Origin of the sequence: Citrobacter sp. XY323 (genome assembly GCF_025106035.1) — a bacterium.
Taxonomy (GTDB): domain Bacteria; phylum Pseudomonadota; class Gammaproteobacteria; order Enterobacterales; family Enterobacteriaceae; genus Citrobacter; species Citrobacter braakii.
This window is the reverse complement of the sequence record NZ_JANYUK010000011.1, coordinates 57,672-173,014: the sequence shown is the minus strand read 5'-3', so window position 1 is coordinate 173,014 and position 115,343 is coordinate 57,672. Positions and strand designations below refer to the sequence as shown.

Annotated in this window: 109 protein-coding genes and 2 pseudogenes (2 of these 111 cut by a window edge); 41 read left to right on the top strand and 70 right to left on the bottom strand. The window is 51.3% G+C overall.

Annotation, left to right across the window (positions count from 1 at the left end; genetic code table 11):
- Together N0B36_RS14955 and N0B36_RS14950 are read left to right on the top strand one after the other, a co-directional pair.
- Positions 1–56: the 3' end of a virulence factor SrfB gene (locus tag N0B36_RS14955; protein WP_259688567.1), read on the top strand. It extends 2,926 nt beyond the left edge of the window; the window shows 56 of its 2,982 coding nt (coding positions 2,927–2,982); the start codon falls outside the window, past its left edge; the stop codon is at positions 54–56.
- The gene (locus tag N0B36_RS14950; RefSeq protein WP_259688566.1) at positions 53–2,212 is read left to right on the top strand and encodes a virulence factor SrfC family protein; all 2,160 of its coding nucleotides are present in this window, start codon (positions 53–55) and stop codon (positions 2,210–2,212) included. Before N0B36_RS14955 ends, N0B36_RS14950 begins: the two co-directional genes overlap by 4 nt.
- 19 nt (positions 2,213–2,231) lie before the next feature.
- On the opposite strand, the gene N0B36_RS14945 is transcribed toward N0B36_RS14950, so the two are convergent.
- Entirely contained in the window at positions 2,232–2,405 is a 174-nt protein-coding gene (locus N0B36_RS14945) for a GhoT/OrtT family toxin (RefSeq protein ID WP_016153148.1), read from the bottom strand.
- 192 nt (positions 2,406–2,597) lie between these two features.
- Here N0B36_RS14945 and yncL point away from each other — a divergent pair, with 192 nt between their 5' ends.
- Positions 2,598–2,693, top strand: a complete 96-nt coding sequence (gene yncL, locus N0B36_RS14940; RefSeq protein WP_071524268.1) for a stress response membrane protein YncL — start codon at positions 2,598–2,600, stop codon at positions 2,691–2,693.
- Between the two features lie 119 nt (positions 2,694–2,812).
- Here the strand turns inward: yncL and N0B36_RS14935 are convergent, their stop codons facing one another.
- Positions 2,813–3,592 (bottom strand): helix-turn-helix domain-containing protein, encoded by a 780-nt coding sequence (locus N0B36_RS14935; protein ID WP_259688565.1) that lies wholly within the window; start codon positions 3,590–3,592, stop codon positions 2,813–2,815.
- Between the two features lie 101 nt (positions 3,593–3,693).
- On the opposite strand from N0B36_RS14935, the gene N0B36_RS14930 reads away from it, so the two are divergent.
- Positions 3,694–4,821, top strand: a complete 1,128-nt coding sequence (locus N0B36_RS14930; protein ID WP_259688564.1) for a multidrug effflux MFS transporter — start codon at positions 3,694–3,696, stop codon at positions 4,819–4,821.
- Between the two features lie 191 nt (positions 4,822–5,012).
- On the opposite strand, the gene patD is transcribed toward N0B36_RS14930, so the two are convergent.
- From patD to N0B36_RS14890, 8 genes are all read right to left on the bottom strand, one after another.
- Positions 5,013–6,440 carry an aminobutyraldehyde dehydrogenase gene (patD, locus tag N0B36_RS14925; RefSeq protein ID WP_016156580.1) on the bottom strand — a complete coding sequence of 476 codons (1,428 nt, stop codon included), beginning with the start codon at positions 6,438–6,440 and terminating at the stop codon, positions 5,013–5,015.
- 21 nt (positions 6,441–6,461) lie between these two features.
- Complete coding sequence (locus N0B36_RS14920) at positions 6,462–7,268, bottom strand: ABC transporter permease (protein WP_003020204.1); 807 nt, start codon at positions 7,266–7,268, stop codon at positions 6,462–6,464.
- The gene (locus N0B36_RS14915) at positions 7,258–8,202 is read right to left on the bottom strand and encodes an ABC transporter permease (protein WP_016153152.1); all 945 of its coding nucleotides are present in this window, start codon (positions 8,200–8,202) and stop codon (positions 7,258–7,260) included. Before N0B36_RS14915 ends, N0B36_RS14920 begins: the two co-directional genes overlap by 11 nt.
- Complete coding sequence (locus N0B36_RS14910) at positions 8,203–9,219, bottom strand: ABC transporter ATP-binding protein (RefSeq protein WP_259688563.1); 1,017 nt, start codon at positions 9,217–9,219, stop codon at positions 8,203–8,205. It lies immediately after the preceding gene.
- Positions 9,220–9,235: 16 nt separating this feature from the next.
- Positions 9,236–10,381 carry a putative ABC transporter substrate-binding protein YdcS gene (gene ydcS, locus N0B36_RS14905; RefSeq protein ID WP_016153154.1) on the bottom strand — a complete coding sequence of 382 codons (1,146 nt, stop codon included), beginning with the start codon at positions 10,379–10,381 and terminating at the stop codon, positions 9,236–9,238.
- Positions 10,382–10,710: 329 nt separating this feature from the next.
- Positions 10,711–12,120 (bottom strand): PLP-dependent aminotransferase family protein, encoded by a 1,410-nt coding sequence (locus N0B36_RS14900; RefSeq protein ID WP_216403720.1) that lies wholly within the window; start codon positions 12,118–12,120, stop codon positions 10,711–10,713.
- 92 nt (positions 12,121–12,212) lie between these two features.
- A complete protein-coding gene (locus N0B36_RS14895) occupies positions 12,213–12,629 on the bottom strand; it encodes a type II toxin-antitoxin system HicB family antitoxin (RefSeq protein ID WP_131341011.1) in 417 nt (138 codons plus the stop codon).
- A gap of 31 nt (positions 12,630–12,660) precedes the next feature.
- Positions 12,661–12,849, bottom strand: a complete 189-nt coding sequence (locus N0B36_RS14890; protein WP_049259794.1) for a type II toxin-antitoxin system HicA family toxin — start codon at positions 12,847–12,849, stop codon at positions 12,661–12,663.
- Between the two features lie 263 nt (positions 12,850–13,112).
- Between N0B36_RS14890 and N0B36_RS14885 the strand changes: the two genes are divergently transcribed.
- From N0B36_RS14885 to N0B36_RS14870, 4 genes are all read left to right on the top strand, one after another.
- On the top strand, positions 13,113–14,516 hold the full coding sequence (locus tag N0B36_RS14885; protein ID WP_259688562.1) for a cytochrome ubiquinol oxidase subunit I: 1,404 nt from the start codon (positions 13,113–13,115) through the stop codon (positions 14,514–14,516).
- The gene (cydB, locus tag N0B36_RS14880) at positions 14,516–15,526 is read left to right on the top strand and encodes a cytochrome d ubiquinol oxidase subunit II (protein WP_016153157.1); all 1,011 of its coding nucleotides are present in this window, start codon (positions 14,516–14,518) and stop codon (positions 15,524–15,526) included. Before N0B36_RS14885 ends, cydB begins: the two co-directional genes overlap by 1 nt.
- On the top strand, positions 15,526–15,651 hold the full coding sequence (locus tag N0B36_RS14875) for a DUF2474 domain-containing protein (RefSeq protein WP_003020230.1): 126 nt from the start codon (positions 15,526–15,528) through the stop codon (positions 15,649–15,651). The genes cydB and N0B36_RS14875 overlap by 1 nt, the downstream gene beginning before the upstream one ends.
- A 189-nt stretch (positions 15,652–15,840) precedes the next feature.
- Positions 15,841–16,071: a DUF2554 family protein gene (locus N0B36_RS14870; RefSeq protein WP_016153158.1), complete on the top strand. Its 231-nt coding sequence runs from the start codon at positions 15,841–15,843 to the stop codon at positions 16,069–16,071.
- A 3-nt stretch (positions 16,072–16,074) separates the two neighbouring features.
- Here N0B36_RS14870 and N0B36_RS14865 read toward each other — a convergent pair whose 3' ends face one another.
- On the bottom strand, positions 16,075–18,036 hold the full coding sequence (locus tag N0B36_RS14865; RefSeq protein WP_259688561.1) for a U32 family peptidase: 1,962 nt from the start codon (positions 18,034–18,036) through the stop codon (positions 16,075–16,077).
- Between the two features lie 79 nt (positions 18,037–18,115).
- On the bottom strand, positions 18,116–18,652 hold the full coding sequence (locus N0B36_RS14860) for a helix-turn-helix domain-containing protein (protein ID WP_141875207.1): 537 nt from the start codon (positions 18,650–18,652) through the stop codon (positions 18,116–18,118).
- 105 nt (positions 18,653–18,757) lie between these two features.
- On the opposite strand from N0B36_RS14860, the gene N0B36_RS14855 reads away from it, so the two are divergent.
- The gene (locus N0B36_RS14855) at positions 18,758–19,924 is read left to right on the top strand and encodes a benzoate/H(+) symporter BenE family transporter (RefSeq protein WP_259688560.1); all 1,167 of its coding nucleotides are present in this window, start codon (positions 18,758–18,760) and stop codon (positions 19,922–19,924) included.
- Here the strand turns inward: N0B36_RS14855 and N0B36_RS14850 are convergent.
- Entirely contained in the window at positions 19,907–20,776 is an 870-nt protein-coding gene (locus N0B36_RS14850) for an AraC family transcriptional regulator (RefSeq protein WP_016156588.1), read from the bottom strand. The two genes, N0B36_RS14855 and N0B36_RS14850, sit on opposite strands and share 18 nt — an antisense overlap.
- Before the next feature lie 184 nt (positions 20,777–20,960).
- Between N0B36_RS14850 and N0B36_RS14845 the strand changes: the two genes are divergently transcribed.
- Entirely contained in the window at positions 20,961–21,869 is a 909-nt protein-coding gene (locus N0B36_RS14845) for a DMT family transporter (RefSeq protein WP_016156589.1), read from the top strand.
- Positions 21,870–21,903: 34 nt separating this feature from the next.
- On the opposite strand, the gene N0B36_RS14840 is transcribed toward N0B36_RS14845, so the two are convergent.
- The 3 genes from N0B36_RS14840 to tehA form a co-directional block, all read right to left on the bottom strand.
- Positions 21,904–22,578 (bottom strand): DUF3313 domain-containing protein, encoded by a 675-nt coding sequence (locus tag N0B36_RS14840; RefSeq protein WP_016153164.1) that lies wholly within the window; start codon positions 22,576–22,578, stop codon positions 21,904–21,906.
- A gap of 155 nt (positions 22,579–22,733) precedes the next feature.
- Positions 22,734–23,330, bottom strand: coding sequence for a tellurite resistance methyltransferase TehB (gene tehB, locus N0B36_RS14835; protein WP_200107753.1), 597 nt, complete (start codon positions 23,328–23,330; stop codon positions 22,734–22,736).
- Entirely contained in the window at positions 23,330–24,331 is a 1,002-nt protein-coding gene (tehA, locus tag N0B36_RS14830) for a dicarboxylate transporter/tellurite-resistance protein TehA (protein WP_200046729.1), read from the bottom strand. The genes tehB and tehA overlap by 1 nt, the downstream gene beginning before the upstream one ends.
- 113 nt (positions 24,332–24,444) lie before the next feature.
- Here tehA and ydcK point away from each other — a divergent pair, with 113 nt between their 5' ends.
- The gene (gene ydcK, locus N0B36_RS14825; RefSeq protein WP_259688558.1) at positions 24,445–25,425 is read left to right on the top strand and encodes a YdcK family protein; all 981 of its coding nucleotides are present in this window, start codon (positions 24,445–24,447) and stop codon (positions 25,423–25,425) included.
- Here the strand turns inward: ydcK and rimL are convergent.
- The 5 genes from rimL to N0B36_RS14800 form a co-directional block, all read right to left on the bottom strand.
- Positions 25,417–25,962, bottom strand: a complete 546-nt coding sequence (rimL, locus tag N0B36_RS14820) for a 50S ribosomal protein L7/L12-serine acetyltransferase (RefSeq protein WP_016156595.1) — start codon at positions 25,960–25,962, stop codon at positions 25,417–25,419. The genes ydcK and rimL overlap by 9 nt on opposite strands.
- 103 nt (positions 25,963–26,065) lie before the next feature.
- Positions 26,066–26,290: a YdcH family protein gene (locus N0B36_RS14815; RefSeq protein WP_003833168.1), complete on the bottom strand. Its 225-nt coding sequence runs from the start codon at positions 26,288–26,290 to the stop codon at positions 26,066–26,068.
- A gap of 167 nt (positions 26,291–26,457) precedes the next feature.
- Positions 26,458–28,113 (bottom strand): glucan biosynthesis protein D, encoded by a 1,656-nt coding sequence (locus N0B36_RS14810; protein WP_049282406.1) that lies wholly within the window; start codon positions 28,111–28,113, stop codon positions 26,458–26,460.
- 193 nt (positions 28,114–28,306) lie between these two features.
- Positions 28,307–29,650 carry a VOC family protein gene (locus N0B36_RS14805; protein ID WP_016156596.1) on the bottom strand — a complete coding sequence of 448 codons (1,344 nt, stop codon included), beginning with the start codon at positions 29,648–29,650 and terminating at the stop codon, positions 28,307–28,309.
- Between the two features lie 120 nt (positions 29,651–29,770).
- Positions 29,771–30,673 carry a manganese-dependent inorganic pyrophosphatase gene (locus N0B36_RS14800; protein ID WP_259688557.1) on the bottom strand — a complete coding sequence of 301 codons (903 nt, stop codon included), beginning with the start codon at positions 30,671–30,673 and terminating at the stop codon, positions 29,771–29,773.
- A gap of 229 nt (positions 30,674–30,902) precedes the next feature.
- Here N0B36_RS14800 and pcaQ point away from each other — a divergent pair, with 229 nt between their 5' ends.
- Positions 30,903–31,826, top strand: coding sequence for a pca operon transcription factor PcaQ (pcaQ, locus tag N0B36_RS14795; protein WP_259688556.1), 924 nt, complete (start codon positions 30,903–30,905; stop codon positions 31,824–31,826).
- A 45-nt stretch (positions 31,827–31,871) separates the two neighbouring features.
- Here the strand turns inward: pcaQ and N0B36_RS14790 are convergent, their stop codons facing one another.
- The 7 genes from N0B36_RS14790 to cybB all read right to left on the bottom strand — a co-directional run bounded on the left by N0B36_RS14790 (position 31,872) and on the right by cybB (position 39,460).
- Positions 31,872–33,560, bottom strand: a complete 1,689-nt coding sequence (locus tag N0B36_RS14790) for a methyl-accepting chemotaxis protein (RefSeq protein ID WP_153690342.1) — start codon at positions 33,558–33,560, stop codon at positions 31,872–31,874.
- A 169-nt stretch (positions 33,561–33,729) separates the two neighbouring features.
- On the bottom strand, positions 33,730–34,848 hold the full coding sequence (locus N0B36_RS14785; protein WP_016153173.1) for an S-(hydroxymethyl)glutathione dehydrogenase/class III alcohol dehydrogenase: 1,119 nt from the start codon (positions 34,846–34,848) through the stop codon (positions 33,730–33,732).
- Positions 34,849–34,880: 32 nt separating this feature from the next.
- Entirely contained in the window at positions 34,881–35,156 is a 276-nt protein-coding gene (locus N0B36_RS14780) for a metal/formaldehyde-sensitive transcriptional repressor (RefSeq protein WP_003833178.1), read from the bottom strand.
- Between the two features lie 331 nt (positions 35,157–35,487).
- Positions 35,488–36,789 (bottom strand): AppA family phytase/histidine-type acid phosphatase, encoded by a 1,302-nt coding sequence (locus tag N0B36_RS14775; RefSeq protein ID WP_216403845.1) that lies wholly within the window; start codon positions 36,787–36,789, stop codon positions 35,488–35,490.
- A gap of 278 nt (positions 36,790–37,067) precedes the next feature.
- A complete protein-coding gene (locus N0B36_RS14770) occupies positions 37,068–38,336 on the bottom strand; it encodes a Y-family DNA polymerase (protein WP_029139549.1) in 1,269 nt (422 codons plus the stop codon).
- Between the two features lie 2 nt (positions 38,337–38,338).
- The gene (locus N0B36_RS14765) at positions 38,339–38,758 is read right to left on the bottom strand and encodes a translesion error-prone DNA polymerase V autoproteolytic subunit (protein WP_016153176.1); all 420 of its coding nucleotides are present in this window, start codon (positions 38,756–38,758) and stop codon (positions 38,339–38,341) included.
- Positions 38,759–38,929: 171 nt separating this feature from the next.
- Positions 38,930–39,460, bottom strand: a complete 531-nt coding sequence (gene cybB, locus N0B36_RS14760; RefSeq protein ID WP_019076843.1) for a cytochrome b561 — start codon at positions 39,458–39,460, stop codon at positions 38,930–38,932.
- Positions 39,461–39,700: 240 nt separating this feature from the next.
- On the opposite strand from cybB, the gene N0B36_RS14755 reads away from it, so the two are divergent.
- Complete coding sequence (locus N0B36_RS14755; RefSeq protein ID WP_049282409.1) at positions 39,701–40,627, top strand: alpha/beta hydrolase; 927 nt, start codon at positions 39,701–39,703, stop codon at positions 40,625–40,627.
- A 40-nt stretch (positions 40,628–40,667) separates the two neighbouring features.
- Here N0B36_RS14755 and aldA read toward each other — a convergent pair whose 3' ends face one another.
- The 3 genes from aldA to hrpA form a co-directional block, all read right to left on the bottom strand.
- On the bottom strand, positions 40,668–42,107 hold the full coding sequence (gene aldA / locus N0B36_RS14750; RefSeq protein WP_016153178.1) for an aldehyde dehydrogenase: 1,440 nt from the start codon (positions 42,105–42,107) through the stop codon (positions 40,668–40,670).
- Positions 42,108–42,306: 199 nt separating this feature from the next.
- Positions 42,307–43,104: a YdcF family protein gene (locus tag N0B36_RS14745; protein WP_049282410.1), complete on the bottom strand. Its 798-nt coding sequence runs from the start codon at positions 43,102–43,104 to the stop codon at positions 42,307–42,309.
- A 79-nt stretch (positions 43,105–43,183) separates the two neighbouring features.
- Positions 43,184–47,086: an ATP-dependent RNA helicase HrpA gene (gene hrpA / locus N0B36_RS14740; protein WP_155574238.1), complete on the bottom strand. Its 3,903-nt coding sequence runs from the start codon at positions 47,084–47,086 to the stop codon at positions 43,184–43,186.
- A gap of 201 nt (positions 47,087–47,287) precedes the next feature.
- Between hrpA and azoR the strand changes: the two genes are divergently transcribed.
- Positions 47,288–47,893 (top strand): FMN-dependent NADH-azoreductase, encoded by a 606-nt coding sequence (azoR, locus tag N0B36_RS14735; RefSeq protein WP_006684422.1) that lies wholly within the window; start codon positions 47,288–47,290, stop codon positions 47,891–47,893.
- Positions 47,894–47,936: 43 nt separating this feature from the next.
- Here the strand turns inward: azoR and N0B36_RS14730 are convergent, their stop codons facing one another.
- The 4 genes from N0B36_RS14730 to N0B36_RS14715 all read right to left on the bottom strand — a co-directional run bounded on the left by N0B36_RS14730 (position 47,937) and on the right by N0B36_RS14715 (position 51,408).
- Positions 47,937–48,122, bottom strand: a complete 186-nt coding sequence (locus N0B36_RS14730) for a hypothetical protein (protein ID WP_016153181.1) — start codon at positions 48,120–48,122, stop codon at positions 47,937–47,939.
- 127 nt (positions 48,123–48,249) lie between these two features.
- Positions 48,250–48,573, bottom strand: coding sequence for a YdbL family protein (locus tag N0B36_RS14725; RefSeq protein WP_016156611.1), 324 nt, complete (start codon positions 48,571–48,573; stop codon positions 48,250–48,252).
- Positions 48,574–48,580: 7 nt separating this feature from the next.
- Complete coding sequence (locus N0B36_RS14720; RefSeq protein ID WP_016156612.1) at positions 48,581–48,772, bottom strand: YnbE family lipoprotein; 192 nt, start codon at positions 48,770–48,772, stop codon at positions 48,581–48,583.
- Entirely contained in the window at positions 48,769–51,408 is a 2,640-nt protein-coding gene (locus N0B36_RS14715; RefSeq protein WP_259688555.1) for a YdbH family protein, read from the bottom strand. Before N0B36_RS14715 ends, N0B36_RS14720 begins: the two co-directional genes overlap by 4 nt.
- 690 nt (positions 51,409–52,098) lie before the next feature.
- Between N0B36_RS14715 and N0B36_RS14710 the strand changes: the two genes are divergently transcribed.
- Together N0B36_RS14710 and hslJ are read left to right on the top strand one after the other, a co-directional pair.
- Positions 52,099–53,088 carry a 2-hydroxyacid dehydrogenase gene (locus N0B36_RS14710; protein WP_003833196.1) on the top strand — a complete coding sequence of 330 codons (990 nt, stop codon included), beginning with the start codon at positions 52,099–52,101 and terminating at the stop codon, positions 53,086–53,088.
- A 112-nt stretch (positions 53,089–53,200) separates the two neighbouring features.
- Positions 53,201–53,620, top strand: coding sequence for a heat shock protein HslJ (gene hslJ, locus N0B36_RS14705; protein WP_016153186.1), 420 nt, complete (start codon positions 53,201–53,203; stop codon positions 53,618–53,620).
- 13 nt (positions 53,621–53,633) lie between these two features.
- Here the strand turns inward: hslJ and N0B36_RS14700 are convergent, their stop codons facing one another.
- Positions 53,634–53,900, bottom strand: a complete 267-nt coding sequence (locus tag N0B36_RS14700) for a DUF333 domain-containing protein (RefSeq protein ID WP_003020360.1) — start codon at positions 53,898–53,900, stop codon at positions 53,634–53,636.
- Between the two features lie 274 nt (positions 53,901–54,174).
- On the opposite strand from N0B36_RS14700, the gene nifJ reads away from it, so the two are divergent.
- The 4 genes from nifJ to uspF all read left to right on the top strand — a co-directional run bounded on the left by nifJ (position 54,175) and on the right by uspF (position 60,073).
- Positions 54,175–57,699, top strand: coding sequence for a pyruvate:ferredoxin (flavodoxin) oxidoreductase (gene nifJ / locus N0B36_RS14695; RefSeq protein ID WP_019076849.1), 3,525 nt, complete (start codon positions 54,175–54,177; stop codon positions 57,697–57,699).
- A 366-nt stretch (positions 57,700–58,065) separates the two neighbouring features.
- Positions 58,066–59,199, top strand: coding sequence for a porin OmpC (gene ompC, locus N0B36_RS14690; protein WP_016156616.1), 1,134 nt, complete (start codon positions 58,066–58,068; stop codon positions 59,197–59,199).
- Between the two features lie 145 nt (positions 59,200–59,344).
- Positions 59,345–59,557, top strand: coding sequence for a KTSC domain-containing protein (locus N0B36_RS14685; RefSeq protein ID WP_016153189.1), 213 nt, complete (start codon positions 59,345–59,347; stop codon positions 59,555–59,557).
- An 81-nt stretch (positions 59,558–59,638) separates the two neighbouring features.
- Positions 59,639–60,073: a universal stress protein UspF gene (gene uspF / locus N0B36_RS14680; RefSeq protein ID WP_016153190.1), complete on the top strand. Its 435-nt coding sequence runs from the start codon at positions 59,639–59,641 to the stop codon at positions 60,071–60,073.
- A 328-nt stretch (positions 60,074–60,401) separates the two neighbouring features.
- Here the strand turns inward: uspF and N0B36_RS14675 are convergent.
- The 3 genes and pseudogenes from N0B36_RS14675 to N0B36_RS14665 form a co-directional block, all read right to left on the bottom strand.
- Positions 60,402–61,441: pseudogene (locus N0B36_RS14675) on the bottom strand (IS3 family transposase).
- A 277-nt stretch (positions 61,442–61,718) separates the two neighbouring features.
- On the bottom strand, positions 61,719–62,132 hold the full coding sequence (locus N0B36_RS14670; RefSeq protein ID WP_049282421.1) for an aegerolysin family protein: 414 nt from the start codon (positions 62,130–62,132) through the stop codon (positions 61,719–61,721).
- Positions 62,133–62,878: 746 nt separating this feature from the next.
- Positions 62,879–63,169 carry a hypothetical protein gene (locus N0B36_RS14665; RefSeq protein ID WP_311044825.1) on the bottom strand — a complete coding sequence of 97 codons (291 nt, stop codon included), beginning with the start codon at positions 63,167–63,169 and terminating at the stop codon, positions 62,879–62,881.
- On the opposite strand from N0B36_RS14665, the pseudogene N0B36_RS14660 reads away from it, so the two are divergent.
- Together N0B36_RS14660 and ttcA are read left to right on the top strand one after the other, a co-directional pair.
- Positions 63,104–63,463: pseudogene (locus N0B36_RS14660) on the top strand (tyrosine-type recombinase/integrase); the annotation flags it as partial. The gene N0B36_RS14665 and the pseudogene N0B36_RS14660 sit on opposite strands and share 66 nt — an antisense overlap.
- A 49-nt stretch (positions 63,464–63,512) precedes the next feature.
- On the top strand, positions 63,513–64,448 hold the full coding sequence (gene ttcA, locus N0B36_RS14655; protein ID WP_259688552.1) for a tRNA 2-thiocytidine(32) synthetase TtcA: 936 nt from the start codon (positions 63,513–63,515) through the stop codon (positions 64,446–64,448).
- A 49-nt stretch (positions 64,449–64,497) separates the two neighbouring features.
- Here the strand turns inward: ttcA and dbpA are convergent, their stop codons facing one another.
- From dbpA to N0B36_RS14635, 4 genes are all read right to left on the bottom strand, one after another.
- Positions 64,498–65,871 carry an ATP-dependent RNA helicase DbpA gene (gene dbpA / locus N0B36_RS14650; protein ID WP_259688551.1) on the bottom strand — a complete coding sequence of 458 codons (1,374 nt, stop codon included), beginning with the start codon at positions 65,869–65,871 and terminating at the stop codon, positions 64,498–64,500.
- Between the two features lie 28 nt (positions 65,872–65,899).
- The gene (locus N0B36_RS14645) at positions 65,900–66,067 is read right to left on the bottom strand and encodes a hypothetical protein (protein WP_016153197.1); all 168 of its coding nucleotides are present in this window, start codon (positions 66,065–66,067) and stop codon (positions 65,900–65,902) included.
- A 275-nt stretch (positions 66,068–66,342) separates the two neighbouring features.
- Entirely contained in the window at positions 66,343–67,326 is a 984-nt protein-coding gene (zntB, locus tag N0B36_RS14640) for a zinc transporter ZntB (RefSeq protein ID WP_016153198.1), read from the bottom strand.
- Between the two features lie 156 nt (positions 67,327–67,482).
- Positions 67,483–68,592: a methyl-accepting chemotaxis protein gene (locus tag N0B36_RS14635; RefSeq protein WP_181633667.1), complete on the bottom strand. Its 1,110-nt coding sequence runs from the start codon at positions 68,590–68,592 to the stop codon at positions 67,483–67,485.
- A gap of 410 nt (positions 68,593–69,002) precedes the next feature.
- Between N0B36_RS14635 and N0B36_RS14630 the strand changes: the two genes are divergently transcribed.
- On the top strand, positions 69,003–71,117 hold the full coding sequence (locus N0B36_RS14630; RefSeq protein ID WP_259688550.1) for a bifunctional diguanylate cyclase/phosphodiesterase: 2,115 nt from the start codon (positions 69,003–69,005) through the stop codon (positions 71,115–71,117).
- 67 nt (positions 71,118–71,184) lie between these two features.
- Positions 71,185–72,417, top strand: a complete 1,233-nt coding sequence (locus N0B36_RS14625) for a sensor domain-containing diguanylate cyclase (RefSeq protein ID WP_104652048.1) — start codon at positions 71,185–71,187, stop codon at positions 72,415–72,417.
- 12 nt (positions 72,418–72,429) lie between these two features.
- Here N0B36_RS14625 and smrA read toward each other — a convergent pair whose 3' ends face one another.
- Positions 72,430–72,993, bottom strand: a complete 564-nt coding sequence (smrA, locus tag N0B36_RS14620) for a DNA endonuclease SmrA (RefSeq protein WP_016153202.1) — start codon at positions 72,991–72,993, stop codon at positions 72,430–72,432.
- Positions 72,994–73,206: 213 nt separating this feature from the next.
- Between smrA and ogt the strand changes: the two genes are divergently transcribed.
- From ogt to uspE, 3 genes are all read left to right on the top strand, one after another.
- Entirely contained in the window at positions 73,207–73,722 is a 516-nt protein-coding gene (gene ogt / locus N0B36_RS14615; protein WP_016153203.1) for a methylated-DNA--[protein]-cysteine S-methyltransferase, read from the top strand.
- Between the two features lie 194 nt (positions 73,723–73,916).
- Positions 73,917–74,669 (top strand): fumarate/nitrate reduction transcriptional regulator Fnr, encoded by a 753-nt coding sequence (gene fnr, locus N0B36_RS14610; protein WP_003020397.1) that lies wholly within the window; start codon positions 73,917–73,919, stop codon positions 74,667–74,669.
- Positions 74,670–74,820: 151 nt separating this feature from the next.
- Positions 74,821–75,771, top strand: a complete 951-nt coding sequence (uspE, locus tag N0B36_RS14605) for a universal stress protein UspE (protein ID WP_016153204.1) — start codon at positions 74,821–74,823, stop codon at positions 75,769–75,771.
- Between the two features lie 48 nt (positions 75,772–75,819).
- On the opposite strand, the gene N0B36_RS14600 is transcribed toward uspE, so the two are convergent.
- Positions 75,820–76,080 carry a DUF2534 family protein gene (locus N0B36_RS14600; protein WP_003020403.1) on the bottom strand — a complete coding sequence of 87 codons (261 nt, stop codon included), beginning with the start codon at positions 76,078–76,080 and terminating at the stop codon, positions 75,820–75,822.
- Positions 76,081–76,323: 243 nt separating this feature from the next.
- On the opposite strand from N0B36_RS14600, the gene N0B36_RS14595 reads away from it, so the two are divergent.
- Complete coding sequence (locus N0B36_RS14595) at positions 76,324–77,355, top strand: mechanosensitive ion channel family protein (protein WP_115190545.1); 1,032 nt, start codon at positions 76,324–76,326, stop codon at positions 77,353–77,355.
- A 201-nt stretch (positions 77,356–77,556) separates the two neighbouring features.
- Here N0B36_RS14595 and N0B36_RS14590 read toward each other — a convergent pair whose 3' ends face one another.
- Together N0B36_RS14590 and N0B36_RS14585 are read right to left on the bottom strand one after the other, a co-directional pair.
- Positions 77,557–77,964 (bottom strand): cupin domain-containing protein, encoded by a 408-nt coding sequence (locus N0B36_RS14590; protein ID WP_181012498.1) that lies wholly within the window; start codon positions 77,962–77,964, stop codon positions 77,557–77,559.
- Positions 77,965–78,179: 215 nt separating this feature from the next.
- Positions 78,180–78,563 (bottom strand): VOC family protein, encoded by a 384-nt coding sequence (locus N0B36_RS14585; RefSeq protein ID WP_200046749.1) that lies wholly within the window; start codon positions 78,561–78,563, stop codon positions 78,180–78,182.
- 117 nt (positions 78,564–78,680) lie between these two features.
- On the opposite strand from N0B36_RS14585, the gene N0B36_RS14580 reads away from it, so the two are divergent.
- On the top strand, positions 78,681–79,451 hold the full coding sequence (locus N0B36_RS14580) for a DeoR/GlpR family DNA-binding transcription regulator (RefSeq protein WP_047500391.1): 771 nt from the start codon (positions 78,681–78,683) through the stop codon (positions 79,449–79,451).
- A 108-nt stretch (positions 79,452–79,559) separates the two neighbouring features.
- Here the strand turns inward: N0B36_RS14580 and mppA are convergent, their stop codons facing one another.
- Positions 79,560–81,173 (bottom strand): murein tripeptide ABC transporter substrate-binding protein MppA, encoded by a 1,614-nt coding sequence (gene mppA, locus N0B36_RS14575; protein ID WP_016153209.1) that lies wholly within the window; start codon positions 81,171–81,173, stop codon positions 79,560–79,562.
- Between the two features lie 184 nt (positions 81,174–81,357).
- Between mppA and mpaA the strand changes: the two genes are divergently transcribed.
- Positions 81,358–82,086, top strand: coding sequence for a murein tripeptide amidase MpaA (mpaA, locus tag N0B36_RS14570; RefSeq protein ID WP_016153210.1), 729 nt, complete (start codon positions 81,358–81,360; stop codon positions 82,084–82,086).
- On the opposite strand, the gene ycjG is transcribed toward mpaA, so the two are convergent.
- Positions 82,061–83,026, bottom strand: a complete 966-nt coding sequence (gene ycjG, locus N0B36_RS14565; RefSeq protein ID WP_016153211.1) for an L-Ala-D/L-Glu epimerase — start codon at positions 83,024–83,026, stop codon at positions 82,061–82,063. The genes mpaA and ycjG overlap by 26 nt on opposite strands.
- A 115-nt stretch (positions 83,027–83,141) precedes the next feature.
- On the opposite strand from ycjG, the gene tpx reads away from it, so the two are divergent.
- A complete protein-coding gene (tpx, locus tag N0B36_RS14560; protein WP_016153212.1) occupies positions 83,142–83,648 on the top strand; it encodes a thiol peroxidase in 507 nt (168 codons plus the stop codon).
- 725 nt (positions 83,649–84,373) lie between these two features.
- Here tpx and tyrR read toward each other — a convergent pair.
- From tyrR to pspE, 4 genes are all read right to left on the bottom strand, one after another.
- Positions 84,374–85,918, bottom strand: a complete 1,545-nt coding sequence (tyrR, locus tag N0B36_RS14555) for a transcriptional regulator TyrR (RefSeq protein ID WP_259688543.1) — start codon at positions 85,916–85,918, stop codon at positions 84,374–84,376.
- 147 nt (positions 85,919–86,065) lie between these two features.
- A complete protein-coding gene (locus tag N0B36_RS14550; protein WP_259688542.1) occupies positions 86,066–87,127 on the bottom strand; it encodes a YcjF family protein in 1,062 nt (353 codons plus the stop codon).
- Positions 87,124–88,521, bottom strand: coding sequence for a YcjX family protein (locus N0B36_RS14545; RefSeq protein ID WP_016153215.1), 1,398 nt, complete (start codon positions 88,519–88,521; stop codon positions 87,124–87,126). Before N0B36_RS14545 ends, N0B36_RS14550 begins: the two co-directional genes overlap by 4 nt.
- Before the next feature lie 142 nt (positions 88,522–88,663).
- On the bottom strand, positions 88,664–88,981 hold the full coding sequence (gene pspE / locus N0B36_RS14540; protein WP_016153216.1) for a thiosulfate sulfurtransferase PspE: 318 nt from the start codon (positions 88,979–88,981) through the stop codon (positions 88,664–88,666).
- A 228-nt stretch (positions 88,982–89,209) separates the two neighbouring features.
- Here pspE and N0B36_RS14535 point away from each other — a divergent pair, with 228 nt between their 5' ends.
- Positions 89,210–90,220: a LacI family DNA-binding transcriptional regulator gene (locus N0B36_RS14535; protein WP_181221769.1), complete on the top strand. Its 1,011-nt coding sequence runs from the start codon at positions 89,210–89,212 to the stop codon at positions 90,218–90,220.
- Between the two features lie 29 nt (positions 90,221–90,249).
- On the opposite strand, the gene N0B36_RS14530 is transcribed toward N0B36_RS14535, so the two are convergent.
- From N0B36_RS14530 to pspA, 15 genes are all read right to left on the bottom strand, one after another.
- On the bottom strand, positions 90,250–91,155 hold the full coding sequence (locus N0B36_RS14530) for an OmpG family monomeric porin (protein ID WP_259688540.1): 906 nt from the start codon (positions 91,153–91,155) through the stop codon (positions 90,250–90,252).
- Between the two features lie 68 nt (positions 91,156–91,223).
- Positions 91,224–92,306: an ABC transporter ATP-binding protein gene (locus tag N0B36_RS14525; protein WP_016153219.1), complete on the bottom strand. Its 1,083-nt coding sequence runs from the start codon at positions 92,304–92,306 to the stop codon at positions 91,224–91,226.
- A gap of 10 nt (positions 92,307–92,316) precedes the next feature.
- Positions 92,317–92,985, bottom strand: coding sequence for a beta-phosphoglucomutase (gene pgmB, locus N0B36_RS14520; protein WP_259688539.1), 669 nt, complete (start codon positions 92,983–92,985; stop codon positions 92,317–92,319).
- Positions 92,982–95,258 carry a glycoside hydrolase family 65 protein gene (locus N0B36_RS14515; RefSeq protein WP_259688538.1) on the bottom strand — a complete coding sequence of 759 codons (2,277 nt, stop codon included), beginning with the start codon at positions 95,256–95,258 and terminating at the stop codon, positions 92,982–92,984. The genes pgmB and N0B36_RS14515 overlap by 4 nt, the downstream gene beginning before the upstream one ends.
- The gene (locus N0B36_RS14510) at positions 95,255–96,310 is read right to left on the bottom strand and encodes a Gfo/Idh/MocA family protein (RefSeq protein WP_016156633.1); all 1,056 of its coding nucleotides are present in this window, start codon (positions 96,308–96,310) and stop codon (positions 95,255–95,257) included. Before N0B36_RS14510 ends, N0B36_RS14515 begins: the two co-directional genes overlap by 4 nt.
- Before the next feature lie 10 nt (positions 96,311–96,320).
- Positions 96,321–97,109, bottom strand: a complete 789-nt coding sequence (locus N0B36_RS14505) for a sugar phosphate isomerase/epimerase (RefSeq protein WP_016156634.1) — start codon at positions 97,107–97,109, stop codon at positions 96,321–96,323.
- 16 nt (positions 97,110–97,125) lie between these two features.
- Positions 97,126–98,178 (bottom strand): zinc-binding alcohol dehydrogenase, encoded by a 1,053-nt coding sequence (locus tag N0B36_RS14500; RefSeq protein ID WP_016153224.1) that lies wholly within the window; start codon positions 98,176–98,178, stop codon positions 97,126–97,128.
- Between the two features lie 27 nt (positions 98,179–98,205).
- On the bottom strand, positions 98,206–99,048 hold the full coding sequence (locus tag N0B36_RS14495; protein ID WP_003020474.1) for a carbohydrate ABC transporter permease: 843 nt from the start codon (positions 99,046–99,048) through the stop codon (positions 98,206–98,208).
- A complete protein-coding gene (locus N0B36_RS14490) occupies positions 99,035–99,916 on the bottom strand; it encodes a carbohydrate ABC transporter permease (RefSeq protein ID WP_003840754.1) in 882 nt (293 codons plus the stop codon). Before N0B36_RS14490 ends, N0B36_RS14495 begins: the two co-directional genes overlap by 14 nt.
- 20 nt (positions 99,917–99,936) lie before the next feature.
- Positions 99,937–101,229: an ABC transporter substrate-binding protein gene (locus N0B36_RS14485; RefSeq protein ID WP_235116848.1), complete on the bottom strand. Its 1,293-nt coding sequence runs from the start codon at positions 101,227–101,229 to the stop codon at positions 99,937–99,939.
- A 16-nt stretch (positions 101,230–101,245) separates the two neighbouring features.
- Positions 101,246–102,952, bottom strand: a complete 1,707-nt coding sequence (locus N0B36_RS14480; protein ID WP_265325459.1) for a sugar phosphorylase — start codon at positions 102,950–102,952, stop codon at positions 101,246–101,248.
- Between the two features lie 164 nt (positions 102,953–103,116).
- Positions 103,117–103,347, bottom strand: coding sequence for a phage shock protein PspD (gene pspD / locus N0B36_RS14475; protein ID WP_047500373.1), 231 nt, complete (start codon positions 103,345–103,347; stop codon positions 103,117–103,119).
- 14 nt (positions 103,348–103,361) lie between these two features.
- Entirely contained in the window at positions 103,362–103,721 is a 360-nt protein-coding gene (pspC, locus tag N0B36_RS14470) for an envelope stress response membrane protein PspC (protein ID WP_003020497.1), read from the bottom strand.
- The gene (gene pspB, locus N0B36_RS14465) at positions 103,721–103,945 is read right to left on the bottom strand and encodes an envelope stress response membrane protein PspB (RefSeq protein WP_016153227.1); all 225 of its coding nucleotides are present in this window, start codon (positions 103,943–103,945) and stop codon (positions 103,721–103,723) included. Before pspB ends, pspC begins: the two co-directional genes overlap by 1 nt.
- Before the next feature lie 54 nt (positions 103,946–103,999).
- Positions 104,000–104,668: a phage shock protein PspA gene (gene pspA / locus N0B36_RS14460; protein WP_016153228.1), complete on the bottom strand. Its 669-nt coding sequence runs from the start codon at positions 104,666–104,668 to the stop codon at positions 104,000–104,002.
- Between the two features lie 155 nt (positions 104,669–104,823).
- Between pspA and pspF the strand changes: the two genes are divergently transcribed.
- Together pspF and N0B36_RS14450 are read left to right on the top strand one after the other, a co-directional pair.
- Positions 104,824–105,813 (top strand): phage shock protein operon transcriptional activator, encoded by a 990-nt coding sequence (gene pspF / locus N0B36_RS14455; protein WP_029139556.1) that lies wholly within the window; start codon positions 104,824–104,826, stop codon positions 105,811–105,813.
- 93 nt (positions 105,814–105,906) lie between these two features.
- Entirely contained in the window at positions 105,907–106,551 is a 645-nt protein-coding gene (locus tag N0B36_RS14450; RefSeq protein ID WP_063866125.1) for a quinolone resistance pentapeptide repeat protein QnrB47, read from the top strand.
- 8 nt (positions 106,552–106,559) lie between these two features.
- On the opposite strand, the gene N0B36_RS14445 is transcribed toward N0B36_RS14450, so the two are convergent.
- Positions 106,560–106,883, bottom strand: a complete 324-nt coding sequence (locus N0B36_RS14445; protein WP_141875227.1) for a hypothetical protein — start codon at positions 106,881–106,883, stop codon at positions 106,560–106,562.
- Positions 106,884–107,195: 312 nt separating this feature from the next.
- Here N0B36_RS14445 and sapA point away from each other — a divergent pair, with 312 nt between their 5' ends.
- The 5 genes from sapA to sapF are packed head-to-tail and all read left to right on the top strand — an operon-like array spanning position 107,196 to position 112,478.
- Positions 107,196–108,839 (top strand): ABC transporter substrate-binding protein SapA, encoded by a 1,644-nt coding sequence (sapA, locus tag N0B36_RS14440; RefSeq protein ID WP_259688533.1) that lies wholly within the window; start codon positions 107,196–107,198, stop codon positions 108,837–108,839.
- Positions 108,836–109,801: a peptide ABC transporter permease SapB gene (sapB, locus tag N0B36_RS14435; RefSeq protein WP_003020545.1), complete on the top strand. Its 966-nt coding sequence runs from the start codon at positions 108,836–108,838 to the stop codon at positions 109,799–109,801. Before sapA ends, sapB begins: the two co-directional genes overlap by 4 nt.
- Positions 109,788–110,678 carry a peptide ABC transporter permease SapC gene (gene sapC / locus N0B36_RS14430; protein WP_259688532.1) on the top strand — a complete coding sequence of 297 codons (891 nt, stop codon included), beginning with the start codon at positions 109,788–109,790 and terminating at the stop codon, positions 110,676–110,678. The genes sapB and sapC overlap by 14 nt, the downstream gene beginning before the upstream one ends.
- The gene (sapD, locus tag N0B36_RS14425; RefSeq protein WP_016153234.1) at positions 110,678–111,670 is read left to right on the top strand and encodes a peptide ABC transporter ATP-binding protein SapD; all 993 of its coding nucleotides are present in this window, start codon (positions 110,678–110,680) and stop codon (positions 111,668–111,670) included. Before sapC ends, sapD begins: the two co-directional genes overlap by 1 nt.
- A gap of 1 nt (position 111,671) precedes the next feature.
- A complete protein-coding gene (gene sapF, locus N0B36_RS14420; protein ID WP_016153235.1) occupies positions 111,672–112,478 on the top strand; it encodes a peptide ABC transporter ATP-binding protein SapF in 807 nt (268 codons plus the stop codon).
- Positions 112,479–112,516: 38 nt separating this feature from the next.
- Here sapF and N0B36_RS14415 read toward each other — a convergent pair whose 3' ends face one another.
- Positions 112,517–113,206: an EAL domain-containing protein gene (locus N0B36_RS14415; RefSeq protein ID WP_047500365.1), complete on the bottom strand. Its 690-nt coding sequence runs from the start codon at positions 113,204–113,206 to the stop codon at positions 112,517–112,519.
- Positions 113,207–113,646: 440 nt separating this feature from the next.
- Here N0B36_RS14415 and fabI point away from each other — a divergent pair, with 440 nt between their 5' ends.
- Positions 113,647–114,435 (top strand): enoyl-ACP reductase FabI, encoded by a 789-nt coding sequence (gene fabI, locus N0B36_RS14410; protein ID WP_016156642.1) that lies wholly within the window; start codon positions 113,647–113,649, stop codon positions 114,433–114,435.
- Between the two features lie 199 nt (positions 114,436–114,634).
- A protein-coding gene (locus N0B36_RS14405; RefSeq protein ID WP_259688531.1) for a carboxymuconolactone decarboxylase family protein crosses the window boundary here: on the top strand, positions 114,635–115,343 show its 5' portion. The gene runs 437 nt beyond the window's last position; only the first 709 of its 1,146 coding nucleotides appear in the window; its start codon is at positions 114,635–114,637; its stop codon lies off the right edge, out of view.

The following is a 115,343-nucleotide window of genomic DNA, read 5'->3' as shown; positions in this document are numbered from 1 at the left end:
GACGCCATAGCGGGAGCCATTACTGGATTGATAGCGGGAGCGTGTACCTGAAATGAGTAAGATGTTAAACACCGCGCAGGCCGCCATCGAGTGGGTAACTGATACCCGTCAGCGTGCGGCGCGTCTTGATGATGAAGCGGATGCCCTGTTGGCACAGCTCACCCTGGCCGCCGTTAATGAATCTGCGTTGAAGACGACCTTTTCATCGCGAGGATGCGTTGGGCTTTACGGACATTCGCAATCGGCAAAAGCGCACCTGCTCACAGCATTGTGCAGCAACGCCAATGGCAAAGTGAATATCGTTACCCCAGATCGCAGCTTTGATTACTTTTCACATATCAATCCTGGTCATGCGCCAACCAATATGGCGATCCGCTTTACGCGTGATGAAAATCCGCTCGATGGTGAATGGCCGTTGCGCCTGCGGCTACTCAGTGAAGCCGAACTGGTACAGCTATTTATTACCCAGTTCTGTGCGCTTGCGGACAACCGCCAGGTCGAGAAATCGATTATTGAGGCGCGCCTGGAAAAATGGCAAACGTTGCGCCAGCGTCATCCGGTGCCGGGCATTACCGCGCATGATGTCGCGGCAATTGGTCATTTCTGGCGCGCCTGCGTACCGGCCAGACAGCAGCAATTTGACGACGCGCTATGGCATCAGTTTGCCACGCTGCTACCCGCACTGGATCTGACTACCCGGGCAAACGCCTGGGCGTTACTGTGGGGAGAACAACCAGAGTTGACGCAACAGTGGTTGGCGCTGGCGCATACGCTGCAACAAACCGGGAGCGCGCAAGAACTCGCGGCTCCGCTGAGCCTGCTGGTTGACCATTTTGGTTTACCTGCCGAGAGTTTCCTGACTCAGGTAGCATTGAACGGGAATGAGGCGCAAAGCGATGTGGTGGTTCATCCAATAGAAAATGATCAGTTGCTCAATGCGGTCAGCCTTTCTCAGGCTTCGCTGGCGCTGCTCACGCGCGAGCTGGTCCTGACGGTTGAAGACGCGGTACTGGAGAATGTCGATCTGCTGGATATTCCCCTCGCCCCGGATGTTCATCCCCATCCATTGTGGCAGGCCAAATTAGGCTGGATGCTGGAACATTATCGCCAGCATCTGCAACCGGATGTACTTTTAATCTGTAATGCGGTATCTACCCGCTCCCAGACGCCCGCCATCACCCGCAAGCTACTGGGCTGGGTTAACGATACTCAGCCCGTACATGACGCCGCATTGCCGGGGGTGGTCTGGGCCATTACTCCGCAGGATGCGCGGTTTAGCACTCAGCAAAATCTTGATGAATCTGTGCAGCAATTAATGGGCAAACCCGGACTGCACTGGGGCACGCTGCAGGCGCTGGATAAACACAGCTTACAACGCCTCGTCGAATGGCTGACTCAGGCAACCTCACCCCAGCAACGCCAGGCTAGATTGACCTCCCTGCGTGAGCAGCACCAGCAGCGTGTACGCGAAACCCTGATCGGCTGGATTAACCCCGTTGAAACCGAATCGGGTAGCAATGAGTCGGTGATCCGCCAGCTCCAGGCCCAGGCGGCAAAGCATGGCGAACTCCTGGACGGTTTGCTCCCGCCGATGCGCCTCTTTGAGTCGCTGCTGCGTGTTCAGCAGCCGCGCGAGGAACAGGTGAGCGGATTATTTAATGAAGAGATTGACCTGTTTGCCGAGGTGCGTGACACACCGCACTCGCCGGAAAGCAAAGAGACCGGGTATCAGGTGCACAAAATGTGGGTTAACCACGTGCGCCAGTGGTGTCGCGATGAAAATAATGCGCGCCGTTTACGTCTCGAGCCGCGTACGCTAAGGCAGGTTGCCGATATCCTCGTCACCACCAGCTATCGGCTGGAAATGCCGCAACGCTTACAGCGCATTATGCAGCGAGAAAACGTCTGCGCCGCGCAGCTTCACGCCGATATTGGGGATTTTATTACCTGGCTTGGATTTGCCAGCGTGGCAGAGGAACAGCGTCCGGCCAGCAGGATCCAAAAAGGATCGGCTATTTTTAGTGCCCCGGCGCAACAGCCGATGTTACGGTTGACGAAACTGGATGAACAACCTTCGCATGGCGCAAGCCGTTACGTTTACGACTGGCTGGTCGCTTTGTATACCCGCGCCAATGAAAACGTGGGATATCAGCATCCGCAGGATGTTTGCGCAGCCGACAAAAAACGATTAGATGCCCTGCTTTCCTCCTGAAACGGCGTTTACGCCGTCATCAGAAGAGAGAAAACATTAACGCGACGGGAAAACTCATCGGCCAGGTCGCCCCGACTAATACCGCGCTGAGAAAACGAATCCGTTTTTTATCGCGGGAAAGAAACCAGGTGATGATTGCCGTGATAGCGGCCATCACCGCATAAAAAACCAACATTTTTTGGTACAGAGACATGTCAGGCATCCGGGCCGAAAGGTAAAATCGCGCGCAATATGCTCTTTTTCATGACCCACATCAAGTTTTATTAATTATTTTAAGAGAAACGCCGGTAAAACAAGCCGTTTTCATTATGTTCAGAATCCGTACTATTGCGGATAGTTATAACCCGTACTATACCCATAAGGGTTAAAACGAAAGGTGGCACAAATGAATGTTTCCAGTAAAACTGTGGTGCTGATAAATATATTTGCTGCTGTAGGACTTTTCAGTCTGATTTCCGCAAGGTTTGGCTGGTTTGCTTGATGTCGTTCTTCTTGATTAATTGCAGCGTCTGCTGGCAGAGAGGCTCTTCTCTCTGCCATTAGTACACGATTTTCCCACTCTCCTGCCACCCGGTAAATTATCCTTAGTATGTAATACCCCTAATCCTTCTGCGGCATTATATTGCCCGCATAACGGCTCGGTGTTGTGCCGGTATGCTGATGGAAAAAAGCGATAAAAGCACTGTCACTGACAAATTCCAGATATTGCGCCACCTGGCTGATCTGCCCCCCGTCAGCCAGCATCTCCATGGCTTTTAATAGTCTAAATTGCTGCCGCCAGCTCTGATAATTCATCCCGGTATCCCTGGTAAATATTCGACTGATCGTCCTCTCGCATGCCCCAACCCGTTGGGATAATTGATTTAGTCGTGGTGGCAATTCGCCCATACGTACTCCTTCAAGCCACACGTTCAGCCGTGGATCTGAGGGAAACCGCAACGTCCAGTTTTCACTGCGGGCGGCCCGCATTTCCTCACAAAAAACGGTGATAAGACTGGCCTGCTGCGCGGCAGGCATTTCCCACGGCCAGAAAGCCATACGTTCTATTACTTCAAAAAAGAGAGGATTAACGTCGACTATCTGCAGCGGTAACTTAGATAACGGCAATGTAGTTGAAAAATACAACGAACGATAAGCCATCACGCCACGCATTATGGCGCGATGTACCGTACCAGCCGGGATCCAGACCGCGCGCCGTGGCGGTAGCAGACACAGGGCATGCTCCAGCTCAATCGTAATGCTTCCCGCTGCCGAAAAAAGTAGCTGATGACGAAGATGGCGATGCCGGCCTGAATCGTGTACGCCCATCTCGGAGGCAATCCCGATTACCGGTTTATCAAAGCTATCCGCATCGAAATCATCATCCGGGGCAATTTCCATTATCTGTCCGATAGTTGATATTTAAAGTCTTGATAATGGTAATGCGACACCTCCCTTTCAGCAATAATGCCCGCCAGTTTTCTGTCTCTCTGGATATTGCTATGAACACTCTTCGCCGCCCGCCGCTGTGGCTTCTTACTTTGCTGATTATGTTTCCGCAACTGGTGGAAACCATTTATAGCCCGGCATTGCCAGGAATCGCCACGTCTTATCACGTAAGCAGTGAGCGCGCGGCCCAAACACTCTCCGTTTATTTTATTGCCTTCGCCATCGGCGTGGCGATGTGGGGTTGGCTGAGCGACTGCATCGGTCGACGTTGGGCGATGCTGGCAGGACTTATCTGCTATGGGTCAGGTTGTGCCCTGGCCGTGGTTGCCACTGACTTCAGCGTTTTGCTGCTGGCGCGGATGATCTCAGCCATCGGCGCGGCTGCCGGGTCAGTGGTGGTACAGACCATGTTACGGGACACATATGAATCAACTGCACTATCCCGCGTCTTTTCCGTGATGGGCGCTGCGCTGGCATTGAGTCCCGTTTTCGGCCTGCTAAGCGGAGGTTGGTTGGTTAGCCTGTATGGTCATACCGGTGTATTTATTGCCCTTGTGCTGCTGGCGCTACTACTGCTAGTACTGACTGCGACCATGCTGCCAGAAACCCGGCCCGAAAATACGCTCAGACCCAGCCTTGCTGCACTGCTCTCCCGCATGATGCGTGACCGCGAACTGTGGAAAAATACTATGCTGGTTGCGCTGCTGAATACCATGCTGTTTAGCTATTACAGCCTGGCTCCGTTTCTTTTCGGGCAATTGGGATGGAGTTCCAGAGCCTTTGGCTGGACGGGGGGACTACTTGCGTTTGCTTCGCTGTCGGGCAGCCTGCTGAACCGGAGATTATTGACGACAGACCTGACGTCGGAACAGAGGGTACGTTATGCCTGTGCGCTGGCAGCATTGTCAGGCCTCGCCGCGTGGTGGTTACAGCACTCCGCGTGGATTCTGATACCGGTTTTCGGCGCGGTGATTGCCTATGGCATCGCAATCCCTAATGTGCTGAGTCAGGCCCTACGCCACTATCGTGAACAGGCCGGGGCCGCCGGTGCATTATTCGGATTAAGCTATTACCTGTTGCTGGGAATGATGCTGGGGGTGGCAGGCATGGTGCAACAACTGGGGCTGGTTCTGAGCGTCTGTGCGCTACTCGCCTGGATTTGCAGCTTGCGGCGCGGATAATCGGATGACGATCCTGAAAGCACAAAGCCCTGACATTAAGCCGGGGCTTTGTTGTATTAATAGCCTGACCTCGCGGATATTTCCAACTTACCGCCGTCCGATGGCGACGAGGCCAGTGGCGCGAATAATATAGACACACGTTTGCCAGTATTTAGCTATCCGTGCCGCATTTATCGCTCGCGCTTAAGATATTACTCATGCTTGATCATGACATGGCGAACAATCGTGTAATCTTCCAGCCCGTAAACCGACATATCCTTGCCATAACCAGACTGTTTTTGTCCACCGTGCGGCATCTCGCTGACCAGCGTGAAGTGGGTATTGACCCAGGTGCAACCATACTGCAGGCGAGCGCTAAATCGATGCGCGCGCCCCACATCCCGAGTCCAGACGGAGGATGCCAGGCCGTATTTCGAATCGTTAGCCCACGCCAGCACCTGATCTTCATCCTCAAATACGGTGACGCTGACCACCGGACCGAAAACTTCCCGCTGCACGATAGCATCTTCCTGCTTCGCCCCGGCCAACAGCGTCGGAGCAAAGTAGTAGCCTGCGCCGTCCACTTTTTTACCACCGGTGATGACTTTGATATGCCCCAGTGCTTTGGCTTCATCGACCGCTTTAGTCACGCGATCGAGGTGCGCCTGCGAGCTTACCGGCCCCAGCTCCGTCGATTCGTCATTCGGTGCACCGATTTTCAGACTGGCAACCGCGGCACCGAGTTTCTCAACCAACGCGTCATAAATGCCTTTCTGGGCATAGATTCGACAAGCGGCAGTACAGTCTTGTCCGGCGTTGTAATACCCAAAGGTTCGCACGCCGCTCACCACCGCATCCAGATCGGCATCATCAAAAATGATGACCGGGGCTTTGCCGCCCAGCTCCATATGTGTGCGCTTAATCGAAGGCGCGGTGTGCTGGATAATGTGTTCACCGGTCGCAATGGAGCCGGTCAGGGAAACCATCCGGACTTTTTCATGACCGGTCAGCGGGTCACCCACCGTTTTGCCACGGCCAAACAGCACGTTGATAACGCCAGGCGGATAAATATCTTTGGCAAATTCAGCCAGTTTAAGTGCCGTTAGCGGGGTGATTTCTGACGGTTTAATCACCACACAGTTACCCGCCGCCAGCGCCGGTGCCAGCTTCCACGCCGCCATCATCAGCGGGTAGTTCCACGGCGCGATAGAGGCCACCACGCCCAGCGGATCCCGCCGAATCATCGACGTATGCCCTTCCAGATACTCTCCGGCCGCCTGCCCTTGCAGGGTACGAGCCGCCCCGGCGAAGAAGCGGAAAACGTCGACGATTGCCGGAATTTCATCGTTAAGGACACAGTGCAGCGGCTTACCACAGTTAAGCGATTCCAGCTCAGCGAAGGTTTGCGCGTTATCGGCGATAGCATCCGCCAGTTTCAGCAGCAGTTCGGAACGGACTTTCGGTGTGGTTTGTCCCCAGGTGGCAAATGCGCTGTCTGCTGCACGTACCGCCGCATCAACCTGCCCGGCTGACGCCTCGGCAATCTCCAGAATGCGTTCTCCAGTGGCAGGGTTATAGACTGGCTGCTTTTCACCTTCACCGTTGACCAGCTCGCCATTAATCAGTAATTGATGTTGCATAGCAATTTCCCATATCGTCGTTTATTTACCGTTTCCGGCGAGAGTGTCGCCTTCACGCGTTAGCCACCAGGCCCCTAAAATTGGCAGTGTTGTCACCAGCATTACCAGCAATGCCACAACGTTGGTGACAGGCACATCTCGTGGTCGACCCAGTTGATTGAGCAGCCACAAAGGAAGTGTTCTTTCATGTCCGGCGGTGAACGTTGTCACGATGATTTCATCAAACGACAAAGCAAACGCCAGCATCCCTCCCGCCAGCAGTGCCGATGCCAGATTTGGCAGCACGACATAACGAAAGGTTTGCCAGCCGTTGGCGCCAAGATCCATAGACGCTTCAACCAGACTCCATGAGGTACGGCGAAAACGCGCCACGACGTTGTTAAACACCACCACCACGCAAAACGTCGCATGGCCGACCACGATGGTGAGAAAACCGGGTTCCAGGTTGATAGTTTTAAACGCCGTCAGTAGCGCCAGACCGGTAATAATCCCCGGCAGCGCGATCGGCAACAGCAGCAACAGCGATATTGCGCTTTTACCAAAAAAGTCCCTGCGCCACAGTGCGGCAGCGGCCAGCGTCCCCAGAACGAGGGCAATGGCCGTCGACAATGCAGCGATTTTAAGTGACAACGTCACCGATTCCAGAATATCGCTACGTTGCGCCGCAACGCTAAACCACTTCAGCGTTAACCCCTGCGGTGGAAAACTAAAAGCAGCCTCCTCAGTATTAAAAGCATAGGTGGCGATGATGAGGATGGGAAAGTGCAGGAAAATAACCCCGCCCCATGCCGCCAATTTGAGTAACCAGGGCGCGCGTTCAGAGTGCATCGAAAGCTCCCAGACGCTTCACGAACGCCAGATACAGTGCGATTAACACAATCGGCACCAGAGTAAATGCCGCCGCCATCGGCATATTGCCGATCGCCCCTTGTTGCGAATACACCATATTGCCGATGAAATAGCCTGGCGGCCCCACCAGTTGCGGCACGATAAAATCGCCCAACGTCAGAGAGAAGGTAAAGATCGACCCTGCCGCGATACCGGGTATCGCCAGTGGCAGGACCACATAGCGGAAAGTCTGATGCGGACGAGCGCCCAAATCAGCGGAGGCCTGTAAGAGCGAAGGCGGAAGTCTCTCCAGCGCGGCCTGTACCGGCAGGATCATAAACGGCAGCCAGATGTAGACGAACACCAGAAAACGCCCTAACCCTGAAGTCGACAACGTATTGCCGCCTACCGCAGGCAGCGTCAGGAACGAAAGCAGCAGCGGCTCCAGCCCCAGATGGGTTAAAAACCACTGCGCCACCCCGTCTTTAGCCAACAGTAACGTCCATGCGTAGGCTTTAACAATGTAGCTGGCCCACATCGGCAACATCACAGCAATGTAAAAAAAGGCTTTCATTTTGCCACTGGTATATCGCGCCATATACCACGCCATCGGAAACGCCAGAATCGCGCTGGCAATGGTGACCGCCACCGCCATCGTCAGGGTACGCAAAATGATGTCGTAGTTGGCGGGATTAAACAGCGCCTGCAAATTCGCCAGCGTCAGGTCGGGTGTGACCGACATGGTGAAATCATCGAAGGTATAAAAACCTTGCCACAACAGCGTCAGTAATGAGCCGAAGTAGACGATCCCAAACCACATCAGCGGTCCGAGGAGCAGCAAAAACAGCCCCAGACCCGGATTACGCCAGAAGAACCCTGAGATCCGGTTCAGACTTGTCGACTGTGGAGGCGAATGTAAGACATTCATAGCCATTCACCTCTCCTCAACCAGCGGTACCATCACGTCGCGTGACCACGATGCCATCACCTGTTGACCCGGCGACAGCGTTGTCGGCAGCATTTCTCCCGTCAGGTTCGCCTGGCTAACCAGCAATTTTTCACCGCCGACAAGTTTCAGCTCAAAACGTGTCGCGGCACCCTGGTACTGCACCGCCTGGATAACCCCCCGGGCCTGGACTTCGCCACTGCTATCATTCAAGCGAATGTGTTCCGGACGCAGGGAAAACATACCCTGTAGCCCGCAAACATTCGCTGACATCGTTTCATCAAAAACATTTGACGTCCCGACGAAACTTGCCACAAACGGTGTGCGCGGACGCATGTACAGTTCACGCGGAGAATCCACCTGTTCGATGCGACCATTATTAAACACCGCCACACGATCGGACATCGACAGGGCTTCACCCTGATCGTGGGTGACAAAAATGAAGGTGATACCCAGGGATTGCTGTAACTTTTTCAGTTCCAGCTGCATCTGCTCACGCAGCTTAAGATCCAATGCCCCGAGCGGTTCATCCAACAGCAGGACGCGCGGTTCATTGACCAGCGCGCGGGCAATCGCCACGCGTTGCCGCTGACCACCGGAGAGTTGCGATGGTTTGCGTTCATAAACAAAACCGAGCGCAACCTTATCCAGCGTTTCACGTGCTTTTGCGTGACGCTGTTTTTTATCAATACCTTTGACCATCAGCCCGTAGGCGACATTGTCGAGAATCGACATATGCGGGAATAGCGCATAATCCTGAAATACCGTATTGACGTTCCGTTCCCAGGGCGGCAATTCGCTGGCCTGCTTACCAAAAATGGTGATTGCGCCGCCTGACAGTTGCTCAAACCCTGCAATAAGGCGCAGACAAGTGGTCTTGCCGGAGCCGGATGGCCCCAGCATAGAGAAAAACTCACCGTCGTTAATCGCAATACTCACCCCATCAACTGCACGAACATCCCCGTACAGACGCGAGACGTTATGAAACTCCACTGCGTACGTCATAAAACCCCCAGCGGAATTAACGACCGCCCATAATGGCGATGTAATCCTGCGTCCAGCGACTGTAAGGAACGAATTTGCCACCTTCTGCGATCGGCGTTTTCCAGAAGGCAATTTTGTCAAAGTAGCTATAGCCGTTGGTTTCACAGCCCTTTTCACCCAGCAGCGGGCTGGCTTTACAACCTTCAGGCACGACTGGCAGAGAACCAAACCAGGCTGCGACGTCGCCCTGAACTTTCGGGGTTAATGACCAGTTCATCCATTTGTAAGCGCACACCGGGTGTTTGGCTTCGCTGTGCAGCATGGTGGTATCAGCCCATCCGGTAACCCCTTCTTTTGGGAAGACCGTGGCAATAGGCTGCCCTTCTCCTTTCAGGGCGTTCGCCTGATAAGGCCAGGCGCTGGACGCCACCACACCTTCGTTTTTGAAGTCGCTCATTTGCACGGTGGTATCGTGCCAATAGCGATGGATCAGCGCGTGTTGATCGCTCAGGACTTTGATCACCGCCTGATACTGTTGTTCGGTGAGCTGATAGGGATCGGTAATGCCCAGTTGCGGCTGAGTCGCCTTAACGAATAATGCAGCATCGGCAATATAGATCGGGCCATCGTAGGCTTGAACGCGCCCTTTATTGCTTTTTCCGTCCCCAAGTTTTTGCTCAACAAATACCACGTTCCAGCTATCCGGCGGCGTTGGGAAGATTTTGGTGTTGTACATCAGCAGGTTTGGTCCCCACTGGTACGGTGTGCCGTAAACTTTTCCGCCAACGTTAAACCACTCGCCTTTTACCACGCGCGGATCGATGCTTTTCCAGTTAGGGATCAGCGCGGTATTAATCGGCTGAACGCGTTTTCCCATAATCAGACGCAAGGAGGCATCACCGGAAGCGGTGACCAGGTCGTAGCCGCCTTTTGCCATCAGGCTGACCATTTCATCAGAAGTGGCCGCTGTTTTAACATTGACCGCGCAGCCGGTCTCTTTTTCAAACTGCGAGACCCAATCATATTGTTTATCGGTCTGTCCACGTTCGATGTAGCCCGGCCAGGCAATAATATCCAGACGGCCTTCCGGTTTATCTAAGGATGTCGGGGGTTCGGCTGCCTGTGCAGTCATCAGCGTCATACTGAGTGCGCACAGGCTACTGAGGGCAAACTGCTTGCTCATAACGTCTTACTCCTGTCTAAAAAATATTGAGCGGCAGCCTTGCCGTAAATATATGTCCTTTCCTAAAAATAGTCGGGGTGTTGTAAGCGTTCCTGCTGGCGCAAGGAAATTTAATCAGGTTGTGAGCTAACGCTCATTACGCTACTGATGCTGATCGGGAGCTTTAATCTTCTGGAGTATAGACAAGGAGTTAGGTGCAACGGTGGCAATAGTAAGAACTATTGATTTTTTGTATGGTAGCACCCGATATAAATAACATCGGGGTTAGGTATTCTCTATTTCGAAAATAAGAACGCGCTATTCTTTTATATTGAATAGCGCGTTACGTTTTATTTCATCATCTCGCGAATTAATTTTCCCAGCTGTTCCACAGCCTGTTCCTCACGCTCTCCCCAGTGCCATGCGGTATTAAAGCGAAAGAAACGAGTCCAGCTCCCCGAGGTCGAAAACATTTTTCCCGGTGCAATGCTGATATGGTGCGCCAGTGCCTGGGTGCTGAGCACGCCTGCATCAAGCGGTTCAGGCAGTTCCAGCCACAGAAAATAGCCGCTGTCGTTATGGTGAATTTTGACTTCCGCCGGAAGATGACGCAGCAACGTTTGCCAGGCCTGCTGTTTGCGTTCCGCCAGTTGACGGCGTAAGCGGCGCAGATGCGCGTCATAGCGCCGGGTTGACAGATAATCCACAAGCGCAAGCTGCATGGGGGAACTGGTGGATAACGTGCTCATGAGCTGGAGTCGCTGAATACGTCGAGCATGCTTCCCGGCCGCCACCCAGCCCACGCGAAATCCGGGCACCAGGCACTTCGAGAAAGACGAACAATGCAAAACGCTGTCGGCGCGATCCCAGGCTTTGGCAGGCAGTGGTTTTTCGCGACCAAAGTACAGCTCGCTGTAGACATCATCTTCTATCAGCATTACATGATATTTTTCCAGCAATGCGACCAGGTGCGCCTTTTTCTCTGGGCTGAGCGTAAAACCCAGCGGATTTTGGCTGTTGGTCATCAGCCAGCAGGCTTTTACCGGATACTCCTGCAACGCTTGCTCCAGCGCGGTAAGATCGATCCCCTCTTTCACGTCGGTGGCAATCGAAAGCGCCTTCAGCCGTAATCGCTCCAGGGCCTGCAACGCCCCATAGAAACAGGGATTTTCGACAATCACCCAGTCACCCGGTTCGGTAACCGCCTGCAGGCTCAGGTTGAGGGCATCCAGCGCACCGGTAGTGATGACAATCTCATCAGGTGAAATGGTCATCCCCTGTTGAGCATAGCGGCGGGCAATGGCATGGCGCAGCTCATCATTTCCCGGCGGCAGGTTTTCTATCACGCTCATGGCGGTCGCGGTTTTACTGACCTGCGCCAGCGAGCGGTTCAACTGCTGGAGGGGAAACAGACGCGGGTCAGGGAATGCAGAGGCAAATGGCATCACTGACGCATCCCGGCTGGCCTGCAGCATATCAAAAATATAGGTGTTGATATCCACCGCTTCATCGCGCATCACCTGCGTCTGCGGCGCTGCCAGCTCACGTTCAGGGCGCGCGGCAACATAGTAACCCGACTGCGGTCGGGCGATAATCCGGCCCTGACTTTCCAGCAACTGATATGCATGTCCGACGGTCATAAAACTCATGCCGCTGCTGACCACCTGCTCGCGCAAGGATGGCAAGCGATCGCCGGGCTGCCATACGCCAGACGCGATTTGATCGCGAATTTGCTCAGCCAGTCGCTGGTATTTTTTCATTTTTCGTCCTGATGATCGGTGTCGGTGACACGCACTGTATATATCAGTTTACATAATCAGGGCATTTTTTATAACTGTTATAGTTAACAGTTTTACAACATTGTTACTGACAGCTCCTTGCCTAAGGCGCGTGCAGCTATTTGCACAGCATCAATTTTTGTCGCGTGCTTTAAATCGAACAAACGGGTAATTTCCTGCTTAGGCCTGCCGATTCTGTTTGCCAGCTCCTGCTGGGTGATTTTTGATTCAAGAAAGGCATTTAACAAAAGAACCTTCGACGCAATGCTCAGGGGGATTTCCACATAGTCACCTTCAGCGCCAACCGCCGAAGGTAAAGGAATCGGTTCGTTATCGTCGAAATAGAATTCAAAAGCGGTCACCAATGCAGACTGCGCAGCCTGCAAAGCCCCATGACGGGTTTCGCCCTGAGTTAATGCTTCAGGAATATCCGGGAAAGAAACCACGAATCCACCTTCCACGGCGGGGATTAGATTAACGGGATAACGCATGATTTTTTCAAAATCTCTCATATAATTAACCTCATATTGATGATGACTGTAAGCCAAGCTGCTTCAGGATCGATTTTCGCAAGGCTTCTTTTATTTCATCACCAGGATGCCTGGGCATAACGCTACGCCTTCCCTGATACCTCAACTTCAGATGATTTGAGCCGTTTGTAACAGCCACTCCCTGAGATTCAAGCCAGCGTCTGAACTCACTTTGCTTCACTGCGCCTCCCTGTCGTCTATTATACGCACAAAGTAAACATTTATGATTACCTTTTCATTACCTCGCTAGTGATAGCGTAAAATCACTCGCGTGGGGAGGACGCGATTCAATAACAGGAATCCAGGTTCCAGATTTCATATCAGCCAGGCCAACCTATAACAGCACGACAACTGTTATGGTTAAAAAGAACTGTTCTGTTTCTGCCTTCCATTGCTTCGCAGCCTTAGAATTGCGCTAAATCAATTTTGCCTGCGGAGCTAAGCATGTTCGGTCTTGACGCGTTTCACCTGGCGAGGATCCAGTTCGCGTTTACGGTATCCTTTCACATCATCTTTCCGGCGATTACCATTGGCCTCGCCAGTTATCTGGCGGTGCTCGAAGGGTTATGGTTAAAAACGAAAAATCCGACCTGGCGCTCGCTATACCATTTCTGGTCGAAAATATTCGCCGTAAACTTTGGTATGGGCGTGGTTTCCGGGCTGGTGATGGCTTATCAGTTCGGCACGAACTGGAGTGGTTTTTCCGAGTTCGCCGGTAGCATCACCGGGCCGCTGCTGACCTATGAAGTATTAACCGCCTTCTTCCTCGAAGCAGGCTTCCTTGGGGTAATGCTGTTTGGCTGGAACCGGGTTGGCCCAGGACTTCACTTCTTCGCGACCTGTATGGTTGCGCTGGGTACTATTATTTCTACCTTCTGGATCCTCGCCTCCAACAGCTGGATGCAAACGCCACAGGGCTATGAAATTGTTAACGGGCAAGTCGTTCCCGTCGACTGGTTCGCCGTGATTTTCAATCCGTCATTCCCTTATCGTTTGCTGCATATGTCCGTTGCCGCCTTCCTGAGCAGCGCGCTGTTTGTCGCGGCATCAGCCGCATGGCATTTATTGCGCGGTAATAGCACGCCAGCAATTCGCGCTATGTTTTCAATGGCGCTGTGGATGACGTTAATCGTCGCTCCGCTGCAGGCCTTAATTGGCGATATGCACGGGTTGAATACGCTGAAGCACCAGCCTGCAAAAATTGCGGCGATTGAAGGACACTGGGAAAATCCGCCCGGTGAACCGACCCCGCTGCTGTTGTTCGGCTGGCCGGATATGGAGCAGGAGCGCACCCGCTATGGGCTGGAAATCCCGGCGCTGGGCAGCCTGATCCTGACTCATAGTCTGGATAAACAGGTCCCGGCGTTAAAAGAATTTCCGAAGGAAGACAGGCCCAATTCCACCATCGTGTTCTGGTCGTTTCGCATTATGGCAGGGTTAGGCATGCTGATGATCCTGCTGGGCGCGTTTGCCCTGAGGCTGCGTTATAAGCAGCGGCTATACACCTCACGTCCTTTCCTGCGTTTTGCATTGTGGATGGGCCCCTCCGGTCTGATTGCCATCCTTGCTGGCTGGGTGACCACCGAAGTTGGCCGTCAGCCGTGGGTGGTTTACGGTTTGCAACGTACGGCGGATGCGGTTTCCGCACATGGTGATTTACATATGAGCATCAGCCTACTGTCTTTCTTTGTGGTGTATAGCTCGGTGTTTGGCGTGGGTTACAGCTACATGATCCGCCTGATCCGCAAAGGACCACAGGAAGATGAGCCGACCATTCCACCAACAGGCACGCCGGCGCGGCCGCTTTCTGCTGTCGTTCTCGATTCTCAACCGGAGGCACACCGCTAATGGGTATCGATTTATCAGTTATCTGGTTTGTAATTATCGTGTTCGCCACGCTGATGTATATCGTGATGGACGGTTTTGATCTCGGGATCGGTATTTTATTCCCTGCGATTTCGGATGCGGATGACCGCGATGTGATGGTCAACAGCGTCGCCCCGGTATGGGACGGTAATGAAACCTGGCTGGTGTTGGGTGGCGCCGGATTATTCGGCGCTTTTCCCCTGGCCTATGCGGTGATTGTCGATGCGCTGACGATCCCGTTGACCCTGATGCTCATCGGCCTGATATTTCGCGGCGTCGCGTTTGAGTTTCGCTTCAAAGCCACGCCGGCGCATCGACCATTCTGGGATAAAGCTTTTCTCGGCGGTTCAATCCTCGCGACATTCACTCAGGGTATTGTGGTCGGTGCCGTACTCAATGGATTTTCCGTCACCGGACGCAGCTACAGCGGCGGTCCTTTCGACTGGCTGACCCCCTTTACCCTGTTCTGCGGCGTGGGCCTGGTTGTAGCCTACGCCCTGTTGGGGGCAACATGGCTGGTGATGAAAAGCGAAAATCCGTTGCAGGATAAAATGCGCTGCGTGGCAAGAAAACTGCTGCTGGCGATGCTGGTTGTTATTGCCATTATCAGCCTGTGGACGCCGCTGGCGCACAGCGCCATTGCCGAGCGTTGGTTTAGCCTGCCCAATCTGTGGTTCCTGATGCCGGTTCCGCTCCTGGTTGCGCTGATTAGCCTCTGGCTGTGGCGCTCGCTGGGTCAGCAAAACAGCCATACGCTGCCTTTTGTATTGACGCTGGGGCTGATTTTTCTCGGGTTCAGCGGGCTGGGGATCAGTATCTGGCCCCACATCATTCCACCGTCCATTACGCTGTGGCAGGCGGCAGCTCCGGCGCAGAGTCAGGGCTTTATGTTGGTTGGCGCGCTGCTGATTATCCCGATAATCCTGGTGTACACCTTCTGGAGCTACTACGTTTTCCGCGGCAAAGTTCAACATGGTGAGGGGTATCATTGATGCAACAAACAATCTGGAAACGCCTGATGTGGCTGGTGATCCTCTGGGGCGGCAGCGTGCTGGCCCTGGCCGCCGTTGGTATGTTCTTTCGTCTCCTGATGACGGCCGCCGGGTTTAAATCCTGATTCTCTCCCTGATAACAACCGGGCAGCGCTGCACTGCCCGGTTGTGACAAATCCCAACGTTATCTAAACAAAAATGTAAAAAACATCGAAATGACAAAACAGAGATTGTCATTAACCCGATTAAAATATTGAATAGTCACCTGGCGAAATTATCGTCAATTCCGCAGCTAACGTACCAGAGGGTGCATGATGTTTAAGAAAGGGTTAACGGTGTTATTGCTGGCCAGCGCGCTTTTTTCCGGTCAGCTTCTCGCTACTAATCAGGGACATGAATATCTTCAGGTGCAGGATGCCGATCACTTATTACGACACACAGCCGACAGCGATGAACTACGAATGACGGCGGAAGAATCCGCCGCCGATCTTCGCGAACACCATTACTGGCAAAAATCACGCAAACCCGATACACATCAGAGCTAACCGTTAGCTTTTACGCTTTGGCAACGTTTTCAGCAGTTCTTCAGGGCTGACGGAAGCCACCACGCTGCCCGGCAACGGCATCTTCAGAATGTGATGTTTCATCTTGCCGATCACGTGCATTTCGCACGGTCGGCAATCAAATTTCAGCGTCAGGACCTCATCGCCGTTAACCAACTGCATCGGCGTGGCTTTCCAGCTTTTGATATTTCCTTTCGCCTGTTTCGGACACAGGTTAAATGCAAAACGCAGGCAATGTTTGGTGATCATCACCGGCACATCGCCCTTTTCTTCATGCGCCTCATAGGCGGCATCAATCAACTGCACGCCATAACGGTGATAAAACTCTCGCGCTTTATGGTTGTAGACGTTAGCCAGAAAGCTCAGATGCGTTTGCGGGTAAACCGGCGCCGGCTGGGCAACCGGTTTACGGCGACCGCGCTGATAGTTTTGCAAACGAGCGGCATCCAGCATGTCGACCGCTTCACGTCGCAGCTGATTCAGTTGACCGTTAGGCACGAACAATGCTCCCGGCAGATTCACCTGAATATTACGGGCGTAATACAGCGTTTGTCCCAGTTTTGCCAGGCCATCCTGTAGGTTGCTCAACGCTTTTTCTGCATTGTTCGCTTCCTCAAACTGGCCGTCCAGCGTATGGGTGATACTCCCCCCCTCCTCACTGGTGAGCGTCAGGATCAACTGTTCCTGCCAGCCGCCCAGCTCAATATCAACCGCGACGCGGCGTTCGCTGGAGGTTTTGGTCAACGCTTGCTGCCAGTTATGATCGAGATTGCGGTTCAGCGGATGGTTGGCGCGCACTTTGTGCAGGTCGGCGGGCATTTCATTCGGCCACACCCGATAACGATTGTGCCCCGTTTTTTCAACGGTGTTGGCGCGAAATCCGACGACCTCACGCTTGATTAACACGTTCAGGCCATCCCCGTTGGCCAGCGGTTCTGTTACCTCAACATCGAGATGATCTTTTGCCACCTTCAGGACTTCGCCAACCGGCAGACCGATGAACTTTGGTGAGTCGAATGCGCCGATATCCCCCTTACGGGCATTCACAAAATAATCGGTGCTGCCGCGATGGAAGGTCTTTTCCGTGGATGGAGTAAAGAAATGTTCGGTACGCCCGGCTGAAGAACGGGCAAGATCGCCGCGCTCTTCAATTATGGCGTCCAGCATCTGACGATAATGCGCGGTAATATTCTTCACATAGCTCATGTCTTTATAGCGCCCTTCAATTTTGAAGGATCGCACGCCTGCGTCAATCAACGCACCGAGGTTGGCGGTCTGATCGTTATCTTTCATCGACAGCAGATGTTTTTCATAGGACACCACGCGCCCCTGATCGTCTTTCAGGGTATACGGCAGGCGACAAGCCTGAGAACAGTCACCGCGGTTAGCGCTACGTCCGGTTTGCGCATGTGAAATATAACACTGGCCTGAATAGGCGACGCACAGCGCACCGTGAATGAAAAATTCAATAGTCGCATCCGTAGACTGATGAATGGCGTTTATTTGCTCAAGGCTCAGTTCACGCGCGAGGACAATTTGGGTGAATCCGACGTCAGAAAGAAACTTCGCCTTCTCGACGCTGCGAATATCACATTGGGTGCTGGCGTGCAGCTCAATGGGAGGAATATCCAGCTCCAGAATCCCCATATCCTGCACAATCAGGGCGTCAACGCCGGTCTGATACAGATCGGTAATTAATCGCTGTGCGGGCTCCAGCTCATCATCATGCAAGATTGTATTTAGCGTCACAAAGATTTTCGCCCCGTAACGATGCGCAAACGGCACCAGTTCGGCGATATCTTTCAGGCTGTTACTGGCGTTATGACGCGCGCCAAAACCCGGTCCGCCAATGTAAACGGCGTCAGCGCCGTGCAAAATGGCTTCACGTGCAATGGCGGTATCCCGGGCCGGGCTTAACAATTCAAGGTGATGAGGCTGCTGGCGCATACAGTTGTTACCATCCACAAGTGGTAAAAATGGCGGCTATTGTAGTCACAAGCGCGGCTTTTCGGAATAGTTTTCCCGATTAACCGCGCGGGTAATGGATCAGGGAATGAAAGTGAACCGTTTGTTCGCTACTGTTACGGTAGCTATGCGCCCTGTCTCCCGCAAAACGCACCCCCTCGCCGGATTTCATGGTGCGCCACTGCCCCTCAATACACATATCCAGCAGCCCATTTATCACCACCACGTGCTCTATAACGCCGGTTTCATGCGGAGTCGATTCACTGAGTGCGCCAGGTGCCAGCTGTATCGAAAAATGATCGAAGCACAGCTGTGGGTCCCACGGAAACAGTGGCGTGACGACCATCGCCTGCTGCTGGGGATCGAATGTTGGCGCGCCGTCTGACTCTGGCGGTGAAATAAACGTCGAGAATGGCACGTTCAGTCCGGTGGCAATTTTCCACAATGTCGCCACCGTTGGGCTGGATTCATTGCGCTCAATCTGCCCCAACATGGCTTTTGACACGCCGGTTTCCTCCGCCAAACGTGACAGGCTCCATTCCCGCTGGTGACGTAGCGTGCGGAGCGTTGTGGCCAGATAGTAGGTTAAGTTTTCCATTTTTCGCCTTCCTGACTCTCCTTTCTCAAGGCTACAGCTTAGCACTTGTACGCTATAACGCACAGTGCTACATTGATTGACCGTTATAACGCACACGGAGTGACTATGCGCGCATTCTCCATCCCACTACCCACCGTATTATCGGGTTTTGTGGCTGTCCTGGTCGGTTACGCCAGCTCGGCTGCCATTATCTGGCAAGCGGCCCTGGCCGCAGGTGCGACCACCGATCAAATCGCGGGCTGGATGACCGCGCTGGGGATTGCAATGGGCGTCAGTACGCTGGCGCTGACGTTATGGTATCGCGCTCCTGTGCTCACGGCCTGGTCAACACCTGGCGCCGCGCTGCTGGTTACGGGTCTGCACGGGGTATCGATTCAGGATGCTATCGGCGTTTTTATCGTGGCTAATTCGTTGATCGTGCTGTGCGGCATAACCGGATTGTTTGCCCGTCTGATGAAAATAATCCCCCACTCACTGGCATCAGCCATGCTGGCCGGGATCCTGCTGCGCTTTGGTCTGCAGGCCTTTAATAGCCTCAACAGTGAGCTTATTTTGTGCGGTAGTATGCTGGTGGCATGGCTGGTATTTAAAGTCACAGCCCCACGGTACGCGACGATCGCCGCGATGCTGGCGGGTATCGCTATCGCGCTAATAAAAGGTGACATTGTCACAAGCGGAGTGAATTTATCGCCGGTCATGCCTGCGTTTATTGCCCCACACTTTTCATTTGCCCACAGTATCAGCATTGCGCTACCGCTGTTTCTGGTTACCATGGCTTCGCAAAATGCCCCAGGTATTGCCACTATGAATGCGTCGGGCTATTCATTACCCGTTTCACCGCTCATTATCTTTACCGGCCTGCTGGCGCTGATGTTTTCGCCGTTTGGCGTCTACTCCATCTGCATTGCCGCCATAACCGCCGCAATTTGCCAAAGTCCCGAAGCGCATCCTGATGCCAAACGACGCTGGCTCGCCGCCGCCGCGGCTGGCGTCTTCTATCTTCTGGCTGGGGTGTTTGGCGGTTCAGTCACAGGACTAATGGCGGCACTGCCCGTAAGCTGGATCCAGATGCTGGCCGGTCTGGCCTTGCTCGGGACAATTAGCGGTAGTTTGTATCAGGCGTTGCATAATGAAGCGGAACGCGTCGCAGCCATCGTTACGTTTTTGGTCACGGCCAGCGGCCTGACGTTATTGGGGGTTGGATCTGCATTCTGGGGGCTGGTCGTCGGCGGTATCTGCTACGCCGTGTTGACGTTATTTCGCCGCACGTAGCTGCGTTGGCGTTTTACCGGTTACCTGTTTAAACCGGTTACTAAAATGGCTTGCCGAACTGAATCCGCAGGTCATCGCAATATCTGACAAACTGCGTGAAGTGTAACAGACCAGATGCTGCGCCAGCGCCATACGACGTTGCATCACATACTGATGCGGTGCCATATTCATCGACTGGCGGAACATTCTGGCAAAATGGAATTCGCTGAGCGCCGCCTCGCTAGCCAGGTCGTTCAGGGTGATTGGATACGCCAGATGCGCGTCAATATAGGCCAGCACGTTACGCAGGGTGACGGGCGCGAGTCCCCCGGTGACGGTGGGCAGTCGCCATTGAACGTTGCTGTAATGCTGGATCAGATGCGTTAACAGTAGCGAAGATGCCGCGCTGAGCGTGAGATGATTGGCCGGTTGCTGCCAGTCGTTATCAAGCAGAAACTGACGGTAAACCGCCGTGATCCCCGGGTCACTGCCAAACGTGTGCTCGTCCAGCGTGAAGCTATAGGGGCTTTTATCCCAGACTTTTTCCCCCACTTCGCGCAGATGTGCGTCGGTACAATAGAGATGAACAAAGGAAAGATCGTCGCGGATATCCCAACTTGACTCGCTCTCTTTCGGCATCAGGCAAAAACGGTCCGGTCCGCCGCCATTCTTCCAGCCCCCCGCCGTTTTGTGATAACTCTCGTAGCCATCCGCGATATATAAACTGAGCGTATGGTGATCGCAATACTGGGTGATGGTATCGCGTTTGTTTGACCAGGCCGCCAGTTGGATCCCTGAATGTAACGCAACCGATTCATGCAGCACGGCATTATGTTTGCGTAAGTTTTCAAAGGCATCGTAGGGCTGAGGCATACCATCACATTCAAAATAAGTTAGCAGGCTTTCAGTCTATAACAGCCACATATTGTTAACAGCTTCCTTTTCGCTTTTACGCTAAAAAAGCGCAAGATTTTGCAAGTCCGCCGCAAACCGATGAAAGCCTCCTGCCGCCAGACATGACACAGTGTGAACCTGAATCCAAAAAAGAGAGAGTTGTATGAACGCACTGTTGTACTGCCTGGTGGTGGTAATTTGGGGAACGACATGGATTGCGATTTATTTGCAGCAGGGCCCGGTTTCTGCGCCGGTTTCTATCTTTTGGCGCTTCGCCGTTGCCAGTTCGCTGATGATAGTGATCCTGCTGGTTAGCGGTAAATTACGCAAACTGTCTGGTCGCGATCATCTGTTTTGTCTGTTACAGGGTGGATGCGTTTTTTGCTTCAACTTCTGGTGTTTTTATACGGCTGCAGCCTGGATTAATACCGGCCTGGAGTCGGTGATTTTCTCAATGGCCGTCCTGTTCAATGCGGTCAATAGCTTCATCTTTTTTGGGCAAAGACCACCGCTGCGTTTCTATATCGCAGCTGGTCTCGGACTGACGGGCATTGTGACTCTGTTCTGGCAGGATTTGCTCAACAGCGGATTCAATCATTCCTTGCTGCTGGGTATCGGCTTAAGCGCCCTTGGAACCTTCGGTTTCTCATTGGGTAATATGATCAGCATGCGTCACCAGAAAAAAGGGCTGGAAGTGTTAACGACCAACAGTTGGGCCATGCTGTACGGCACGCTGTTGATCGCTGCCATTGCGCTGATGCGCGGGGACAATTTTACGCCACAATGGACATTCAGCTATCTCAGCGCGCTGTTATATCTGGCTATTTTTGGCTCAGTGATTGCTTTCGGCGCTTATTTCACACTGGTAGGTCGCATTGGTCCCAGTAGGGCGGCATACAGCACCCTGCTTTTCCCGCTGGTTGCGCTAACGCTGTCAACATTGTATGAAGGATACGTCTGGCAGGTTAACGCTATTGCCGGATTAGTATTGATTTTACTGGGGAATATGGTGATGTTTGCCCGACCAGAAGTGCTGATGGGTAAACTATTCTATCGACGCCGGGTGGCATAAAAAAACGCACCATCCTGAGATGGTGCGTTGATTATTATTGTGGTTTTTTGTTCACGTCAAACATGGTGGCATCCGTCGCCATGTCATCAACAACTTTCTTCAACGTTTCGAATGTCATCGGCGTATTTTCGTTGCTCAGATCTTTACCTTCACCCTTACGTACAACTTTAACTACCGGTTTATTGGTCGCCGCATCAATCAACTCACCCTCGAAATAGAGGTTGGTATCCATGGTACGGTGACCCGTTGCCATTTGTGTTCCCGCAACGAGTAGCGCAACCGGGATCACTTCATAGAACTGCAGTCCTTCTTTGCTCGTTGCAACACCGGTAATCGCTCCGCGGAAAATCAGGCTACGTGGCCCAGGGGTAGTAACCAGGGGCTTACGCTTGCTGATGGCGGATTTCAACTGGGTATTGGTGTAGGTCAGCAGTTGATCAAGAACCTGCTGCCCTACCTGCGTGGTAGGTTTAGGAACCGGATAATACGTTACCGGGTTATATACAATGTTGTCATATTTGGATTCGTTGTAGCTCGGATCAACCCAACGGAGTACGGTTTGTCCCGATGCTGATTGTGTTTCCTTCAAATCAGAGTAATTTTTTAAAAACCCAGAATATTTATCCGGCGCGGTCACTTTTGACGCACAGCCGGATAATGCCAACAAGCCAGTAAGCACTGCAACTTTAAATAAAGTTTGAGTACGCATGAAACGATCCCTTTAGTTTTCGCAATGATGCTTAAAAAGCATAGCAAAACCGTTTCATTTTGGATGTACTAAAAATGGTAAACACCGCACAATTTTCTCTCTGCGCCCGGCACAAAAAATGCTGAGCGCAGAAAGAGTTAACCCAGGCGGGAGGTTCAGGCAGTTTTGCGTGCCAGCATTGTGGCAAAGCGCAGTTTAATTCGATTACCGTTTTCATCCGTACGATGAAGTTCACCCACGTCTTCGTTATATTTCAGCAGCTCCCATCCGCTGTAATAATTGCGCAATTCTCCGGTTTTAAACGCGAACGGGAAACCCACGGTACACGGAAAATCATCGGTATCCATCGCCGCGACGATTAAGTTATATCCGCCCGGTTTAGTGCAACGCTGCATATTTTCAATAAGGCCAGGGATAGTTTTGGCTTCAAGGAACATCAGCACAACGGTAGAAAGAATAAAATCATATTCGCCGTCAAAGCGTAATGCGTTGAGATCCGCGACGTTCGCGTGCAGATTGGTCAGCCCTTCCGCCGCTTTGATACGCTCAAGGTTAGCGATGCTCATGGGATTTTTATCTAATGCTGTCACGTCATAACCGTTTGCCGCAAGGTACAGGCTGTTACGACCGTTACCGCAGCCCAGGTCTAACGTTTTACCTGGCTTAACAATTTTTGCCGCTTCAACAACATCGGAATGCGTACGAGTTAAATCGTATTTCTCAGTAAAGTAGTTTTCGTCGCAAAGGGTCATTATTTATCCTCAGATTTCAGTAATGCAGCACGCTCCGTGCGGATGAGCAGTTTCCCCTGCATCAGCAATGCAAACGTACGTACCAGTAATAATGCAATGATAAAATTGGTAAAAATAAACAGTGGGATCGACAGCGTATGAAAAAATCCTGACTCGCTACTGTGGCCCAGATGCAGCCCTGTTGTCGCCAGAGCCGACACGCCAAACGAGAAGCTCCAGAAAGATGCATTAAATGGCTGTGACAAATACCACGGCATGAGCCGTAGCATGAACAGCAGTTGCAGCAGACCATAGCCGAACAGCATTTTGGCTAACGTATCGCCCTCGCCACCGTTAACGCTAAGCCAGGCGCTGCAGGCGACCAGCGCAGGCGCCAGTTGAATGCCAAGTGAAGTACGTAACACCGCAGGCAACTCACCGCAGCTACGTAAACGTTGCAGAATCACCGGCTCCAGGCTGAGCCAGGAAAAAACCCCGGCGCCCAAAAACACCAATCCTGCGTCGTTGAAACCCAGTGCGCCACAGGCCATTGCACTGATAAAGTTATTGGCGACGGTCGGCAGATACAGACCCGGAGTGGTGGCTTCCTCTGGATGCGATCCACGCCACAACCCTGCCGTTTGCCAGGCGGCGTAGGCCAGCTGTATCACCACGCCAATGCTGAACAACCCAATCGCCAGCGGTCGATACCACGGGACAAAACCAATCGCGACCAGCATCGTTGTGGCCGGAAACAGACTGACAAAGCTGCTCATCACCGGGTGACGAATTTCCGCCAATACGCTCTGCGGAAAACGCAGTAAACGGCTAAGAAAGGCCAGCGTCAGCAGCCCCCAAATGACCATTGCGAGGATCACTAAACCGTCGCCAATCAAGTGACTCACTGGCCACACCTGACTGGCATAACGCCACGCAAACCCCATCCCAATGATGCCCAGTACCATGCCAAAATAACCGGCCGGAAGATTGAGGACCCGCTCACTCTGTTTGTTCTTACTCATTTTGTTTATTTTATAAAGTATATTTGAAATGCATTTTATGGAATTTCCGCTGATTTAGCCAGTGCGGAAAACTTTGCTACGTTTAACTAAGGTGCGCAACATGGAAATGAGCTATGACCAAATATCGTCTCAGCGATGAGTCTCGATCCTTTAGTTACCAGGATAATGGCAATAAAAAAAGCGTATTACTACGCCAAATCATTGCGCTCACTGATTTTAATGATGTCCAGGCCGGTACGCCCGGAGGCTGGATCGATAATGAAAGCGTGCTGTCACAAAGCGGTGATTGCTGGATTTACGATGAAAACGCGCTCGCATTTTCCGGCGCGACGATTACAGGAAACGCCCGCATTACTCAGGCAAGCGTGGTCAGAGATGGCGCGCAAATTAGCGATGACGTGTGGATTGACCGGGCTGAAATCAGTCATAATGCTCAAATACGTGACAACGTCACCATTCAGGATTCTGTGGTTCGCGGCGAGTGCCTTCTCTTTGGTGATGTGCGCGTGATGTGTGACTCTGAAATCATCGCCGCCAGGGGGCTAACCCGTGAAAGCGACCAGCTCCTGCAAATTTATGATCGGGCTTTTGTCAGCCACTCACGAGTGGTGCATCAGGCGCAGATCTATGGCGATGCGAAAATCAACTATGCCTTTATTGAACATCGGGCGGAAGTTTTTGATTTCGCACAGGTGGAAGGTAATGAAGAGAACAATGTCTGGATTTGCGATTGCGCCAAAGTCTATGGATATGCGCGCGTCATCGCCGGGAGCGAAGAAGATGCCATACCTACCCTACGCTACAGTTCGCAGGTGGCGGAGCACGCGGTAGTTGAAGGTAACTGCGTGCTGAAACACCACGTGCTGGTCGGCGGTCATGCGCAATTACGCGGTGGACCGCTCCAGTTAGATGACCACATCCTGATTGAAGGCCACGTCTGCGTGCTGGGCGAAGTGCTGATCGAGCATCACATTGAGATAACCGGTCAGGCGCATATCCAGGCGTTTGATGGCGATACCATTCACCTACGCGGACCGAAAGTGATTAACGGTGAACAGCGCATTACGCGCACGCCTATCGCAGGTTTATTCTGAAGAGCCATCAATGATGCGGGCGTAGAGATTCACATCATAGTAATCACCATTAAGGAATTCCGCCTGTTGCATACATCCTTCCAGTTGGAAGCCATTACGCAGCGCCACCTGATTGCTCTCAACGTTTTCTACGCGACATTTAATCACGAAGCGGCGAATCTCCTGACGCTGCGCATAATGATGAATTAAGGCCTGTAGCGCCTGGGACATGATGCCTTTACCCTGATGCTCCTCATCCAGCCAGTAGCCGATATAAGCCGCTTTGTTCAGCGGTTCTATCTGGTTAAACGAGATAACCCCGACCACATTTTCTTGCGCAAAAATCAGGAACATTTTGGCGTAACCGCGCTGGTGCAACATCATATTGCCCTGCACATTCTTGCGGGTGTCCTCCTCAGACGCAACAAACTGCGGCCAGTTCAGCGACTGCTGGAGCCAGCTTTTATTTTTAAGCACCAACTGATGCAGAGGCGTGACGTGTTGCTCTTCTACGGCACGCAGTTCCAGCGTGTCATTGATGGTAATCACTTCTGACATTTTCATTCCGTTATGATGGTTAAGCAGGCCACCCTGCTCAATCAAATAAAAACAGGAAGGGCTCCCTTTTGGAAGCCCTTTTACACAGCAAGCGCCGTTTTACTTAGCTCTCACTGACACTCTCTTTTTGCAATATTTTGAGCAGATCTTCCTTCAGGTGGAGTTTCTGTTTCTTAAGGCGAACAATGTCCAAACTATACCCCCGACCATCCGAACCTTCCAGTCTGGAGATCTCATGATCAAGGCTGTTGTGTTTTTCGAATAAGGACAGAAAGCGAGGGTTCTCGGATTTCAGTCGGGAAATAAGGTCTCTGTATTCTGGAAACATACTTTCTCCCTGTTAGTGGAAAAGAACGTGTATAAGAAATACACACCTCCAGAGTACCCACTTGACTTACAGAAAAATGCGAACGGGATCGAGTAAATAGTGTACAGAATGGTTGTGAAGAGGATTACAGATACGGCTCCCCATTCGGAGAGCCGTAAAGGGAGTGATTAACGCATCTCGCGGTCGTCAACGTACTGACGTTTATCCGGCGCTGGCGGGAAGTACTGATACAGCCAGGTTTCACTGATGGCGTCGCCCTGACAACGCAGGAACATACGCATATCTACCGGATCGGTTGAGTCAGAGGTCGGATACCAGTCAAACTGAATGCGATAACCGTCGATAGGTTCCACGTAAAGGATCTCAATCTGTTTCGCTTCACCGCTGGAGAGGGTAATCACCGGTTCAATACCCTTCGGCGCGGCGGCTTTTAGATCGCCACCAACGAAATCAACAGCAAAACGTCGCGCCCATTTTTCCGGGTAGTGCTCGCCCGGCGCCCATCCTTCCGGGAAGCCGCCCATGCCTGTTCGGGTCGCCATCACGCGAGCCAGCGGTGAACGCACCGGCGGCTGAGCGCTCCAGTACAGGCGATATTTGAATTCCAGATCATCGCCCGCTTTGATCGACCTTTCAGGCTGCCAGAAGCAGACGACGTTATCCAGCGTTTCGCCGGTCGTCGGGATCTCCATCAGGCCGATAGTCCCCTTGCCCCACTGGTTACGCGGTTCGACCCACAGGCTCGGACGCTTGTTGTACCAGCCCATGATATCCTGGTAATGGGAGAAGTCGCGATCGAGCTGCAGCAAGCCAAACCCTTTCGGGTTGTTATCGGTATAGGCGTTGAACTGCAGTTTTTGCGGGTTATTCAGCGGGCGGCAGATCCACTCGCCATTGCCCCGCCACATCGCCAGACGGTCGGAATCATGAATTTGCGGGTGAATGGTGTCACACATCCGACGTTCGTTGTTGCCGCAGCTAAACATGCTGGTCATCGGTGCAATACCGAGCTGCTTGATGTCTTTGCGCGCATAGATGTGGTTTTGTACATCCATGATCACCTGCGTTTTCTCGCAGTGGATCACGAACTTAAATGCACCGGTTACGCTGGGGCTGTCGAGAAGCGCATACACGGTAAAGGAGGTTGCGCCCGGTTTGACCGTTTCAAACCAGAAAGAGGTGAAATCAGGAAACTCTTCTTTGCTGTCGGTGTAGGTATCTACCGCCAGACCGCGGGCCGATAAACCGTACTGATAGGTGTCATCCACGGCGCGGAAATAGCTGGCGCCCAGGAAAGAAACGATATCGCGACGGGCTAATTCTGGCGCTTTAAACACGCGGAACCCGGCGAACCCGAGGTCAGTCTGCCCTTCCAGCTGTTTGGTATCCACACCCGCATCATTGTATTTAAACAGTTCCGGGCGGAAGTGGATTTCGCGCGCCATATGCGTGCTGCCATCAACCGAGAACATGCGTACCCGGCGACGAAAGCCCATTCCCACGTGGAAGAACTGCGCATCAAGCTGACGATTTTCAACATTGTTCCACAGAGACTGCTCTGGGTCATATTGAATGCTGTTGTAGGCCTGCGGCGTCAGTTTGGCCAGCGTGTCAGGTAACGCGCGCGGTGCGCCGCCCCAAGGCTTCTGTGCTAAGTCATGGGCCATCGATTGCAGGACGGAAAAATCAAAACGTACGGTTTTTCCGTCTGCAATGTCAGACTCTGCCGCAAAGGCGGCGCTGGAAAAGAGTGATGCAATACCACTGGTTCCGCACACGGCGGCCATTGCCATTGAACCTTTAATAAATCGTCTGCGATTCATGCCTGAAAGTGAGTCCTTCTGGTCGTGTAAATGGTCCCGCGCCGGCCATAATCAGCGGCAAGAGAGTGCACATTTCTGACCGCTCACTCTAGACAAAATTCATTAATAATCCAATTGTTGGTCGCCGATTATCTGTACAAAATCGAAAATATTTTATGTCGATGGGAACAGACCGAATCCCATGTAAATTCAATTAAAGTAAACCACACCGCCGTTTACTGCGATCTTGCGCCTCCTGATACAACGCAAACTCATCATAAACCGCACAACCCAGCGCCTGTTCAAACGCGTCGCGGCTGGAATTACCGTGGCTCCGGGCCTGAGTTTCATTCCCCAGATTAGACTGGAAAATCCCCGCGGCGCTCACCGGTAAAAAATCTTCGTAGGTAATGGGCTGAGCAACCAGCCAGCCCCGCTCAATGAGCGGCTGCGGGTCGTCATCCGGGCGAATCGCCTGTCGATGCGCCTCGCCCGACGGTGTCAGCCGGTAGCGGAACCAGGCAAGCCCCTGCTGGCGCAGCAGAAATTCGCTGTCCGGGAATGCTTTGAACACCTCCTGCAAATGCAGCTGATGCGTCAGGTTGTCTTTTCCCGTTCCCGCTTTATTCAGCAATTCGTCGTACAATGCTCTGCCTTTCGGCGTCAGGGCCACGCCGCGCTGTTCGATTTCACCAAAACGCGCCGTGTGAGTGCCACGCATTTCACCGGCAAATAACACCGGCTCTTCCAGCGCTTTAAAACTGGTCTGACGCAATAAAATGGGCACCTCGCGGCGCGGTGGCCCTTCAATCAGTATTTTGGGTTCAATGCCGCACTCCGGCATCATCGACTGAACCCGGTCGATATCCAGCGTACGCGGCGTCAGATGGTTGATATGACACCCAGGGAAACACACCACATCAGCAATCAGCCGGTGCTCATTGTGCAATGCGTGATAGGTCGCCTCATCGACCGTGGCATGCTGATGCCAGCGGAAAGTTTCCAGCGCTTCTTGCACAAACTCCTGCGCCTGCTCAGGCGTAAAACTGCCCTGCACATCAAACTCATCCAGCAGTTCGTGACAACGACGGGTGAAAATATCGCGTTTCGCGAGGATCTCCGCGGCTTTTTGCCGTAGCGCGGCGTTTTCGATTAATTCGAGCCGCAATAACGAGGTGAATACCCGAAACGGGTTGCGCGAAAGCGACGCATCGTCAATGGGACGAAACGCGGTGGAATGCACGGGAACACCGGCCTGGGAGAGATCGTAATAACTCACCGGATACATGCCCATAATGGCAAACATCCGGCGTAGCGTAGAAAGCTCCTGCGCAGTGCCCACCCGAATGGCGCCGTGGCGCTCAACGTTTAGCCGGGCCAGCTCATCTGCATTCGCCAGTTTTTCATGCAGCGTAGGATTATTTTCCAGTACCGCCAGATTCACATCAGCGACAAGTTCCAGCAACGTGCCATATTGCGGGACTTCCTGCTGGTACATTGCTGACATTGCCTGCGAAAATTGTTCCCGAATCTCATCTGCCGTGATGGTGTTCGCCATAATGTCATGCCTCCAGTGAATATTACCTGGAGTGTAGAAAACGCCGCTGACTCCGGTGGGAAGAATTTACAAAGTGTGACCCCGCGTAAATTTCCCACCCCTACAGACGGTGAACAGAACCTACTGGCGTGGTTTTAAATGACTTTCCAGCCAGGGCAACATCTGTTTTTTACGGCTGAGCATCCCCTCCACCTTACAGGGCTGCGGGATGTCTGACAGCTCTGGACCGGCAAACCACAGGCTGGTGTCGCCCAGATTGATATCGGTGAGCATCAGTACAACCAGAGCGGCATTCTTTTCCTCTGCATAGCGCGCCATTTCCAGACGGAGATCGTCCAGCACCGCATCCACCTGTTGCAGCGCATACAGTTCAAGCTGCGCCACACAAACCGAATGTCCATGAATGGTGAAGGTTTTAATGTCTTTCTGCAGAAGCTCGCGAGCGCTCATGCCTTCCACGCTTGTTTTAGCAGACAGCAGGTCGCGACTAAACGCCTCGAGATCCACACCGGTTTTTTGGGCCAGGGCCTCCACCGCCAGGCGATCGTCAGAGGTGGTCGTTGGCGAACGAAGCGTGACAGTGTCACTCAATGCGGCACCCAGCAATAAAACGGCCTCAGCGGCAGACAACTGGCTGCGCTCCTCTTCCGACATCAGTTGCCATAACAGCGTCGCGCTGCTGCCGACTGGCTTCACCCATACTTCAGGTGGCAGACGAGTGACTAATCCACCGAGTCGGTGATGATCGATAATTCCCACGACGTTACTTTCTGCCAGCGATGCCGGCCCCTGGGCAGGCTCGGTGAAATCGACCAGCCACACATCACGATCGGTCAGTTCAAACGTCAGCCGTTCGGGCATCGTCAGTCCCGCATGCTCAAAGATAAATTGCGTTTCGCGGTTAGGTTCGCCCAGACGCCATGCCGTCGCCTGCTGGCCACGTAAAGTAAGCCAACGCGCGGTCATGGCGGCGGTACAAATGGCATCGCTATCGGGGTTAAGGTGCCCTATTACATCTATCATTAATCAGTGCCTTGTGAAGAGAATGGTTCAAAAGCAAACAATAACGAAAGTATATCGACTGGACGGATTCTTTCCATGATCCCACCACCCGGTGGCGCTGTACAAAACATAAGCAAAATAAATCAGTTGTAAGTAAAATAGGATAAATGTTAATAATATTTTGCTATCAAGTTATCAAAATCAAACAACTTCACTTGTCACCGATACAACTCTGTTTTTAACATCGCTTATGGAAAAAAATGTTCTGTTCAATCAGCGCATTCGCTTGCGCCACCTTCATACTTTTGTCGCCGTTGCACAGCAGGGAACGTTGGGCCGCGCGGCTGAGACCCTTAACCTGAGCCAACCAGCCCTCTCCAAAACGCTGAATGAACTGGAGCAACTGACCGGTACCCGGCTCTTTGAGCGTGGTCGCCTTGGCGCACAATTAACGCTGCCCGGAGAACAGTTTCTTACCCACGCAGTCAGAGTGCTGGATGCGCTCAACACCGCCGGACAAGCCTTAAACCAGCGCGAAGAGTCACAGACGGATGTCGTACGGATTGGCGCCTTACCCACCGCGGCCCTGGGCATTCTGCCGGCGGTCATTGGCCCGTTCCATAAGCAGCAAATGGAGACCACGCTGCAGGTTGCCACCATGAGCAATCCCATGATCCTGGCGGGTTTAAAGTCAGGGGAAATTGATCTCGGCATTGGCCGTATGGCCGATCCGGAATTGATGGTTGGTCTGAACTACGAGCTGTTATTTCTGGAATCGCTCAAACTGGTCGTGCGCCCTAACCACCCGTTGTTACAGGAAACCATCACGCTGAGTCGGGTGATGGAGTGGCCGGTGGTGGTTTCACCAAAAGGAACCGCCCCTCGCCAGCACGCAGAGGCGTTGTTGCAAAGTCAGGGCTGCAAAATGCCGCCGGGCTGTATTGAAACGCTGTCAGCATCACTCTCCCGCCAACTGACGGTCGATTACGACTATGTGTGGTTTGTCCCTTCAGGCGCGGTTAGAGAAGATTTACGTAAGGCGACGCTGGTGTCGTTGCCGATACCCACCCACGGTGCGGGTGAACCCATCGGCATTCTTACCCGTGTCGATGTGCAACTCTCTCAGGCCGCGCAGATCCTGATCGCCGCAATACGCAAAACTGTACCGTTTTGATGCCAAAAATTAAGGGACCATCAGGTCCCTTAATTGATTTTATTGTTAAAACGTTTCCCAGTTATCGCCACTGGCAGTTGCCGCCTGCGGACGTGAATGGTCAGGCTTTGTCGTCACAGGCGCGCGTTTAATAGCACTTGTCCCTGTTAAACGGAATGTGCCAACAGCTTCCGTTAAGCGCGCCGCCTGCTCTTCCAGCGATGCCGCTGCGGCAGAGGCTTCTTCAACCAGCGAGGCATTTTGCTGCGTTACCTTATCCATTTCTGAAATTGCCTGACTCACCTGGACGATACCCCGGCTCTGCTCATCAGAGGCCGCCGCAATTTCCAGCATAATGTCGGTGACGCGTTTTACCGCATCGACAATATCCGTCATCGTATTGCCCGCAGCGACCACTTCTCCGGAGCCCTGGTCAATCAGTCGGACTGATTCGCTGATCAATCCTTCAATCTCTTTTGCCGCCTGAGCGCTGCGGCTTGCCAATGTGCGCACCTCACTGGCAACCACGGCAAACCCACGGCCCTGCTCTCCTGCCCGCGCCGCTTCAACCGCTGCGTTCAGCGCCAGAATATTGGTCTGGAAAGCAATGCTGTTAATAACGGCTGTGATTTCGGAGATTTTCTTCGAACTCGTTGAGATATTGCCCATGGTTTTGACCACGCCAGAAACCATCTGACCGCCCCGACTGGCCTTGCCGGAGGCATCTTCTGCCAGCTTGCTCGCATGATGCGCGTTGTCGGCGTTTTGCTTCACCGTCGCCGTCAACTCTTCCATGCTGGCCGCCGTTTGTTCAATCGCCGCAGCCTGTTGTTCGGTACGTGAAGACAGATCGGTGTTCCCCGCCGAAATCTCACTGGTACCGCGATAAATCTCTTCCGCGCCCTGACGCACCGTGCCTACCGTTTTCCCCAGCGAACGTTGCATTGTTTGCAGATGGCGGCTCAGGCGACCAATTTCGCTGCGCCCGGTCGGTTCCTCCGGCATGGTGAGATCCCCCGCTGAAATTTGCTCAATACGCTGGGCGGCACGCAACAGAGGATGAATGACGGTACGGCGCAGAACAATGAACGTCATCACGGTCAGCGCCAGCGCAAGAACAAATGCGCCCAGCATAAAAGCCATACCAAGCTGTGTACGCTGATGCGCCTGTTCGCTTAACTGATTCGCCCTGGTGGTACGAATGTCGATCGCCTTTAACAGCACCTTGTTGTAAGCAGAGTCCAGCGGTCTGGCCTGTTCATTTTCATGGTTGATGATCGCTTCAAACATGCCGTTTTTAGCGTACTTCAGCATCGGCTGTAAGCCGTCGGTATAGGCTTTGAAGCTGGCGCTCAGTTCAGCGTCTAACGCTTCATCGGCAGACGTTTTTACCGCGCGTGACATATAAGCATTGAAACCGTCCTGCGACTGCTTAATCCGTTTTTCTGCCTCGGCGATATTGGCCTTCATGTCATCCATTTCGGCAATACGGCTCGCCGCGCCGGCGTGGATCATGTTGATACGCGCGGTACGCAAGTGGTTAGAGCTGTTAGATAACCCCATCCTGACCTGAATCTCATCGGTTACGTCGCGCTGATCGCGATCGGCCTGCATAAGAAAATAGCTTGCCAGCCCGGAACTTAAGGCGAACAGCAGAAGGATGCCACCGAGAATGGAGGAAAACAGCGGAACCAGCCGGATTTGATGCAGAAAGCCCAGTTTATGCTGGGCTTGCATCGATGTAGTGTTGTCCATGACCGTCGACTCTCTTGTAGGGTTTATGCGTGAAAACACGCCCGTTAGATAGTCATCGGCAATCCGGGAAGTTTACTTACCGTGAAAAGCGCCGGATTCGTCACACTTTCACAACATAATTCAAAAAAATTCAGGAAAGTGCCAGCGGTGAAATCCGCTGGCCAATGAATTAGTTATCGCCAAAGTGGATAACGGTACGGATGGATTTACCCTGATGCATTAAATCGAACGCGTCGTTAATCTGCTCCAGCGGTAAACGGTGGGTAATAAACGGATCTAACTGAATTTTCCCGCTCATCGCATCTTCAACCATACCAGGAAGCTGAGTACGCCCCTTCACGCCGCCAAACGCGGAACCGCGCCAGACACGCCCGGTAACTAACTGGAACGGACGCGTTTTAATCTCTTGTCCGGCTCCTGCCACGCCAATAATGATGCTTTCGCCCCATCCTTTATGGCAGCATTCCAGCGCAGCGCGCATCACGTTAACGTTACCGATACATTCGAAACTAAAGTCCACGCCGCCATCGGTAAGCTCGACAATCACATCCTGAATCGGTTTGTCGTAATCCTTCGGATTGATGAAATCGGTCGCGCCCATTTCACCTGCCAGCGTAAATTTTTCCGGATTGGTATCAACGGCCAGAATACGCCCGGCTTTCGCCTGCGCCGCGCCCTGAATCACCGCCAGGCCAATACCACCCAGACCAAATACGGCGACGGTATCACCTTCTTTCACTTTTGCGGTGTTATGGACCGCTCCGATACCGGTGGTCACGCCACACCCCAGCAGACACACTTTGTCCAGCGGAGCCTGCGGGTTAACCTTCGCCAGAGAGATCTCCGCGCAAACGGTGTATTCGCTGAAGGTGCTGGTGCCCATATAGTGATAAATCGGCTCGCCGTTATACGAGAAACGGGTGGTGCCATCCGGCATCAGACCTTTGCCCTGGGTCGCACGCACGGCCTGACACAGGTTAGTTTTACCCGATTTACAGAACTTACACTCGCCACATTCTGCGGTGTATAGCGGGATCACATGATCGCCCGGTTTCAGGCTGGTAACGCCTTCACCCACTTCAACCACAATGCCGCCACCTTCATGGCCGAGCACCGCCGGGAAAACCCCTTCCGGATCGTCGCCTGAGAGCGTAAAAGCATCAGTATGGCACACGCCGGTGTGGGTAATTTTAACCAGCACTTCACCTTTCTTTGGCGGTGCGACATCGATTTCGACAATTTTTAACGGTTGGCCAGGGCCGAATGCAACTGCTGCACGTGATTTCATTTGTCTCTTCCCATTATTGCGAGGTGATGGTGTTATTTTAGATAAGCACGCAGAAGATGGCCGATTTCAGCCATGCGCACGGCACGCTGGTCTGGGGTTGTTTCCCCGCTGACCAGTTCGTCTTTCAGGTGGATCTCAACCATTTCGCCCATCAGGCCATTGGATGCGCCGCGCACGGCGGCAATTTGTTGCAGGATAGCCAAACACGGCTCGCCGGACTCCAGCGCGCGCTCAAGCGCATCAACCTGACCGCGAATACGGCGTACACGGGTGAGAATGCGTTTTTTATCTTCGGGTGAATGCGGCATACGCCCTCCAAATACTATAAGGGGGTATACTATCAGTCTTTTTAACTAATTGTAAAATTAATAACTTGTTATTCTTTAATGAGTTGCACAAACAGCACATTTAGACATATCACCGTGTAAAGCGGTTTTAGAGCCGCAACACCGAGCGCTTTGTCGATGGATTCTGCATCGCTGAACAGTCCGGATTTTTTCTGGAGCAGCGTAACTGGATTGTCACTCGCAAAGAACAGGCAATTGAAAGACTCATGTAATTATGATCAATACGAATACCCCCGACTACAAACCGGGGGTTTCTATTTTTTAATACGCTATATATATAATAATTAGTTACTTATTCCGTAACTGCACACTCTGGCACGCGAATTTCCTTAATGAGTCTGGAAAAACTTTTTAACGAACACATTCCCTGACTATTTTTCTCTTCACATGCAATTAATTTTAAATCAACTTTGCCGGCAGGTTTTTCTAACGATAACGGTTGTATATCCCTCATATCTCTCAGCGTCTGATAAACAAATGAAACCTGAACCCAATCCGTATTATCACTGGTTCTTTTCCACTTTTCGAATACAAGCTCCCCACCAGGAGGGGTATTATCGGGTTGACCGGGCAGCGACCAGTTAAGATCTAAAGCCCCGCTTAAATTTGCAAGATTGGTATCATGACCAGCAATAAACAACAGAGATACGGGTAATTTTATGCCATACCTGTTTTCTGTTGTACCATTTGTCAATAATGCAGTGTCTATCATATCGAGTAATGGTGTGGCTCTACTACGGGCAACTTCTGGAGTTCTTTGCAAAAGATCAAACTGAGCGTTATGCAGACTTAACAAATCTCTCCATTCTTTTTCTCCCGTAATACGCCCCCAGGCTACCTGTGGCATTCCCTGGGCCTCTTGCAACAGAAATATCTCAGTCAGCGTGGAAGAAAGACTCCAGGCACCAGGTAATGATACATTGTCAGGAGTTACCTTAAGTTCAGACGGTAAAGCCTCTGGTAATGTGCATTTCGTAGACTTCTCTGTAGTCTTACATGTCTCCGATTGTGAGAAATTTAAAACATTTTCCAGGGTCCGAAACGAAGATTGATAGCGTTGGGTATACAGTTCAATATTTCCTCCGGCCCGTTCCAGAATAGCGTTTTTAACCTTCAATGTGTTAAACGAACATTTCCCCATTTTTACCGGATTAAAAAGAGGATCAGTTTTTTCTTCATCCTTCTGATAATGCACTTGAATTTGACATTTTGGTGCTAACCCAACCAGAAACGCCTCACCCGTTTTACGGGTGCGTTGATCCGTGTCTGCAATAACAGCAACCTGCCCTGGAGATGGGCACGTTTGATTATTCAACAGACCTTTGCTCGTGAACCATAAACGTTGATACTGACCTAATTCAGAAACAAGTTCTCCCCCACGAGGCGTTAGCCATCCTAACGGCACATCCCATTGTGGCCATTGATCGGGTGTAACATCTTTCATTATTGGAGTGAACTTCGTAGGTGCTCTTACTCCATGACGGCTCACTATCACAACCCGCTCAAGTTTCATACCGTTCTGCTCTTCAGCATGTATTGAGAAAGAACCGCATAAGAGAGAAAAAAATAATAAACGAATGATGAATGTACTCATTACCAGCACCACCTTTTCGTAAGTGAAAAACAAACAACTCGTATAAGCCAGTTCGATAACTGGTTCTATCAGATAGAAATAATCCTACTCCTGAGTTCACAACAATCCAACTTTTTGAATATCAACTTTGTCTCTTATCGAAGTATTAAAGGAGCGCTAATTTAGCCGCACTGGAAAGGTATCCAAGGTTATGGAATCGTTGGCAATTTACAACGTCCTGTCATTGAAAGGATAATTGATCCGGTATAAATAAGGTGGGCGGAAGCCTTGTTTGGCTATCAATTTACCCGCAGCAAATCACTGTATCTCGTTGTATAACGTGGTGAAAGCATGTCTCGCTTCATCGCCCACGGCTGCTGTATCCCTTGCCCGGCAAAGTAGAGCGTTCCTTTCCCCTTTTCAGCATTAAGAGTATCCAGTAGGTCCATCAATTTATCGCTGTTACGCCGCGGGGCGTTATTATCAAAAAGATTCAGCTGTGCAACGCCAGAGCTAAAAAAATCCCCCAGCATAACGCCCGCTTTTTGATAACGTAGCCCCTCTCGCCAAACGGCGTCCAGGCTGCGCGTGGCTGCTGTAATAATGTCCCGGCTATCCTGAGTTGGCGTCAGCAGTTTTATCGATGCGCTGTTACCGTAATAAGGTTCATTCAGGGCAAACGGACTGGTTTTGATAAACGTAGAGATAAACCGGCAGTACTGGTGTTCTCTGCGCAGCTTTTCCGCAGCACGTGAAGCATAGGTGCAAATGGCCTCTCTCATGGCGTTGTAATCCGTGAGTTTTTCACCAAACGATCTTGAGCAGATAATTTCCTGCTTATCCGGCGCAAACTCTTCCAGCGCCAGACAAGGCTCACCGCGCAATTCCCGGACGGTTCGCTCAAGCACGACGCTGAAATGTTTACGAATGAAGCGAATATCGGTATCCGCCAGGTCGAGAACCGTTTTAATGCCCATAACGTCCAGTTTTTTGCCGATACGGCGTCCGATGCCCCAGACTTCATCAACCGGGAGTGCTGCCATCAGCTTACGCTGGCGTTCAATATTTGAGAGATCCACGACTCCGCCCGTCTGTTCCTGCCACTTTTTGGCCGCATGGTTTGCCAGTTTGGCCAGGGTTTTGGTCTGAGCGATACCGACCCCAACCGTGAGACGTGTTTTCTGCAAAATGGTTGCTCTGATTTCCTGACCAAAATCCGTAAGATCCCTGCAGTTTCGCACGCCCGTTAAATCACAAAAGGCTTCATCAATACTGTATATCTCCACGCGTGGCGATAACTCCTCCAGAATCGACATCACCCTGCTGCTCATATCCGCATACAGTTCGTAGTTCGAACTAAAACAGAACACGCCATAGCGCCTGAACAGATCTTTCTGTTTGAAGTACGGAGCGCCCATATTAACGCCAAGCGCCTTTGCCTCTACGCTGCTGGCAATAACGCAGCCATCGTTGTTTGAAAGAACGACAACGGGCTTCCCTTTCAGATCAGGCCGGAATGCCGACTCACAGCTGGCATAAAACGCGTTAACATCCACCAGTGCAAACATCATCAGCCCGCTGCTTTAATGATAAATGTCACCACGCCAAATATATCCAGCGTGTCCTCGCTGCTAATCATGATCGGCGCGTAGGCGCTGTTCTCTGGTTTCAGCATCACAACCGGATGTAATTGCAGGCGTTTAACGGTGAATTCGCCCTCAACGGCGGCAATAACGATGTCTCCATGGGCAGGTTTTCTGGCGCTGTCGACAATCAGTAAATCGCCCTCGCCGATCCCTGCTCCCCTCATAGAGTCGCCAGATGATTTAACAAAATAGGTTGCGCTGGGATGCCGTACCAGCAGGTCATTGAGGTCGATACGTTTCTCAACGTAGTCCTGTGCAGGAGATGGAAAACCGCAGGGCACAAGATCGCTAAATAACGGAAAGTGTTTAATTTCGCGGCGTTCCGCAGGCTGGAAAAACAACATAATAATCTGCCTCTCATTTACTGTATTTATATACAGTAGTTTTAATAAGAGCAGCAATCAAGTAGCGAGTGTGATGAACTGGACGTTGTTTAACCATCTTGTCGGTAAGTTTTTATGATGTCTGGAAAAATAATCGGCTAAAAAAATACCCCGCATTTGCGGGGCATTACATCAGGAGCGTTTTCGCGGCATCATGCGCAGCAGCGTATTGTCCTTCCAGAAATAGTGGTGCATCAGAGCCGCAGCGGCATGCAGAGCAATAACAAAATAGCCCAGATTTGCCAGCGTCACGTGCCAGGACTTCAGCATATCCACTACATCAAAATTGGCCTCTGCCGCATGCGGCATAACGATGCCGAATGCAATCCACGGGTTACCCCGGTTGTACATCATCACCAGTCCAATAATCGGCAGAACAATAAACAGCAGATAGATAACCAGATGCCCCAGATGCGCCATTCCGGTCATCATCGGCTTCGGTTTTGGCACAATCGGCGGTGCCGGATATTTTAGCCTGACCAGCAGACGCGCCACCATCAGCGTTAAAATAGTGATGCCACAGGATACGTGCACCATGTTAAATAAGGGACGATAGCTGCGCGGGAAAAATCCGCGAAACTCCATAGCGCTGTAGGCCACAATGACCAACAAAAAGACCAGCCAGTGAATGCCAATTTGCAGGCCAGAATACTTATTCCCCATAACACTTCCTGAATAAAAATAATAATGCGTCACCATAACGGGCTTTTGTTAAAAATTCATTAACTTTTGCTCACCCGGCTTATTCGTACGCGGGATAAATTTATCAAGCTCTCGCCTTCCGGCGGAGATTCGCCTCCACCGTCTTTCATTTCCCGCGAATTCAATACGTCGTGAGTCTCTCCCCGTTTTCAATTCATTAACTATGTTATAGCTAACCTTTGCCAATGAGGGAGCATAGTAATGGAAGCACTGAGTCGTGAAGCGTTAGAAAACATGATGGAGCAAGCCGTTGCCCACGCGGCCACCTTCTCATGCTGGCCGCAGGGTGAAGCCCCCGGAGCAAAAAACAGCGATGCGGTATTCACGCCTGAACCCCGGCATACCGGAACGTCTGCTTATGATCGTGCGGTAACCGGCATTCGTGCACCAGAAATTACCGTTTACGCCCCTGCAAAACCTAACGGCACAGGGATCCTTGTTACCCCTGGCGGCTCTTATCGTCGCGTGGTGATGGATAAAGAAGGCAGCGCACTGGCACCGTTCTTTAACGCTCACGGTTATACCCTGTTTGTGATGACCTACCGCATGCCGGGCGATGGTCACGAGGAAGGCGCAAATGCGCCGCTGGCCGATGCCCAACGCGCCATGCGCTACATTCGCGCCAACGCTCATGAATGGAAAATCAACCCTGACCGTATCGGCGTGTTGGGCTTCTCCTCCGGGGGACACGTGGCCGCCAGTCTGGGAACCCGGTTTGACGAATCGGTTTATACGCCGATTGATAGCATAGACGAACAATCTGCGCGCCCTGCTTTTATGGCGCTGGTGTACCCGGTGATCACCCTGCGCGAAGATATCGGTCACCCAGGCTCTCGCCTTGAGCTGGTTGGCGCAACGCCCGAAAAGGAAGACCTGCAGCGCTATTCTCTTGAAGAGCGAGTGGATAACACAACGCCGCCGACGTTCTTGCTACACGCCATTGACGATCCGGCGGTGAAGGTGGAAAACAGCCTGGTCTTCTTTAATGCGCTACGTAGGCCAGGGGTTTCGGTCGAAATGCATCTGTTTGAACGCGGTAAGCACGGATTTGGTATTCGCGATGCGCAGGGATTGCCGCTGGCCATCTGGCCGGAATTGATGATGAACTGGATCGCCAGCAAAGTGTGAGAATTGCGCCGGGTGGCATACAGGCTCACCCGGCGAAAACTTAGGACTGCAGATACACCACCTGCGTTTGCAGATATTCGTTCAGACCGTGTTTACCGTCAGCCCCGCCAATCCCGGACTTGCGCCAGCCAGCATGAAAGCCCTGCATCGCCTCGAAGTTTTCACGATTAATATAGGTTTCGCCAAACTTCAGCCCTTTGATCGCCTTCATCGCCGTATTCAGATTCTGCGTATAGATCGATGAGGTCAGACCGTAATCGCTGTCATTGGCCATCGTCAGCGCCTGTTCCAGCGTATCAAACGCTACTACCGGCAGCACTGGACCAAACGTCTCCTCGTGCATAATCGCCATCTCCTGGCGCACGTCTAACAGTAACGTCGGTGGATAGTAATACCCTTTGCCGGAAACGGCCTTACCGCCCAGCACCACTCTGGCGCCTTCCTGCACCGCTCGTGCAACTTTCTGCTCTACACGCTCCAGCGCAGCGGCGTTAATCAGCGGCCCCATCGCAATATCATTACGCTCAGCCGGATTGCCAAACTGCACGGCTTTCATCGCCTCGCCCAGACGATTGACGAATTGGTCATAAATACCTTTCTGAACGTACACGCGCTCGGCACAGTTGCATACCTGTCCGGTGTTGATCACCCGCGAGTCAACAATTGCCTTTACGGCCAGTTCAAGATCGGCATCATCCATCACGATAGCCGGGGCCTTGCCGCCCAACTCCAGACAAACTTTGGTGATATTTTTAGCCGCCGCAGCCATAATTTTCTCACCCGCCCCGACGCTACCGGTCATGCTCACCATGGCCACCTTCGGGTTTGCGGCCAGCGCCTGACCGACCGTTTCACCACGTCCCAGTACCAGATTAAATACGCCGCGCGGCAAGCCAATATCATCAACAATTTTGGCAAAGGCGATGGCGTTATTCGGTGTAAATTCACTCGGCTTAATGACAATGGTATTACCCGTCAACAGTGCGGGAGCCAGTTTGCGGGCAATCAGGAAAAATGGAAAGTTCCACGGCAGAATGCCCGTAGTCACGCCCAAAGCGCGCTTAAACAGCAGAATATTCTCGCCCGGACGATCGCTTTGCAGGATCTCGCCTTCATAGCGACGCGCCCACTCCGCCATATAATCGATATAGTCGGCGGTAAACGAGACTTCGACCTCAGCCAGTTGCTGTATTTTTCCACCCTCCGCCACAATCAGCGCACTGATTTCACTGGCTCGCTGACGGATACCCGCAGAAATTTTGCGTAACCAGTTCGCCCGTTCAATGGCGGGCAGCGCTTCCCATTGCGGCTGAGCGCGCTGTGCAGCATCGATCGCTTTACACGCATCCTCGGCACGTCCATCGGGAATACGCGAGATCACCTCTTCCGTGGCAGGATTGACGACATCAATCCAGGCATCATCGTGCCAGGTCACAAACTGCCCATCGATATACATAGGATGTTGTACGGGTACTGACATGCGGCTCTCCTGTGATTGATTTGTTCTTAACAAGTAAAACTATTGTTAATTAATATCAATCATGCAGGTCGTATTATGGCTGGAGTGGCTGTTCTGTGAGCGGCTTCATAAAAGCGTCTGGCAAAGTGATGATGAAGGGAAAAAACAGGTGTGATTTTTGCCCGTTTGCCGCAAAACGCCGACAAACGGGCAACAGGAATTACAGAGAGCGGCTCTCCAGTAAGTCAGTCAGCACGATGTCATTTTGCAACTGCTGCCAGGCTTGCTCAACGTTCTGAGGAATATCAACATGGGCGATAAAATCGCGGCCGCACGGCCCATAACCGGTGGCATCATCACGCAGGCGAGGAAGCTCACCGGTTATGAGAGACAGATAGCGATCCACTGACCACAAACCTTCTGCTGCTGGCACAAAATCCACGCCGTCTTGCTGTTGGGTCAGCTCAGGGATGAATCCAGGGAAACTCAACCAGCGCGGCGCATGCGGCTCATCGCGGGTTACGCGCTGAAAGGTTGCCATCGTGCGACGTTGCATAGTGGGATCCTGTACCACAATGACGGTATGAATACTTTCCGTCGCCTGATTCAATAATGCACAGCTAAAACGGGCATTCTCACCGCAGTTTGTTGACTGGTCTTCCACCCAAATCTTCTCCCCCGGGATTTGCCAGAACTGATGTGCGATATCGGCAAGGATCGCCGCTTCCGCGCGCCCGGTGGTACGAATGATGTTGTAACGAGGATGCTCTGCAATCGCGTCATACAGAAATCGTGTGGAGTGACCGATGCCACCGCTAATCAACAAGGGAACCTGTTGCTCTTTCGCGATCCGGCAGGCGGCGTCGATGGTCGGAATAACCGCGTTCCCTGCCAGAATCACGCAATCTGACTGAACGGTGATATTCCCCGTAAAATCATTCTGCGCCAACCATCGCCCTACGGTATTGATCGCCGCAAGCGTGGTTGCGGAAAGTGTCGGAAACTGGCTCATACTCATGACTCCTGATCTTAATACTTTATCGGGTTGCATACCGGGCGGTGACGTCACCTTACCCGGTATGCTGTCTGGTACCGATTTATCCCGAAATCTGCTCCATCGCCTGCAAAATACGTTTATCGGAAATCGGATACGGCGTACCAAGCTGCTGGGCAAAATAGCTGACGCGCAGCTCTTCTATCATCCAGCGGATCTCTTTGACATCGTCATCTTCACGGCGCGCGGGAGGCAGTTTATTGAACCACTGCTGCCAGGCCTGCTGCACGCTATCCACTTTCAGCATCTGCGCACGGTCACGATGCGGGTCGATAGCCAGTTTTTCCAGACGCTTTTCGATAGCCTGCAAATAACGCAGCGTATCGCCCAGACGCTTGAAACCATTGCCGGTAACAAATCCACGGTACACCAGCCCGCCCATCTGCGATTTGATATCCGCAAGCCCCAGCGCCATGGTCATATCCACGCGTCCTTTCAGACGTTTGTTGATATTAAACACCGCGGTCAGAATTTGTTCGACCTGCTTAGCAATATCCACCACCGTATCGTTCAGTTCAGCCCGCACTTTTTCATGCAGCGCCGCAAAGCCTTCTTCGGTCCACACCGGACCACCGTTGGCGTCGATCAGTTGATCCACACCACAGGATATACAGTCGTCAATCAAATCCAGCACTTTACCGTACGGGTTAAAATACAGCCCCAGCTTGGCTTTGTTGGGCAGTTTCTCATGCAAATATTTGATTGGTGAAGGAATATTCAGCAACAACAGGCGGCGTAAACCGCACCACATCGCCTGCTGTTGCTCCAGCGGGTTATCAAACAGTTTGATGGCAACGCTGTCACGCTCATCCACCAGCGCTGGCCAGGCTTTTACCTTATAGTTACCGCGTTTTTGCTCGTAACTCTCCGGAAGCTGACCGAAGCTCCAGATGTGCAACCCGCTCTGTTCGATACCGTCATCCGCCACCGCAGACAATGTTTCCTGAACTTTACCCTTCAGTGCGTCTTTCAGATCCTGCAGCGAACGTCCTTCCTGCAGCTTTTTGTTCTTATCATCCACTACCCGGAAGGTGATTTTTAGGTGATCGGGCACCTGATCCCAATGCCAGTCTTCACGGTCAACGGTCACGCCGGTCATGCGGCGCAGTTCACGCTCCAGCGAGTCCAGCAGCGGCAGTTCCAGCGGCGTGACGCGGCCTAAAAACGCTTCCGCATAGTTTGGCGCGGGCACAAAGTTGCGTCGTACCGGTTTCGGCAGAGACTTAATCAGGGCGATAACCAGTTCACGGCGCAGCCCCGGAATTTGCCATTCAAAACCGCTCTCTTCGATCTGATTGAGCAGCGGGAGCGGAATATGTACGGTCACACCGTCCGCATCGGCTCCGGGTTCGAACTGGTAACTTAACCGTAGTTTGAGATTGCCCTGATGCCAGAAGTTCGGGTAATCCAGCTTACTGATTTTTTCCGCGCCCTCTTTGATGAGCATGCTCTTTTCAAAGTTGAGCAGATCCGGCGTTTCACGGCTGATCTTTTTCCACCAGCTGTCAAAGTGACGCGCGGAGACCACATCATGGCTAATGCGTTGGTCGTAAAACTCAAATAGCGTCTCATCATCAACCAGAATGTCGCGACGGCGCGATTTGTGCTCTAACTCTTCCACCTCAGCGCGTAACTTCAAATTGTCACGGAAAAACGCATGGCGCGTTTGCCAGTCGCCTTCCACCAGCGCATGGCGGATGAACAGTTCACGCGACAACGCGGGATCGATCTGGCTGTAGTTCACCTTACGGGCTGCAACAATCGGTAAACCGTAGACGGTAACCTTTTCTGTTGCCATCACCGCGCCCTGCGCACGTTCCCAGTGCGGTTCACTGTATGAACGTTTGATCAGATGCTGGGCAACCGGTTCGACCCACTCAGGATCGATGCGTGCAGCAATACGTCCCCACAGGCGGCTGGTTTCCACCAGCTCCGCTACCATCGTCCACTTCGGCGGTTTTTTAAATAGACCAGAGCCTGGGAAGATCGAGAAGCGAGCGTTACGCGCCCCGGTAAATTCCTGTTTATCGGCATCTTTCATCCCGATATGTGACAGTAAACCGGTCAGCAACGCGACGTGGATCTCTCTGTATTCAGCGGGTTCGCTGTTAACAGGAATCCCCAACTCTTTCACCACCTGGCGCAGTTGCGTGTAGATATCCTGCCATTCACGCACGCGCAGGTAGTTCAGAAAATCAAGTTTGCACTGACGACGGAACTGGTTTGACGACAGCGCTTTCTGCTGCTCGCCGAGATAGTTCCACAGATTCACAAATGCGAGGAAATCAGACTCTTTGTCGTGGAAACGGCGATGCTTCTCGTCGGAGGCCTGCTGCTTGTCCATCGGGCGCTCGCGCGGATCCTGAATAGACAGCGCCGAGGTGATAATCATCGCCTCACGTACGCAGCCATGTTTTTGCGCTTCCAGCACCATGCGCGCCAGGCGTGGATCCACCGGCAGTTGCGAGAGCTGACGACCCAATGGCGTCAGTTTGTAAGCGGTTGCCTGTTCGTCGGTGGTTATCGCCCCCAGTTCTTCGAGCAGGCGTACACCGTCCTGAATGTTACGTTTATCCGGCGCTTCAACAAACGGAAACGCCGCGATATCGCCCAGCCCCAAGGCGGTCATCTGCAAAATAACGGACGCCAGGTTGGTACGCAGGATCTCCGGGTCGGTAAACTCCGGGCGCGACAGGAAATCGTCTTCGGAATACAGACGAATACAGATCCCCTCCGAAACACGACCGCAACGGCCTTTACGCTGGTTGGCAGAGGCCTGCGACACCGGTTCAATCGGCAAGCGCTGAACTTTGGTGCGGTAACTGTAACGGCTGATACGCGCAGTACCCGGATCAATCACATACTTGATCCCCGGAACGGTCAGCGAGGTTTCCGCCACGTTGGTCGCCAGCACGATACGGCGACCGCTGTGCGACTGGAACACACGGTTCTGCTCGCTGTTGGAAAGACGCGCATACAGCGGTAGCACTTCGGTATGGCGCAAATCCAGCTTATTCAGCGCATCGGCGGTATCGCGGATTTCGCGCTCGCCGCTCATGAAGATCAAAATGTCGCCCTGACTTTCACGGCCTAACTCATCTACGGCATCAAAAATTGCCTGCAATTGGTCACGCTCGGTGTCATCTGCGTCTTCAACAATTGGACGATAGCGAACTTCCACCGGATAGGTTCGACCAGAGACTTCGATAATCGGTGCATTATTGAAATGCTTTGAAAAACGCTCCGGATCGATGGTCGCCGAAGTGATGATAATTTTTAGATCCGGACGGCGCGGCAGAAGCTCTTTCAGATAGCCGAGCAGAAAATCGATATTCAGGCTGCGCTCATGCGCTTCATCGATGATGATGGTGTCGTACTGCATCAGCAGCCGATCCTGCTGGATTTCCGCCAGCAAGATACCGTCCGTCATCAGCTTAACCATGGTGTTGTCGCTGACATGATCGCTAAAACGGACTTTATAACCGATACAACCGCCCGGCTCGGTTTGCAGCTCTTCTGCAATACGGTTCGCCACGGTACGCGCCGCCAGACGACGCGGCTGGGTATGGCCGATCAGCCCTTTTACCCCGCGCCCGAGCTCCATACAGATTTTGGGTAACTGAGTGGTTTTCCCTGACCCCGTTTCCCCGGCGACAATCACCACCTGGTTATCGCGGATCGCTTCCAGAATATCCTGTTTTTTCTGACTGACGGGCAGGTTTTCCGGGTAGCTGATGACCGGACGCGCGGCTTCACGCAGCACAACTTTACCTGCAGCCTGATCAATCTCTTTTGCCATCTCCTGGTAAATGGCCTGTTGTGCATCAGGATTTTTAACCTTCTTCACGCCCTGCAGGCGGCGGGCAAAACGCTGTCTGTCACGCAGCATCAGTGAATCCAGCTGTTGCTGCAACATGTTGAAGGTTAATTTTTGTTGTTCTGTCATAGCGTTAAAAGGCAGTGCTCTGCCGGGTTAAATCTCTTTTAGATGATAGGTATAGAGTACCACATCAGCGCTTTTCATGTGTTGTTCAATAATTTCGAACATAGGATTCGATATATTGCGCTATCACTGCGACAGGATTGTGAATAAAGTGTCAACAAGCAACGGGGCACTCCCCCTTCAAACACATAAAAGGAAACACCCATGAGCAAGGTATTAGTTCTTAAATCCAGTATTCTGGCAGGGTACTCTCAGTCTGGTCAGTTGTCTGATTATTTTGTTGAACAGTGGCGTGAAAAGCACTCCGCTGATGAAATCACCGTCCGTGACCTGGCTGCAAATCCTGTTCCGGTACTGGATGGCGAACTGGTGGGTGCGCTGCGCCCGAGCGATGCGCCGCTGACACCGCGTCAGCAGGAAGCGCTGGCGTTGTCCGATGAGCTGATTGCTGAGCTGAAAGCGCATGATGTGATTGTTATCGCCGCGCCGATGTATAACTTCAACATCCCAACCCAGCTGAAAAACTATTTCGATCTGATTGCCCGTGCAGGTGTGACTTTCCGTTATACCGAGAAAGGTCCGGAAGGTCTGGTGACGGGTAAACGCGCAGTCGTGTTGACCAGCCGTGGTGGTATCCATAAAGATACGCCGACTGACCTGATCACGCCGTATCTGAACGTATTCCTGGGCTTTATCGGCATCACCGACGTGAACGTCGTCTTTGCTGAAGGCATTGCGTACGGCCCGGAAGTGGCGTCCAAAGCGCAGTCCGATGCGAAAGCCGCTATCGACAGCGTCGTCGCTGCCTGATAATTCACCCTCTCACCATACGGTGGGAGGGTTTCTCCAGCATTTACTTCTTTACCTGCACCTGTTTGCCGTGAATGCGGTTAATATCACGCCAGATGGTTGCATAATCTCTGCACTTCGCCAGATTCTCTTCCCAGCAATGCAGCAAAAATTGTTCTGGCTCGGCAACATCCCGGCTTAACAGCTTGAATATCCAACGATTCCAGACATACCACTTGAAAAGCCACATGATTTAACTCCGCAACGCGACCGGTGTTGAACTATATCAGCCTCAGTTTGATGCCGTGTGGCAACTATTGCGATGTCGATGAATAAGTCAGCGTCGTGCCTCTCCGGTTGTGTGCAGAGAAGATTTATTATTTTCTCAACCACTTACCATTGATGCCCTGGACGTACTCCCCTGGTTTAGCCCGAGCGACCAGCTTTTGTCCGGCCATTTTCGCCACTTCATCTGGAGGAATGTTATTGCTCTCAGCCAGTTGCTGATAGCTGGCGCTGCGTGCTTTATTAATCTCACTCACCAGCGCCTGCGTTTCGGCGTCGGTTTGCAATGCCACCAGATAACCATTAAGCGTTTCGCCCACCCGCCCCTGGGATCTGGCTTCATTCAAGGTCAATGCCCACCCATTGCCACTGAATAAACTCAATGCCACCAGGATCACTGCAAGCTGTTTTTTCATCGTGACCTCAGAACAAATCGCTGCGCGATTTTAATAAGCTCTCAACGTCTTTATCGACTTTGATATGGATCTCATGCTCGATTTTGACGTTCATATTAATAGTGATCGGCTCTTTAGGCGCAGCCACTTCGATTCTGGGTGTGCAGCCGATCAGCAGAGATGAAGCCAGCAGACCCAGCATGGCAGCTATCGTTTTCATTGTTGTTCCTCACATTCCTTGCCTTCCGGGCAATGGGATTCCGGCAGCGCTGCATTTTGTTCAAGCCATGCCTGTAAATTGTCGCCAAAACGCAAACTACGCCATAGCGTAAAGACGTTTTCCTCATGGGTGTAATTCAAATTAACCGTCCCCACTTTGCCATCCACCCGGCTATTGCCAGTTACGGTTGCCTGCATGGTTAAGACACCGAGATTATCCAAATTTATTTTCGTCCAGGAATGGCTTATTTCCATATAACGCAGCCAGTTAATGGCCGCACCGGCTGCCATATTATCTTTGACGACGGCATCCGCCGTGTCTTTATCAATACGCAGCGTCATAGGCCCCGGGTTGGTCAGCCAGCCGTCTTTAATGATCCACTTTTCGTTATCCAGCCATAACGGCAACGCACCGCTGACCGGGCCAGACATGGCGAATTGTTTGGGATTAACCGCGCTGATAAGCTCGCTGGAAGAGATATTCTGCACCCGTAATAATGCCGGATCGTGCTGCGGCATCCGCAGTTGTTGCATGATGACTTTGCCCCCCAGCAGTTCGGCGCTGACATCGCTTAACAGTAACGGATTGTCTTCACTCCAGGGATACGCCCCCTGTAGATCGGCGGCGATATTTTTCACCGTCACCTGATTCACCACTTCCGCAACACGCAGTGAAATAGGTCCACGCGTACCCAGTTGCCATGCGCCTTCACTAAACCGGAAAGGCAACACAAAATCGACGCCATTAATTTGGTTATCGGGCATCCAGGCGCTACCGCCTTTTAATACCCCATGGCCGCCCGCTTCAAAGCCCTGTTCCGGGGCAGCCGAAAACGCAACCTGCGCATACAGTTCACCTTCACGTAGCTTCATTTTCCAGTCTGGTGGGATGAGCGGTTGGAATACGGTGAGCGATTGTTTTGGCCACCAGGCCTGTCCGCGCAGACGGATCCCGTCCCAACGGCCATTTACCTGTACTGGACCTATCGCGCCCGCGTGAAGCTGGCCTTTAAACTGGAAAATCGTCGGGTCGGTGCCTTCCACGCTGAACTTCAGGGTTGACGGCGGTAACACGCTCCCCCCGGTAAAGGTGGTGTTCCCTGCGTCCAGCGACAGCGCGCCGCTAAACGTCGGCTTGTTGGCATCCCGTACCCAGACGATCGGCTCGTCCATCACCAGGCGTGGGGTTTCCACCTTCATGGTGCCGTATTGCAGGTGGTCAAATCCGGTGGAGAGATCAAAAAGCTTCAGGGTGTTGTCATGCCATTCGCCCTTACCCGCCACGTCCCAACGCGCATGCATTGGCGTAAAGCTGCCTTTGCCCCAGTACCGCCACTGCCAGCGGCCCGCGTCAGGGAGAAAATCATTTGCCAGACCATCCAGATGCAATTCAAAACCGCCCATCTGGTTTTCATGCGCGCGCAATATAGCCTGCAGACGGCCATCTACGCCGCGCTGCGTTACTTTTACGCCCGCCAGCGGCCAGCGAATTTCGTCAATATCCAGCGAGTCAATCACCCGTCCACGCGAACGCAGCAGCGCTCCTGGCTCGAAAGCCAGCTGCGGGTCGTTCAGGCTTCCGGTGAGTCTGGCGGGTAATTTGGCGTAGAAGATCAGGTCACCCTGTTTCGCCTCGCCTATCAACTGTAACGGCATATCGCTACTATCCACACCCAGCTTACCCGGCCCCAGCGTTAATACGGCGTTTCCTTTACCTGCATCGCCTTGGGTCAGTATGTTCAGACGCCCGCTCACCACCGCATTTTCCAGCCCGGCCTGCCAGTTTTCAACTTTCATGCCCAACCGCCCGCTGAGCGGGAATCCCTGATAAGGCCAGTTCCAGCGACCGTCGCTGATGGTTAATTGCTGGCGGGTTATTTCCCACGGAAGATCGAGCAACGGATCGGCATTATCCCGCGTCATGACGATCAGTTGTCCGCTGTTTTCTTGCCACTCCAGTTCGGCGTCCACCAGTGAGGGCTCCTGCGGCAAGCTCAAAGTTGCAACCGCATGACCGCTCACCGGTAGTCCATCAGGAACCAGCGGCATGGTAAATTCACCGACCAGTTTTACCGGCGGTTGCCCTTCAAACGCGGCTATATCCAGCTCATTTACCGTGAGATTTTGCCCGTGCAGACGCCCCTGGAATTTCACTTTTTCACCCTGGTAGCGCAGTTGCTGGGTCGATGGCGTTAGCGAGAGAGACAGTTTTCCCTGCCACTCCTGCCAGGGGGAGAGAATAACTTTGTCGATGTTAATCCAGGTATTGGGCAGCATCGATTGCCATTCAGCCAGCGTTTTGGGCGCTGCCGGAGACGCTTCTGTCTGCGGTAATTTAGCCAGGCAAGCGGAATCCAGCTCAATAGTCCCGACATTGAGCAACCAGCGGCTGGGATGGGAAAGATCGGCCTGAGTAATGCGCGCTAGTGGGCAATCATCGACCAGATAGCGGAGTTCCGGGATATGCAGCCCATGCCGTGTCAGCCGTGGGCTCTCATCCAGCGCGATGCGCGTGCCAACAGGTAACCAGACGCCCACCAGCGTAGGAACCCATAGGCCAAGCGTCATGACCAACGTCAGCGGCACGAGAATCAATAATAAGAGAAGTGCCAGAGCGGCTTTATATTTACCCTTCATGGGTAGTTAATATCCTGATTTAGCGAAAATTTAAGCCGGTTTAGGCCAGTATTGTGGCATGTTTAACAGGATATGCCCACATTAAGAATAAATTCCCATGAAGTATATGCACTATTTATTAATCAACGGGAATTAATAAAATAATAATTAATTCAATAAGATAGCGCATTATTTTATATGGCACGCTGTTACACGTGCCGTCGGGAATATAAAAAACTCAGACTCAATGAGGCCTCAGTTCTCCATCGCTATGTTTAGGTCCTAAACGACCAGCTTCTATCAGAATTTCCTCAATGAGCTCTTCGAGGCACTCTCTACCATGATGATCGCAGACCAGATGTACCTGCCGGGAAATCTCCTCAGGTTTCATACCATCACATAATGCCGCCTTAAGCATTAAGGTGGCCCATCGCTTTGCTTCAGAGTGAGTTAACATGACCCCTCCCGATATTTGCTACCTGTATAAGCGTAGCTGTCTGGATGTGATTCGGCTGGCTTTTTACCTGCATCGATTACGGGTATTGAGTTGGACGGAAAAATATCCAGTTGTTGAAATTGAGTAACCTGCCCACACTAACAACAGATGCGCTGAAATTATTCATTACGCCTATGACTATCAATAACTTTTTAGATTTTGTAAAATAATTTGAATTGGATTAATGTGACGTCAAAATCACTGGAGAAAGTCTTATGAAACTCGCCATCTATAGTACAAAACAGTACGACAAGAAGTATCTGCAGCAGGTTAACGAGGCTTTTGGTTTTGAACTTGAATTCTTTGACTTTCTGCTGACGGAGAAAACAGCCAAAACAGCCCATGGCTGTGAAGCCGTCTGTATCTTTGTCAACGACGATGGCAGCCGCCCGGTTCTGGAAGAGCTGAAAAAGCATGGCGTGAAATATATTGCGCTGCGTTGCGCCGGCTTCAATAACGTCGATCTCGACGCGGCAAAAGAGCTCGGCCTGCAGGTCGTCCGTGTGCCAGCCTATTCACCGGAAGCCGTCGCTGAACATGCGATTGGCATGATGATGACGTTGAATCGCCGTATTCACCGCGCCTATCAGCGTACTCGTGATGCCAACTTCTCTCTTGAGGGGCTGACCGGCTTTACCATGTATGGCAAAACAGCTGGGGTGATCGGTACCGGTAAGATTGGGATTGCGGCACTGCGGATCCTGAAAGGTTTTGGGATGCGCCTGCTGGCGTTTGATCCCTACCCAAGCGCTGCCGCACTGGAGTTAGGCGTTGAATATGTCGATCTTAAAACGCTGTTCGCGGAGTCCGATGTCATCTCCCTGCACTGTCCGTTAACGCCGGAGAATTATCACCTGCTCAATCACGAAGCCTTTGAGCAAATGAAAAATGGCGTGATGGTTATTAACACCAGCCGCGGGGCATTGATCGATTCACAAGCCGCTATCGATGCGCTGAAAAACCAGAAAATTGGTTCTCTGGGTATGGACGTGTATGAAAACGAACGCGACCTGTTCTTTGAAGATAAATCCAATGACGTGATTCAGGATGATGTGTTCCGCCGCCTGTCGGCCTGTCATAACGTGCTGTTCACCGGTCACCAGGCGTTCCTGACGGCCGAAGCATTGACCAGCATTTCTGAGACCACGCTGCAGAATCTGGCACAGATCTCCAAAGGCGAAACCTGTCCAAACGCCCTCTTCTAATCCCTGTGCTCCCCTGGATTCAGGGGGGCATTTTCAGATAATCACCGATGCTAAAATCTTCAGTATCATTATTATATTGAATGTATTCCCGTCACAAACGTAGAGAAATTGAATGAAAAAAGTTGTCACGTTGATTGCGCTCAGCATGCTGATGGCTGGCTGTGTGAGCAATGGAAAAGTTTCCGTCAATCGCGAACAGTTGCAGCATCACCGCTTCGTTTTGCAGAGCGTGAATGGTAAAGCCGTCACCGTCGCTAATAACCCACCCGAATTGAGTTTTGGCGAAAACATGACGGTATCGGGAAAGATGTGTAATCAATTCCACGGTCAGGGCAAACTGTCCGACGGCGAGTTGAAGGTTAAAGATATGGCGATGACCCGCATGATGTGCGCCGATCCACAGCTTAACGCGCTCGACGGGATCGTCAGCGACATGTTTAAGCAAGGCGCACAGGTCGATCTGACTGCTGACCAGTTAACACTGGCGACAGCAGAACAAACGCTGACGTATAAACTCGCGGATTTAATGTAGGAAACGCGGTGGCTTAATAGTTGCCACAGCTTCCGGCGGCAAGCGACTGCTCACTACAGCGTTTGCCGTTGGGTAACGCACACATTCCGATAGCTGAACCATCAAGCTGACGGGCAACGGAGAGCGAACCACCAATCATGGCGCAATTAGCTTCTCCAGAACTGGACATTGCGGCCTTCATCCCCGGTGCGACATGCGCGGCGGTTGCCTGCTGAACAGGTTCACTACTACAAGCCGATAATAATAACGCGGCACACCCTACCCAAAACGCTGCGCGCATCTTACTCCCCTCTGAATATTAACCAAACGACACAGCCATAAATAATAGGCAGCGGAAACACCGCCGTCGAGAGGCAATATGCGCATTTATGCGCACTGTTTACATTTTCTGGCAATTTTTTGGCTGCTCCTTTGATCAAACCATTCATTCTGTTTATTCGAGGGACACAAAAGCGAAAATCTGTCTTTAGCGCTTTTGCTAAACTAAAAGGATAACTACAGGATTCGCCGCTGTTACGCGTGTCCCTTTTTTTGCGCAATGTAAGGGTGTCAGTATGATCACAATTGACGGTAATGGTGCGGTTGCTTCGGTCGCATTTCGTACCAGCGAGGTTATCGCCATCTACCCGATTACGCCCAGTTCGACGATGGCGGAACAGGCGGATGCCTGGGCCGGGAACGGGCTTAAAAACGTGTGGGGGGATACCCCTCGTGTCGTAGAAATGCAGTCGGAAGGCGGTGCGATAGCGACCGTTCACGGCGCGTTGCAGACCGGTGCGCTCTCTACGTCGTTTACTTCATCGCAGGGCCTGTTGCTGATGATCCCGACGCTGTACAAACTGGCCGGTCAGTTGACTCCGTTTGTGCTGCACGTTGCGGCGCGTACGATTGCCACTCACGCATTATCCATCTTTGGCGATCATTCCGACGTGATGGCGGTGCGCCAAACGGGATGCGCAATGCTGTGCGCCAGCAGCGTTCAGGAAGCTCAGGACTTTGCGCTAATTTCGCAAATGGCCACCCTGAAAAGCCGGGTCCCGTTTATTCATTTCTTTGATGGTTTTCGCACATCGCATGAAATTAATAAAATAGTGCCGCTGGCCGATGACACAATCCTCGGGCTGATGCCGCAGGCAGAAATCGATGCTCATCGCGCGCGCGCGCTCAACCCAGAGCATCCGGTTATTCGCGGTACGTCTGCGAACCCGGACACCTACTTCCAGTCACGCGAAGCAACAAACCCGTGGTACAACGCGGTTTACGATCACGTAGAACAGGCGATGAACGATTTCGCTGCTGCGACGGGCCGTCAGTACCAGCCATTTGAATACTACGGTCATCCGCAGGCAGAACGCGTCATTATTTTGATGGGCTCGGCGATTGGAACCAGTGAAGAAGTCGTCGAAGAGCTGCTGGCGCGCGGCGAGAAAGTTGGCGTTCTGAAAGTGCGTCTGTTCCGCCCATTCTCTGCCAGACATTTACTGCGCGCTCTGCCGGAAACGGTACGGAGCATCGCCGTCCTGGATCGCACCAAAGAGCCCGGCGCGCAAGCTGAACCGTTGTATCTGGATGTAATGACCGCGCTGGCGGAAGCCTTTAACTGCGGCGAACGAGAAACGCTACCGCGCGTGATTGGCGGGCGTTATGGCCTTTCTTCCAAAGAGTTTGGCCCGGACTGCGTCATGGCGGTCTTTAATGAGCTGAGTAGCGCGAAGCCGAAATCTCGCTTTACGGTCGGTATCTATGATGATGTCACCAACTTGTCGCTACCGTTACCGGAAAACACCCTGCCCGGTACCGCGAAGCTCGAGGCACTGTTTTACGGGCTGGGCAGTGACGGTAGCGTGTCGGCCACCAAAAACAACATCAAGATTATCGGTAACTCTACGCCGTGGTATGCGCAGGGTTATTTCGTCTATGACTCGAAAAAAGCAGGCGGTCTGACGGTTTCTCACCTGCGCGTTAGTGAACAACCTATTCGCTCAGCGTATCTGGTGTCGCAAGCCGATTTTGTTGGTTGTCACCAGTTGCAATTTATCGATAAGTATCAGATGGCTGAGCGCCTGAAACCTGGCGGTATATTCCTGCTTAATACCCCGTACAGTGTGGATGAAGTCTGGACACGTCTGCCGCAGGAAGTTCAGGCTGTTCTGAATCAGAAGAAAGCGCGTTTCTACGTGATTAATGCGGCCAAAATCGCCCGCGAGTGTGGTCTGGCTGCACGTATTAACACCGTTATGCAGATGGCGTTCTTCCATCTGACGCAAATCTTACCAGGCGACAGCGCTCTGGCTGAATTGCAGGGTGCGATTGCGAAAAGCTATAGCAGTAAAGGTCAGGATCTGGTTGAACGTAACTGGCAGGCGCTGGCCCTGGCGCGTGAATCCGTTGCCGAAGTGGCGCTTCAGCCGGTTGACTCACATAGCGCTAATCGCCCACCGGTGGTTTCTGATGCCGCACCTGATTTCGTGAAAACCGTCACCGCGGCAATGCTCGCCGGTCTGGGCGATGCCCTCCCCGTTTCAGCGCTGCCGCCAGACGGCACCTGGCCGATGGGCACCACGCGTTGGGAAAAACGCAATATCGCTGAAGAGATCCCCATCTGGAAAGAAGAGCTGTGTACCCAGTGCAACCACTGCGTAGCCGCCTGCCCGCACTCGGCTATCCGCGCCAAAGTGGTTTCACCAGAAGCGATGGAAAATGCCCCTGCCAGCCTGCATTCTCTGGATGTGAAATCACGCGATATGCGCGGTCAGAAATATGTCCTGCAGGTTGCGCCAGAGGATTGCACCGGGTGTAATCTGTGCGTCGAAGTATGCCCGGCGAAAGATCGCCAAAACCCGGAGATCAAGGCCATCAATATGATGTCGCGCCTTGAGCACGTGGAAGAAGAAAAAGTTAACTATGACTACTTCCTCAATCTGCCGGAAATCGATCGCACTAAACTGGAACGCATTGATATTCGTACCTCGCAGTTGATAACACCGCTGTTTGAGTACTCTGGGGCCTGCTCTGGCTGTGGTGAAACGCCGTATATCAAATTGCTTACGCAGTTGTACGGCGACCGCATGCTGATCGCCAATGCGACCGGCTGTTCATCAATTTATGGCGGTAACCTGCCCTCAACGCCTTATACCACCGACGCCAATGGTCGCGGGCCTGCGTGGGCAAACTCCCTGTTTGAGGATAACGCCGAGTTTGGGCTGGGCTTCCGCCTGACGGTGGATCAGCACCGTGTACGCGTCATGCGTTTAGTGGAACAGTTTGCTGATAACATTCCGGCTGAACTGAATGACGCCCTGCACGCTGAAGCTACGCCAGAGGTGCGCCGTGAGCAAGTTGCAGCACTGCGCCAGCACCTGAAAGATGTCGAAGGCGCACAGCAGTTGTTAACCGATGCCGACGCGCTGGTCGAGAAATCTATCTGGCTGATTGGCGGTGATGGCTGGGCTTACGATATTGGTTTTGGTGGCCTGGATCACGTCCTGAGCCTGACCGAGAACGTCAATATTCTGGTACTGGATACCCAGTGTTACTCCAATACAGGCGGACAAGCGTCGAAAGCTACGCCGCTCGGGGCCGTCACTAAATTTGGTGAACATGGCAAGCGCAAAGCTCGCAAAGATCTTGGCGTCAGTATGATGATGTACGGGCACGTGTATGTTGCACAAATCTCTCTGGGCGCGCAGTTGAACCAGACGGTGAAAGCTATCCAGGAAGCGGAGGCCTATCCAGGTCCGTCGCTGATTATCGCCTATAGCCCATGTGAAGAGCATGGTTACGATCTCGCACTAAGCCATGATCAGATGCGTCAGCTCACGGCAACCGGGTTCTGGCCGCTGTACCGCTTTGATCCGCGTCGAGCAGATGAAGGTAAGCTGCCGCTGGCGCTGGACTCTCGGCCACCGTCAGACGCCCTGGCCGAAACATTGCTTAACGAGCAGCGCTTCCGTCGCCTGAATGCCCAACAGCCAGAAGTCGCAGAACAGCTCTGGAAAGACGCCGCAGCCGATCTGCAAAAACGCTACGACTTCCTTGCGCAGTTGGCTGGAAAAGCGGAAAAGAGCGGTACCGAGTAATGCGTTTATCTCAGTATTAACCTGGAACCCAAAAAAAAGCCCGAACAGTTGTTCGGGCTTGTCAATTTATTCGCTGGCTAATTAATAATAGCTATCAATACGTCAACGAAAAATAAAACGTGACAATAAAGGCATATAACACGCGCAGAATAGCCCAACACACTTCACTTGTATAATTTTTATTTTATATATTTACCATCCATACATTCACCACAATTATCATCATTTCCGTAGAATTATTTCTTTAAGGTTTTACTTAAGGCGTAACAATTCATATTTATCCCTTTACGGAACTTCTCCTTTAGCATGCTTTTACTCCCTACATGGGTAGTCACAGGTTAATAAAAAAACTAAAGGATTATTTCAATGAACAGAAAAGTACTGGCTCTCGTAATTCCTGCCCTGCTGGCTGCAGGCGCTGCTCACGCTGCTGAAGTTTATAATAAAGACGGCAACAAATTAGATCTCTATGGCAAAGTAGACGGCCTGCATTATTTCTCTGATGACGCTAACAGTGATGGCGATCAGACTTATATGCGTATGGGCTTCAAAGGCGAAACTCAGGTTAACGATATGATCACCGGTTACGGCCAGTGGGAATATCAGGTTCAGGCTAACGGCACCGAAGGTGATAAAGGCGACTCCTGGACTCGTCTGGCATTCGCAGGTATTAAAGTCGGCGACTACGGCTCATTCGACTACGGCCGTAACTACGGCGTAATGTACGACGTTGAAGGCTGGACCGATATGCTGCCGGAATTCGGTGGCGACTCTTACACCAAAGCAGACAACTTCATGACCGGTCGCGCGAACGGCGTGGCGACCTACCGTAATACCGACTTCTTTGGTCTGGTTGACGGTCTGAACGTGGCGTTGCAGTATCAGGGCGCGAACGAAAATCAGTCACCAGAGCAGGAAGGCACCAATAACGGTGGCGACGATCGTAACATGAAGAACTCCAACGGTGACGGCTTCGGTATCTCCTCGACCTACGATTTGGGTATGGGTGTAAGCTTCGGTGCAGCATACACCTCTTCTGACCGTACTAACGAGCAGGTTAACGATTCTACCGCGGGCGGTGATAAAGCTGACGCGTGGACAGTCGGTCTGAAATACGACGCGAACAACATCTACCTGGCAACCATGTACTCCGAAACCCGCAACATGACCCCTTATGGTGGCTCAAACGGTAGTGATAATACGATTGCCAACAAAACTCAGAACTTTGAAGTGACTGCGCAATACCAGTTCGACTTCGGTCTGCGTCCGGAAGTTTCTTTCCTGATGTCTAAAGGTAAGGATCTGGGTGTAAACGGATCTGATGGCGACCAGGATCTGGTGAAATACGCATCCGTTGGCGCTACTTACTACTTCAACAAAAACTTCTCCACCTACGTTGATTACAAAATCAACCTGCTGGATGAAGATAAAAACTTCTACAGCCAAAACGACATCTCTACCGATGACGTAGTAGCACTGGGTATGGTTTACCAATTCTAATCCGTCAGCCCGCTGGCAACAGCGGGCTCTCTTTATGTTCTAACAATTCTGTTTTATCCAGATCAAAACATTATATCTGTTGCGCTAAAACACATCTCTGATAGATGATATCTTGCATTAAGACCTGTAGTAGAGGATACCTGCAATGAATCATCATCCTGTAAAATCATCCCGTATTGCATCCGTCGGCTATGACGAATCCTCCCGCACGCTAGAAATTCGCTTTCACCAGTTGTCTACTCTGCAATATCAGCATGTCCCTGCTCGTATTTTTCGTGATTTCCTAAGCGTCGTTTCTAAAGGTCGATTTTACGATGGAGTAATAAAAGGAAAGTTTCCTGAAATAAAAATAAAGTGATGCCAAAATGTGATCTTTGTCATTGTACATAAAGTGCCATTACGCGGTAAGCTTTGGGTGGATACTTAAACAGGAGGTTTTATGAACAGAACGATTCTTGTACCCATCGATATTTCAGACTCAGAATTAACTCAACGTGTTATAGCCCATGTTGAAGCAGAGGCAAAAATTGACGATGCACAGGTTCATTTTTTGACCGTAATTCCGTCACTGCCCTATTATGCTTCCCTGGGATTGGCCTACTCGGCAGAGTTACCGGCCATGGAAGATCTGAAAGCCGAAGCAAAATCTCAACTGGAAGAGATTATCAAGAAGTTCAATATCCCAACGGACAGAGTGCACGTTCATGTCACAGAAGGTGCGCCAAAAGATAAGATTCTGGAGATGGCCAAAAAATTACCGGCTGATATGGTCATTATTGCCTCACATCGACCTGACATCACCACCTACCTGCTGGGGTCTAACGCCGCAGCCGTGGTGCGTCATGCGGAGTGTTCGGTACTGGTAGTCCGCTAAGCTGTCTGGCCCGCACATCGCTGCGGGCTTTTTGTTTCTACCTCTTATACCCCACGATTCCTGTCCTAAATGTGCTGACATTTTTCCCGCTTATCCGTACCATACACGCCACAGTTTTTATATCAGACTTCTTTTGCCGGACTATCCGGCGTGATGCATACTCTTCTGATGCCACACTATGAATTGAGCCTCTATTAAATGTCGCAAAATCAAGATATTAGCAAGAAAGAACAATACAACCTGAACATGAAGGATTAAAAAACGTAGCTTATTGATAAGACTATTTTTATCGAATAATCAAAAAGATAAGCGTGTAAATAGACCCGTTTTAGTTCCATGCATTTTTTGAGATCCCGGCCAAATAATGGTGTTGTCGATATTCCTCCGGTGTCATATTGTTCAGTGATTCATGCGCGCGTTCACAGTTATATTCTGACACCATTTCTCCGTGATTTCCCGCACTTCATTCAGCGTTCTGAACAGATGAAAATCGAGTTTTTCTGTACGGTATGTCCGGTTAAAGCGTTCAATGAAAGCGTTCTGCGTCGGCTTACCTGGCTGGATAAACTCCAGTTTTACTGCATGTTTCTCTGCCCATTCGGCCAGTGATTCCGGACCATGATACCTATTGAATCATCCAGTTCGCGATTTGCCGCGATCCTGTCGAGTACACGGACCACGCGCAAAGCTGGCAGATTCAGATCGATTTCAATCGACAATGCCTCACGGTTAAAGTCATCAACAACATTGAATGTGCGAAAACGATGGCCACAGACCAGAGCATCATGCATAGAATCGACAGACCAGCTCTGGTTCAGCGCTTCAGGCGTGGCCGGTGGCGAGGGATTACGCACCGGCAAGCGCTGTTTGCCCTTTCGGCGAAAATTCAGCTCCAGCAGACAGTAAATATGTGATTCCACGGGTATCCCTGCCGCCGCAGAACCAGGAAAAGTTTCGGAAAACCGTATCGTGGGTATCGCTCTGCCACTGCCTGCAACGCGACAATAACGGGTTCGTCACGCGTGGTATCTGGACGGTAATGGTAAACCGTTCTGCTCAGGTTCAGACTCCGGCAGGCCTGACGGATACTGAGTCCAAATGTCGTTATCAGATGAGTGACCAGCTCACGCTTAAAGGCTGGTTTTAAAGCTTTTTTTCGATAATGTCTTTCAGCGCCCGGTTCTCGTCCTCAAGATCCTTAATCTTTTTAATATCAGAAGCCTACATACCGCCGTATCTGGACTTTCAGTTGTAGTAGGTGGCTTCAGAGATACCGGTCTCCCGGGAGACATCCTTAACAGTTCGTCCGGCTTCAACCGACTTAATCACGGCGATGATCAGATGCTCAGTAAAACGGGCTTTACGCATAGCGACCTCCTTTGTTGGCAGATTGATTATGCCGGAGGATCTCTAAATGTGAATGGCACGATTATGCGGGAGACTTACAGGCAGACGCGTATTTGAATAAAAACCCCGTCAGCGCGGGGAGTGGATTGCTACTTTGTTTTTCTGCAAATCCCACAGATTGGATTTAACGACCAGACTAGAAAGTTGATGGTTAACTATGGGGTTTACGGAAAGCGGATATGAAAAAGCCCCGGCGAATACCAGGGCCTATATTAATTTAATCAAGTTAAAGATAGTATTATCTGATTTTCACAACAGTAAGCGTTATATTACCTAACGCACCAGAGTCAACGTTACCGCCTTCAACTTGTACAACATATTTATTAGAGGCACTTGTATATTCTTTCTTATTGGTCTTTTTCCCCCAAGGGCAATCCCAATAAAAGCGGCCAATTTTTTCAGGGCCATTATACATAACGAAACTGCCCTCAGTGCCAACAGCAGCATCTGAACGCCCACATGCGCAGATCGTGGCCTCATCGGCAGTCGAAGAGCTGGTAATCACCATTTCATTTATTCTATCTGGTGATAACTCCTGATCTTTATTTCCTAGTTTATAAAATTTTCCACTATCGTGTGATGCGTTTCTAATGGATACGGATTGTCCTTCAGCGACAACTATTTTAATTTCTGCCCATTGAGCGTAAGCCATAATTCATCCTTAATTTTCATTGGAATATAAAATAATTTATCGTTACTCGACTGTATCGACGAATAATTAGTACCATTTAGATGGTGTTAAATTTGTGACAAACCACTCAATTTCAGACTTAACCAAAAATATCCACCAGCCATTTATACATATATTGACAAAAAGCAACCTGTAAATTTGGAACATAAAACAACCAAATTTATTTATTTCAAAAATATAACAATAGATTCAATTAATATTGTGAATAACTATATCAAGTCAAGCCACATTATATTTAACATGGTATACATGAAGAATAACTCTCTGAAAAAAAACTGAAGCCAAGAGTTTTTTGCACACCCTGCAAACCGACGATGTGACAGGGGTACTGGTGCAATGCACCTCGCGAATACCCCTGTCGTATCGCCGGAAAGCAAAAATGATATCAACATTCGCTTTTTCAAACGCTCCATAGCTATCACCAACGTGATAACCCATTCTAATTGTCCCGTCGGCTTTGCTCCCACTGACAGGCGTCATCTGTTTTTGAACGGTACAGCCGGATAGCGCTAAAACACACAAACAACACAATGATATTTTTTTCATGATAAACCCTATTCCTTTTAGGTTTTTTCATAATGAGCAATGAGTTTAGGGAAACATACAGCTACTCGGTGTTTTAGGATTACGTTTACCCGGTTCCTCGTTAGTGTTTTTCAGTACGCAACTGACGACGGGCCTCCAGATACACCCGCGCTCCGAATATCTCAACGCACCAGCGCACGCGCTTGCGGGCCTCGTCTGCTGTCAGCCAGGGCGCAATCTGCTGAATATTCCGGGTCAGGTCCGAAATTTTTTCTCGTCGTGTAGTAGCTCGCACCAATAATATAAACCGGATCATTCTGTTCGAACGCCTCCAGCACGCACTGCTCCATAAAATCTGCATCATCGTCCGCTAACGCCTCGTTGAGAATACTAACTAGCGCTTTTGGCACCCTAAGACAAAAATAATCTTTCACCACCGTGAGTATGGCGCTACCGGGATCCAGAAAGTGCATTTTGTTTTCATGCCCAGGATGCGCAAGGGGGAACAAAAACCCTACTACTCTATGAGTAGCATAGGTGCCAGATGGAACGCTGCTGTAAAACGTGCTGGTATTCGTCGCCGTAATCCGTACCATACGCGGCATACTTTTGCTTGCTGGCTGTTATCGGCTGGAGCGAACCCATCATTTATAGCTAATCAGATGGGGCATGAAAACGCGCAGATGGTATACGAAATTTACAGTGCATGGATTGAAGAACTGAACGGCGAACAGGTGAAAATGCTCAATGCCAAACTTGCCCTGTAAAAAATTTTTGCCCCTTATATGCCCCTTTTGGAGTCAGAGACAGTAAATAATGCAAGAAAATCAAAAAGTTACAAAGAAAGAACAATACAACCTGAACAAATTGCAAAAGCGTCTGCGCCGTAACGTGGGCGAAGCCATTGCCGACTTCAATATGATCGAAGACGGCGATCGCATTATGGTGTGCCTTTCCGGAGGGAAAGACAGCTATACCATGCTGGAGATCCTGCGTAATTTGCAGCAAAGCGCCCCGATCAGTTTTTCCTTAGTTGCGGTTAACCTCGATCAGAAACAACCTGGCTTCCCGGAGCATATTCTGCCGGAATATCTGGAACAACTGGGCGTGGAGTATAAGATTGTCGAAGAAAACACCTACGGGATCGTCAAAGATAAAATCCCTGAAGGCAAAACGACCTGCTCGCTCTGCTCTCGCCTGCGTCGCGGCATTCTGTACCGCACGGCAACTGAGTTAGGCGCCACCAAGATTGCGCTCGGTCACCATCGCGACGATATCCTGCAAACGCTGTTCTTAAACATGTTCTACGGCGGGAAGATGAAAGGTATGCCGCCGAAGCTGATGAGCGATGACGGTAAACATATCGTTATCCGTCCGCTGGCTTACTGCCGTGAGAAAGATATCGAGCGTTTCTCCGAAGCGAAAGGTTTCCCGATTATTCCATGTAATCTGTGCGGCTCACAGCCTAACCTGCAGCGCCAGGTCATTGCCGATATGCTGCGCGACTGGGACAAACGCTATCCAGGGCGTATTGAAACCATGTTCAGCGCAATGCAGAACGTTGTACCTTCACATCTGAGCGATATCAATCTGTTCGATTTCAAAGGTATCAGGCACGGTTCAGAGGTTGTGGACGGCGGTGATTTAGCGTTCGATCGTGAAGAGATCCCGCTGCAGCCTGCGGGCTGGCAGCCAGAAGAAGATGATGCTCAACTGGATGAGCTGCGCCTGAACGTCGTGGAAGTGAAGTAAGTCGATAGTGCCGGATAAGCGGAGCGCCATCAGGCGCTCCGACGAGTGGTTATTTCAATAACCGAACCCGGCAAGTCTTGCCTTTTATCTTACCGTTTTGCAATTGCTTCCATGCCTTATGCGCTACAGTCTGGCGAACAGCGACATAGACATGCGCCGGATGAACGGCAATTTTGCCGATATCGGCGCCTTCCAGACCAATATCACCGGTCAGCGCGCCGAGAACATCGCCGGGACGCATTTTAGCCTTTTTACCGCCATCAATGCATAACGTCGCCATCTCAGCTTCCAGCGGCAGGATTGGGCCGTTAGCGGGAGCTGGCAGCCAGTTCAGCTTCAGTTGCAGCATTTCAGAAAGAATATTGGCCCGCTGCGCTTCTTCCGGTGCACAGAAGCTAATCGCCAGACCACTGTTGCCGGCACGCGCGGTACGTCCGATACGATGGACGTGGACTTCCGGATCCCACGCCAGTTCGAAGTTAACCACCAGCTCAAGTGATTTAATATCCAGACCACGCGCGGCCACATCGGTAGCAACCAGAATGCGCACGCTACCGTTGGCAAAACGGACCAGCGTCTGATCGCGATCGCGCTGCTCAAGATCGCCATGCAGTGAGAGAGCGCTTTGCCCCGCCGCATTCAGCGCGTCACACACGGCCTGACAATCTTTTTTGGTATTACAAAAAACTACGCATGATGCAGGTTGATGCTGACTGAGCAATTTTTGCAGCAGCGCAATTTTGCCGTGGCTGGAAGTTTCGAAAAACTGCTGCTCAATCGCCGGCAGCGCGTCAACGGTATCAATTTCGATCGTTAATGGATTTTGTTGCACCCGGCCACTAATGGCGGCAATGGCTTCCGGCCAGGTCGCAGAAAACAGTAAGGTCTGACGCGAAGCCGGCGCAAAGCGAATGACATCATCAATCGCATCGCTAAAGCCCATATCCAGCATGCGATCGGCTTCATCCATCACCAGCGTATTCAGGGCCTCCAGAGAAACAGTGCCTTTTTGCAGATGGTCGAGTAAACGCCCCGGCGTGGCGACAATAATATGTGGCGCATGCTGCAGGGAGTCACGTTGTGCGCCAAAGGGCTGCCCACCGCACAACGTTAAGATCTTGGTGTTTGGCAGAAAGCGCGCTAAGCGACGCAACTCACCCGCCACCTGGTCGGCAAGCTCGCGCGTTGGGCACAGCACCAGGGACTGTGTCTGAAACAGCGCGACATCAACATGCTGTAATAATCCAAGACCAAAAGCCGCCGTTTTGCCACTGCCGGTTTTAGCCTGCACGCGAACATCTTTCCCCGCCAGAATTGCCGGTAACGCAGCAGCCTGAACAGGCGTCATTTCAAGATAACCCAGCTCGTTAAGATTCTCGAGTTGGGCAGCAGGTAAAACATTCAGGGTTGAAAAAGCGGTCACAATTTAATCTCGCGGTAAAAACTCACAATCAGCAGGCGCGTATCCTCGCAGATCTGCGCCCGCGATGCGACAATTTAATCGGCTCTTCATCCGGTGGCGGATCCGGCATTGGCTGCGGACGAGGTATGGGATCGGGAATGGGAACCGGGTCGGTCGGTAGCGAATCAGTGTGCGGCGTTGCAATCAGACAGTTCATATACCCCTCCAGTTATTCAGGTTGGCTCTTTTAGGGTAGACGCTGATTTCCTGCAGGCAAAAAAAAGCCGACTAATCTAAGTCGGCGTCGTACGAATCAATTGTGCTATGCAGTAATTCAAAAAAGGAAGTAAGACAATATGGAGCGCAACGCCCATCGCTTGACGTTGCATTCACCTGCGAGAGAGATATTGCCCCGAATAGGTAGATGGTTTATTGACTTCGCTCAAAAACCAGGACGTTTTCATGCGCAAAAGTCACTAAAAAACGTTGTTGTTACAACCATTTACTACGATGCAACCATAAAGTAACACCACCAATCAGGACCACTAACAGAATACAAAAAAGTGAGAAGCCAAACTGCCAGCCACCGCCAGGGATACCGCCGAGGTTAACGCCAAACAGCCCGGTTAAAAATGTGCTGGGAAGAAAAACCATTGCCATCAATGACATTGTATACGTTCGGCGAGCCAGAGACTCCTGCATAACCTGCGCAATTTCATCCGCCATAATACCGGTCCTGGCAATACAAGCATCTATTTCATCCAGCCCTCTCCCTAGCCTGTCAGCGATATCCTGCATCCGCCGCCGATGGTCGTCGGTCATCCAGGAAAAACGTTCGCTCGCCAGCCGGGAATAGACATCGCGCTGAGGCGCCATATAGCGGCGCATCACAATTAACTGCTTACGCAGCAATGCCAGGAAACCACGCGGCGGAATCTGCTGATCGAGCAGGTTATCTTCCAGATCAATAATCTTATCGTGCAGTTGTTCGATAAACTCACTGGCATGATCGGTTAGTGCATCGCAAACATCCACCAGCCAACTACCACAATCAGCCGCTCCCGTGCCTTCCTGGAGATCGCTGACCACATCATCCAGTGCCAAGACTTTACGCTGACGCGTTGAGACAATCAGACGTTCATCCATATATAAGCGCATCGCAACCAGTTGGTCAGGTCGCTCGTCGGTGCTGCCGTTAATACAGCGCAGCGTAATCAACGTACCTTCCCCTACCCGGCTTACGCGTGGGCGTGTGCTTTCACCCGCCAGCGCATCACGCACGTTATTGGGAAGTAAAGGCGTTGTCGCCAGCCATTGCGCGCTTTCAGGATGGGTATAATTAAGATGCAGCCAGCAGGGATGTTGACTGTCGATAACATCGTTATCTTCCAGTGGTTTCACCCCACCACGGCCATCCAACAGCCAGGCAAACACGGCATCCGGCACATTAACATCCGTTCCCTTAATGGCTTCCACAGCGCCTCCACAAACATTCAGCTTTTTTCGTTAGTCTAGCTGTCAGAATATGTTAAGCAATATCTCATTGTCCCATTGTGCTGAAATGATTCATAAAAAGTATCTGATAATAAGAAAAGCGCCGACGAATGCGGCGCTGGTTACGAGATGCCCCTCTCAGGCCCGCTGGCGTCTCTCTGATTCAAGCGTATGACTTAAGCGAAATTTATGCGTTCGCGATTGAAGGTCAATCACCTGGTTTTTCAGGATACCGGAGGAGTCAGAAAGCTCATCAACCATAATGGCATTACTTTGAGTGACGTTCTCCAGTTCGGCCAGAGCATGGGTAATTCTGATAATCCCTTTCTCCTGCTCCTGCGTAGTGGTTAATATCTCGCCCATCAGTTGGTTTAATTGCCCTGCCCCCCCGACAATATCATGCATGTTTTTTTCAGCTTCACGCACAATAGCAGCGCCTTGCTGAACATTTTGATGGGTTTGGGCAATCAGTTGCTTAATATTCTTAGCGGCATCTGCACTGCGGTGTGCAAGCATTCTTACCTCACCGGCCACCACAGAAAAACCTTTGCCATGTTCACCGGCCCTTGCAGCTTCCACAGCAGCATTCAATGCCAGAATATTTGTCTGGAATGCAATACCATCTATCAGCGTAATAATTTCTGTCATTTGCTGTGCGCATTCGGTGATTGAACGCATATTTGTCGCAACCTGCACCATTAATTCGCCACCCTGACGGGCGCATTGCGTGGCAATTGTTGCCTGGGCGCTGGCTATTTGCGTGTTATCAGCATTATTCCGCGTATTAACCGCTATTTCATCCATGTTGGCAGCCGTCTGCATTAATGCTCCGGATTGCTGTTCTGTTTTCACTGAAAGCTCGGCGCTGCGTTCCGCCAGCTGTTCAGAAAGCGTCATCGCCGTTTGCGAGGATGTTCTGATCTCATTAACGAGTGCTGAAATATTACTTGATAAGCTATTGATGCCAGGAATTAGTCTACCCGCACAGTTATTACCAAACTCGGGAATACTGATTGCCAGATTCCCGGATGTTACCTCTTCAATGCTTCTTTTGACCGTATTAATCGGCATGACCAGATATTTCGTCATGTACCACCACAAACATAATATAGAAATAATGCTTACCGCATTAGTACCAATAATAATTTCTGGGGTAGCCGAAAAAATCATTTCAACAACATTGAGCGCAACCGCCGTAATGAGCAGAAATAAAACAATAAAGGTTCTGACGCTAATATCATTTAACATTTTAACCCTGTGCACCAAGAAATAACGTAGATGTTATTTTTATAGCATCTGCAATACAGATTTCCATTGCTCTGTGACGAAAGCTGAACTTTCAATGAGAGCCAGAAGACCTTTTACTTAAGTCAATAAATTACACTAGTCATTCATAATAGGTCAGCACTTTATCCCACCAATGGCTGTAATGTTCCCCACCATCAGATTATTGTGATGGCGAGCACGTGACGAGCATAAAACACACAGAAACATAATTTTTATGAATGTTTATATAAGTAATGGCTTGTCATTTTCAATATCTTGCCCTTCGCTCTAATACTCATTGCAAAAACACAAGAACATTCCTGGTTTTATCAGGTTAACTGGACAAAACCTGCTAGATTTATCATCACGGCTTTTTTTCGATAGGTAGTAAGATGTTGCACGTGTCGTGGGACCCTGTATTGATTGGGATTTCCTTTGTTGTCGCATTTATTGCCTCCTTTATTGCCCTCGACAGCGCGGGTAAGGTAGCAATCTCCAGCAAACGTGAATCTACCTTCTGGCGGCTATCTGGCGGCGCTACGCTGGGTATGGGCATCTGGTCGATGCATTTTATCGGTATGCTGGCCATGAAAATGACTATGCCGATCAATTATCACCTATCACTCACCGCGTTTTCGTTCTTTATTGCGCTCATTTCTGCAACTCTCGCCATCAATATCGCTATTTCCGGTAATACGCTATCAACAAAACGACTGGTCATTGCCACCAGCATATTGAGTGCCGGCGTTGTCACGATGCACTATGTTGGCATGTATGCCATTATCGAACATGTGGCCATCTCATGGGATCGCTCGCTGATTTTGCTCTCTGTAATTATTGCCGTCGTTGCGTCTGGCGTAGGTTTATGGCTGGCCTTCCATTTACGCCAAAACACCCGTCGCGTGCTGATTAACCGACTTATTGCAGCCCTTATTATGGCGCTGGCAATTGCTTCTATGCATTACACCGGTATGGGAGCGGCAACGTTCACCCATTTTGGACACACTGCGCACGATGGGCTCAGTACGCTGGAACTCTCTGTCTGGGTCTGCGCCGTCACGCTAATTATTTTGGGTATCATGCTGGTCGTCTCGATGGTGGATTCACAACTGCGCACTTCCCGACTGGCTGACAACCTGCATCAGTTGAACTGCCAGCTTGAACATCAGGTCCACTTCGACGCGCTGACCGGACTTGCTAATCGAACGCAAATAGATACCCGCTTACAGGCCTGCCTGCGGCATTCCAAATTGCATCAACAGCATTTCGCGTTGGTATTTATCGACCTCGATCGTTTTAAAGTCGTTAACGATACCTGGGGGCATCACATCGGCGATCAACTGCTGATTGCCAGTACACAGCGTATCTACAGTTGCCTTGATGATTCAATGACGCTGGCAAGACTGGGGGGAGATGAATTTATCTTGCTGGTTCCAGACTGCAACCCGCAGGCTATCTCCGCCTTGCTTGCGCGAATTTCAGATGCGATCGGTGACCCCTTTACCTTATTCGGTCATACCATTCGGGTTTCGTTAAGTGCGGGGAGCAGTATTTATCCCGAACATGGCTCGACACTGCATGAGCTAAAAGTGAAGGCCGATATGGCGATGTATCATGTCAAACAGGCGGGCAGAAACGGCTGGGCTATTTATAGTCCCCAGATGGAAGCTATCGCTGATACGCCGCCGACATTTCTACAGGAACTTTCACAAGCGCTTGAACGCAATCAGTTTGAGCTATGGTATCAGCCTAAATATACCGCCGGAGATCATTCCCTGACTGGTTTTGAGGCGTTATTACGCTGGCATCATCCGGAGCGCGGCATGCTGCTACCGGCTGAATTTCTGCCTGCGCTGGAAGAAACGGGCCTGATTATTCCCGTCAGCAAATGGGTTATCCAACAGGCATGTTTGCAGTTGCATCAGTGGACATTACAAGGGAATACAGAATGGACGCTCGCCGTTAACCTCTCTCCCGCCCAGTTTGAACAGCATGATATTATTGATGTTGTTTGCAACGCCCTGGCGCAATACCAACTTTCACCTGCCTGTCTCACGCTGGAGCTCACGGAGAGCACCGCACTTAAAAATTTAAAACGCAGTATTGAAATCCTGAATGCTTTCTCTGCTTTGGGGATCACCGTTTCTATTGATGATTTCGGCACTGGTTATTCAAATATATTGATGTTGAAGTCACTGCCGGCACGGGAATTAAAAATCGACAGGATATTTGTCAAAGATATTAGCGAGAACAGTAAAAATACAAAAATTGTGTCTACCATTATTGACATAGCTCACTCCATGAATATGCGCGTGGTGGCTGAAGGAATAGAAACTCAGGAGCAGGAAATACTTCTTACCCAGATGGGGTGTAGCATGCTGCAAGGTTTCCTGTTTGCAAAACCGCTGCCAGCGCATAAGATTCATGAACTGATCCAACAAGAAAACAGCATCAAACAAAAGCCAGTCGTACAACCCTTGTCTCACCGACAATCAATAACTTTGTGAGACTGTAATATCTAAAATATTCGCCATTAAACGGGCAACACAGCAGATAAAGATAACGGGATTATCGATGAGCACAACCGAGCTGCATTCACTGGATTTGTTAACCTTTCCGGTGTGGATTGTTTCGCCACAAACCGAAGAACTGGTGTTCGCTAATATCGTTGCACGTGAGTTAATGCAGGATCTCTGTTTTTCCCCACTGCGCAAAGGCATATTCTCAACGCATTCTCAACATGATTTAACAATGTATCTCAGTGACTTGAGCAATCATCATCACGTTGTTGAGATCCTCACGGTTTACCGCGATGGTGAGGAAATCGCGTTGGCCAGCCGCCTGTCCATTAAATCTCTGCCGGGCGTGGGGGATGTTATCCTTTTCGAAGGCATTGAAACGCCTACTGCGCAAGGTCTGAAAGCCAGCCGTTCAGCAACTTATCAACGAAAAAAACAGGGCTTTTATGCGCGTTTTTTCCAGACAAACTCCGCGCCAATGTTACTGATTGATCCGTCCCGCGATGGCCTGATCGTTGATGCAAACCTCAGTGCCCTGAATTTTTATGGTTACAACCTTGATGTGATGTGCCAGAAACATACTTGGGAGATCAACATGCTGGGCCGCCATATATTGCCGGTAATGCATGAAATCGCCCATCTGCCCGGCGGCCATAAGCCTTTGCACTTTGTCCATAAACTGGCAGACGGCACCTCACGTCATGTGCAAACCTACGCCGGACCGATTGAAATTTACGGTAATAAACTCATGTTGTGCATTATTCATGACATTACCGAACAAAAACGGCTGGAACAGGAGCTTGAGCATGCCGCTCTGCGTGACCCCTTAACGGGATTACTTAATCGCCGGCATTTTTATCAGGTAACCGAGCCGGAGCAGACGCATGCGGTATCATTGACGCAGGACTACAGCCTGTTGTTGATCGACACCGATCGTTTTAAAAGCATTAACGATCTCTTCGGTCATTTAAAAGGCGATGAAGTGCTTTGCGCTCTGGCCCGCACACTGGAATCCTGTGCACGAAAAGACGATCTTATTTTTCGCTGGGGTGGTGAAGAATTTGTGCTGCTGCTACCGCGAACCTCGCTGGATGTCGCCCTCAATCTTGCAGAAGTGATCCGCGCGACGGTAGCCAAGGTTACTCTCCCTGGTCTTCCCCGCTTTACCGTCAGCATTGGCGTTGCGCGGCACGAAACGAACGAAAGTATTGATGAATTATTCAAACGCGTGGACGACGCGTTGTACAAAGCCAAGCACGAAGGCAGGAACAGAGTACTGGCCGCCTGATGAATACGTTGATCAGCGGCTGCGCTTAGCGTGACGCTCCCAGTTTTCCTGTTTTGCCTGCGCGGTTTTACGTAATGCCACATAGCATGCTCCGCTGCCGCCGTGATGCGGCAAAGCGGCGCAGTAGGCCTGGACGTCATCAAATTCTGTCAGCCAGCGCGCCACATAGCTGCGAACAATATTGGCATGAGCGTTATCGTCACGCCCCTTACCGTGTATCACCAGCACGTTACGTAATCCATCTTGCTGTGCCTGTAGAATAAAACTGAATAGCATCTGGCGGCATGTTTCTACGGGCTGGCGGATGAGATTAAGGCTCGCCTGCTGCGGATATTTTCCGGTTCGCAGTTTGTCAGTCACGCCGTGCTGTAAACCTTCGCGACGAAACTCCAGCGGCTCGTTCAACGGGATAATATCGAGAAACCCCGTCGTGAGAAAGTTATCCAGTTGAAGCGTATCGATACGCGCCGGAGTGCGGATATTACGCGTTGGCTGCCAATGTACATCGGCGCAGCCCTTCAGCGGTTGGACATCCCCCATAGCATCCAGAAACAGCGAAGCATCATCAAGATTCATGTTTCTTCCTCCAGCGAATTACGACGAGCATTATCATAACCGCGCACTATTATACCGACAACGGTTTACGATTATTTCCAATAATTCACCCGACTCGCTCCGCTGAAAAGATCTACTCACGACATACAGATATCCGTTTTTAGGGGTATAGCTGCGACTGTCGCTGGCATGATAATGTGTAACCTCGCCTGAACGCTGTAATGAGAGAAACGGATGCTGAACTTACTGGAAGACACCATCGACACGCCGCTGGGCCCGCTGTGGGTTATTTGTGATGAGCAATTTCGCCTGCGCGCGGTGGAATGGGATCAGCACCGCGATCGCATGGAACAATTGCTGGATATTCATTATCGCACAGAAGGTTATCAGCGTATTACAGCCAAAAACCCTGGCGGATTAAGCGATAAACTGTCGGAGTATTTTGCCGGGAATCTCAGCATTATTGACACGCTGGAAACAGCAACGGCTGGCACGCCTTTCCAGCGCGAAGTCTGGCAAGCATTACGCACTATCCCGTGTGGGCAGGTCATGCACTACGGTCAACTGGCCGAACAGTTAGGGCGCGCCGGTGCTGCAAGAGCCGTCGGTGCGGCCAATGGCGCCAACCCGGTAAGCATTGTGGTCCCCTGCCATCGCGTCATTGGGCGTAACGGCACCATGACTGGATATGCTGGCGGCGTGCAGCGAAAAGAGTGGTTATTGCGTCACGAAGGCTATTTGCTACTCTAGATTCCAGGCAATTAATGCCTTATTCGTCACACTTTCGCATAATGTGACCACAAATTTAATGCGGTTAATCAAGGAGATACAAACATTCATTCCGGTTATACCTGAATTATTCTCTATTGGGAGTAGCTCAGGCTTACGTGCTCACCAAAAAGATGTTAAAATTGACAAATATCAATTACGGCTTGAGCAGACCTATGATCCCGGAAAAGCGAATTATACGGCGCATTCAGTCTGGCGGTTGTGCTATCCATTGCCAGGATTGCAGCATCAGCCAGCTTTGCATCCCGTTCACACTTAACGAGCATGAGCTTGACCAGCTCGATAACATCATCGAGCGCAAAAAGCCTATCCAAAAGGGGCAAACGCTCTTTAAAGCAGGTGATGAACTTAAATCACTCTACGCTATCCGCTCCGGAACGATTAAAAGCTATACCATTACCGAACAAGGCGATGAGCAAATTACCGGCTTCCATCTGGCGGGTGATCTGGTCGGTTTTGACGCGATTGGCAGCGGACATCACCCGAGCTTTGCCCAGGCGCTGGAAACCTCAATGGTTTGCGAAATTCCTTTCGAAACCCTTGATGACCTGTCCGGAAAAATGCCGAATCTGCGTCAGCAGATGATGCGTCTGATGAGTGGCGAAATCAAAGGCGACCAGGATATGATCCTGCTGTTGTCGAAGAAAAATGCAGAAGAGCGCCTGGCGGCCTTTATCTACAACTTGTCTCGCCGCTTTGCCCAGCGCGGATTCTCGCCTCGTGAGTTCCGTCTGACCATGACCCGCGGCGACATCGGTAACTACCTGGGTCTGACGGTTGAAACCATCAGCCGCCTGTTGGGTCGTTTCCAGAAAAGCGGTATGCTGGCAGTGAAAGGCAAATACATAACTATTGAGAATAGCGACGCGCTGGCAGTTCTTGCTGGCCACACGCGTAACGTTGCGTAATCTTTCCGCAAGCATTTCTGTTATCCTTCTGTCAAATCGCTAAATTTTCCCGATTTATTGATCTGGCAGGAGGTTCTCCCCTGTTTCAATCCACATTATTGGGTTACTCTTTTAATTACAAACTGCGATGACAGTTGTAAGGAGACCCTGTATGGCTATGTATAAAAATATGCTGGTCGTCATCGATCCAAACCAGGACGATCAACCAGCATTACGGCGAGCTGTTTATTTGCATCAACGGATTGGTGGCAAAATTAAAGCCTTTTTGCCAATCTATGACTTTTCCTACGAGATGACTACCCTGCTGTCGCCCGATGAGCGTACGGCAATGCGTCAGGGGGTCATCAGCCAGCGAACAGCATGGATCCGTGAACAAGCAAAATACTACATCGAAGCAGGGATCCCTCTTGAAATTAAAGTGGTATGGCACAACCGTCCCTTTGAAGCCATCATCCAGGAAGTCATTAGTGCTCAGCATGACCTGGTCCTCAAAATGGCACACCAACACGACCGCCTCGAAGCCGTAATTTTCACGCCTACCGACTGGCATTTATTGCGCAAATGTCCAAGCCCGGTATGGATGGTTAAAGACCAGCCATGGCCTGAAGAAGGTAAAGCGCTGGTTGCGGTGAACCTCGCCAGTGAAGAGCCTTATCACAACGCGCTCAATGAAAAACTGGTCAAAGAGACGCTGCAACTGGCAGAACAGGTTAACCATACTGAAGTGCATCTGGTTGGCGCCTACCCTGTTACGCCAATCAATATCGCAATTGAACTACCTGAGTTTGACCCCAGCGTTTATAACGACGCGATCCGTGGACAGCATCTGCTGGCCATGAAGGCGTTGCGCCAGAAATTCAGTATCGATGAGAAAGTGACGCACGTTGAAAAAGGATTGCCTGAAGAGGTCATTCCTGATTTAGCCGAGCACTTGCAGGCGGGTATTGTAGTACTGGGTACCGTCGGTCGTACCGGTATTTCTGCCGCGTTCCTTGGTAACACCGCTGAACAGGTTATCGATCACCTACGCTGCGACCTGCTGGTCATCAAGCCGGATGAATATCAGACGCCAGTTGAACTGGATGATGAAGAAGACGATTAACCACACAACTCAATGCCGGATGGCGATCTCATCCGGCATAACAAACGCTTAGTGTTGCTCTTCGCCGCCGAGGAAATAGATTCCCAGCGGGATAGCCAACAGAATCGTAAACACCATGCTGTAGACACAAATCATTGCCGATTGAATGGCGTACATTGAAGCGGTCCAGTCGGATAGCGGAATGTCATACTGTTCAATCACACCACCGATCGTCGCTCGCGTCACGACCGACGCTGCGATAATAAACACCCCAAGCAGGCACAACAGAAACTTCCGTCCCTTCGCTGTCTTCAGCTTAGCCATGATCATAGTACTGTCCTTTTGCAGATGAAAACCTTGTTACTTTGCGCTAACAATACCATGACATCAACTGACTGTCTGCTACATAAACCGCTTTCAGGGTGGATACCAGCGCTATTTCGCCGAAAATAGCGCTAATTGCATTATATATCTCCCCTATGGATTAATGATCTGACCGCCAGAACTGAGTAAAATATTCGAGGATTAGGATATCAGAAGATATTTCACTACCACGGAGCTGTTGGAAGAATCATGATCGCTGAACTGTTTATAAATAATGCGTTTAATTTGACGGTAATTCTCAGCTGCTGTGCCGCGCTGGTTCTGATGAGCGTCTGGTATCATCGTGGAGAGCGTCGCTGCAAAGGATTCATATTTCATGCCGCGCAATTTCTTGTCTATGCCATTATCATCGGGACGTTAGGCAGTATTGCTAATAACGTTATCGAAAATTACAGCCTGAAATTTATCTCCTCCAGCGTGGTCGACTTTATCTGCACCTCGTTGATTGCGCTGATCCTTACCATCAAACTTTTTCTGGTAATTAATCAGTTTGAAAAGACGCAGATTAATAAAGGCAGAGATATCACCAGCGCGAGGATCCTGTCGCGAATCATCAAAATTACCATCGTGGTTGCTATCATTTTGCTGTATGGCGAACATTTCGGTATGAGCTTATCCGGCCTGTTAACCTTCGGCGGCATCGGCGGTATCGCTGTAGGTATGGCAGGCAAAGACATTCTGAGCAACTTTTTCTCAGGGATTATGCTCTACTTCGACAGACCCTTTAGCATCGGCGACTGGATCCGCTCCCCGGACCGCAATATTGAAGGTACAGTTACGGAAATCGGCTGGCGAATGACCAAAATAAACACCTTCGATCATCGTCCGTTATATGTCCCAAACTCGATTTTCTCCTCTATCAGCGTAGAAAACCCAGGAAGGATGACGAATCGCCGCATCAAAACGGTGATCGGGTTACGATATGAAGATGCTGATAAAGTCAGTGCCGTTGTCGAGTCGGTCAGAGAAATGCTGCAAAACCATCCGGGAATAGACCAGAAACAAACCCTGCTGGTTTATTTTAATGAATTCGCCGATTCATCGCTGAATATCATGGTGTATTGCTTCACGAAAACCACCGTGTGGCAGGAATGGCTTGCGGTACAGCAGGACGTTTATTTAAAGATTATTTCGATAGTCAAGGCACACGACGCCGACTTTGCGTTCCCCAGCCAGACGCTGTATATGGATAATCCTGAAGCATCGCCATCGACACACTAACAAAAGAAAAGGCGCGGAAATCCGCGTCTTTTTTCTGCACTTATTTCAATGAGGCAATATCAATGACAAAGCAGTACCAGCGCCAGCGTTGGAATATACGGATTCAGGTCATGTAGATACAGGACTGTATCAATAATCAGCTCAAACTGATTCACTTCGGGCATCGGATTCTTTACCTGCAGAACGCGTGCCCCGCACAGCTCAGGGGAGCAGGTTGTACTCAGCGTCGCTTACCGGTTCAAGCCACTCGTTCGATGCGCCAGCGGCCGGGATTTCCACAGCGATATGGGCAAACCAGCTATCACGCGCGGCGCCGTGCCAGTGTTTCATTCCCGCCGGGATGTGTACGACATCACCGGTTTTCAGTTCACGCGCCGGTTGATTCCACGCCTGATACCAGCCTCTGCCGCCGGTCACCAGCAAGATTTGTCCCCCTTGATGATGGATATGCCAGAAGTTACGACAGCCCGGCTCAAATGCTACGTTACCAATGACCACGCCTTCCATGGAGAGCATGGTCAGATAGCTGTCGCCAGTGAAATATTTCGCATACGCTTCATTTTTCTCTCCGCGAGGAAAGACGCTGTTACCATCAAATTGTTGATTCATAATCTCCGCGCCGGCGCTGGAGACGGTATTCCGTTGATTTTGCATTTCGACTCTCCAAAACGGTGGCAGCACGCGCCACCGATGCTGAAAACTATAAAAATTATAGAGACTCGACAGGCGGGTGATTAGAGGTGAAAAGAAGGACAACCTTATGAATCATGCTCATCAATAGTCGGTAACAGGTACAACATTTCTACTGGAGATGGCGTGAAGCCTTAGGCCACAATTTCAATCAAGTTGCCGTCAGGATCGCGTATCACCGCTTCGTAATAGCCATCACCGGTGGTGCGCGGGTCAGAAACTAATATCCCCTGTTCTTTTGCACGCATTGCCATGGCATCAACGTTTTCACTGCCGCCAACTGAAATGGCGAGATGCACCCAGCCTGAGGTGTTATTGTCGGGAGCATGTTTTGTCAGTCCAGGCTTAGTCATTAACTCAATCGCGATATCCTCACCAATTTTGACAAAATAGGATTCAAACCCTGGATTGGTTTTACTGCAGTATTTTTCGTTGATCTTTGCGTCAAAAAACGTGACCCAGAATTGAGCTTGTTGCTCGAGCTCCCGTGTCCATAACGCCATATGCGCAACCTTCATAGCTAACCTCTTCTTGTTGTATCCAAACAATAGGTTCCCTAAAGGGATGTTGACATCGAGAACCATAATGCACAATTATGCTTGTTATTGCTCGATGTTTATTTCACTGGAGTATTGATGCTCGATTACGCAGCATTCCCTGAACAGCGCCAGGCGCTTATCTATCAGATCCTGCAGGAAAACGGCAGAGTCATCTGTTCCGAACTCGCCAGCAGGTTAGGCGTTTCGGAACATACAATCCGCCGCGACCTGCATGAACTGAGTAAAGATGGCGTGTGTAAAAAAGTCTATGGCGGCGCGGTCATTGCACTCCCTGAATCCGAAGACATCACCGTGCGCAAGAGTATTAATGTGGCGAAAAAGAGCAACATCGCGCAGAGATGCGCCCGGATGGTCAAATCCGGAAGCTGCATTTTTATCGACACGGGCAGTACTAATCTGGCGATGGCTGAAGCCCTACCCGCCGAGCTGGCGTTAACCGTGGTAACAAATTCCCCGGAGATTGCCGCCGTTTTACTAAAAAAACCACTGTTTGACGTCATTATGCTGGGCGGCGCGGTGCAACGATCTTCTGGAGGGTGTGTGGGTGCCACCGCTATCTCGCAGGTGCAGGACATTTTATTCGATCAGGGATTTATTGGCGGCTGCGCGATGTCGCCTGAATCCGGCTTAACCGGATTTGATTACGCGGATTGTGAGTTCAAAAAAGCGGTGATCAAACAGTGTAATGAAACCATTGTCGCGCTGACGGCTGAAAAGATCCCGGCCGTCGCCCGTTATGTCGTTACCGAAAGCAGCAATATCGATGTAATTGTCGTCGAGGAAAATATCAGCAAAGAGTATGCCACGGCGTTTCAGGCGCACGACATTCGTATTTATACAGTGTAACCCATTCTATTGGGTGATACCTTTTCCATTGCTTTCATGACTCACCTTCCCCACAGCCTTGCCTGTTCGGGAAATCGCCAATGCAACGTCCCGAACAGGCCAGCTATATCAGTGCTTCACAATATACATTGTGCGGCTATAAGCCACATCTTCAGGGTTAGTAATCGGATACCCTTTCAGCCACGGTTTAATTAAACGCCCGTTGGTGTACTGATAAATCGGCGCAATGGGAGCCTGTTCCATCAGAATGTTCTCCGCGGCGTTATAATCAGCATTGCGCGCTTTCTGCGTATTCTCCAGGGTTGCCTGGGTCAACACTTTATCGTACGCCGGATTATTAAAGCGGGAGATATTGCCCGTATGGGTTGATGTTAATAGCGACAGGAACGTAGATGGTTCATTGTAATCGCCCACCCACGAGGCGCGGATCACATCAAAATTGCCGGTATTGCGGCTATCGATATAAGTTTTCCACTCCTGGTTTTGCAGTTTCACGTCAACGCCGAGATTTTTCTTCCACATAGACGCGACAGCAATAGCAATCTTCTGATGATTTTCAGAGGTGTTATACAGCAGCGTCAGTTTAAGTGGTTTCTGTGGACCATAGCCCGCCGCACGCAGCAGCGTTTTCGCCTGCGCGTTCAGCTCTTCCTGACTCATTTGCTCAAACGGTGAAGGTTCCGGCACAAACCCTGCCGTTACATCCGGCGTAAAATGCCATGCGGGCTTTTCGCCGGTACCCAGAACTTTCTCCGCCATCAGGCGACGATCGATAGTCATGCTGAGCGCCAGGCGCACGCGTGAGTCGGCAGTCGGTCCCTTCTGGGTATTAAAGGCATAGTAGTAAGTGCCAAGCTGCGGCGGGGTATAAACCTGGCCCGGGATGTCCTTCAACAGTTTCTGATACATGTTTTTCGGGAAAGACTCGGTAATATCGATATCACCAGCAAGATAGCGCTTGGTCGCTGCCGATTCCTGGTTAATAGGCAGGAAGGTGACTTTTTGCAGCACCGTTTTGGCGTTGTCCCAATAATGCGTGTTCGGCACAACGTCCAGTTTTTCGTTCACCACACGATCTTTGAGCACATAGGCGCCGTTACCAATTAGATTGCCTGGTTTGGTCCAATCTTTACCGCTCTCAACGTTAGCTTTTTGTACCGGATAGAAAGCAAAACTCGCCGTCAGATTGGCAAACCATGGCAGCGGTTTATCCAGTTGGACCTTCAATGTACGCGCATCGATCGCGCTAACGCCGAGCTTATCTGGCGAGGCTTTTCCATCGATGATCGCCTGTGCGTTGTTAATACCCGCCAGCGCAGCAAACCAGGCAAACGGCGACAGCGTTTTCGGGTCAACCAGACGCTGCCAGCTATAGACAAAATCCTGTGCCGTTACCGGCGTACCATCTGCCCATTGCGCATTATCGCGCAGCGTAAACGTCCAGATACGGTTATCGTTGCTTTTCCACTGAGTGGCAACACCGGGCACAATCTCGCCCTTCTCATTCTGGTTGACCAGCCCTTCAAATAAATCACGAATAACCTGAATTTCAGGAAGCCCGACGGCCTTTGCCGGATCCAATGACGCCGGTTCGTCTTTGATATGACGCACCAGTTCTTGCTTTTCTGCCAGTACCGTTCCGCTGGGAACATCAGCAGCCCAGGATAATGAAATGCTGCTTACCAATAGCGCACAACAGGTTACTGAAACAGAATGCTGCATAAAATACCCTCAATTCCGGCTACTAAGTGAATGTGTAATTATTTGTATCGCCAGCAGGAAATGCAATTAACTTTCGACAAGGAAATAATATTACATCTGAAAAGATAAGTGTGTGAAAACGATTTGATTATCCATACATTTTGCACAACACTGCGAGTAACAATCCACGCATTCAGAGATGACTATGACCGTTACCCGACCCCGTGCCGAGCGCGGCGCATTCCCACCTGGAACCGAACATTACGGACGTTCATTATTAGGCGCGCCGCTAATCTGGTTTCCCGCAATGGCGGCCGATCGTGAAAGCGGTCTGATACTGGCAGGAACGCACGGCGACGAAAACGCATCGGTTGTCACCCTTTCCTGCGCATTGCGTACGCTTAATCCTTCCTTACGTCGTCACCATGTGGTGCTGGCGGTTAACCCTGACGGTTGCCAGCTCGGGCTGCGCGCAAATGCGAACGGAGTGGATCTAAACCGTAACTTTCCCGCTGCCAACTGGAAAGCGGGTGAAACGGTGTATCGCTGGAACAGCAGCGCAGAAGAACGCGATGTGGTGTTGTTGACCGGCGAAAATCCGGGCTCAGAACCAGAAACCCAGGCGCTGTGCCAGCTTATTCACCGAATTCATCCTGCGTGGGTGGTCTCTTTTCACGATCCGCTGGCCTGTATTGAAGATCCCAGACGCAGCGAATTAGGCGCGTGGCTGGCGCAGTCGTTTGAATTACCCCTCGTCACCAGCGTAGGTTATGAAACGCCCGGCTCATTTGGAAGCTGGTGCGCAGACCTGAACTTACACTGTATAACCGCCGAATTTCCGCCCATCTCTTCAGATGAAGCGAGCGAGAAATACCTGCTGGCCATGTCCAATCTCCTGCGCTGGCACCCTAGAGATGAAGTTGTCCGGTCGTAAAATGCAGGGCCGGCTCCGCGTCGCTGGCAAGCCAGGTCGGGCCATCAAGATCGGCAAAGTTAACCTGCGGCGTAAGCGGTAACGCCGCCCCAATCGCCCGGGAAGTACACAGCATGCAGCCCAGCATTAGCGCAAATCCCTGCTCGCGGGCTTCGGTTGCCAGCGCCAGCGCCTCCGTCAGGCCGCCTGTTTTATCCAGTTTGATATTGACCATTTCATAGCGCCCGTGCAGCGCTTTCAGGCTGCTGCGGGTGTGGCAGCTTTCATCTGCGCAGATCGGCAGCGGATGCACAAAATTTTCCAATGCGGCATCGTCCTGCGCTGGCAGCGGCTGCTCCAGCATCGCCACCCCTAAATCAGCCAGCAGCTGGCAGCGCGCCGCCAGACCTTCTGCCCGCCAGGATTCATTGGCGTCGACAATAATCGTGGCATCAGGGACTGCTGCACGAATAGCAACCATCCGCTCGCTAATCAAGCGCGCGTCCAGTTTAACTTTTAGCAGTTTCGCGCCATTTTCCCACAGTGCAGCCGCACTCACCGCCATTTGTTCCGGCGTGCCAATTACCACGGTTTGCGCCGTCGTCACCACTTCCGCCAGCTCACTTCCCACCAACTCTGCCAGTGACAGTTGCTGTTGACGCGCACTCAGATCCCACAACGCGCAGTCCACAGCATTACGCGCGGCTCCCGCTGGCAGCAGCTTTTGCAGCTCTTCACGCGTCAGTCCATTTTCCAGTTGTGGGGCAATGCTCATAATTTGCGCCAGCACTGAGGCATCGCTTTCACCATAGCGCGGGTACGGTGTGCACTCGCCGATACCCGTGACGCCGTTTTCTGCCACTTCAACCACCACCACATGCGCTTCGGTTCTGCTCCCACGGGCAATAACAAAGGGAGTGTGCAGCGGCCAGGCTTCCTCATACACCTTAACTGTTCTCATTTGCTTTCCTTAATGCAGTCCCTGAAGCGGATATCCGCAAATAGCGTTTGCCGTGTTAACTGCTGATGGCATAAACTAGCCTCGACGTTAACTATATGTAAACAGGAAGATAACCATGTCACAAACCGTTCATTTCCAGGGCAACCCGGTTACAGTTGCCGGCTCAATTCCTCAGGCTGGAAGCAAAGCTCAGGCTTTTACCCTTGTGGCTAAAGACCTGTCTGACGTTACGCTGGGCCAGTTCGCAGGCAAGCGCAAAGTGCTGAATATTTTCCCAAGCATCGATACCGGCGTTTGTGCGGCATCGGTACGTAAGTTTAACCAACTGGCGACAGAAATCGACAATACCGTCGTACTGTGCATTTCGGCCGACCTGCCATTCGCCCATTCACGTTTTTGCGGCGCGGAAGGTCTGAGCAACGTTATCACGCTGTCCACCCTGCGCAACGCAGAATTTCTGAAAAACTACGGCGTAGAAATCGCTGAAGGCCCACTGAAAGGTCTGGCCGCACGTGCCGTGGTCGTTATTGATGAAAATGACAACGTCGTTTTCAGCCAACTGGTCAATGAAATCACCAACGAGCCAGACTACACTGCTGCGCTGGACGTACTGAAAGCTTAAGCCACGTCTTGCACATACGGAGGTAATGAATCTGTTGCCTCCGGCGTATTGCTACGTTCACCTTATGTTTGTCACTTCTCTGAGGCAATACAACCTGTGAACGTGTTAAGGGTACTATCGCCGTACCCTTAACAATCCCGGCTCCCGGCTGGAAAATTGCCGCTCCGCGGTTCCCTCCGTTTATTCCTCCAGGCTACCGGGCCGGGCGCGAGGTAGCATCCCTGCAAAACGCGCCCTGAACCCGCATCCCTGCGGGTTCTCCCGGCCTTACGGAAACACGTCGGCAATTTTCAGCCGGACCAGCCCACACCTGACCTCCTGCACTTTTATTGGAATATATCTGAACAGCAAAACAGATTTAACTGGAAGTCAGTGCGCAGCAGCGATGACCCCGGTCCGGCTGAAAATCGATGAGGCGTTGACGGCTGACCGGGTCTGCCCGCAGGGATGCGGGCAGAGGGGGCGGCCTGCAGGGACGCAGGCCCGGCCCCGACCCGACAGGCAGACGGCATAAGACGAATGAATCGCACAGCGACGATTTTCCCGCCGGGAGCCTGGGTTGCAAGGGAGGCGGCGGTGAGCCTCCCTTGCACGTTCACAGATATCTGCGCTTCAGAAAAGTGATACCACTGAGGTGAACGGAACCCTGAGCCGAAATCACATGTTCTCCATAATGCTTAACTGACAAGCATTACTCTGGCCAGGAGGCATTTTCATTTACCGCGTTACTCTTCGCTTTTTTTCTGCTGGCTCAGGCCGTATTCACGTAATTTGTTGGCAATCGCGGTGTGCGAAACGCCGAGGCGCTTGGCCAGTTTGCGCGTGCTGGGATAATTCATATAAAGCTGCGTCAGCACAGAGCGTTCAAAGCGGCTGGTAATTTCATCCAGCGATCCTTCCATCACCTCTTCTCCGACCGCAACCGTTGCCGCATCGTAATCCGGCAGTAAAATATCCTGCGGCCGCAGCTCATAGCCTTCAAGCTGAGTCAGCGCCCGGTAGATGGCATTTTTAAGCTGACGCACGTTGCCCGGCCAACCGTAGCGGGTTAACACCGTGCTGAGATCGGCAGACAGCTTCGGACGCGGCACGCCCTGCTCGTCGGCGAAGCGCGCCACAAACAGTTCGGTAAGCGGCATAATATCCTGCGGGCAATCGCGTAGCGGCGGCAGATTTAGCGTCAGTACATTCAGTCGATAATAGAGATCTTCACGGAAAAGCCCTTTCTGCACCATTTCCACAAGGTTCTTTTGCGTCGCGCAAATCACGCGGACATCAACATGAACTTCGTGATCTTCTCCCACGCGGCGGAACGTACCGTCATTGAGAAAACGCAGCAATTTGGTCTGCATACGCGGCGACATTTCACCAATTTCATCTAACAGAACCGAGCCGCCATTCGCCTGCTCAAAGAAGCCTTTTTTGCCTTCCGGGGCATGGCCAAACAGCTCACTTTCGACCGCATCCTCAGGAATTGACGCGCAGTTTAGCGCCAGATACGGCTTCGACGCACGCGGGCTTGCCAGGTGGCAGGCATGGGCAAAGAGATCTTTGCCGGTGCCGGTATTACCGGTAATCAGCAGTGGCGCACTCAGTGTCGCCAGCTTACGCGCCTGTTCCACTACGTGTTTCATTTTGGCGCTGACGGCAATAATCTGGCTAAACGCGCTCAGATCCTGCGTAGTCATATTTTGCAGCTGACGCCCCATCCGGATGGTGGAGCGCAGCATGACAACAGCACCAGTCAGCATCTGCTCCTGATTTTCACCCTGCAAATGGACAGGCGTAATCTCCATCAGGAAGTTCTGTCCGTTAATTACGACATGCTCGCTATGAGAATCCTGCGGATTGCTCTCGAGCCAGCGCTGGAAGTTAAACCCATTGATTAACTGGGCGGCGGTATGATTGCGCATCCGATCCTGAGTGTGCGCGAAAAGCTGACAGCTCGCAGGGTTCGCCATCTCGATTTTGCATTTCATATCCAGAGAAAGGACCGGTTCTGGTAACGCCTCAAGCAGCGCACTCAACGCAAGATGTTCTCGTTCGGAAGGCATCCAGGGCACGGTACGCACATCCGTAACCCCTGAAATACGGCGGATTTCAGCCATCAGGCTACTGAAGTTGGTGAACTCCAGTTCCGCAAAATTGAGGTAAATTCGCCCGATGGGGTCAATCTCGATACCGCGTAAATCAATGCTTCTCAGCACCAGTAAATCGAGCAGTTCGCGGGTCAGACCAAGTCGGTCTTCACAAAAGACTTCCAAACGCATAGGAACCTTCACCTGGACAAGGGATTATGTATTAAATGATAAGACAGTATTGGGTTTGCAGGAAGAACTCTGTCAACAAATATTGACAGCTCGCTGGAAAATCAGGCGCCGGGACGTAAAGTTAAACGACTGGCGCCCAATTTTTAGCTAACTTTCGCGCGGAGATTTGTTCTTTTGTAAGGTTTCTTTCACCTGACCAATCAGTTGACGGCGAAAATCGCCCAGTCGTGGCTTATCGTCATCGATCCACGGTAGCGGTCGGCAAAGTTCCATGGCTTTAATACCCAGACGCGCCGTTAATAACCCCGCGCCAATACCCTGCGCGGCACGCGTCGATAAGCGAGCGGCTAAATCCTGCGACATCCAGTCCATTCCCACTTCCCGCACCAGCTCACTGGCCCCGGCAAAAGCGATATTTAGCAGCACCAGGCGGAACAAACGCAGGCGGCTGTAATAACCGAGTTCAATGCCATACAGCGATGCGATGCGATTAATCAGCCGCAGGTTTCGCCAGGCAATAAACGCCATATCCACCAATGCCAGCGGACTGACGGCAATCATCAGCGTGGACTCCGCCGCTGAACGGCTAATCTCACGTCGGGCCTGCGCGTCCAGCACCGGCTGCACAAGATGGGCATACAGGCTGACGACTTCGCGATCGTTCTGCGTTTCATGAATTGAGGCATACCAGCGCTGTAGCGCCGGATGGGACTGATCGATACCCGCCTGCTGCGCCAGCTTTTCACAAAATGCACGACCTTTTCCGGTTCCATGGCTGTGGAGCAGATCACGCGCTTCATCGCGCTCGTGCGCACGCTGGCGCAAACGCCATAGCCGACGCCACTCGGTCGCAACCGATCCGACACCTGCGCCGATAATCAATGCGCCAGCGGCACATCCTCCCAGCGCGACCCAGTCCTGAGTCTGCCAGGCGTTCATGGTCCATTGTATGCCCTGAGCGACAACGCTCGCGCCAAACAGCGCCAACCCGCCCATCACCATTTTGCGCCACAAACTGCGTTTGGGGCGTAGGGCCGCATCAATGACGGCTTCTGCCTGACCTTCGTCTTGCAGAGGTTCATCCACTGTCGCCGGAGAAAAAGTCTGCGCCTCCGTTTCGTTGAACATCTGCTGCGCTTTAAACGCCGCGTTTTGTTCCACGTCTAGCGGACCTGAGAAATCGATACGCGGTTTTAACGGCTCGCTCATCGCAATTTATCTCCTATTAAAAACTCCATCGCGGCATCAAGACGAATATGCGGTAAGGGTTTATCGACATCCATAACCTGCGGGCGAAACGCCTCAAACTGAAAGCCCTGACTGTCCCAGAATGCTTGTCCAGGTAAACGCGCGGGCACTTCCCCCGGATAAACGGTTAGCGGTTCACCATCACTCAGACGATGACCACGCAGCGCCGGGATCTTTTCGCCTTTCACATCGATCAGGCCGCTGGTGGTTGCCTGTACTGATGCCAGTCCCAGACAATCCATGCTGATACCTTCAAACGCAGCGTTTTGCCAGGCGTCCTGGATCAACTGCTGCAATAACGACACCATATTGGCGTGCTGATCGACCGTCACATGGTCGGCTTTGGTGGCGGCAAACAGCAGTTTGTCGATCACCGGAGAAAACAGCCGACGAAACAGCGTACGCTGTCCGTAATGGAAGCTTTGCATCAGTTGGGTGAGTGCCAGACGCATGTCGTTAAACGCCTGTGGCCCGCTGTTGAGCGGTTGCAAACAATCGACCAGCACAATCTGACGGTCAAAGCGCAGGAAGTGATTCTTATAAAATCCCTTCACGACTTTTTCACAGTAATAATTAAACCTGTCGCGTAGCATGCCCGCATTGGTGTGTTTGTCTGCCTGCGCCAGCTTCGATTCCCCCCAGGCATCAACGTCCGGCCACGGGAAGAACTGCAGCGCAGGCGCGCCCGCCATATCTCCAGGCAGAACAAAACGGCCTGGCTGAATAAAATGCAGTCCCTGCTGCTTGCACTGGTGCAGATACTCCGTCCAGGCGGCAGCGATTTCCGCCAGACGGTTTTCATCAGCAGGCGCCAGCGGATCCAACCCCTGGCATAACTGCCGCCATCTTGCCGACCATTCGCCACGCTGTCCCTGTAATAATCCGGTCATTTGCCGCGACCAACTGAGATAATCCTGGGCCAGCATCGGTAAATCGAGCAGCCACTCCCCCGGATAATCGACGATTTCCAGGTACAGCGTGGAGGTGTCTTTAAAGTGGCGCAGTAAAGAATCATTGGATTTGTAGCGCAGCGCGAGGCGTATTTCACTCACACCGCGCGTAGGTGTCGGCCAGGTCGGCGGAGAGCCATACAGCTGCGCCAGTCCCTCATCATAGGTAAAACGCGGAATACCAAAATCGCGTTGTGGAACCCGTTTAACGCCGAGCAGACGCTCTTCGCGCACGCAACTGAGCAACGGCAGACGCGCACCGGCATGAATATTGAGTAACTGGTTTACCATCGCGGTGATAAACGCCGTCTTACCGCTACGGCTAAGTCCGGTGACAGCCAGGCGCAAATGCCGGTCTACGCCGCGATTAACCAGCGAATTGAGTTCATTTTTAAGTCGCTTCATCGCCATCCCGTTTTGCTGAAGGAACCGAAGAAATTATAACAAACAGGAAGTAAAGATAGGGGTCAATTCTTACTTATCAACTACCTGAGCTGTAACAGGCGGCATTATTCTTACCGCCTGGAGCAGAAGGAATGCGGGCGGTTTATTGATTCTCTACTTTAGGAAGCGCTATCTGATTGATGCCACCTTCGTTGGTCACCTGCGTGTAGCCCATTTCCGTCAACATATCCTTCGCCTGCCCCGATTGACGCCCGGAGTTGCAATACAGCTTCACGGTGTCGGTCTTATCAGGAACTTCAGCAGCGATACGCGCCTTCATCTCTTTTAATGGAATGTTGACCGCCCCCTGAATATGCTGCTGTTGATACTGTTCAGGAACGCGAACATCAATCCAGTGCTCGGCTGCAAAAACCGGCATGCCGATGACCAGTGCCAACGCTAATACGCCTTTTTTCAACATAATATCTTCCTGACTGATGGTTGGATTTAACCAACACACTATACGCCAGTTCTTAAGAAAATATTGCGATCGCATTATCACCCTCTGCACCCGTGGACGAGACTTCCTCTGGTTGCGCATACTGCGGTTAGTTTTTTGATTTTTCTGCCCGCATTCCGATATTGTTGTCATTCGCCAATTAACTCCATAATATGTTCGCCATTGACTCTCGGACGGAGCTTGGGATCTATGTCTCCTACCATTTATGATATTGCACGAGCCGCTGGCGTATCAAAATCCACGGTATCGCGCGTGCTTAATAAGCAAACCAATATCTCGCCGGAAGCGCTTGAAAAAGTGCTGCGTGCTATTGATGAGTTACAGTACCAGCCCAATAAACTTGCTCGCGCACTCACCTCTTCCGGGTTTGATGCAATAATGGTGATATCTACCCGTTCAGCAAAAACAACCGCCGGTAATCCGTTTTTCTCTGAAGTGCTGCATGCTATTACTGCCAAGGCTGAAGAGGTCGGTTTTGATGTCATATTACAGACGTCGCGAAGCACTGAAGATGATTTACAAAAATGTGAGAGCAAAATTAAGCAGAAATTGATCAAAGGTATCATTATGCTGAGCTCTCCCGCCGATGAATCTTTTTTTGCGAGGCTGGATAAATACAACGTACCGGTCGTGGTTATTGGAAAGGTTGAAGGCGACTACGCCAATGTCTATTCTGTAGACACAGATAATTATCGCGACAGCATTACGCTAACTGATGCGCTGATTGAGAGTGGACACCGTAATATAGCCTGTTTGCACGCGCCGCTTGATGTTCATGTTTCTATCGATCGCGTTAACGGATATAAAGCCAGCCTTCTGGCGCATAACATTAAAATGCGCGATGAATGGATTGTTGACGGGGGCTATACCCATGAAACAGCCCTGCTTGCTTCACGAAAATTACTGAGTCAGCAGCCGTTACCCGATGCCGTATTTGCCACCGACAGCTTGAAATTAATGAGCTTATATCGCGTGGCGGCTGAGAAAAATATAACCATCCCACAACAACTTGCCGTTGTGGGCTACAGTAATGAGCTGTTGTCTTTTATGCTCACGCCCGTTCCAGGGGGAATTGATGTGCCTACCCAGCAGTTGGGTGAACAAAGCTGTAATTTATTATTTAACCTGATTGCGGGCGAGAAAGGATTACAAAATATCACGGTGAGCACGCAAATATCGCTGGCCGACTCACTGGTGTAAAAACTGGGGCATAAATGCCCCAGTATATTTTAGAATGCGTAGTTCACGCCTATACCAGCATAATGGAATCTGTCGCTTTCGCCTTCGTCGTGATCTTCCCACTCATAGGCATACTCCAGTGACATTGATAAACCATTCTGGAAATCATATGCATACAGTAAACCGAGACGATTGAAATTATGGCCTTCACGTTCCGGATCATCTCGCCAGTCCCAGTTTGACCAGCGATCAAGCCCCAGACGGGTATACGGCGTCAGGGTGGTATTGCCTAAAGACAACGGTAAATATGCACGAATTTCCAGGGTTGAGAACTCACCATTATTGCGCGAATCAGCCAGATTAAAGCCGCGCTCAAGGTAATAGTTGACCGTTAAGCCCACCGTTTCGTTAAACCTATAATTCAGACCGGTCTCGCTTTCGACACGACTATCGGAGTAGCCAGTAGTATTCAAATCATTAACGAATTGATACATCGACAGCCAACCGCTAAAGCGCAGGTCGTCGGTCAGTTTAACATCCCAGTCCGGCTGAACTTTCCAGCGCTGCATATTAGCGGTGTCGTTTCCTGGTTCATTGACATAGTGATAACCGTAATTACGGAAGCCACCGGTCAAACCGAAATTAACATCTTCACTTTCCAGGAATTGATAGCGGACTTCCAGTTCTGGGCGGTCAAACCAGGTACCACGCTTACCATCGCTGTAATCAACCGGTCCTTCCTGATAATAGGCCAGCGATATTTTCCACGGCCCATTAGAGGCATTGAAATAGACGGACGGCTCAGCCAGTCCATCCATATCTTCGCCCTGACCTTCAACGTTTTCTATTTCGTACATAGCACCAATGTTAAAGTGCCAGTCATTATTTTCAGCAGCCTGCGCGCAGGCCATTCCTGCACTCATAATCAGCGCAGTAGCGGACAGTAGGGTTTTCATTATTATTCCTTGTTAAAATACTCGCAAAAATGCCCCAAGGCTTGGGGGGGATTTATCCCCCCGGAATTTTATTGAATAGCCACTTCAGTTTCAGCATCAAAGAAATGGCATTTCGCCATATCAAAATGAATAGTGATATTTTCTCCTGCATGATAATCATTCACAGCCCCAGCACGGACCACCAACTCATGCCCCCCAACAATGGTATAAAGCATAAATTCAGCGCCGGTTAATTCTGCAACGCTAATTTTTGCCGATATACTATTTTCATTATTAAGCTGCGGGTGTATATCTTCAGGACGAATTCCCAGAGTGACCGCCTGATGTTCATAACCCTGCGCTTTTAATTGTGCTAATTTATTTTGTGGAATCGTTAATTTCAGTGTTTCAGTAACAAACTTATCACCATCAATCGCGCCACGAATAAAGTTCATGGCCGGTGAGCCAATAAATCCGGCGACAAACATATTAGCCGGGTGGTTATAAACCGTTTTCGGCGCACCAACCTGCTGAACAATGCCATCCTTCATAATCACAATACGCGTCGCCATAGTCATGGCTTCGGTTTGGTCGTGGGTAACATAGATCATGGTGGTATTGAGTTTCTGATGCAGTTTGCTAATTTCAGCCCGCATCTGAACGCGAAGTTTGGCATCGAGATTCGATAAGGGTTCATCCATCAGGAAGACCCCCGCTTCACGTACAATCGCACGCCCCAGCGCCACACGCTGACGCTGACCACCGGATAACGCGCCGGGTTTACGCTGCAGATAATCGCGCAGGCCAAGGATCTGCGCCGCCCAGTTGACGCGCTCCTCAATCACAGCAGGCGCAATTTTCTGCATTTTCAAACCAAACGCCATGTTGTCATAGACGGTCATGTGTGGGTACAACGCGTAGTTCTGAAAAACCATCGCAATGTTGCGTGATTTCGCCGGCACATCGTTCATCCGTTTACCGTCAATCAGCAGATCGCCGCCGCTGATCTCCTCCAGACCGGCGATCATGCGCAACGTAGTTGACTTCCCGCAGCCGGAAGGTCCAACAAAAACAATAAACTCTTTATCTTCAATTTCCAGATTGAAGTCTTTAACGACGTGTACCTGGTTGTCGTAAATTTTTTGAATGTGTTGCAACGAAAGCTGTGCCATGTTGAATCCTTTACTTGTCGTGTTGCCAGAAAGCCGATAAGCACGGCCACGTCAGAAATTCGGTTGCCGGAAGCAGCAAGTCTGCCCCATTCAGCCCTTTACCGATGCCGACAGAAAGCATGCCGCAGGCGTTGATTGCATCAATTCCCGCTTGTGCATCTTCTATGCCAATACATTGTTGCGGGTCAACGCCAAGACCCGCGCAGGCTGCCAGGAAAATTTCCGGATCCGGTTTCGAGCGGGTGATCAATGCCGCATCCGCACAAAAATCAAAGCAAGAGCTAAGATTAAGCGCTTGTAAAATAGCCGGGGCATTGCGCGACACAGAGGCCAACCCCACCGGAATCAGTTCTTCCCGCAACGTCATCAACAGCTCACGTATTCCCGGTAATACCGAGTTAACCGTCAGCTGGCGCAAAGAATGGACATACAGTCTGTTTTTTCTCTCGGCCAATTGTGCGCAGGCCTCGGGAGAAAACGCCCCCGCCTTCCCACCATGGTGCAAAATACGCTGTAGTGATTCGCCGCGACTAATCCCTTTCAGGCTGTCATTAAATACTTCGTCGATCACAATCCCTATTTCATCGGCTACCTGCCGCCAGGCCAGAAAATGCAGATGCGCGGTATCGGTAATCACGCCATCCAAATCAAAAATGATGGCCTGTGGTTTGAGTATCATTCATCGCCCCTTTCTGTGGTAGCGGTCCCATAAGCGGGCGAAATAATGGCGTCATTGCGGATTACGGTTTCCCCCTGCACGGAGACCTTTTCACCATTGACCCAAAGGACAATCTGCTCAGTGCTGTTAATACGGATTTCAGCCGCATTAATGATTACCTGCATATCGATGCCCTGCCAGCGCAGCGGGAAACACAGCGTTTGCCAATGAGCCGGTAAAGCAGGAGCAAGGTGTAACTCCCCGTGGCGAATATTCACGCCAGCAAATCCCTGGATTGCGCCCAGCCAGATGGCGCCCGTTGCCGCAGCATGAATGCCGTCATCGCAGCTATGTGGGTCCTCCCCGAGATCGATAAGCGATCCTTCACGCCAGAACCGATAGCCCTGAGCCGGATCACCGCAACGCGCTGCCACAATCCCGTGGATCGCTTTACTCAACGAGGAGTCATGAATTGTGCGCGGCTCGTAAAAGCGCAGGTTTGCCAGACAGGTTTGCGGGCAAAATTGCTCCGGTAACATGTAGGTCAGCATCACCACATCGGCCTGTTTGAGAATTTGCATCTCATTGACTTCTGCACGGGAGTAATCGAGCAAAATCGTCTGCTTGCCCGCTTTGGCTTTGTACTGTGACAGATCGATAGCCGGTTTGCTCAGGAAGGTATCGTCCTGAGGTAGCACGCCATCGGGCTGAACTTCCGGTCGCCAGAGATGCTGTAAAAAATACTCTGCGCGGTGAATAAACGTCTCATCACCGCAGCCCAACCGACGGGCAAAACCCAGCGCCTGTTCCACGTTGTACCAGGCCATGTAGTTGGTGAACGCGTTGTTGTTCACATGCTCAGTGTATTCATCCGGGCCAATCACATCGTGGATCTCTAAACGATCATTAACCATGACCGCCCTGCTGATCCAGAACTTCGCCGTTTCCAGCAGCAACGTCATTCCCTCACGGGACATGAAGTTTAGATCCCCTGAGGCATGCCAGTAATTGATTACCGCCCAGGCAATATCCGCCACGAGGTGATGTTCAGCCTGCGCGGAGGCCACTTTCTGACGCAGTCCGGTACGGATGTTGATCGCCGCAAATTCAGGCGTTTCCTCATCACCGCTGCGAGCGCTTTCCCAAGGGAAAAGCGCTCCCTGCCAACCGTTACGGCGGGCTTTCTCACGCGCCCCCGACAGATTATGCCAGCGGTAACGCAACAAACTTCTCGCGGTTTTCGGCTCGGTAAAGAGATGAAACGGTAACAGAAAGACCTCGGTATCCCAGAATATGTGGCCTTTATACCCTTCCCCCGTCAAACCTTTGGCCGCAATACTGCTGCGCTCATCGTGGTCAGGAGTCATCACACGCAGATGATAGAGCGCATAGTCCAGCGCTCGCTGATCGCTGGCATCAGTGCTGGTGACCTGAACGCGACGATTTTGCCACCAGGCATGCCAGTTAGCAGCCGACTCCGCCAGCAGAGCGTCATAGCCTTGCTGCGCGCATACTTCCAGGTTGCGCAGCGACTGGCGTCCCCAGGTCTCAAGCGACAGGCTGCGTTCGCTCGCCCAGTCTACCCAGCTAATTTTTGTCAGCGTGACGCGCTGTCCGGCTTTCGCCTGCACGCTGTTGTGTTGTAACAGCCGACGTTCTTTCGCGGTGAAGCAGCGCTGCGCTGCACCGTCTACATCGCAATACGTGGTGATAGCGATATCATTGCGGTTGTCCTGGGTGGTGTAAATCCCTTGCATAAGATGCTGGCCAAAGACCCGGACCTGCGTTTCATCCAAATGCTGACGACCATGATTGGTCATCGTGGCGTCAATTCCGGTCGAGATACCAATGCTGGCATCGCCATCCAGTGGCGTGACGACAACTTCCATAGCAAATAGCGGCAGTTTTTGTGCCGAGACAAATCGCCGGCTCTCAATGGCAAAACGCGCCCCGCCAGACGCACGCCAGGTAAGCGCGCGGCGTAATTCCCCACTGGCAAAATCCAGTTCACGTTGCCAGCTTTCGATAACGCCGCTGGTGAGCGAGAAAATCTCACCATTGAGTGAAATCTCCACCCCCACCACATCAGGCAGATTAACCAGTTCATTAATCTCGCCTTTCCCTGCCCGGTGATACAGTCCAGCAAGGTACATGCCGCGAGTTTGTAAGGTGTAGGCTTCCTCGTGGCTGGCGCGAATCCCCATATAACCGTTACCGGTCGTCATGAGTGACGCATATTTATTCAGGTTGTGTGGGCAAAAAGCCGGTTCAGTTAGCATTACTGGCCTCGTCATAAGTCTACGTAGGTCCCTGTTTCAGCCGATTGATACAGTGCGGCAACCAGTTGTTGAATAACGACGCCTTGCTCTGCGTCAGCAATAGTGACAGGCTCGCCCTGGACATGATTCACAAAAGCTTCCATGCTGCGATAATGTCGATTGTCATCGGCCATTTCACGCTGAAGCAGTACGTCAAGCGTACCCTCACGATCGGTATAAACCTGGGCTGGGAATAACGTCGCCCCTGCCAGATCGCCGCAGAAATTTACGTTCATAATCGATTGTTCCGGGATATTCAGCGCGAAAGAGGTTTCCAGTCGCAGGATACCGCCGTTATGAAATTCAATCGTCCCGAACAGAGAATCCTCCACGGTATACGTCTCGGGATCCCATTTCCCAAACTGGCCGCTGTTTTTACGCGTGCCAATGCGTTGATAACTGTGTGCGTTAACGCGCTTTACTGCCGGAAACCCCAGCACATACATGGCGGCATCAAGCATATGGATGCCGAGATCAATCAGCGGCCCGCCGCCCTGCAGTTCTTTGTTGGTAAATACCCCCCAGCCGGGCACGCCGCAGCGGCGCAAGGCGCGGACATTGGTGACATAGATTTCACCCAGCACGCCGGCCATCACCTGCTCACGAAGCAACTGCGTATCCAGTGCGAAACGATGATGAAAATCATAAGCCAGAACTTTCCCCATTCGACGCGCCGTGTTACACATTTCCAGCGCCTCGGCTGGCGTCATCGCCGGAGGTTTCTCACACATCACATGACATCCGGCGTTCAGCGCCAACATAGTGTGTTCATAATGAAAACGATTGGGTGAACAGATGCTGACGATATCTGGCTTAGCCTCGCGTAGCATCGTCTGAGGATCGTCCCAAACCTGCGGATTGCCGTATTTCTCTGCCAACGCCTGCGCCTGTGACAGGCGGCTGTCACAGACAGCCACCAGTTCCAGATCGTTGCGGGTGCAGTAGTACGAAGCATGAACTTTATCCGCCACCTGCCCGGCGCCGATAATGGCGATGCGTAGCGGAGAGCTTGTCAGTGCACTTTTCACAGAAATCCTCTTAGCAGGTACGCAGCCAGGCCAGTGACTGACGGTACGCTTCCGGCAGGTTCTCTGCCCGTACACGTCCTTCGTACACGACGTAACCCTGATAATTATCTTCACGCAACTGGTCAAACAGCGCAGTGAAATCCAGCGTACCGCTCCCCGGCTGATAACGGTGGTTATCCGCAATATGGACGTGTCCCAGCAGATCGCGATTGTCATGCAGCGCCTGAGCCATATCGTCTTCTTCGATATTCATATGGTAAAAATCACCAATGATTTGCACATGCTTCAGGTTGTTTTCCACGATATAGCGACGGGCATCCGCCAGGGTGTTGATCATATGATCCTGATAGCGATTAAGCGGCTCCAGATACACCACCGTCCCCGTACGCTCGGCAACTTTATCGAGATAAATCAATGAATCACTTACTGCTTTACGATCGCCTGCCAGGCTGCGCGGAGAGGTCATCGGCGGTAAGCGGAAGGTAAACATGCCCCATGCAGCGGGTACAATAATGCCCTGCCCACCGACTTCGGCCAGCGCTTCGAGAATGCGGGTAATCTGCTGTAAGCCATTCAAACGACGCTCTTCGATAAAATCACCGATCCAACCGTCATATCCTCCACAGGCGGTGGTGACGGGCAGGCCTGTTTCTTTGATTGCTGCTTTCACTTCTGCCAGGTTGTTAACCAGCAGCTTGCCGTCAATTTCAAAACCGTCAAACCCCATCTCTTTGATGTAACGGAATTTCTCGAGAATATTTTCCGGAAAAAAAGCCTGGTTCTGTGTTCCAATTTTCATCTTCTGCATTCCTTAATTAAAACGTCACGCCCATTTTGATGCTCTTTTCCGGATGGCGATCGACATACTGCATATAGCTTTCCGGGCTGCTGGCAAATGTTACTACCGGGTCAATAAGTTCTTCACAGTTCAGGTAACCGTTCATCAACAGTTCCCAACAGGTCTCCTCAATACGCTTGCGGCTCCAGCGCGGATAATCCGGATTTGGCTCACTGCAGGCACGAGAGAAGACAATTTTGGCGTTGTTGAAGTGCGCTTCACGCCCCAGGTTGAAGCCTTCAGCAAAAGGTTTCGCGAAAGCGACATAGGAGATGGTTCCACCATAGGCCAGACCGCGTAACGCCGATTGCAACGCATCCGCATAGCCGCTGGTTTCGATAATCACATCCGCGCCCTGCTTGCCGGTCAGCTTCTTAATTTCCATGCCGACATCGGTGCCAATAGGATTCAGACAGAAATCCGCGCCATGACGCCGCGCGATATCGCAACGATGAGCAATCGGATCCACGCCAATGACCACCGAGGCTCCCGCTTTCTTAGCCAGTTGGACGGCAATCTGGCCAATCGCCCCTAAACCGACGATGACAACAAAGTCGCCGACACGCACATTGGCGTCGCGCACGCCACTCATGGCGAACTGTGCCGGGTCATAGCACACGGCATTTTTCCACGAACTACCTTCCGGCATTTTGCGCAGTTTGTAGTTGTTTACCGCATTAAAGAAAACCGTTTCTGCCAGTGGGCCGTAGCCGCAAACTGAATCGCCAACGGCGTATTCGGTCACATCGCTGCCACACTCAATAACATCGCCCACCACCATGTTGCCAAGCTGGAACTTGCCGAATTCAATCCCGCGCGGCGCCCCTTCCGGACGCGGCATGAACATTTGCCATTCGCCGTTAAAATCTTCGTCAATAAACGGACTGGCAGCGCGAAAATCGACCACTTCCGTGCCATGTTTTGGCGCACCAAAGCGAACGCGAACTTTCACTTCATTGGCGGATACAGCTCTGTCTTCATATTCCACCAGCGCCGCAACACGCGGTTCTGTGGCAACTAACTTCTTCATTTACAACTCCTTAATTAAACTGGCCGCTTAGCCTTTCACGCCGCCTGCGGTCAAACCACTTTTAATAAAACGTTCGGAAAGCGCATACATAATGACAACCGGCAATGCGGTGACTAACGATGCCGCCATCATGCGTCCCCAGATATAGTCAGGCGTACTGAACAGCGCGTTCAGACCGACCGGTAAGGTAAAATTGCTGGCGCTGGAGAGGAAAATCGAGGCAAACAGATAGTCATTCCACGCCACCATAAAGCAGTACACAAAGACCGAAACCAGACCGGACATCGCCAACGGCACGGTAATGCGAAAGATGATCTGCAGACGGTTCAATCCATCCATCATCGCGGCTTCTTCTATCTCATCCGGAATGGTGTCGAAGTAGCTTTTCAGCATGAACACTGCGGTCGGCAGCGTCTGGGTGACCATGGTGATAATCAACGCCATTTCGGTGTCATAGATGCCAAGTGCCGTAATGATTTTGAATAGCGGCACCACCAGCAGGATCCCCGAAAACATGTACACCGTGTAAAAGCTGGCATTGATGGTCATTCGCCCTTTAAAACGCAGGCGTGAAAGCGCATACGCCCCGAGCACGCCGAGAAACACCGCCACCACCGAAGAAGTGACCGATACCACCAGGCTATTACGGAAGTAGTCAACAAACGGGAAAATCATCGGGTTGAAGATGTCGATGTAATGTTCCAGCGTCCATTGCTGCGGTAACAGCGTCGGATGTAGCGAGATCGCCTCTTTGGCGCTTTTAAATGAGGTCATCAGCATCACAAAAAATGGGAATAGCGTGATGCCCAGGAAGACAATTAATCCACAGTAAAAGCCGATGCGGCCAAGTGTGCGCTTATTTGTTGCCATTGAGGTTCACCCGTTTTCTGGTCAGCAGGATAACAGCGAAAATAATGACGAAGAGGACGACAGAAATAGCGGCCGCTTTGCCTAAGTCGTTAAATGCAAACGCTGTTTTATAGAGATAGACCCCGAGAATATCGACTTTAGTGGTCAGCAGATAAACATCGGCGAACATGTAAAACATCCAGATCGTGCGCAGTGTGACCACGGTTGCCAGCACCGGCATAATCGCTGGCAGCGTGACGATACGAAACCGTTGCCAGGCATTCGCGCCGTCCATTTCTGCCGCCTCATACAACGATTTATCAATCGTCTGTAAAATCGCCAGAAACGAGATAAAGGCATACGGAAAGTAGCGCCAGATGGCGAACAGCACGACCAGCGCGAAGCTGCTGCCGGGATTGTCGAACCACAGCGGCGCCTGATCATAGAGATGCAACAGATCCACGCCGAGGTAGTTCACAATGCCGTAGCCGTTGTTGAACATGTATTTCCAGGCAAACACCAGCGAAATTGATGGCGTCACGTAAGAGAGGATGACCAGTGAGCGCGCCGTTTTCCGCAGACGAAACTCACGGTTAAAAAACATCGCCACGCCCAGCCCCAGTACCGTGCTTCCTGCCACAACCAGCGCGGTATACCAGACCGTCATCCACAGCGAATGCCAGAATCCGGGATCGGATAAGATACGGATATAGTTGCTCAACCCGACAAACGTAGACTCAATTTGCGGATTCAGCGGCAGTCGCATAAAGCTGATTTCGATGTTAGATATCATCGGCCACGCCACTAAACCGCCCAGCAACAGCAAGCTGGGCGCCAGCAGCAGCATGGCGAATGGCATATCAGATCGACCTGAAAAGAACTTATTCATCACGGCTTTCCATTTCCCCATTAGCGCTGTTCAACGAGGTCATCCAGTTTTTTCTGGCTCGCTTCAATCGTGGTGACGAGGTCGGCTTTGCCTACCGTCACGTTGTGCACCATTGAGCTCACAACACCGGAGCCTGTGACGTCGCCCATGCGGGTGAAGTTCTTATCGCCGACGGCACCAAACACCTGGATATTCGGCAGTTCGGCAATCAGCTGATCGGGTAATTCACCCAGCGCTTTGATGACAGTGTTATCTTTCCACGTCGGGGTATTCACCACTGTTTTGTTGACCGGCAGCGCCGCCCCTGGCGACATCATGACCCAGTCCGCGATGTTGTCGGCCTGCTCCATAAAGGTGACAAATTTCTCTGCCGCTTCTGTCTCTTCAGACTTTTGACCCGCGGTAATGGTTAACGACGTCAGCATGCCGTAAACAGCGGAGTTTTTTTCCGTCGGCACCATAAAGCCCACATTTTTAGGGTCACCCTCTTTAATCACCGCCGGGAGGATATAGGTGGAATAAATCGCCATCGGCGCCGTGCCGTTCATGAACGCGTCTTTGACTTCCATGATGTCGTTTGAGCCCGGCATGGTGTTCATTGCCAATTGGCGGTAATACTGCAGCGCCTGCGCCATTTCAGGTGTGTTGAGCGTTATCTTTCCTTGCGCATCAAAAACGTTGGCCTGGTTTGAGAGCGCGAACTGAGAAAATGACTGTTCGGTCAAAACGCTTTCCGCCGTGGGCAGCGCAATACCATATTTCTTACTACCAGGATTGTTTAGCTTCTGCGCCACGCTCAGCAGTTGTTGCCAGTCTTTTGGCTCTTCCAGCCCAGCTTTTGCCAGCACATCTTTGCGATACCAGATCCCGCCAATCCAGGCGCTAACCGGAACCCCGGTCCAGGCAGTACCGTCTTCAGTACGCACAATACGCAGCACGCCATCATAAAAAGTACCTTCACCTACGGCGTTGATGACCTGCGCTACGGCTTTACGATCGATAAGTGATTCTTTATCCATAACTTTCGCGTAGTCATGGCTGGTTTCAATGACTTCAGGCAGTGAACCGCTCCGCGCCAGGGTGATGACCTTGGTGTTGTACGCATCTTCTTCTACAGGAACCTGTTTGACACTGATCCCCGGGTTCTCTTTTTCAAAACGCTCAATCAGTTTTGCAATAACCGCCTGCCGCTCCTGTTCAACAGAAGAGTGCATAAATTCAATCGCAACAGAGGACGTTTTATCATCCTTACACCCGGAAACCAGGGCGCAGGAAACCAGTGCTGAAATCAGCACAATTTTAGTTTTAAGCATGAAATGTTCCTTTTTATTACTTAACCCACATGACCTGCCAGGCGTTCAACGTTAATTCTTTACCTGAAATAGTTTTACCGCTAATCAAATCAAATCCATTTTCAACATCAATACTAATGGTTTGCGTATGACCGCTGACATTAAATAATCCGGTAATTTTTTCGCCTGTTTCCGCCGTACGTTTAATTTGCATTACAGCCGGTGTAACACTGCTAATCTGAAAATCACTATCAGGGTGAAATGCTTTATTACTACGACGTATTACAATTAATCGGGATAATTCATGATAAATAGCGTGGCGCAAACTGGTTTCATCTGCCAGCTCCGTTTCGATTTGGCTTATTTGATATTTTTTGCGGTTGATCGCGCGGTTATAACCTAGCGCCTCAACACCTTTATAATCATTGCGTGACCCAAGAATGCTTTGAACGTAAACCGCAGGTACACCCGGAAAACTCAGCAAAATGGCATGTGCGAGAATAAAGCGGGAAAAACGTTCGGCATCACTACAATTGCCTGGCGTTAGTGCGTCCATATATGTCACGTTAATTTCATACGGACTGCGACTACCATCAGGGTTATTTTTCCAGTTAACCAGCGCGCCTTCCTGTTGTAATTCCGTCACCAGGCGCACGATCTCGTCTTCAGGTAACAAACCACGTAATGGGTTGAGACCAATACCGTCATGCGATGCGAGGAAATTAAACCAGGTGGTCTCACTGGACGGCAGTTCCAGTGATTGCGCCCACTGGCACAAGGTTGAGGTATCCTGGCGTTGTACCGCATGCAGCACCAGCGGCGGTAACGAGAACTGGTACACCATATGCGCTTCATCACGGCCATTTCCGTAGTAGGACACATTATCCTTATGCGGAACGTTTGTTTCAGTAATAATCGCCGTACCAGGCGCCACGCAGTCAGCAATAGCGCGGAATAGTTTGATAAGCTGATGCGTTTTTTCCAGGTGAATACAGGTCGTTCCTGGCTCTTTCCACATAAAGCCAACCGCATCCAGGCGGACATAATCAGCGCCCTGCTCAAGATAACTCAATAGCACATCGACCATCGCCAGTAACACTATCGGGTTGGCATAGTTGAGATCGATCTGGTCGTCGCTGAACGTCGTCCATAAATAGCGTACGGTGTTATCTTTCAGCGTAAAAGGCGTCAGTAACGGTAATGCGCGTGGACGCGTTACGTTGCTCAGGTCCGTATCAGGATCCATCGCAATAAAGAAATCTTCATAACCGTCAAGCTGTTGCAAATAGTTATTAAACCATTCGCTTTTCGCTGACATATGGTTACAAACAAAATCAAACATCAGTCGACTGGATTTACCCAATTGCTTAATATCATTCCAGTCACCGGTTTCTTCAGCAACCTGATGGTAATTAATTACGGAAAAACCATCATCCGATGACCACGGATAAAACGGCAACAGATGCACATGAGAAAATGTCGACTTAAGCCATTCATTATAAAACTGATTAAACATCGGCAGTGGTTTTTTGCCTGCCCCGTGGAATTGATCGGCGTAGGTAATAAGAACCACATCGCCCTCGTCCCAATGCGCTTTACGGATTTTTTTAATTAATCCCTGTGATTTCTCTAAACGTGCAATCAGCGCTTCATAGTGGCATGAAGTAAACGTATCACCATAAACTTCTGCCAGGCATTTTTGGATTTTTTGGTTCACCTTCAATTCTCGTGGTAGCGGTCCCATGAATCAAGAGACTACTCTGCGGGAAATAAGCTGTCAATCGGCTGAGGTGGCCAGGAGGGGGATAATAAAAGAATTTTGGCAGCCAAAAAATCGTATTTGTGAGCTGCCGCAAATTAACAGTGGGAATGTTGATTAATTGTTGCTTGCTTTTGCTGAATCGGATATCAGCGTTGATTACCTGAATAGCGTTTCGATAATTTTGCCGCTGCCCGACTCAAAACCGGCTCCAGGACCAACGCCAGCAGCATTTTAAGCGGGCGTCGGGCGACGGACTTCACCGCCCACCCTGCTACCCCCGCCGGGCCGTAACGAAGCGCAGTTAAAAGCACCAGCTTACCTGCTATTTTAAAGCCCGGCTTAACCCTTTGCCCGGCACGTTGCCAGCGATTGTTCATTTCTATTTCTATCCTCACAATTGGCGGAAACGGCTGCGCAATGAAAAGGTATCAGAGGTGACATAACGCTCCATTTCACGCAAACGCTTTTCACTTGCCGCCAGCTCGCGATCGACGGCATCTAACAGCTCGCCGCTTGATGGCTGCTGCTCACCGGAAACCACATTGTCCGGCATCGGGTCCAACACAAACGTCAGCACGATGTAAGCGACGAAGGTGAAAAAGGCCAGGCCAAAAAAGACGGACAACACCACCAGGATCCGCACCAGCTTCACAGGCACATCGAGATAATGCGCTATACCTGCGCAAACTCCCTTCACCATGCCCTGCTGCGGAATACGCCACAGTTTTTTGTTCAGATTAACGCCTCCCATTAGCGGTCCCTCCAGTTTGGATGTTCAGCATCAAGGATGTCTTCCAGCGCCTGAATGCGCTCGCGCATCCGCTGTGCGTCATCGTTGAGTTCTACCAGACGTTGCTGTTCACTTTGCGCCAGTTCGCCACGACTGGAACGGTTGCTGTAATGCAGCCAGAGCCAAATCGGTAAAACGAACAACACAAAGATGGTTAATGGGATAGCCAGAAATAGCGCGCTCATGAGTACTCCTTACAGGTGATGAGCGGCGGCGCGTTCGGGCGCCGCCAGATGTTATTATTGCTTATCTTGCTGCATTTTGGCTTTAAGTTGCGCCAGTTGCTCGCTGATTTCATCATCTGCTTTCAGGTCAGCAAATTGCTGATCCAGAGACTGCTGTTTACCGAAGTTATGGCTTTCAGCCTCAGCTTCCATCTGATCGATACGACGCTCGAAAGATTCAAAGCGTGCCATCGCTTCATCCAGCTTACCGCTGTCCAGTTGACGACGAACATCACGCGAAGAGCTCGCAGCCTGATGGCGCAGCATCAATGCCTGCTGACGAGCACGGGTTTCACTGAGTTTATTTTCCAGCTCACCGATCTCTTTTTTCATTCGCGCCAGTGTATCGTCAACCAGCGTCACCTCATGCTCCAGAGAAGCAATCAGATCAGTCAGTTTCTGTTTTTCGATTAAAGCAGAACGCGCCAAATCTTCTTTCTCTTTACGCAGCGCCAGCTCGGCTTTTTCTTGCCACTCTGCCTGTTGTGCGCTGGCCAGTTCGATACGGCGAGATAATTGTTTCTTTTCTGCCAGAGCGCGTGCGGAGTTTGAGCGCACCTCAACCAGCGTATCTTCCATTTCCTGGATCATTAACCGCACCAGTTTCTGCGGATCTTCAGCCTTTTCCAGCAACGCATTAATGTTGGCGTTCACGATGTCGGCAAAACGAGAAAAAATACCCATAATGTAATCCTCACTTACTGTTCTGATATCGGGCTATGCCCTGCTGTTTTCGTAATGCACTTGGCGTGCCAAGTTTTTAACTAATTGATTTTAATATAAATATCTAATTTTACCTGACGGGAGAATTAGGGTAAATTGGTGAATAACACTAACAAGTGGTGAATTTCATCATGGCAGGATACAAAGACAATATTCTGGGCGAAGCGAACAGCTTTATTGAAGTGCTGGAACAGGTTTCTCATCTGGCGCCGCTGGATAAACCTGTACTGGTTATCGGTGAGCGAGGTACGGGGAAAGAGCTTATTGCCAACCGCCTGCACTACCTCTCCAGCCGTTGGCAGGGCCCATTTATTTCGCTTAACTGCGCGGCCCTCAACGAGAACTTACTTGATTCCGAACTGTTTGGTCACGAAGCCGGTGCGTTTACCGGTGCGCAAAAACGCCATCCGGGACGTTTCGAACGCGCGGACGGCGGCACGCTGTTTCTTGATGAACTGGCGACCGCGCCAATGTTGGTACAGGAAAAACTGCTGCGCGTAATTGAGTATGGCGAGCTGGAACGCGTCGGCGGCAGCCAGCCCTTGCAGGTTAACGTGCGACTGGTCTGCGCGACCAATGCCGACCTGCCACGTATGGTCAGCGAAGGCACTTTCCGCGCGGACCTGCTGGATCGTCTGGCCTTTGACGTGGTGCAACTTCCCCCACTACGCGAGCGTCAAAGCGACATCATGTTAATGGCCGAACACTTTGCCATTCAGATGTGCCGCGAGATCGGGTTACCGCTTTTTCCGGGATTTAGCGCCGAGGCCAGAGAAACCCTCCTCCATTACCGTTGGCCGGGTAATATTCGTGAACTGAAAAACGTCGTGGAGCGCTCCGTTTACCGGCACGGTACCAGCGATTACCCGCTGGATGAGATCATCATTGACCCCTTCCGCCGCCACGTTGCGCAGCCACAGGCAGCACCACCAAAGCAGACATCTGTAGCATTACCGCTGGATCTGCGTGAATTCCAGCAGCAACAAGAGAAAGACTTTCTACAAACCAGCTTGCAGCAGGCGAAATTTAATCAGAAAAAAGCCGCTGAATTACTGGGTCTGACTTACCATCAGCTACGCGCGTTGCTTAAGAAACACCAGATCTAATACGCATTTGCAGGTGTCATACTGGCGGGTTTGACGCATAACGTCATAAGGTTTACCATGGCGTCATTACTGTATAAAAACACAGGCATAGATATGACTCTGGCATTAGTTGGCGAAAAAATTGACAGAAATCGCTTCACTGGTGAGAAAGTTGAAAATAGTACATTTTTTAACTGCGATTTTTCAGGTGCCGACCTGAGCGGCACTGAATTTATCGGCTGCCAGTTCTATGATCGCGAAAGTCAGAAAGGATGCAATTTTAGTCGCGCAATGCTGAGAGATGCCATTTTCAAAAGCTGTGATTTATCAATGGCAGATTTCCGCAACGTCAGCGCATTGGGCATTGAAATTCGCCACTGCCGCGCACAAGGCGCAGATTTCCGCGGTGCAAGCTTTATGAATATGATCACCACGCGCACCTGGTTTTGCAGCGCATATATCACTAATACCAATCTAAGCTACGCCAATTTTTCGAAAGTCGTGTTGGAAAAGTGTGAGCTATGGGAAAACCGCTGGATGGGGACTCAGGTACTGGGTGCGACGTTCAGTGGTTCAGATCTCTCCGGCGGCGAGTTTTCGACTTTCGACTGGCGAGCAGCAAACTTCACACATTGCGATCTGACCAATTCGGAGTTAGGTGACTTAGATATTCGGGGTGTTGATTTACAAGGCGTTAAGTTAGACAACTACCAGGCATCGTTGCTCATGGAGCGGCTTGGCATCGCTGTGATTGGTTAGCTCAGCGTTTACACCGGGAGATGCGTTTGACGATTTACTTTTAACCAGTACGACTCCTGGCAAGCATTGTGAAATGTTTTCTCCAGTGGACGAATATCCTGACCTGCCGCATCAACGACATGCCATCTAATGCTGCATTCTGGACAGGAACTTGATGAATATATAACCAATTCATTTTCGCGAGAACAACGAATAACCACTCCCGAATCATGAAGCCATGTCTTATTTATAATCTCAACTTCAGCCATGTCATCCCGTTTACTGACATCCTCAATACAAATAACATTTTTGCCTATTTTTATAGCATTGACGTAATCCGCTAAGTTGCTCATTTATTAAATATTCCCTTTGATTCGTACACTAACGCATTGTAATCGCTTATGCATTTTGTCACAGCGAGGAAACCGTAACAAATTACGCCAACTGTCCACATCCTGCACCGCGTTTATAGCGAGTCAGATGGGTCATGAAAATGCTAAGATAGTTAACAGAGTAAATTCAAAGTGGATAGCGGGTATGAAGGGTGACCCTGTCGCGATGTTGAATTCGCGGTTATGACCTTACGGCCCCCAAACACAAACGGTAATGGCAAATGTCATTAAATATTAGTAAGATAGCCTCTTTATTTATAATCCTTTAAAATTATGCGCCTGGTTTTATCATCTCTGATCGTGATGGCTGGATTTCTGAGTGGTCAGGCTGCTGCCGCGCCTGAACAGGCTTCGCATGCTGATATTCGTGACAGCGGCTTTGTCTATTGCGTTAGCGGGCAGGTCAATACGTTCAACCCGCAAAAAGCGAGCAGCGGTCTTATCGTCGACACCCTGGCAGCCCAGCTGTATGACCGACTGCTCGATGTCGATCCGTACACCTATCGACTGGTGCCTGAGCTGGCTGAAAGCTGGGAGGTGCTGGATAACGGCGCAACCTACCGCTTCCATCTGCGTCGTGACGTCCAGTTTCAGAAGACGGCCTGGTTCACCCCCACCCGCAAACTGAATGCAGACGACGTGGTGTTTACCTTCGAGCGCATCTTTGATCGCCAGCATCCGTGGCACAATGTAAACGGTAGCAGTTTCCCCTACTTCGACAGCCTACAGTTCGCCGATAACGTCCAAAGCGTACGCAAGCTGGACAACAACACCGTTGAGTTCCGCTTAACTCAGCCCGACGCCTCCTTCATGTGGCACCTCGCCACGCATTATGCCTCCGTGATGTCAGCAGAATATGCGGATAAATTGGCAAAACAGGATCGTCAGGAGCTGCTCGACAGACAACCCGTCGGCACCGGACCGTACCAGCTTTCGGAGAATCGCGCAGGGCAATATGTTCGACTGCAGCGCCATGAAAAATTCTGGCGTGGTACTCCTCTGATGCCGCAGGTGGTTGTGGACCTCGGTTCTGGCGGCACCGGACGTCTATCGAAACTCCTGACCGGTGAGTGTGATGTTCTGGCCTGGCCTGCCGCCAGTCAGCTCAGCATTTTGCGTGATGACCCGCGCCTGCGTCTGACCCTGCGCCCGGGGATGAACATCGCCTATCTGGCATTCAACACCAATAAACCACCGATGGATAATCCCGCCGTGCGGCATGCGCTGGCGCTGGCCATTAATAACCAACGGCTGATGCAGTCCATCTACTACGGGACGGCGGAAACCGCAGCATCTATTTTGCCTCGCGCCTCGTGGGCTTATGACAACGAAGCTAAAATTACAGAGTACAATCCGGCAAAATCGCGCGAGCAGTTAAAAGCACTGGGGCTGGAGAACCTGACATTACAGCTTTGGGTACCCACCAGTTCTCAGGCCTGGAACCCCAGTCCACTGAAAACCGCCGAGCTGATTCAGGCTGACATGGCTCAGGTGGGTGTGAAAGTTAAAATCATTCCGGTAGAAGGTCGTTTTCAGGAGGCGCGATTAATGGATATGAACCATGATCTAACGTTATCCGGTTGGGCGACGGACAGTAACGATCCTGACAGTTTTTTCCGACCGTTGCTAAGCTGCGCCGCCATCAACTCGCAGACTAACTTCGCCCACTGGTGTAATCCGGAATTTGACAGCGTTCTGCGCAAGGCCCTCTCTTCGCAGCAACTCTCATCGCGAATTGATGCCTATGACGAAGCGCAAAATATTCTCGCGAAAGAGTTACCGATCCTGCCGCTGGCCTCTTCACTGCGTCTGCAGGCTTATCGTTACGATATCAAAGGACTGGTGTTGAGTCCGTTCGGCAATGCATCTTTTGCCGGGGTTTCCAGGGAAAAGAAAGATGAGGTGAAAAAGCCATGATTATCTTCACCCTGCGTCGTTTTTTATTGCTGCTGGTCACCCTCTTCTTCCTGACCTTTATTGGATTCAGCCTGAGCTACTTCACACCTCATGCGCCGTTACAGGGTGCATCGCTGTGGAACGCCTGGGTATTCTGGTTCAATGGCCTCATTCACTGGGATTTTGGTGTATCCAGTATTAACGGTCAGTTGATTTCAGAACAGTTGAAGGAGGTGTTCCCGGCGACGATGGAACTGTGCATTCTGGCCTTTGGTTTTGCGCTGATGGTTGGGATCCCCGTTGGTATGCTGGCAGGGATCACGCGGAACAAATGGCAGGACCGCTGCATCAGCGCCTTAGCGTTGATGGGCTTTTCCATTCCGGTTTTTTGGCTGGCGCTGTTGCTGACGTTGCTCTTCTCACTGACTCTCGGCTGGCTTCCCGTTTCGGGACGCTTTGATCTTCTCTATGAAGTGAAGCCCGTTACCGGATTTGCCATTATTGATGCGTGGATCTCCGACTCCCCCTGGCGCGATGAAATGCTGGTCAGCGCAATCCGTCACATGGTGCTTCCGGTGTTGACGCTTTCCGTCGCCCCTACCACGGAAGTTATTCGCCTGATGCGAATCAGCACCATTGAGGTCTTTGATCAAAACTATGTTAAAGCGGCCGCCACGCGCGGTCTATCACGCTTAACCATTCTGCGCCGTCACGTTCTGCACAACGCCCTTCCGCCGGTGATCCCGCGTCTGGGATTACAGTTTTCCACCATGCTGACGCTGGCGATGATCACCGAGATGGTCTTTAGCTGGCCAGGTCTTGGCCGTTGGCTGATTAACGCAATTCGCCAGCAGGATTACGCGGCAATTTCGGCGGGCGTCATGGTGATTGGCTCACTGGTTATCATCGTTAACGTCATCTCTGATATTTTGGGTGCTATGGCTAACCCTCTGAAACATAAGGAATGGTATGCCTTACGATAGCGTCTACAGCGAAAAGCGCCCGCCGGGTACGTTGCGCACCGCATGGCGCAATTTTTACGGCGATGCGACTGCGATGATCGGCCTGTATGGCTGCGCAGGATTGGCGATTCTGTGTATTTTTGGTGGTTGGTTTGCCCCTTATGGCATCGACCAGCAATTTCTCGGCTATCAGCTTTTACCGCCGTCATGGTCGCGCTATGGCGAAGTCTCATTTTTCCTCGGAACTGACGATCTCGGGCGTGACGTGCTAAGTCGCCTGCTCAGCGGCGCGGCCCCGACCGTTGGCGGCGCGTTTGTCGTCACCCTCGCCGCCACACTATGTGGCCTGTTACTGGGCGTGGTTGCCGGCGCGACGCACGGTTTGCGCTCCGCGGCGCTGAACCACATTCTGGACACCCTGCTCTCGATCCCTTCGCTGCTGTTGGCGATTATTGTGGTGGCCTTTGCCGGACCGCATCTGACACACGCGATGTTTGCCGTCTGGCTGGCGCTGCTGCCGCGCATGGTACGCTCCGTCTACAGCATGGTGCATGACGAGCTGGAAAAAGAGTACGTTATCGCCGCTCGCCTGGACGGCGCAACCACGCTCAATATCCTGTGGTTCGCCGTTCTGCCCAATATTACCGCCGGACTTATCACTGAAATCACCCGTGCGCTGTCGATGGCGATTCTGGACATCGCCGCGCTGGGTTTTCTCGACCTTGGCGCACAGTTGCCGTCACCAGAATGGGGAGCCATGCTTGGCGACGCGCTGGAGCTGATTTATGTCGCACCGTGGACGGTTATGCTGCCAGGTGCGGCGATTATGATAAGCGTGCTGCTGGTTAACCTGCTGGGTGATGGCGTGCGCCGGGCAATTATTGCGGGGGTGGAATAATGCCATTACTGGATATCCGCAACCTGACCATTGAATTCAGAACCGGCGACGACTGGGTGAAGGCGGTTGACCGCGTCAGCATGACCCTCAATGAAGGTGAAATCCGCGGACTGGTTGGCGAGTCTGGATCGGGCAAGAGCCTGATCGCCAAGGCCATTTGCGGCGTCGCGAAAGATAACTGGCGCGTAACCGCAGACCGCATGCGCTTTGATGATATCGATCTGTTGCGCCTTTCAGCGCGTGAACGACGCAAGCTGGTCGGCCATAACGTTTCCATGATCTTTCAGGAACCGCAATCGTGTCTCGATCCGTCTGAGCGCATTGGACGACAACTGATGCAAAATATTCCGGCATGGACTTATAAAGGCCGCTGGTGGCAGCGCATCGGCTGGCGTAAACGCCGCGCGATTGAACTCCTGCACCGCGTCGGGATAAAAGATCATAAAGATGCGATGCGCAGCTTCCCGTATGAACTGACCGACGGCGAATGCCAGAAGGTGATGATCGCAATCGCCCTGGCTAATCAGCCGCGTTTACTGATTGCCGACGAACCAACGAACGCGATGGAGCCAACCACTCAGGCGCAAATTTTCCGCCTGCTGACCCGGCTGAACCAAAACAGCAATACCACCATTTTGTTGATCAGCCATGACCTGCAAATGCTCAGCCAGTGGGCTGACAAAATTAACGTGATGTACTGTGGGCAAACGGTGGAAACTGCGCCCAGTAAAGAGCTGGTGACTATTCCGCATCATCCTTATACCCAAGCGTTGATTCGCGCCATTCCTGATTTTGGTAGCGCAATGCCGCACAAAAGCCGCCTGAATACCATGCCAGGAGCCATTCCATTGCTGGAACAATTACCTATCGGCTGTCGTCTGGGGCCGCGCTGCCCTTATGCTCAGCGCGAATGTATCGAAACCCCAAGACTGACCGGAGCAAAGAATCATCTCTACGCCTGTCATTTCCCGCTGAACATGGAGAGAGAGTGAGATGGTAGAAACCCTGCTCGAAGTTCGTAATCTGAGCAAAACCTTTCGCTACCGGACGGGCTTATTCCGCCGTCAGACCGTTGAGGCCGTTAAACCCCTGAGCTTTACCCTGCGCGAGCGTCAGACGCTCGCCGTTATAGGTGAAAATGGTTCCGGTAAATCTACGCTGGCGAAGATGCTGGCCGGTATGATTGAGCCTACCAGCGGTGAGCTGCTGATTGACGATCACCCGTTAAAATATGGTGATTATTCATTCCGTAGTCAGCGTATCCGTATGATTTTCCAGGATCCGTCAACGTCGCTTAACCCACGGCAACGTATTTCGCAGATCCTCGATTTTCCGCTACGTCTGAACACCGACCTCGAGCCTGAACAGCGTCGCAAACAGATCATCGAGACCATGCGCATGGTCGGTCTGTTGCCTGACCATGTGAGTTATTACCCGCATATGCTGGCTCCGGGACAAAAACAGCGTCTGGGCCTTGCCCGAGCGCTCATTTTGCGACCCAAAGTCATTATCGCCGACGAAGCCCTGGCCTCTCTGGACATGTCGATGCGTTCGCAGCTCATCAATCTGATGCTGGAATTACAGGAAAAACAGGGGATTTCATATATCTATGTGACTCAGCACATCGGCATGATGAAGCACATCAGCGATCAGGTATTAGTCATGCACCAGGGTGAAGTGGTTGAACGCGGCAGTACAGCAGATGTTCTGGCCTCGCCGTTGCATGAGCTGACCCGTCGCCTGATCGCCGGTCATTTCGGCGAAGCGCTTACCGCTGACGCGTGGCGTAAAGATCGCTAGCAGATGCAGCCCTCCTCAACCGGAGGGCAATTTTGCAATCAGTGACAAACATTTGGTAAGAGCAGTGTATCAACCTCGCTAAACGCGACCGAAGGGAAAAGAGATCCCTGCATCACCCAAACACCAGCCGCGCCTACTTCGTCGATAAGCTGTTTGGTTTCCACGCCCTCCACCGCAATGCGGTCGCAATATTCGCGGATGTTTTTAATTAGCACCGGGAACATCGGTTTTTCAGCCTGATCCAGGAAAAAACCACGATCCAACTTTACAACATCAAAACGACCGCAAACCAGCGGACTGGCCCCAATGCTGCCGGAGCCCAGATCGCCCAGCCATAATGCGTTTGGACCGTCGCAAAGTGAATTAATCAGCAGATTATTCAGACATACGGTATTCGTCAGAAAACGCTCTGAAAGTTCCAGGGCGACAAAAGGCATGGCATGTAGCGCCGATTTGACGCTCGGGTCGCCAATTGCCAGCAGCGCCATTTCATCAATGAGGTTCAGAGTACAGAAAAGGTTGTGGCTCTCAAACCAATTACGCTTTTCGGCAATTAATCGAATTTGCTCGAGCATGAAATTACGTTTTTGTTCGCTATTCCACGCTGAAATGATGAACTCTGGATGTATCGGCGAAACCGTATCTGAAGCAAACCGGACGCTCATCTCAACACCCAGTAACGTATCAGTTGTGTCTCTCATCGGTTCCGCGATGAAATGATAGTGCATAAGACCACTCCAATTGATCATAACTTCCTGATAATGCACTTTTAATCACAATCAATCAATAATAACGATCAATTTGTCAATATTGATCGATAAAAACAATATATCATAACGAACTGAATACGGTCATATTTTTTTTTTTAAGAAAGTTCCTACATTGCTATGTTTTAAAACATAAGCTAGCAGTTAATAATACCATTGAGATGCCTTTAAAGCCTTGTATTTTCTCCATCCCCCGCGCTTCGCAGAATGAATGAGACTTAACCAGGGAAAGTGTTATAACCCTCATGTGTAATGAAAAGTGATTATCAGTAAGGGATGATAACTATTCTACAAGGCACAAAGAGTGGGATATAATTGCTGCCCCATTTCGAAACACCTTCAAATTGTGATCATAACTCATTGATTGCTAAAAATAAGCAATGACCATAAGGATTAAAGCTATGGGTTTTCTTTCCGGTAAGCGCATTCTGGTAACGGGTCTTGCCAGCAAACTGTCCATCGCCTGGGGTATCGCTCAGGCCATGCATCGCGAAGGGGCTGAACTGGCGTTCACCTACCAGAATGACAAACTAAAAGGCCGCGTCGAAGAATTTGCAGCTCAACTGGGTTCCAGCATCGTACTGCAGTGCGATGTGGCGGAAGACGCCAGCATTGATGCACTGTTTACCGAACTGGGCAAAGCCTGGCCGAAATTCGACGGTTTCGTGCACTCCATTGGTTTTGCGCCCGCAGACCAACTGGATGGCGACTATGTGAATGCAGTCACCCGCGAAGGCTTCAAAATTGCTCATGACATCAGTGCTTACAGCTTTGTGGCGATGGCAAAAGCCTGCCGTTCCATGCTGAACCCAGGCTCAGCGCTGCTGACGCTATCCTATCTGGGCGCAGAGCGCGCCATCCCTAACTACAACGTGATGGGCCTGGCAAAAGCCTCACTGGAAGCGAACGTCCGCTATATGGCTAATGCGATGGGTCCTGAAGGCGTGCGTGTGAACGCTATTTCCGCCGGTCCAATCCGTACACTCGCCGCTTCCGGCATTAAAGATTTCCGTAAAATGCTGGCGCATTGTGAAGCGGTTACGCCGATTCGCCGCACTGTAACCATTGAAGATGTGGGTAACTCCGCAGCATTTTTGTGCTCCGATCTTGCTGCCGGCATCTCGGGTGAAGTCGTTCACGTCGATGGTGGCTTCAGTATCGCGGCAATGAACGAACTGGAACTGAAATAATCGTAAGTCTTCTATGGGCGGTCTTGCCCCGCCCATGACTCTCCTCTGCCCGCCGCCATATATGCTTTTCTGATATTTATTATCACGGAACAATCTTTCATCCCCTCTTCTGCTTACGTCAGGATATTGCAGCGCAAACGATCCGGCGTAGTAGTAGACGACGTGTCCGGGTCGCCACTTTTTAGACCAAGGACCGCCCATGGAACAACGCCGAATTGAAGGCAAAAGCCACTGGTATCATGAGACGCAATCCAGCAAGCATCCGCAAGATATTCTGCCGCTGGTGCCGGAAGCCGCTCATGTCGACGACAGCTTTTTACTGGATCTGGCGATACCTGATGACGCCCTTTTGCCTTTTCAATCCTGGTTAACCCCTGCCCGTAAACTTGCCCAGGTTCTCTTCCCGGTTCACGTAAACCTGAATCAGATGCACACATTCAGCGCCTATGAACGGATGAGTACGGCGCTAACCGTCGCTCAGGTGTATGGCGTCCAGCGATTGTGCAATCACTATGCCGCGCGGTTAACACCGCTTCCTGGTCCTGACTCGTCACGGGAAAGTAACCATCGGCTGGCGCAAATCACCCAATATGCTCGCCAACTTGCCAGCTCTCCTGATGTGATAGGCGCACGCGATCGCCAGCATCTGGATGCGGTCGGGCTGACCACCAGCGATAGTATTTTGATGAATCAAATCATCGGCTTCGTCGGTTTTCAGGCCCGGACCGTGGCCCTGTTTCAGGCCTGGTTTGGACATCCGGTACGCCGAATACCGGGGCTGGATATACAGCAATTCGCTCACGCTTCGCCATTTAGTGCAACAAACGCTACCTGGCACGCTGCGCCATTCCCAATCGAAAAATATCATTCTCAGGACGAGACGATGGCCAGACATTTTCCCGATGAAC

What these genes read in the sequence shown, in the direction of transcription:
- N0B36_RS14950 (WP_259688566.1), top strand. Translation starts at nt 53, where the DNA reads ATGAGTAAGATGTTAAACACCGCGCAGGCCGCCATCGAGTGGGTAACT.
- N0B36_RS14945 (WP_016153148.1), bottom strand. Translation starts at nt 2,405, where the DNA reads ATGTCTCTGTACCAAAAAATGTTGGTTTTTTATGCGGTGATGGCCGCT.
- yncL (WP_071524268.1), top strand. Translation starts at nt 2,598, where the DNA reads ATGAATGTTTCCAGTAAAACTGTGGTGCTGATAAATATATTTGCTGCT.
- N0B36_RS14935 (WP_259688565.1), bottom strand. Translation starts at nt 3,592, where the DNA reads ATGGAAATTGCCCCGGATGATGATTTCGATGCGGATAGCTTTGATAAA.
- N0B36_RS14930 (WP_259688564.1), top strand. Translation starts at nt 3,694, where the DNA reads ATGAACACTCTTCGCCGCCCGCCGCTGTGGCTTCTTACTTTGCTGATT.
- patD (WP_016156580.1), bottom strand. Translation starts at nt 6,440, where the DNA reads ATGCAACATCAATTACTGATTAATGGCGAGCTGGTCAACGGTGAAGGT.
- N0B36_RS14920 (WP_003020204.1), bottom strand. Translation starts at nt 7,268, where the DNA reads ATGCACTCTGAACGCGCGCCCTGGTTACTCAAATTGGCGGCATGGGGC.
- N0B36_RS14915 (WP_016153152.1), bottom strand. Translation starts at nt 8,202, where the DNA reads ATGGCTATGAATGTCTTACATTCGCCTCCACAGTCGACAAGTCTGAAC.
- N0B36_RS14910 (WP_259688563.1), bottom strand. Translation starts at nt 9,219, where the DNA reads ATGACGTACGCAGTGGAGTTTCATAACGTCTCGCGTCTGTACGGGGAT.
- ydcS (WP_016153154.1), bottom strand. Translation starts at nt 10,381, where the DNA reads ATGAGCAAGCAGTTTGCCCTCAGTAGCCTGTGCGCACTCAGTATGACG.
- N0B36_RS14900 (WP_216403720.1), bottom strand. Translation starts at nt 12,120, where the DNA reads ATGAAAAAATACCAGCGACTGGCTGAGCAAATTCGCGATCAAATCGCG.
- N0B36_RS14895 (WP_131341011.1), bottom strand. Translation starts at nt 12,629, where the DNA reads ATGCGTTATCCCGTTAATCTAATCCCCGCCGTGGAAGGTGGATTCGTG.
- N0B36_RS14885 (WP_259688562.1), top strand. Translation starts at nt 13,113, where the DNA reads ATGTTCGGTCTTGACGCGTTTCACCTGGCGAGGATCCAGTTCGCGTTT.
- cydB (WP_016153157.1), top strand. Translation starts at nt 14,516, where the DNA reads ATGGGTATCGATTTATCAGTTATCTGGTTTGTAATTATCGTGTTCGCC.
- N0B36_RS14875 (WP_003020230.1), top strand. Translation starts at nt 15,526, where the DNA reads ATGCAACAAACAATCTGGAAACGCCTGATGTGGCTGGTGATCCTCTGG.
- N0B36_RS14870 (WP_016153158.1), top strand. Translation starts at nt 15,841, where the DNA reads ATGTTTAAGAAAGGGTTAACGGTGTTATTGCTGGCCAGCGCGCTTTTT.
- N0B36_RS14865 (WP_259688561.1), bottom strand. Translation starts at nt 18,036, where the DNA reads ATGCGCCAGCAGCCTCATCACCTTGAATTGTTAAGCCCGGCCCGGGAT.
- N0B36_RS14860 (WP_141875207.1), bottom strand. Translation starts at nt 18,652, where the DNA reads ATGGAAAACTTAACCTACTATCTGGCCACAACGCTCCGCACGCTACGT.
- N0B36_RS14855 (WP_259688560.1), top strand. Translation starts at nt 18,758, where the DNA reads ATGCGCGCATTCTCCATCCCACTACCCACCGTATTATCGGGTTTTGTG.
- N0B36_RS14850 (WP_016156588.1), bottom strand. Translation starts at nt 20,776, where the DNA reads ATGCCTCAGCCCTACGATGCCTTTGAAAACTTACGCAAACATAATGCC.
- N0B36_RS14845 (WP_016156589.1), top strand. Translation starts at nt 20,961, where the DNA reads ATGAACGCACTGTTGTACTGCCTGGTGGTGGTAATTTGGGGAACGACA.
- N0B36_RS14840 (WP_016153164.1), bottom strand. Translation starts at nt 22,578, where the DNA reads ATGCGTACTCAAACTTTATTTAAAGTTGCAGTGCTTACTGGCTTGTTG.
- tehB (WP_200107753.1), bottom strand. Translation starts at nt 23,330, where the DNA reads ATGACCCTTTGCGACGAAAACTACTTTACTGAGAAATACGATTTAACT.
- tehA (WP_200046729.1), bottom strand. Translation starts at nt 24,331, where the DNA reads ATGAGTAAGAACAAACAGAGTGAGCGGGTCCTCAATCTTCCGGCCGGT.
- ydcK (WP_259688558.1), top strand. Translation starts at nt 24,445, where the DNA reads ATGACCAAATATCGTCTCAGCGATGAGTCTCGATCCTTTAGTTACCAG.
- rimL (WP_016156595.1), bottom strand. Translation starts at nt 25,962, where the DNA reads ATGTCAGAAGTGATTACCATCAATGACACGCTGGAACTGCGTGCCGTA.
- N0B36_RS14815 (WP_003833168.1), bottom strand. Translation starts at nt 26,290, where the DNA reads ATGTTTCCAGAATACAGAGACCTTATTTCCCGACTGAAATCCGAGAAC.
- N0B36_RS14810 (WP_049282406.1), bottom strand. Translation starts at nt 28,113, where the DNA reads ATGAATCGCAGACGATTTATTAAAGGTTCAATGGCAATGGCCGCCGTG.
- N0B36_RS14805 (WP_016156596.1), bottom strand. Translation starts at nt 29,650, where the DNA reads ATGGCGAACACCATCACGGCAGATGAGATTCGGGAACAATTTTCGCAG.
- N0B36_RS14800 (WP_259688557.1), bottom strand. Translation starts at nt 30,673, where the DNA reads ATGATAGATGTAATAGGGCACCTTAACCCCGATAGCGATGCCATTTGT.
- pcaQ (WP_259688556.1), top strand. Translation starts at nt 30,903, where the DNA reads ATGGAAAAAAATGTTCTGTTCAATCAGCGCATTCGCTTGCGCCACCTT.
- N0B36_RS14790 (WP_153690342.1), bottom strand. Translation starts at nt 33,560, where the DNA reads ATGGACAACACTACATCGATGCAAGCCCAGCATAAACTGGGCTTTCTG.
- N0B36_RS14785 (WP_016153173.1), bottom strand. Translation starts at nt 34,848, where the DNA reads ATGAAATCACGTGCAGCAGTTGCATTCGGCCCTGGCCAACCGTTAAAA.
- N0B36_RS14780 (WP_003833178.1), bottom strand. Translation starts at nt 35,156, where the DNA reads ATGCCGCATTCACCCGAAGATAAAAAACGCATTCTCACCCGTGTACGC.
- N0B36_RS14775 (WP_216403845.1), bottom strand. Translation starts at nt 36,789, where the DNA reads ATGAGTACATTCATCATTCGTTTATTATTTTTTTCTCTCTTATGCGGT.
- N0B36_RS14770 (WP_029139549.1), bottom strand. Translation starts at nt 38,336, where the DNA reads ATGTTTGCACTGGTGGATGTTAACGCGTTTTATGCCAGCTGTGAGTCG.
- N0B36_RS14765 (WP_016153176.1), bottom strand. Translation starts at nt 38,758, where the DNA reads ATGTTGTTTTTCCAGCCTGCGGAACGCCGCGAAATTAAACACTTTCCG.
- cybB (WP_019076843.1), bottom strand. Translation starts at nt 39,460, where the DNA reads ATGGGGAATAAGTATTCTGGCCTGCAAATTGGCATTCACTGGCTGGTC.
- N0B36_RS14755 (WP_049282409.1), top strand. Translation starts at nt 39,701, where the DNA reads ATGGAAGCACTGAGTCGTGAAGCGTTAGAAAACATGATGGAGCAAGCC.
- aldA (WP_016153178.1), bottom strand. Translation starts at nt 42,107, where the DNA reads ATGTCAGTACCCGTACAACATCCTATGTATATCGATGGGCAGTTTGTG.
- N0B36_RS14745 (WP_049282410.1), bottom strand. Translation starts at nt 43,104, where the DNA reads ATGAGTATGAGCCAGTTTCCGACACTTTCCGCAACCACGCTTGCGGCG.
- hrpA (WP_155574238.1), bottom strand. Translation starts at nt 47,086, where the DNA reads ATGACAGAACAACAAAAATTAACCTTCAACATGTTGCAGCAACAGCTG.
- azoR (WP_006684422.1), top strand. Translation starts at nt 47,288, where the DNA reads ATGAGCAAGGTATTAGTTCTTAAATCCAGTATTCTGGCAGGGTACTCT.
- N0B36_RS14730 (WP_016153181.1), bottom strand. Translation starts at nt 48,122, where the DNA reads ATGTGGCTTTTCAAGTGGTATGTCTGGAATCGTTGGATATTCAAGCTG.
- N0B36_RS14725 (WP_016156611.1), bottom strand. Translation starts at nt 48,573, where the DNA reads ATGAAAAAACAGCTTGCAGTGATCCTGGTGGCATTGAGTTTATTCAGT.
- N0B36_RS14720 (WP_016156612.1), bottom strand. Translation starts at nt 48,772, where the DNA reads ATGAAAACGATAGCTGCCATGCTGGGTCTGCTGGCTTCATCTCTGCTG.
- N0B36_RS14715 (WP_259688555.1), bottom strand. Translation starts at nt 51,408, where the DNA reads ATGAAGGGTAAATATAAAGCCGCTCTGGCACTTCTCTTATTATTGATT.
- N0B36_RS14710 (WP_003833196.1), top strand. Translation starts at nt 52,099, where the DNA reads ATGAAACTCGCCATCTATAGTACAAAACAGTACGACAAGAAGTATCTG.
- hslJ (WP_016153186.1), top strand. Translation starts at nt 53,201, where the DNA reads ATGAAAAAAGTTGTCACGTTGATTGCGCTCAGCATGCTGATGGCTGGC.
- N0B36_RS14700 (WP_003020360.1), bottom strand. Translation starts at nt 53,900, where the DNA reads ATGCGCGCAGCGTTTTGGGTAGGGTGTGCCGCGTTATTATTATCGGCT.
- nifJ (WP_019076849.1), top strand. Translation starts at nt 54,175, where the DNA reads ATGATCACAATTGACGGTAATGGTGCGGTTGCTTCGGTCGCATTTCGT.
- ompC (WP_016156616.1), top strand. Translation starts at nt 58,066, where the DNA reads ATGAACAGAAAAGTACTGGCTCTCGTAATTCCTGCCCTGCTGGCTGCA.
- N0B36_RS14685 (WP_016153189.1), top strand. Translation starts at nt 59,345, where the DNA reads ATGAATCATCATCCTGTAAAATCATCCCGTATTGCATCCGTCGGCTAT.
- uspF (WP_016153190.1), top strand. Translation starts at nt 59,639, where the DNA reads ATGAACAGAACGATTCTTGTACCCATCGATATTTCAGACTCAGAATTA.
- N0B36_RS14670 (WP_049282421.1), bottom strand. Translation starts at nt 62,132, where the DNA reads ATGGCTTACGCTCAATGGGCAGAAATTAAAATAGTTGTCGCTGAAGGA.
- N0B36_RS14665 (WP_311044825.1), bottom strand. Translation starts at nt 63,169, where the DNA reads ATGCACTTTCTGGATCCCGGTAGCGCCATACTCACGGTGGTGAAAGAT.
- ttcA (WP_259688552.1), top strand. Translation starts at nt 63,513, where the DNA reads ATGCAAGAAAATCAAAAAGTTACAAAGAAAGAACAATACAACCTGAAC.
- N0B36_RS14645 (WP_016153197.1), bottom strand. Translation starts at nt 66,067, where the DNA reads ATGAACTGTCTGATTGCAACGCCGCACACTGATTCGCTACCGACCGAC.
- N0B36_RS14635 (WP_181633667.1), bottom strand. Translation starts at nt 68,592, where the DNA reads ATGTTAAATGATATTAGCGTCAGAACCTTTATTGTTTTATTTCTGCTC.
- N0B36_RS14630 (WP_259688550.1), top strand. Translation starts at nt 69,003, where the DNA reads ATGTTGCACGTGTCGTGGGACCCTGTATTGATTGGGATTTCCTTTGTT.
- N0B36_RS14625 (WP_104652048.1), top strand. Translation starts at nt 71,185, where the DNA reads ATGAGCACAACCGAGCTGCATTCACTGGATTTGTTAACCTTTCCGGTG.
- smrA (WP_016153202.1), bottom strand. Translation starts at nt 72,993, where the DNA reads ATGAATCTTGATGATGCTTCGCTGTTTCTGGATGCTATGGGGGATGTC.
- ogt (WP_016153203.1), top strand. Translation starts at nt 73,207, where the DNA reads ATGCTGAACTTACTGGAAGACACCATCGACACGCCGCTGGGCCCGCTG.
- fnr (WP_003020397.1), top strand. Translation starts at nt 73,917, where the DNA reads ATGATCCCGGAAAAGCGAATTATACGGCGCATTCAGTCTGGCGGTTGT.
- uspE (WP_016153204.1), top strand. Translation starts at nt 74,821, where the DNA reads ATGGCTATGTATAAAAATATGCTGGTCGTCATCGATCCAAACCAGGAC.
- N0B36_RS14600 (WP_003020403.1), bottom strand. Translation starts at nt 76,080, where the DNA reads ATGATCATGGCTAAGCTGAAGACAGCGAAGGGACGGAAGTTTCTGTTG.
- N0B36_RS14595 (WP_115190545.1), top strand. Translation starts at nt 76,324, where the DNA reads ATGATCGCTGAACTGTTTATAAATAATGCGTTTAATTTGACGGTAATT.
- N0B36_RS14590 (WP_181012498.1), bottom strand. Translation starts at nt 77,964, where the DNA reads ATGAATCAACAATTTGATGGTAACAGCGTCTTTCCTCGCGGAGAGAAA.
- N0B36_RS14585 (WP_200046749.1), bottom strand. Translation starts at nt 78,563, where the DNA reads ATGAAGGTTGCGCATATGGCGTTATGGACACGGGAGCTCGAGCAACAA.
- N0B36_RS14580 (WP_047500391.1), top strand. Translation starts at nt 78,681, where the DNA reads ATGCTCGATTACGCAGCATTCCCTGAACAGCGCCAGGCGCTTATCTAT.
- mppA (WP_016153209.1), bottom strand. Translation starts at nt 81,173, where the DNA reads ATGCAGCATTCTGTTTCAGTAACCTGTTGTGCGCTATTGGTAAGCAGC.
- mpaA (WP_016153210.1), top strand. Translation starts at nt 81,358, where the DNA reads ATGACCGTTACCCGACCCCGTGCCGAGCGCGGCGCATTCCCACCTGGA.
- ycjG (WP_016153211.1), bottom strand. Translation starts at nt 83,026, where the DNA reads ATGAGAACAGTTAAGGTGTATGAGGAAGCCTGGCCGCTGCACACTCCC.
- tpx (WP_016153212.1), top strand. Translation starts at nt 83,142, where the DNA reads ATGTCACAAACCGTTCATTTCCAGGGCAACCCGGTTACAGTTGCCGGC.
- tyrR (WP_259688543.1), bottom strand. Translation starts at nt 85,918, where the DNA reads ATGCGTTTGGAAGTCTTTTGTGAAGACCGACTTGGTCTGACCCGCGAA.
- N0B36_RS14550 (WP_259688542.1), bottom strand. Translation starts at nt 87,127, where the DNA reads ATGAGCGAGCCGTTAAAACCGCGTATCGATTTCTCAGGTCCGCTAGAC.
- N0B36_RS14545 (WP_016153215.1), bottom strand. Translation starts at nt 88,521, where the DNA reads ATGAAGCGACTTAAAAATGAACTCAATTCGCTGGTTAATCGCGGCGTA.
- pspE (WP_016153216.1), bottom strand. Translation starts at nt 88,981, where the DNA reads ATGTTGAAAAAAGGCGTATTAGCGTTGGCACTGGTCATCGGCATGCCG.
- N0B36_RS14535 (WP_181221769.1), top strand. Translation starts at nt 89,210, where the DNA reads ATGTCTCCTACCATTTATGATATTGCACGAGCCGCTGGCGTATCAAAA.
- N0B36_RS14530 (WP_259688540.1), bottom strand. Translation starts at nt 91,155, where the DNA reads ATGAAAACCCTACTGTCCGCTACTGCGCTGATTATGAGTGCAGGAATG.
- N0B36_RS14525 (WP_016153219.1), bottom strand. Translation starts at nt 92,306, where the DNA reads ATGGCACAGCTTTCGTTGCAACACATTCAAAAAATTTACGACAACCAG.
- pgmB (WP_259688539.1), bottom strand. Translation starts at nt 92,985, where the DNA reads ATGATACTCAAACCACAGGCCATCATTTTTGATTTGGATGGCGTGATT.
- N0B36_RS14515 (WP_259688538.1), bottom strand. Translation starts at nt 95,258, where the DNA reads ATGACGAGGCCAGTAATGCTAACTGAACCGGCTTTTTGCCCACACAAC.
- N0B36_RS14505 (WP_016156634.1), bottom strand. Translation starts at nt 97,109, where the DNA reads ATGAAAATTGGAACACAGAACCAGGCTTTTTTTCCGGAAAATATTCTC.
- N0B36_RS14500 (WP_016153224.1), bottom strand. Translation starts at nt 98,178, where the DNA reads ATGAAGAAGTTAGTTGCCACAGAACCGCGTGTTGCGGCGCTGGTGGAA.
- N0B36_RS14495 (WP_003020474.1), bottom strand. Translation starts at nt 99,048, where the DNA reads ATGGCAACAAATAAGCGCACACTTGGCCGCATCGGCTTTTACTGTGGA.
- N0B36_RS14490 (WP_003840754.1), bottom strand. Translation starts at nt 99,916, where the DNA reads ATGAATAAGTTCTTTTCAGGTCGATCTGATATGCCATTCGCCATGCTG.
- N0B36_RS14485 (WP_235116848.1), bottom strand. Translation starts at nt 101,229, where the DNA reads ATGCTTAAAACTAAAATTGTGCTGATTTCAGCACTGGTTTCCTGCGCC.
- N0B36_RS14480 (WP_265325459.1), bottom strand. Translation starts at nt 102,952, where the DNA reads ATGGGACCGCTACCACGAGAATTGAAGGTGAACCAAAAAATCCAAAAA.
- pspD (WP_047500373.1), bottom strand. Translation starts at nt 103,347, where the DNA reads ATGAACAATCGCTGGCAACGTGCCGGGCAAAGGGTTAAGCCGGGCTTT.
- pspC (WP_003020497.1), bottom strand. Translation starts at nt 103,721, where the DNA reads ATGGGAGGCGTTAATCTGAACAAAAAACTGTGGCGTATTCCGCAGCAG.
- pspB (WP_016153227.1), bottom strand. Translation starts at nt 103,945, where the DNA reads ATGAGCGCGCTATTTCTGGCTATCCCATTAACCATCTTTGTGTTGTTC.
- pspA (WP_016153228.1), bottom strand. Translation starts at nt 104,668, where the DNA reads ATGGGTATTTTTTCTCGTTTTGCCGACATCGTGAACGCCAACATTAAT.
- N0B36_RS14450 (WP_063866125.1), top strand. Translation starts at nt 105,907, where the DNA reads ATGACTCTGGCATTAGTTGGCGAAAAAATTGACAGAAATCGCTTCACT.
- N0B36_RS14445 (WP_141875227.1), bottom strand. Translation starts at nt 106,883, where the DNA reads ATGAGCAACTTAGCGGATTACGTCAATGCTATAAAAATAGGCAAAAAT.
- sapA (WP_259688533.1), top strand. Translation starts at nt 107,196, where the DNA reads ATGCGCCTGGTTTTATCATCTCTGATCGTGATGGCTGGATTTCTGAGT.
- sapB (WP_003020545.1), top strand. Translation starts at nt 108,836, where the DNA reads ATGATTATCTTCACCCTGCGTCGTTTTTTATTGCTGCTGGTCACCCTC.
- sapC (WP_259688532.1), top strand. Translation starts at nt 109,788, where the DNA reads ATGCCTTACGATAGCGTCTACAGCGAAAAGCGCCCGCCGGGTACGTTG.
- sapD (WP_016153234.1), top strand. Translation starts at nt 110,678, where the DNA reads ATGCCATTACTGGATATCCGCAACCTGACCATTGAATTCAGAACCGGC.
- sapF (WP_016153235.1), top strand. Translation starts at nt 111,672, where the DNA reads ATGGTAGAAACCCTGCTCGAAGTTCGTAATCTGAGCAAAACCTTTCGC.
- N0B36_RS14415 (WP_047500365.1), bottom strand. Translation starts at nt 113,206, where the DNA reads ATGCACTATCATTTCATCGCGGAACCGATGAGAGACACAACTGATACG.
- fabI (WP_016156642.1), top strand. Translation starts at nt 113,647, where the DNA reads ATGGGTTTTCTTTCCGGTAAGCGCATTCTGGTAACGGGTCTTGCCAGC.